Source organism: Brevibacillus brevis (assembly GCF_900637055.1).
GTDB classification, from domain to species: domain Bacteria; phylum Bacillota; class Bacilli; order Brevibacillales; family Brevibacillaceae; genus Brevibacillus; species Brevibacillus brevis.
Genome location: NZ_LR134338.1, coordinates 4,628,071 through 4,743,413, shown reverse-complemented (window position 1 = coordinate 4,743,413; position 115,343 = coordinate 4,628,071). Strand labels below are relative to the sequence as shown.

Below are 115,343 nucleotides of genomic sequence, written 5' to 3'. Positions count from 1 at the left end.
ACAACGGTTGGATCGACATGAACAGGAATCAATGGGAGCAAATACTTCATGACTTAAAAGATACATACGGTGAGTATTGGAAAAAAGAATATGACGACATGAAGCTAGGAAAATGGGTAGAAGAAATAACAAGATACCTCTTCAGATGGGGAATGGCAGAACTGCCGGATTCGTATACGGTTCGCATTTCTCCTCACATCCTACGAGCATCAGGACGGATCAACATATCAAAAGGAGTGGAAAAGCATGAACTGGAGACCGAGTCGGGCATTTTTGATTGACTTTTGGGTATTTGACCATCAAGAATTCAATTTTCGAGACGGAAAACTCTTATTGCGAGGTGAAAACGGGACAGGAAAATCCGTAACTATGCAAAGCCTACTGCCTGTAATACTAGACGGTAACATTTCCTCTAAGCGCCTAGATCCTTTTGGGAGCAAGGATCGTAAAATGGAGCATTATGTACTTTTTGAAAGCAAGATGGAAAATCGCACGGAACGTACCAGTTATATTTTGCTGGAGTTCGAAAAAACAAATGAGAAACGATATATTACCCTTGGCATAGGATTGAACGGTAGAAAGGGAAGAACCAAGCTTGATGTATGGTATTTCATTATCCATAACAACGATCGGTACGGGTATGACTTTAAGGTAACGAGAGATAGAATGTCTCCAGAAGGGGATCAGGAAATGGTTACACTATCGAAAGCGGAACTGCGGAAATGTGTAACTGATGGTGTAAGCCATTTTGATGAAAAAGAAAAAGCAGACTATGCTGATCGGGTGAACCGGATACTATTTGGTTTTCCAACTATTGATGCGTTTCAAAACTGGATTGAATTATTAGTTCAACTGCGAACGCCGAAATTAGCCAACGCCAAAGACATGAATGTGAAAGCAGTTTATGAAATATTAAAAAAATCAATGCCAGCTCTTACAGATGACGAGCTTAAGGTATTGATTGATTCTATTCAATATATAGATGAGATTCATGAAGATGTGGAAACATCAACCAGGGTATTAGAGCAATTGACTAAAATAACACGGTCCTATCAACATTACAATCAAGCCGTCTTAAGTGAGAAGGCGAGACAATATAACGATGCTTGTCACAACGAAACAGAGGGACAAAAGCATTACGATCTGATGAGACTACGGCACGCAGAGTTAGCACTCAATAAAAAAGAGTTAGATGATCAGATTCAAAGCTTAATGCAGGAAGACCAAGCACTAATGGCGGAAAAAGAAAGCTACGACGATCATGAAGCGCTCAGTTTACTTGAGAAACAGCAAAACCTAAAAAATGAGCTGATTGCAAAGGAAGAACGAGCCAAAGGAAAAGGCGATCAATACCAATCTGAATTAGTGAAAAGGAATGAGGAGAAAAAAGCAAAGGAAGGAATGGAGATTGAGCATAAGCGGATAACCAAACAATTTCAAGACAGTTTGAACGAAATGGATCGAAGGGCTGATGACTGTGCCTTTTTCGAGCATGACTATTATGCAAGGAAGGAAATTCCGGATTTTACTACCTGGATTCAACAGGCGAAAGCCTATCATGGGGAACTACAGCAGGTACAGGAAAAACTCCGTGTTCTAAACCAAAAACAGCAGCGTTTAAAAGAAATGGCCGAAAAAAGAGAAGAGTTGATGCAAAGGCAAGAAGTGGTGCAAGGAAGAATTTCGCAACTAAATGGGGAACTCATCGACAAAGAGGAACATTATATGCAGGAACTTGCTAATTGGAGAGAAAATGTTCAAGTGTTGACCATGGGAGACCAGGAAAAGAGGGTGCTCTTCAAGTTGGCTACCCAGTTATCAGAAGGCGATTCTTTCGAAAGGATAAAGGGGATTATTACTAGTCTTGTGCGAAAACAGGAACAAAAGATAGTGCAGATGCAAACAGAAGTAAGACAAATGTTGGCTTACTGGGATAAAGAAGCACGACTAAGAAAACAAGAATTACTTCGTTGGCAGACTATGATTGATCCCGAACCAGAACGGTCACTAGGGGCAGAAGCATTTCGCAGACGTTTAAGGGAAACTGGCATTCCCCATGCCCCATTGTTTTCTTTAATAGAGTGGAAGGAATCGGTGAATCCCTCGACGCGCCAAGATATTGAATCCGCTTTGTACGCAACCGGCTTACTGGACGCCTTGATTATTCCTTCTATAAGAGAGGTGTCAGAGGATCGGATGCTCCTTCCTGCAGATCAAATTGATCGTGATGGAACTCTACTGTCCTATGTCGAACTTACAACCACCCTAGCTGGTCTAGATGAAGAGTGGGTAGCGCGATGCTTATCTTCCATTTCGATATCCAGTGACTCAGATAACCACACGTTTTTGCTTTCAAACAAGCAGTATCGGATAGGGGCTCTAGTTGGACATGCAGAAACCATTTCAGCTTCTTTTATCGGTAAAGCTGCGCGCGAACTGTTGCGGCAGGAAAAAATTCAATTCTTGCAACAACGGGTTCAAGAAGCGGATGATGCCATTACTTTGTACTCGAAACAGATTGAACAGGTTCGTTGTGCGATGAAACAACTAAAATCTGAGGAAGAAGCCTTGCCGGTGCCTACGGAAATACTTGTTATCCTTAAGCAACGAGGCAAACAAAAATACAAATATGACCATTTAGAAGAAGAACTAGAAATTCTTCGTACCCAGAACGTGAAAATATACGACGAGTATGTAGAAATGAAGAAGGAAATCTCTGCTCTAAAATTAAATATAACGGAAGTAACAGAACAAGGCTGTGAAGAAGCTATCAAAATATTGATTGAATATATTCAATTGATACTCACCATTCAAAATCAGTCTAATGAAATGAAGAGTCTTCAGCAAAGGATTAAAATTTCAGTTGAACGGATTATAGATTTTGATAATGGGCTTTTGCTAATCCGCGGCGAACAAAATGAAATACAATCAGAGATTGCGAGAGTAAATGGTCAACTAGAAGCTGTAGACATACTAATCAGGGACGTAGGTGCTAATCAAATTCGGGATCGTCGAAACTTCATCGTAGAACGTTTGACTCAAATTAAAGAAGAAAGAGATAATGCATTAACGTATAGGGGAGAACTTAAAAATGGATTAGAGACCAGCGAATATAACATGATAGATGCACAAAATGCTCTATCCTTACTCAGCTATCGGACTTCACGAGCTGAAGCAATCTTGCAATGCGAGCTGTCGTTGCCCTACCATAAAGCCCCAACAACTGACTTAATATCCTTTGCACGGGAATGGGGTGCACGAGTTACAAAGGACAGTGAAACAGCTTTAAATGAGTTAAGTAACATACTCGTAAGGGAGACAGTACCTGGCTATTTCTTCGACATTAAACTTCAGTTCGAAAACGAAGAGGGGTTGTCTGCCCAAAGAAAGATTGTGGAATGTATAGCGGGCACTGGCAGAATGAATCCTGACGAAGCTGTTAGAGAAATTACTGAGAAATTGAGTCATCTACAACTAAGCCTAGATAAAGAACGGCAGCGTCTGTTTGAAGAAGTCATTTTGAACACATTAGGTCATACAATACGTGAAAAAATAACTAAAACCAGACGATGGATTGATAACTTGAATCACGTTATGAAAAATCGGAAAGCGTCTATTTCCTTTCGATTGGAATGGAGAGGCAAAAAAGCGGAGAGTGACGAGTCGTTAAATACTACAGAATTGGTAGAATTGTTAATGGCTCGGCCGGAGCTCTTAAATGATGAGGACTATGGGAAGATTTCCAAACATTTTAGAGCACAGGTCGAACGGGCACGGGAATGGGCTCAGGAAGAATCATCAGAAATCAGTATACAGGACGCTCTCCGTAAAGTCTTGGATTACCGAGAGTGGTTTGACTTTAAGCTCGAATGTTACAAGGGTCAGAAATGGGAAGAAGTAAACCGAAAGTTCTTAAATACTGCTTCCGGTGGTGAACGAGCGTTGTCGGTTTATGTACCTCTTTTTTCTGCGTTACATGCTTGTTATGAAGGAGCAAATGAAGATGCTGCCAGATTAGTTACGCTAGACGAGGCGTTTGCTGGTGTAGATGACAAAAACATAGCAGATATGTTTGCGTTACTTGAAGAAATGGAAATTTCGTACATCTTGACATCCCAGGCGTTGTGGGGGGATTACGAAACAGTTAATACCTTATCCATTGCTCATATTATACGGCCTCAAGGTGCTAATTACGCTAGTATCGCATTTTTCTATTGGAACGGAGAGGAGCGTTTTCCTCTTCTAACTCAAGAATATGATGAGCTTCATCCGAAACAACTTATTATTGGAACATAACTGAGTGTGGGCATAAAGATATGCAACCACATTTTTAATTTAAAGTATGACTTGTAGAAATTCAGTTTTTGCAATTGGACTCTTAAAAAGAAAGAATCGGGGGCAATGAAGAGACGTCTCGTGGGATGTTCAATTTTGATACGAATTGAGCATTTTGTTGAACTGATTTTATATGAGCACTCTTTTAAACAACCATGACCAATTTTGGAGTGATGTGATATTTGTCGAGAGCATATCGAAGACTGAGGTGTGAAACGGCTGTTAAGGTTATGAGTCCAATCTAATAAACCATCAAAGTGGGGAGCAGGCTCCTGCAGTTGTTTCTCACAGAAATACGGTCGAACTCCTTTTAATTGTTGCCTCGCTTGTTCCAGATATCGGATTAAATGAGCACGAGAGTGAGATCTAGATGAATGAAGGAGTTTCATTATGACAGTAAAAGATATAAAAGATGCGGTAGCTTTTTTTAAAAGTGATGAGGCTTATGAAAAATTTTTTCTTGCTATGATCAAGAAGGTAAAAAGGGATGGACGTTTCAGTGGTACTGTGAAATTGAAAAATTTAACTCTTGATGAACAACGTGCCCTTAGTGGATTGTTCCGAAAGGATATAAATACTAGAGAATATTCAACGACGTTTGAAAAGTTCGGAGATATTTTGAAACGTACACCCTTTTGCAATGTGGCTGTTAAAGACTTGTTGGAGGCCTATGTCAACGAAGAGCCCCTCATCTCAAGAAGAGAAATGCAGGCAAAAATAAATGAGATATGGGACATATTTTGGATTAGCATCGAGAACCATGCCTCATTAAAGCAATCTAGCTTGATTACGTGGTTTCAGGAGTTGAAACAAAAAAAAGGAATAGGTTATAGATTTATTAGAAATATCTATTACGAAGATTCTCTTCTTCTTCAACGTTTTTTAGAAATCATGATAGATACATTTTTAGAATTATCATTACTAAAGAAACAGAATAAATATGTACGCCTACCAATGCTGGCTACAAAAATAACAGGTTATCCTCATGATTTTGACACGGACAAGCGGTTAGGAAAAATGCTGATTTTTGGTTTGTGCCATATTACAAGCCGAAGTTATCCTACCTCGACTGAGGATTTATCTGAACTTTATTTTGATAATATGTTATTACGCGATGATATATCTTCTTCTGTAACTTGTTGCGGTCTAAAATTTCTAAATATTTCAGAATCAGGAATTGTGATTTCTATTCCATTAAGAACGATTGTTCGTTCAGATTATATTAATCCTATTTTTGAGCGTATGAGAGAGCGCATAGTTTATGTGATAGAGAATCCCTCAGTATTTTCGGCAATATTAGATCGTTGGGAAGCAGAAATATCTTACTTTCAACTTCCTCCAATGGTTTGTTCCTCTGGACAATTTCAACTATCGACACTAGCTCTTTTAGATCGGCTAGGAGATAACAACTTTTTAATAAAATATTCTGGGGATTTTGATCCAGAAGGAATGGGCATGGCCTATCGAATTTTGAAGCGTTTGCGCTCAAGGCAAGCGAAGGTTCAACTGTGGAGATATACCCTTTCAGACTACGAGATTTCAGTACAGACCACTGGTTTAGATATTAAGGATAAAAAACGTTGGGTGCCTATAGAAAAAATGATAGGTTCCAACGTGTTAGGAGATATGGAAAATCCTTTTCTTGATATCACTCGATTAAGTTTGAAAACGGCGAGGATTGGTTATCAAGAAGCATTAGTTGATAGGTTATATGAAGACATAATTGGTAATACGATTTACGCAGTGGAGGAAAAGAATAATGCTTAACTTTGAGTGGTATAGAAGCTTTATTTCAGTATATAAATGCGGTTCAGTTTCTGAAGCTGCTAAACTTCGGAATATGTTACAGCCAGAAATAAGTCAGCATTTGTCATTCCTTGAAGCAGAAGTCGGGCAGCCTTTATTTATTCGAACAACGCGAAAAATGCTACCGACAGAACGCTCAAAAATGTTATTTTCGCAGATCGCTCCTTTAATCGAGTCTTTAGAAGAAACTGCAGTGACTCTAAAAACAACAGCTTCTTTTGGAATAGGAACAATTAGAATTGGAGCTACAAATGAATTATTTAGTAACTGCTTACTTCCTAGATTCAGTAAACTAGAGATTGGAATCATCTCATATTTTGGAACAGTTGATCAACTATTTGAGCTTTTAATGGAAAATAAGTTGGATATTATAACTACGTCAAAGAAGTTTAGTTATTCCGAGATTGATTATTTGAAGCTAACAGATGAAGAATTTGTAATTGTTGCTCCTAAACATTATGAAATTATTGATACAACAGATCTAAATACAATTGAGTATTGGCTTATATCACAGGATTGGATTAGTTACAGCTTTGACTTACCAATAATTAAAATGATTTGGAGAGAGCACTTCAAAAAATATCCATTAATAAAACCGATTCATATACTTCCAAACCTAGATGTTATTTTAACTGCAATTGAGAATGGTATGGGGTTAAGTGTTTTGCCAAAATATCTTTTAGAAAAATCATTAAAAGATAATAAATCAAAAATTATTTTTGAAGATCTATCAGTAAAAAGAGAGTCTTTTATCGCATATAAATCAATTAATAGACAGATACTAGAGAGTACTTTAAATATTTTCAGTTAACTCTTGCCTACTATTAATTTGGCTTTCATATTAGAAATAAGATGACTTACGTTTGTTAGTGCAGCTTTCACCACAGAAAAACGCTAAAATGTGTAGAGGCACCGGTTCCATTCACGTTATGCACCATCAGATAGGAATTAAAAAACGGAAGACACGCCGTTTATCGATGTATTCCAGTAATGCTTATCCAGTATGGCATAATGGCGATGTGACTTAGAATCTCCCGCACCAAAGAACAATACGAACAAATGCGCAACGCAACCAAACAGAAAATACAGTCAGCTGCCATGCAGCTATTCGTACAAAAAGGATTCGGCTCTACCAATGTTCAGGACATTGCGGATACAGCTGGCATCAGCATCGGACTTTTGTATCGTCATTACAAATCAAAAGAAACCTTGTTTGATGAACTGGTGGATTACGCACTTGCAGGCATGCAGAAGAACATTGATTTTTTCGAGGAGGCTGTTTCACCCAAACAAGCATTGGATCAGTTTGTGAGAGAAATTCACAACGACATGATGACAGGCGAAGAGTTCGCGAATTTGCTAATACTGATGGCCCAATCGTTTCTATCGGGCGGAGGAACAAGAGTCAAACAAAGCGAGGTAGCCCAGCTTAGCGACAACATGTTTCGCGCTACAGCCCAGCTTATCAAAAAGGTCAGTCACTTGGTGAATTCCGTTCGGGGGACCCAGACGAAATGGTCGTATTTTTCTATTCGACACTGCCATGATGAAATGGATGCGAAAAAACAACTTCACGATGCCTTCCACCCCCATCCTCACTTCTTTTCTATACAAGGAAGGAGAATAACCGGACATGTTTACGGTGCTCAGGGCGGATCAAGCAGAACTCGATGCAAGAGAGCAAATGTCTCAGATTTTTGAGGAGGGATTCACACAGTGGCTTGGCTTTTTTTTCAATGATAAGCAAACCATTGCAAGAGCTTTTGCTCACATGTTCGTTTTGAATCAATTTTATGTAGCGGTAACGGATGATCGCAAAGTTGCTGGTATGGCCGCATGATCGGATGGCACTGCGCCTTCGGTAAAACTAAGTCCAAAAGAGCTGCGAAAGCATCTGAGAATCTATAAAGGCACACTCGCCGGACTCTTTTTGAAAAAAGAATTTGAAGCCACCCTGGCAGATTCTTCTCCCGTCAAATGCACAATCGATTTTGTAGGAACGGCTCCCGAATTCAGAGGGCAGGGAGCGGCAATGGTGATTCTTCGTCATATTATGGAAAATACCCCATATGAACAATTTCTCATTGAAGAAGTAGCGGTTACGAATATTCCCGTAGGTTTGTAAATGCTGCACGGATATCCCGACGAAAGCAATGATCGAAAAATATCGCAGATCGAAGTGTAGAAAAAATGCGAGTGCTAAACATTTTCGAAATTGTGGGAAGGGGGTAAGAAATATGCAGGGACATTCATATTTCTATTACAATCAGTACACCGAAAAGCACGTTCATATTCAAGCGTATGAAATGATAGCAAAAAAATGGGTAGAGGCAACTCTCTTACAGAGAAGGGATCAATCGTGGGATGTTTTTTCGATGAGATGAGTGAAGCGGAGTTCCAATCAATATTTAAAGATAAACCCGCGTATGATGATAACCTTTTTGGTGCTTTCTCTTTAATGTCCATGATGTAGAGGAAGGAAAAAAACGTTTGAAAAATGGATTCGTGAAGTTTTAAGCGCTCACCGGGAACAAGAAAGAATTTGATTTAACATAATACTTTGTTTATTTAATCAAGCAACAAAAAAACCACATTCCTCTCAGAAGTGACTTACCTACTTTTCAAGTACCACAGTATTCCTAGGGCAATGAAAGCAAGAGTAATACCTAAAACGAAATATGGTTTGTACTCTGGAGGAATGCATGTAATCTCAGGCATTGAAGACCTCCTAAAAAAGAGCCCCCCGGTCGGGAGTAAATATGTGTTCGTTAAACCATATTATACCATGAGGAACTGGGGGGAACGGAAGATGAGCGCACGAGCAAAAGATGTACAGATAGACACAGAAAGTATGACAATCACAGTTCCGGTGGGCAAAACTCCAGCAATGATTCTGGTAGACCCAAAACAAGGTAAAGCAAAGATAGTCCCACTGGTAGAACATGGTGAAACCGTGGTAAAATCAAGTCAGGGGAAGATTTCCAAAGTTGATTACCGCGAGAGCGAATTATTTTAATACAAGCCTGATATCGAGAAACGGGAGGGCGTCAGATTCACACCTACTATGGGTGTGTTCTGGCGCCCTTTTTATTTTGCCTGAGAGGAGGACAAATCGTGGCAAGAATCTACGAAATTATACGCGAGAGGCAGAAGCGTTGTAAGGAGCCAATCAGTTTATCAAGGCATGTAGAACGGGCTAAAGCCCGATGCAAGAAGCCAGTACCCACAAGACCGGCAGAAGTAATGACGATCGAAAAGATAAGACGGTTGTTAGGCGACACAGGAGACGACAGTTTCTAAAAGACAAAAGTAAAGCACGTAAACAGACGCAATGGGGAGTGGTTCTCATGCACGAATTACTGAGAGTTACAAAGGACTAAGAAAGCACTGGAAAGCGTACAAAGCCAATTGAAGGACGCAGACGACGCTAAAAGAGTAGTTTGGTTTGAAGAAGCTTTAATGAAAAACGGATAAGAAAAAATCATCAGCAATGGTGATGCAAATAAAAGCGAGCGACAGATTATTAGTGAAATGATCAGCAGTGCTGAATTTGTTATAGAGTGGCTGAAGTCAGGGCGCATGCCAGGGAACAAACGAGGCATTGAGCGGCGGGCAGCTTATGAACGAGAGAAGCTTATGGACCCGGTAAGAATGCAGGCGTTTGTCTCCCGTAGTACAGCAGGTAGCCCGTGTAACCTGACGGAGTGGCAGAGGTTTCAACTGGAAGATGCTCTCTCAAGTCTTACGGAGCGCGAGCCAGAGTGCTATGTCCTGACACATGGTGAGGGATTCTCTTTTGATGAAACAGCTCGGATGCTGCAGATATCAAAGAGCAGCGTTCAGACGCTTGTTACTAGAGCACAAGCTAAAATTTCAGATCGGGTAAATAGTAGCCTCTTTCTTTGCTTGAATTTATGGAAAATTTAGGGGGTAAAGGTAAAATAACTGGATTATTATATAAGAATATGTTATTTTATGGTAAGGGAAAATTTACATAAAATGTATTAGGAGTGAAAAGATGAAAAAAGTAATACTATCCAGCTTAGTTGCATTATCAACACTATTGGGTCCATTCAATGTGTATGCTGCCGAAAAATTTAACTACGAAGAATTTATTGATGATGTAAAAATTGAATGTGATGAAAACCAAATAACAATTAAGTGGAGCGAAGTGCCAGATGCAGTAGCATATAGCGTCTATCATGGAGACTCAGAATTGTATAACGGGACCAATGACTCATTCGTTCATAATGACTTAGAATCCGGAAAACCATATAATTACACATTAATGGCCGTTAATTCTGACGAAGAAGTCATTGCCAAAATTATTTTAAGTACAAAAACAATAGAGCCAAAGAAGAAAACCCTGAGAAGTATTGATTCATCAAGTGATTTCCCTGTTAATAATGTCAACGTTGCTACTATTTCAAATGGTGAATTTATTAAATTTGATTGGAATGATGTTCCAAATGTAGAACATTTCGAAGTTGTTAAAAATGGGACCATCGTAGACAATATTAGTGAAAGTGAATTCAGTGATGAGTTGGATGGCGGAAAAGAAAAGGTTGTCTATGAATTTCGAGGAAAGATTCCCGTAAACGAGCAGGAAAAGGAAATCCGACTATCAAAAATTGAAAAAAATATTAGCGAGCAAGGAAATGAATCTGTTAAAACTGAAGATCTTTTATATGATTACGTATCAATCATTAAAGTAGTTGATAAGAAAAAATTAAAATCTTTAGCGAATTTATCGAATAATGAAGTGGATAATGTAAAATTACGGTATACAACGTTTATTGGTGACAAATATGTAGAAAATCCAGTTCCATATGCACTCCGGCTAACTGGTGAAGACTGGGAGGAGGAGGTCGAATACTTTGGGGGCGATAATAGAGACTTTGCCGTATCTCATTCTAGATTTCGAACTCAAGTAAATATCGAAGCCGATTTTACAGACGAACTCCTTGACATTGATAAAGATGTAAATAGAACTACAATGTATGATAAGAACAAAAACTTGATAAAAACAGCAAGGGCTAGCAGTAGTGGAGTCAAATTGGACAAAAATGTTGTAAACCAAGATGAGATGGATTTTAGACTAAATCATTCGGTTGGAATTCCCTACCTAGAAGATTCTCTTGAATTTACTCCACCTGAAATCGATTATAGGATGGATGGAGAAATTTTTAGAGAAGATGGATCTTACCGATTTGATGGATGGCATGATGGGGCACCAAGTCATGAACTTTACATTTCATTTGATAATGGTCCTTATGAAGAAGTGTTTACACACGACCTCTATGATTTCTTTTACTTGTTTGAGGTAACTCCAAAACATTATTTCGATATCTCCAATTAATAGACGAATTAGGAGCCGATTGGCTCCTAGTTTGTTTGTTTCAAAAGACATTTTAAAAGGGGGAAATAAAGGTGAACAAACTATTATCAGCCCTATTGACTGCAATTTTTTATTGTGTATTTTTGGCTTCTATAGAATATACTCCAATGAATATACGTGAAGAGAATACATATTATTTTTCATATTTTAGCTTACTGTTTATATATCTAATGTACTCTGTTCCGTTTTTGGTAATCGTTGGGATCCCTTTCTCAATGTTAATTGAAAAGATTGAAAACAGAATAACATTTAAATCCTCCATCAGAAGATATTCTTTTAATGTCAGCCTATATCTCCTAGCGGGTATAATTGTAGCACTATTTTTCTCTTTGCTATCAAAAGGAAACATTTTAATGAAATTACTCGATTTTGAAGGTTTTTTAATTTATATAATCCCTTCACTTCTTTATTACCACCTTTTACTTTTGAACAAAATGTGGATTGGAAATTTTAGACACTAAATAAACGCACCGACGGTCATTCCCAAAGGTAATTTGTACTGCTCCCAGGCGTTTCCCGATCTTTTTATTTTTGCAAAAAAGGAAGGATGGAGCTCTACCCCATCCTTCCTTTTTTAACCTTGTCCCACAATCTTCTTCAAACGCCCCACCAGTGGGATGACAATAACCGCTGCTACAACCACCTGCAAAACGTTCCCCGGAATGGAGCCAAACGGCTGAATCCAGTTCCCGTAAAGAATAACTTCAACAAAGTAGTAGCCCACGATCTTAATCACCAATGCAGCGACAACTGCCAGTGCGTACACAAATACCCGATTGCCAGGCACCTTTTCGGCGATGAGTCCAGCTACATAGCCCATTGCACCTACGATCACGAAGGTAAACGGAGCCCATGCTGTCCAACCGGAGATAAGATCGAAGAGGCCCATACCAAAAGCTCCAGCGATAGCTCCTGTTTTTCTGCCGTACACAAAGGCAGCGATTAAAAGAGGCACGTTACCGAGATGAATGAGACCACCGTTCCCCATGATCGGGAGGCGTAAATTGATAAACATGGTGGCTGCGAGAGTAAAAGCGATAAAAAGTGCGTTAATAACCAATGTTTTCGTCTTTGTTGCTTTTCTTGGTGAAAAAGTAGAATCCATATGGTAGCCTCTTTCTTATTTTTACTACTATCATACTCAGAATCAGCGATATAATAAATACACTTTGCACGATTTAATTGTGAGGTAAATCATTCTAGCCTGGAGACTATCCAGTAGTTAAGCAAGCCTCGCCCCAAGCTGCTTCACCTTTTCCAGCCACTTCTTGCGCTTTTCCCCCGCCGAGGCATTCACCCCACTGATCTCCGTAACCTTCACAGGCTTAATCCCGCAAAACTTCAAAATGTTGCGATTCATCACGAGATGTCCGGCTTGCCAGTAGATCAATCGGTTGTACCAAGATGGAGTATCCATAGTCACAATCACATGCGCGGTTTTGCCCGTCAACAGCTTATCCCATAGAGAAGAGCCTTCCCGATATTTATAGGCGAACCCGGGTAATAAGACACGATCAAAAAATCCCTTCAAGATAGCGGGCATCGTACCCCACCAGGTCGGATAGACAATGACCAGATGATCCGCCCAACGAATGAGGTCCTGCGCTTCTTTTAAGTCATCCTCCAGCTCCGTTCTTTTCCGATATCCGTACTTCAGATTCGGGTCAAAAGAGATTTGGCTCAAGTCAATGATGCGAATCTGTGCTGCTTTGCCTTTAGCTCCTTCCATATAGGCGTGCGCCAACGCAGAGCAATAGCTCTCGGGATCTGGATGTCCGATGATAACGAGAATGTTCATTTTCATATCCCCCTGTAGAGTTGATTCCATAAACGACAGATCGTGGTAAACTGAACTGTATTCAGCATATCGTGTGGAAGGGAACAGATGAATGATCGAAAGCGCATAAATGTTGTGGATTCACGCAAAGGAGGTTCCGGGCTTGGAAAATGCGTATGGGTTTGCGATTTCGATGGTGTATCCGATTATGAAGACAATTACTCACAAGAAGCTTGATTTTGAGCGTTTTTGCGATCATATTTCTTTCGACAGTAGCTTGCTAAAAGATGTAGAGGCGCGCATTGACGAAGCGGAGCTCGAGCGTTTGATGAAGGAAGCGGCCATTTACACGCAGGATGATCATTTCGGGCTGCATCAAGGGCAGTTAACCGATATTGCCGATCTGGGCATTCTTGGCTATGTCATGATGCATTCGGAAAAAATCGTCGATGCATTAGAGGCTTATCAGCGGTATCACGTGATCCTTTGCAGCGGGTACGAGCTGGATTGGGAAGAGCGGGGGAACGATGTTTTCTTGCGGTTTCATAGACAAAGCCCTGGGAGCGTGTCTCGCCATTGTATGGAAGATATGGTCAGCTCCTTGTACCACTTGCTTGTCCGTATGAGTCATCGCGCCATTCCGTTACAGGCGATACAATTCACACACGACGCTACGGCCGATGTCGCTCCGTATTTGAATTTGTTCGGAATGGAGCCTCACTTTGGTGGAAAAGAAAACGGACTCTTGATAGGCAAAGAAGTTTTGCAATACCCGATTCTGTATTCGGATGTCCGGCTGCGTAAAGCTTTTGAACCAATCGCGGAAGAAAGTAGAGAGAAGCTGATCAGAGGGCGGGAATTTTCGGACCGCGTGTTTCAATGGATGATGGGATGTATGCCTGCGGCTTTTCCGACCTTACAGCAGACTGCTGCTGCTTTTCATATGAGTACGAGATCCCTGCAAGCGAAACTAAAGGCAGAGGACACTTCTTATCATGAATTGTCCACGAATGTCCGCAAAGAAATGGCAATGGGGTATTTGCAGCAAGCGGAGTATTCCATCGGAGAGATTGCGTACCTGCTGCATTTTTCAGATCCAAGCGCCTTTCAAAATGCTTTCAAGAAATGGACGGGGCTGACACCGGGGCAATATCGGATCAGTCGCCAAGCACTTGCCATGTAACGTTAGGATGGAACACGCTGCGTAAGCGTGTTTTTTTGTTTGGTAGAGCCTCTTCGTTTGACAAACTGGAAAATCATGGTGTACACTTTTTTTATTCCGACCGTACAGTATAAATAAACGAGGTAAAATCATGCCCAAATTAGGAATGGAACCAAAGCGCCGAGCAGATGTCATTAATGCGACGCTCACTTGTATTAGCAATCACGGGATTGATGGCATGACATTGGATAAGGTGGCGGAGTATGCGGATTGCTCAAAAGGTGTCGTCACGTATTATTTTAAGAATAAGGATAATTTGACGAGCGAAGCCTTTCAGGCATTCTTGGCCTACTATGGCTTGAAAATCGAATCTGACATTGAAAACACCATGACCGCCAAGGAAATGATGGACGTTACGCTTACGCATATCTTGCCGCCATACGTGGACGACAAGGAAAAACGGATCAATGTTTCGCAGCTGGATGGCATCGCTAACATGTACATCCCGCATGAAGATCAAGCAAGACTCTTTGTCCAATTCTTCTCCAAAGCCGCATTGGACCCCAATCTCCAAGAAGTGGTTGCGAACAGCTATACGAGAGATTTGCAGGGCATCACCAAGATTTTTGATTACGGCAAGCAAACCGGGCTTATGTCCGTAGAGGATTCGCAAAGCGCTGCCTACGGACTCATGGCGATGGTTGTGGGCTTGAGCTTCTTTCGAGTGGCGAGTGTTCAGCCAGCAAACGGCGAAGACAACCGATATATTTGTGAGGCTTATGTAAGGCAGATTACCAATAGAAGATGAGGAGGGTACACATGAATATTGCAAAGGTAGAAGCAGCCGTGGGAAACATTGCGATCGTGAGTGGAAGCGAGGTATTGATTATTGATGTACAGTCTGCCCTGGATCTGATTGCAACCGTACACTATGAGGCAGACAGTAATCGTATCATTATAAACAAATCATTGATTAACGAAAGCTTTTTCGATTTGAAAACACGCCTTGCTGGCGAGATCCTGCAAAAGTTCATCAATTATCGGGTGAAAGTAGCGATTGTAGGAGATTTTTCGGTGTACACAAGTAAAAGCCTAAAAGACTTCATCTATGAATCCAACAACGGAAACGACATCTTTTTCTTGCCGACCGAAGAGCAGGCGATCGAGAAGTTAAGCCAGGTGAAATAGAGATGGAACGGGCATACCCCATGATGAACATCCCAGCAGGGCATATCGAATTACGGGACGATCGGATCAAGGCCACATGGACAACCGAGGTGAACGCTTTTTTACTCGCACCAGTTCCTGTTACGAATGCGTTATACTTCTCGGTTGTACAAAAAGCAGCTGGACCGAATGACCACCCAGAGACTCCCGTTGTAAATGTCTCGTGGAACGATGCGATTTTGTTTTGCAATTTGCTTTCTCAGCAAGCAGGTTTCACGGAATGCTACTCGATAAGGGAAGATGGTGAGCGTGTCGCATGGAACGAGGAAGCGGATGGCTATCGTTTGCCGACAGAGGCTGAATGGCAGTACGCGTGCAAAGCAGGGACGGGTGGTTATCGATACGGCGATCTGGATGAAATCGCATGGTACCAAGAGAACGCTGAGGGTACAGCACATGCGGTAGGACAAAAGCTGCCGAATGCGTGGGGGCTCTACGACATGCTGGGAAATGTTTGGGGGTGGTGCTGGGACCTTTATGATGTGAATGTATACGGCTCCTACCGAATTTTTCGCGGTGGCAGCTGGGCGGAAGAGGCCAGAGGCTGTGGGGCGACGTGCCGTAGACGCAGTCACCCCACGTTTCGAATTGATGATCTCGGCTTTCGTCTTGCCAGGTCCTTGTAAGGTGACATGAGTATCTGTGTTTGGAATAAGGTTCTAGGGGGTTGCAAAATCCAAAAGAATCCATTACATTGATTTTAGTTAGATAATCTAATTATATGTAAGGTGGATCATGAGCAGAAAAAACAAGTGTGAGCATACATCCGATCAATTGCCAAAACTAGGTATTCAGCCGTATTTGGATCTGATGGAAAAAACAGCTCTGCAAAATACGGATCGCAAATTGGCTCATTTGGGGTTATTGATGCTATGGCTGGGGGATAACGCCATAGACGTCATTGATTTGAATTTGGAGAAATTCGGCATAACGGAGTGTAAATGGGACGTATTGCTGTTGCTTACGTTACATGAAGACAGAGAACTTATCACCCCCTCTTCGCTTGCAGACAGGCTAGGCATTCGGCGTGCTTCTGTTACAGCTTTGCTGGACTGGCTGGAAAAAAGGCACTGGATAATCAGAGAGCAAAGCAGGCTGGATGGTCGCAAGATTCATGTCAAAATAACACAGGAAGGCAGAGATTTAGTAACCAGAGTACTGCCAGTTTTTTGGTCTGCCTGCGCCTCCATTATGAGCGAATTAGAAGAGGAAGAACGGATGCTGCTGGAAAAAATCTTGATGAAGTTGAATAGCAGCATGGAAAAGAAACTGGGGGTGGGAAGATAAGATCATATTTTTTTGTAAATATAATTAGATAATCTAACTATAATGTGTGTACATATTTGAAAAAGAGGTGTGCGATGCCACAGCGAAACTACTCACTCATGACGGCAATCCTATGCTGGTCTGGAATCGTCGTCATGTCGAGCTTATACGTTACGATTCCCCTTATGACCATATTTGCCGATCTTTTCAGTATTACGTTGACACAGGCTGCAGCAGCAGGCAGCGCATTTTCGGTTGGGTTTGCCATTGGGTGCCTGATTTATGGACCGTTGTCCGAAAAGTATGGCCGCAAGAACGTTATTGTGATCGGGATGATTGTCCTGACTCTCATTTCTTTGTTGCTTGGTAGTGCAAATGATTTCGCATGGATCATTGTCCTCAGGAGCTTGCAAGGTGCTGCCGCTGCTACGTTCTCGCCTATTGCGCTCGCCTATGCTGTGGAAATGTTCCCTCCGGCAAAACGGGTAACGGCAATCGGATTTATCAGCACAGGATTTTTGGCGGCAGGAATCATTGGTCAAGTGATCAGTAGCGTAATGAGTCAACAATACAATTGGCACGCCGTATTCTATCTGCTTGCTGCTATCTATTTCGTGACGCTGCTCGTGGTGATGAGATGGCTGCCAAAAGAAGAGAGTCCCATTGCTACCGTGAATATTTGGGAGCCGATTAAGCGAATTCCCTCCCTGTTCAAACAAAAAAATATCATCTTGAGTTACATAATCGCTCTTGTACTGCTTATGTCATTCGTTAATATGTATACGGTATTGGGCAGTTATTTGGCGGGACCTGATTTTGGGCTTAGCAACCAGGATATTCTGCTTGTTCGAACGATTGGTGTAGTGGGCATGCTCATTTCTCCACTGGCGGGCGGACTGGCAAAACGGTTTGGCTTACATACCATGCTACGCTGCGGGTTAGGTCTGGCAGTGGTCAGTATGGCTTCCCTCGGTATGATAGCTAACTTGTCTCTTTTGATCGGTACGAGTGTGCTTTTCGTTGCCGGAATTGCGTTATCCGTTCCTTCCCTGATCACGCTTATTGGACAGCTAGGGGGCAAATCGCGGGGAATTGCGGTTTCGGTGTATACGTTTATCCTGTTTTCGGGAACAAGTCTTGGGCCGATATTGTCCATCCGTTTGATGAATGTTGGCAGCTATGAACTTACTTTTGTACTGCTTGCAATCGTACTTGGCATTGGGCTGTTGGCTGCATGCCTGATTCGTAGTGATTCCGCGGTTGAAAGTATTAGCACTTCTGAACAAAGGGAAGCAAAACCTCCTTCACCACTAGCTTAGTGGTTGAGGAGGTTTTATTGTTCCAAACGACAGCTGCTATCGATTATTTTATTGATTCAGCAAGCGCTCTCGTTGCTTATGCATGGCAATGAAAGCGGCAAACACGAGCAGCAGGCTTCCTGTGAACAGAAAACCTTCCTCAATGGAGAAGGGCAGCCAACCTAAAAGGCCTGAGCCGACGACCACACCGAGAGAGAAGAAGGCGTATAAGTAACCGTGTGCTTTCCCCCGCAATTCTTGCGGCGTCGATTGAATGAGCATCGTATTGACAGAGGGAAACAAGAGAGCAAAGCCTATCCCATATAGTCCTAACATGCAGTACAGTGCCAATGTTGTGTTGGATTGACCAATAAGCAGCTGACTCACGCCCATGAAACCAATTCCGATGGACATCGTTTTGGAAGGGGCCACACGATCAAAAATCTGGTTGGTCGGAAGCACAAAAAGCAGGACGGCAATCATCCCAAAAGTGCTCATTAAAGTGCCGCTTAATTTCGAATCGTATCCAAGCGATTGCACATGCAAGGGCAAAAGGTAAGCGATCACACCTTGTGAAAACATGAGCAAAAAGGCACCGCCGTAAGCCTTGATTATCCCAGCATTGAAGATCAAGGCTGAGGTTGGAACGTCCTTCTTAAGCTTCTCTTTCTTGCAGGCCTGAGTGGATTGCAGAAAAATGACGGACAGGATGGCTAGGAAAAAACCCATAACAGCTACACATGTAAAGACAAAAGGCACGGAGGTTTTGCTTGCCATAATGCCGCTGAATGCAGGTCCGATAATCGCTGCGAGTCCCACAAAGGTACCGGTGAAAGCAACCTTTCGTCCTTGCTGCTCATGTGCCGTGTTATTCGCAGAGAAAGTAAAGGCAGCAGGAACGATCAAACCGGCAACAAATCCGTGAATGATTCGCACGATAATCAACAGAAACGGCTGGTCGACGATGTGATACAGCAGCAAGGCACAGCTTGATAAAACCAATCCGATCAACAGTGGTTTGGATGGACCAACCTTATCTGTCAGCATGCCAGAGATAATATTGCCAAAGGTATTGGCTAACGAATACAGACCGATCACAAAGCCTATAACAAATGAGCTGGCACCTACGGAAGCAGCAAATGTACTCATGACCGGCAACTGCGAGAACAAATCAAAGAACGAGAAAAAAATGATGCCGTATACGAGCAGGGCATTATTAAACGGCTTCAGAGGATACAAATCCTGTGCCGTTTTCAATCTGCGATCCAGAAAGAAGTTCCCAAACGGTACAAAAGCGGCGAGTAACGCAGCAAGAGACCAGAGCATGCTCCATCTGACGCGAGTGGCCGCATAGAGTATCGCCAGAGCGTACAAGCAAAATATCCCGCCGTGAATACTTCCGATGATAGTTACGGCTTTGTCTAAGCCCCACACGTATTTCAATGGCATCGCGATGCCCATCAATACTAATAAGGAAAGGCCATCGAATAGGCCTGTAAGACGTAAAAAGTAAATTGGATGTACCCGCACTTGTGACTCTCCTCATTTTTTATGAAGTGATGCCTCTATCCTAACATTTTTTTTGATGAAGAAAGTGAACAAATTCGGGTCATTCCTGTGTCGATATCGTTGATTTTTATGGAAAAATGCCGGCTACTGCGTGGTCTCCCCTTTAGATGAATGCCATTCCAGGTTTGCTCCGTTAGGCAAATAAAAGACGTTCTGCATAATCAGGGTCTTCCAAGAGTGGGCGACCAATCGCGACACTATCGACGAGTTGGTCTTCGAGAATTCGATTGGCGAGACTGCGGCTATAGATTTTTCCTACGGCAATGACCGGAATGCTGAAATGTTGTTTGATCGCAGCTGCGTGAGGCAACTGATAAGCCTGATAGACGTCACTAGGCTGGATTGGGAGCAGTCCCCCTGTTGAGACATCGATTGCATCCAATTCGGACTCAAGCGGCTTTAGCATTTGCACCCAGTCTTCTGGGGTTAGACCGCCTTGGACAAAATCTGTGGCAGAAACACGGATGATAACCGGATAATTCCGTCCTACTTCGGCTCGAATCGCCAGAAGTACGTCTTTCAGAAATCGTGCCCTGTTCTCAGGAGTACCACCATAGGCATCCGTTCGCGTGTTGGACAAAGGCGATAAAAATTGATGAAGCAAAAAGCCGTGCGCCGCGTGAAGTTCAATGCCATCAAAGCCTGCTTCAACGCTTCGCTTTGCCGCCAAACGGTATTCTTCGACGATGCTTTTCATTTCGGCAAGAGTCAGCGACTTAGGCGTTCCGTAGGAATCATCGTACGCAATCGCACTTGGAGCGACCAATTGCTTTGTTACCTCAGGCGAAGCCTTCCTTCCGCCGTGCGACAACTGGATGAAGATTGGGGTGTGCTCTGAGTGAACAGCTTCTGTTATTTTGCGTAAAGGCTCCACATGTTGGTCGGTAAAAATGCCGATGTCGTTGTGAAACAGTCTGCCGTTGGCTGATACGGCGGTCGATTCCACAATCACTAGGGATACATGCTTGGCTCTTCGGCTGTAAAATTCGATATGATGGTCCGTGGCAAAACCTTCCGGAGTGCCCCTATACTGCTGCATGGGCGACATGATGAGTCGGTTTTTTAAGCGCAAGCTGCCTATGTTGATTGGTTCGTTTACGGTAAATGTCATGTTCTCATTCTCCTCTTCTGTTTATGAGTGACATTTTATGGGAGATCGCATACAATTTACATAAGTTTTTGAAGGGGTTTCAAGTCGTATGCCTTAGAATTTTATTTGTTTTAGGTATTCCACTTTCGAAAAATGAGGTGATGTGTGGATGGACCAAATCGATCATAAAATTTTGTCGGTGCTTCACGATCATGCCCGGATTCCCATTTCCGAGTTGAGCCGTATGATCGCGATGTCGCAGCCAGCTGTAACGGAAAGAGTGAGAAAGCTGGAGGAGCAAGGCGTCATAACTGCTTATCGGACGGAGCTTTCTCCCCAGAAGCTAGGCAAGCACACCACTGCATTTGTCCTGTTTAAAACGAGTGTGTGTAAGGATTTCATCGCATTTTGCGAACGAGCACCTGAGATTGTCGATCTCTACAGAATCAGCGGGGAGTACAATTATTTGATGAAGGTGCTGACTGAGACGACCGAGTCACTGGCTGCCTTTCTGGATACGTGCCATGCTTACGGATTTTCAACACCTTTGATTGTGCTCTCGAAGACATTCGAGAATAAAAGTTTGGTTCCAAGTACGGAGTAAAATCAAACTAGATTGGTGAGGTGTTCCGATGAAGGATCAAAAAACCGAATCAAGCAAAATCGTTGGACAAACGGCAGCGACAGGCTTCCAAGTAGGCGTTCGCAGGACGATGCCCATTACCCCGGAACAGGCATGGGCGTTTTTAACCTCGTCCGAAGGGATGAAATTATGGCTTGGACATGTATCGAACCTTACCTTTAGCGAGGGGGAGACGTTTACTTCCAGCGAAGGAATATCGGGTCAATTTCGTGTTGTAAAGCCGTTTCGGCAGTTTCGTTTAAAGTGGTCGATGAAGGAATGGGAAAAGCCGTCCACCTTGCAAATCCGGCTGCTATCCGACAAGCCTGACCGAACGACAATTAGTTTTCATCAAGAGAATTTGGATCACATGAACACAAGGGAGCAAATGAAGCTTCATTGGGAAGAAGTTCTGAATGAAATCAGGCAATATGTCTCCATGAACGATTGAACGAGTTCTCGTCGCCAATAGACTGCGCCTCCCGTTTCTACGTTTCACAAGGGGGTGCAGTTTTTTTTGTGATCGCACAATGGAAATACAAACATTTTTTCAATATATTGGTATAATCAAGAAAAAAATATAAGGGTGAGGTCATGAAGCGGTCTCTTTTCATAAAATCAGCAACAATGCTAGCAATCATGGGGTGTTATTTTTCCAGCGTACCAATGATGAATGAAAAAACAGGTATAGTTACAACTGCACTTGCAGCGGGACCGTCTTCTTATCTTACAGAGGAACAGGTTATCCCACTCATGAAAAAGATACTCATTGATACGACTGGTTACGCTGTGGAAGATATCTATCTCGATGAGACCATCGCTTTGGGTCAAAACGGAGCGGTTTGGACGAGCTATTGGGTCAAAGAAAAAGGCGGGAATGAAAGAATATACATAGATGTGGACGCAACAACAGGAAAATTGGTCCAGTTTACAAGATTTATGGATGATAATCCCAAAGAAACGGCTGTTGGTATCATTTCAGAGAAAGAGGCTTTGAAAAAGGCGGAAGCATTCATAAATACAGTTGCCCCTGAAGTGCAAGGGCATATTTCCAAGGCAAATGAATATCAGGTTGACGATTCCCTTCCTCCACAGGTAATGAATCACGTTTTTCATTTTGTTCGCGTAGAAAATGAAATTCCATTTCTGGAGAACTATCTTCAGGTGATTGTCGATTCACAAGGTGAAATCGGTTCTTACAGCCGCAAATGGTACGATGGAGAGCTGCCATCTCCTGTTCCAGCCATATCAGCGGAGGAGGCAGGAAGACGGTGGGATGAGTCTGTGAAGCCAGCGCTTCATTATGTTTATACAGGGGAACAGATCGGAAAATATGGGTTGCCCCAGAAAAAAATGATCCTGGCTTATGCTTACGATGAGAAAGCTCCGGTTTTCATTGATGCGATGACGAATCAACCCATGACGTTTTTAGGAGAGAGTATCAGTCAGCAGTCCCCAATGATCCCGATAGGAACGTCGACCAGGACGATGGGCAAGGAACATAAAAAGCTGACGGATTATGAAAAGAGCGAGAAGGCCGACGAGATTGCACGCACGATGTTCCAAGCCGAGCGTGATCATCAAACGAGTGGGAGCATTGCTGCGGTATCATGGGATGGATTTGGGGAGGGGAGTTCCAGTCGTGCAACGGCTTTCCATTATGTTCGTCCCGCCCAAGGAAAAGAAAAGGCAATGAGGTTCCATTTAGGAATGGATGATTATGGAGAAGTTACGAGTTTTTCAGTGGAGGAAGAACATTCAGAAACAGAGAATCGAATCTATCCCAATCCGATTCCTTACGAAAAAGCACAAGCGATTGCGGCCGATTTTATAAAGAAGTTCTATCCCGATCGACAAGGAGAGCTGTATGCGATCCATCTGCCTCCTACAGAAGAAAGCAAGAAATGGCTGTTTCAGCGAAATGGCGGTTACTACATTACTTTTGGCTGGTTGAAGCAAGGAATACCTGTCCAAAACCTCGAAACGGGGGTAACCGTAGACCCTGTCAATGGAGAGGTAAAGGGGATGTACACCTTTCCAGCCTATCAATCACTCGAGATGATCCAGGGACAAAAAGCTGGAATCGATGAACAAAAAGCAAAGCAGGTAGAAAAGGGAAACAAGGAGCTTCGACTCACCTATTTCATGCCATATCCAGAATGGCGAAACGGAACCTATCTGGTCAGTCGTGAGCCAAAGCTGGTTTACAGAATGGTAGGAGACGATGGTGTGGTTGATGCGGATTCTGGAAAATGGGTGAGCTATACGGCTTACAAGCAGTCAAAAATTCCAGAGGATATTGCTGCTCACCCTCACTATTTGGAGCTTTTGTACGCTGTGAAAGACGGTTATTTCCCTGTCATAAACAGCCAGCTAGATCCTGATCAGCCTGTCACCCGTGGAGAGTTTCTACGCATTCTGCTCAAAGCCCAGCAGTCGTACGACTTCTTTCCAGACGAATATGAAGTGGCGGGAGAGAAGCAATTTTTTACCGATATCGATAAAGCTCATCCACTCTATGAAACCGTGCAAGATGCTATAGAAAGAGGCTTGATACAAGCAACAACCAGCAATAAGCAATTCGGTCCAGATCGCAATCTCACAAACGCGGAAGCAAACGAGATGATTTCCAGGTTGCTAAAAGGGAGTGGAGATAAGAAAGGAGCTCTTTCAGTATTCTCTACCGGGCAGCCTACCAAGATTATGACAAAGGCAGATGTAGCTCGATTATTGATGGAACTGAAATCCTATGCGGATAGCACAAAACAAGAGTAAGGAAAGAGCCTATTGAAAGAACTCTACAAATGTATAAGCCTGACAGAAGTGGCAGTTGAAAGCTCGGTATTTTTAACTCGATATCGAGCTTATTTATTCTGTTTTTCCACGCGCCTGCTTCCGAAAGCTTCCTATGCTCATGATTGGCAAGAATGATAAGCAGCTACATGCTTTATTTTCCCAACTTGGAGGTATATCTGATCGGGAGCTTCAATCAGACTACGTATCAAGCAAAAGGGATGAACTATCTCTTTTTTCATGTGCTGCGCAAAATAGCGAAGGCAAAACCTCGTGAAGTTTCCAATATTGACAAGTAGAAGAGAAATTACTTATAGTAGGTTAATAATTGCGATTGATAATCACTATCATAAAATTAGTATCAGGAGTAAGGAGATCGTTTACCATGAAAAAAGCATTCATCCCTGTCATTCTCATGTTCATGCTCTTGCTTGGCGCTTGTGGGACGCAACAGGCTCAACCTGCACAGCCCGAGACACCAGCGGCAGGCAACGAAACGAGAGAGGGAACCGTAATTTACCAATCTGAAAAAGGACCTGTCGAGGTTCCGGCACAACCGAAACGAATCATCGGTCTTACAAATGCCCCGAACATTGTATCGATGGAGGGTACACTTGTCGGGGTAGATCAATGGACGAAGCAAAATCCGCTTTTTACAGAAAAATTAAAAGACGTGGAAGTCGTATCGGATGCAGATTTGGAAAAAATTCTTGCCCTGAAACCTGATCTGATTGTTGCGGGATCGGAAATGAAAAATCTTGATCAGCTTAGCAAAATTGCGCCGACTGTCGTGTTTACGTGGGGCAAACTGGATTACTTATCGCAGCAGTTGGAGATCGGCAAGTTGTTGAACAAGGAAAAGGAAGCCCAGACGTGGATTGATGATTTCAAGAACCGTGCAAAAACAGCCGGTGAACAAATTAAAGCGAAAATCGGTGAAAACGCAACAGTATCTGTCATCGAGTATGACACGAAAGATTTTTATGTTTTCGGAAATAACTGGGCGCGTGGTACGGAAATCCTCTATCAAGCGATGGGCTTAACCATGCCGGAGAAAGTAAAAAAGGACGTTCTCGGTCCTGGTTACTATAAGTTGTCGACGGAAGCAATTCCGGAATACGCTGGTGATTATCTCGTCCTCAGCAGAAGAAATGGTAGTACCAATGATTTCTTGCAATCTGCGACATGGAAAAACATTCCGGCTGTCAAACAAGATCGTATCATTGAGATTGACAAAGAAGCTTCCACTTACAGTGATCCGACCACACTCGAATATCTACTGAAAATCTTTACGGAACAGTTTCTTGCCAAATCTTAAATGCTTGGGAATCCAAGCATTTTTCTTTTTGCTTTTTGTTCATTTTCACTGTATCTGGAAATTGAAGTAAACTAGATGAGTAATCCTATGCTTTGAACAAAACAACAGAAAAAAGAGGTGTGACGATGGTAGAAGAGTTGTCGAATTACCTAAAGGAATGTGACATAGAAGTGGTTGCTGCGGAAGACTTCTCGGCACCTGCTACAAAGGTAGATAAGCACAGCATCTTGGTCCTGCCTAGCTATAATATACTAGAGATGATAGAAGAAGCGGTGGACGAAGAGGGATCACTCTCTGGCTATGTACAAAACCAGCTAGAGGAAGTTCACCGCTTATCTGTGGAGGATGCCTTTCGGCGAATTGTGGAATCTCGCCTTTTGTATACAGACATTGCATCCGAGTTGAAAAGTTTGGAAGGAAAGAACTTTGAAGGCATCTATAAGGCATATTCCCTTATATGGGAAGGAGATGAGCTACTCAATGAACAACTCAGTGAAACAGAGACGGACTCCTTTCAAATAAGTGAAAAATGGGTGCAGGATCGATTAGAGGATAATTCCTTGATTGTCATGGAATTGCCGTTCGCATCTGGTTATGAAGCACCGTTGTGGGTCCCGATGGGCGGCTACAATGAATGCCCATTACCCGTTTACCAGGCCGTTATCGTAAAGCACTGGCAGGAGGCGTATGGGATCAAGATTCTCGCTGTTACAGAGGATACTTGGATTTTTCAAGCCGGTTCAAGACCGCAGACCTACCAAGAGGCCCTAAAGCTGGCACAAGAGCATTTCATCTTTTGTCAGTATGTCTTGGATGAGTTTCCTTCGTTAGGGCATTACGCTGATTATTTATTGAAACAGGATGTATGGTATTTTTGGTGGGATTAACTCGCCATATTCCTGAAATATCTCCCGTGTTCCGACAATAAACATAACAAGATATCAAAGAACACTGGGGGAAGGAATGAGCAAATCATGCCTCAAGGAATACATGATGTGGAGCTGAACCTGCCCATCGGGGCGGTATGGCAGTTTGTGAGTATAGTGGAGAATTGGGTTCCACTGGTACCTGGCTACATCAGCCACGAGGTACTCAATGAACGTCGTGTCGCTTGGACGTTTACAGGCGATATCGGCATCATGAAGAAAACGATCAGCCTGCAAGTGGATATTACCGAATGGACGCCTCCGACCGAGGTGAGGTTTACCTTGACGGGGATCAGTGGGAATTTCACCGGGCATGGCTACTTCAAAGCAAAAGCATTGGGGGAGGCGCGGACAAAAATGACAGGTTGTCTCGATATCACCGCCCATGGTGTGAAGGGCCCCATGATCAATTCCATTCTGAAATCCAATCTTCCCAAGACGACGAGAGAATTGGTGGAAGCTATTGCCAAACGCCTCCATTCCGTTACCAGGTAAAAAACACGCCTTCAAGGCGTGTTTTTTGCTTGTCAAAACAGGTTCACTTACTGACAACAGGAAGTGATGGCAAAAACACTGAAAACGCAGTACCTTTCCCCACCTTGCTTTGTACTTCAATCCACCCCTGATGCACGAAGATGTTTTGTTGTGCGATCGCGAGCCCAAGGCCGGTTCCGCCACTTGGACGAGCCCTGGAATGGTCAGCTCTGTAAAAGCGGTTAAAGATAAGAGGCAGGTCCTCTTCGGGTATGCCCGTTCCGTTATCTTCTATCACGATTCTGACATACTCATTCTGGCGGTCTTGTCTGTACACCCGGTCAATATGCAGCTTTACGTAGCCCTCTTGGTTGGTGTAATGGAGGGCATTGATCAAGAGATTGTAAAGAGCCTGAAGAATACGTTGCTTCTCTACGGACACCTCAATGACTTCCTCTGAGATATGGGTGGTGAGACGGATGTGCTTATCTTCCGCCAAGAATTGGGTCTTCTCCACCAATTGATTCAAAATCATGACGATATTCTCGGTTTTTGGATACAGCTTCGTGCCTCCAGCCTCCAGCTTGGATAGATTTAAGACCTCATTCACCATGCGTGTTAACCGTAACACTTCATCGAGAAGCGACGATTGCTTTTCTATGGAAAGAGCAATCCCCGTATCTTGGGCGAGCTCCAACTCCCCCTGAATAATCATGAGCGGCGTTTTCAATTCATGGGTGACATCCGATAGCAACTGTTTTCGGGATCGTTCCAGGGTTGTAAGGCTATCGTTCATCTCCTGTAAAGCTCTCGAAATCGCCCCGAATTCATCCTTTCTATGGATGGGAAAGGAAACCTCTTGTTTCCCGCCTTTGATCAAATCGATTCCTTTGATAATCTCACGTATTGGCCTGGTCAGCCTCCACGACAAAATGAAAATGGTGACCAAAGCGGCAAGGCAAGTGAAGAGGATCGATACTCGAGCGATGGCAGGTAGAATGCTGTACCACATCGCTTTGAATTCGTATGTTTTATATTGGGCGTCATTCATGACATATAGCCGACCGATTTTTTGCTCGTTGTGGCCGTATAGAGTTAATTTATAGCCTTGGTCGCGGAGGTCACGAAGATGTAAGCTCCCTTGCTGATAAAGCATCTTATCTTCTATCACTAATCCAATTTCGACAAAATCACGGCTATGCTCGAATGCTCCGGCCTGAACCCCAATCCCATCCCAGGATTCACCGTGATTCACATAGTATTGCTCGAACTCATCTCGCAACGAATCAAAAAGTGCTTTTTCCTCCAAATAAGCAAGATCGCGATCAATGTAAAACTGAATGTGTGTGATAGCGAGTAGGCTGAGCATGATGAAGACAATTAAAATGCTCATCGACAGCATCAGCTTCGTTCTAATTTTCATGGTTTGCTCCGAACCGGTATCCAAACCCGTAAACCGTTTGGATGTACACGTTATGGTCGGCATCGTCCTCTATTTTCTTGCGCAGCTTGCTTATATGAGAATCAACCGTTCGTTCGTCGATGACGAATTCTTCCTCGAAGGCATGCTGAAGCAATTGCATTCGACTGTATACCCGACCAGGCTTTGATGCCAGCAGATGAAGGAGTTTGAATTCGGTTGGGGTTAACCGCAGTTCTTGATTGCCTTTAAATACTTGCAAGCTTTCCTCGTGAATGGTTAGTTCGCCTCTTCGGAGGACAGAAGGCCGCTCGTGATTGTTTCCACCCTTGTTCATTCTTCGTAACAAAGAGCGGATTCGAGCGGATAGTTCTCGCAAGCTGAAAGGCTTCGTTAAGTAATCATCCGCTCCCATTTCCAAGCCGACGATCTTATCTGTTTCCTCCGTTTTGGCCGTGACCATGATAATTCCCGGCTCACCGAGCTGTCTGAAGTGCCGGCATACATCCAGACCATTCATATGGGGGAGCATCCAATCCAGGATGACGATATCCGGCTTGATTTGGGTGAAAAGCTGTACGGCGGTTTTTCCGTCCTGTGCGGTAAAGATATCGTAACCTTCCGATTGAAGGAAGGTTTCCATCAGCGACAAGATCTTCTCCTCATCTTCCACGATCAAAACCTTGATCCCCATTCTCAATCCCCTATCTTTTTCAATTTTTCCCTATTATACAACAGGTAAGGAGCGTACATAGAGCGATCATAACCTCTCCAGATCATCACCATAAGTTCGCAACATTTTGCTGGTAGCATCAACAGCAAAAGGGGAGGATGGGAAAATGAAATACAAATTCTCGATCAAACAAAAGCAATGGCTCATTACGATTCATGTTCTGTCGGTTGTATGTTGGCTAGGCGGGGCCATTTGCATGTTTGTACTCGGCTCTTACATGTTGAAGTCTGGCAATGGAGAGCAGCTATATTACACACTGGACAATATGCATTTGATCGATGTGGTCTTGATTCGGTACACGGCGTTGGTCGCTTTGGTATCCGGTATTGCCTTATCCGTATGGACACAATGGGGGCTCTTCAAACATTACTGGATCGTCATCAAGCTCATTTTGACCGTTTTCTTGATTTTGTTTGGGATCAAGTTCATGGGCAACTGGTTATCCGAGCTCATTCAAGGGGCGGATCAAATGAGAATCGTCGCTCTGAAAGATGGAGGGTTTCTCACGACGAGCTATTCCTTGCTCGGGGGTGCAATTGCAAATATCGCGGCACTTGTCTTTATGACCGCCATCTCCTATCTCAAACCGTTCGGTAAAATCAAAAAACGAGGGGAAAGGGATGAAAAGCAATAGATGCTATGTTTGAAACGATTGCAGGTATCATCGTAACTCTCGTGATGACGGTGCTATGGGGATGGGCTAGCTTGACCGTGACGATGCTCCCCACTTCGAAAAACAATCTAAGACTGAAAAGCAGGAAAACCTTGCTCGTATGGGTGAGCTGTATTGCCTTTGTAGTCGATCTGATCTGGTGCCTCTTGGTCATGAGTCAGTTTGTACGGTATGGCTGGCTTTTCGTCGAAGGCATCATCAAAGTGATCGTCCCAGTCATGCTGATCGGTCATCTCCCTGTCGCCATGTACGCTCTGCCTAAACTGCGAAGCATCCCGCCAACACAGCAAGAGAGCATATCCGTAGACACGCTCGCCAAGGTCTCGCATCCTGCCATGGTCATCCCGTTCTATGCAGCAGCAATAACATCTGTCATGAATGTCTTCAGTCACATCTTCGCCCAACCGGTTATGCCCAGCATGTATGAACTCGTCCAACTCCCTTTCCTGCTCTTGTTGATTTTGTTCGTTCCGTTCCTTTTTCTAAAAAGAAAATATAGGGCTGTTCGTCGAGGTGAATTCGCCCAGCAAAAAAGAGGAAGGGAGCTGCTTCGATTTGGGCTGATGTGTGTCGCAACCACCAGTGTTGTCAGTACGGTCATGGTCGTACATGTCCTCGCAGGAATCCAGTCGTCCAAATTACCGGAAGCCTCCGATATGATGAACCATCATTGGATAGACGAAGGCGGCGGAGTCCCTACCATGCTCTCCGATCACCAAAACCATGGGAACCATTCCGATATGGTAGAGGTGGCAGCACTCACAGGAGACCTTTCTGCTCCGGCAGATAGCAAGTTTGAACTGGTTGCACAGCAGAAAGAGGTAACCCTTGCTTCCGGGGCCAAAATCGATGCCTGGACCTACAATGGAGGAATCGCTCCTGAACTGCGAGTGAGGCAAGGAGATATTGTGGAAGTCAAATTGATGAATAAGGATATCGACAAAGGAGTCACGATTCATTGGCATGGCTACAATGTCCCAAATGCAATGGACGGTGTACCGGGCATGACCCAAAATGTCGTCAAACCCGGGCAAAGCTTCACGTATAAATTCCAGGCCAAACAAGCAGGTACGTATTGGTTCCACTCTCACCAGCTAGCTGCAGAGCAAGTAGTAAAAGGCCTTTTTGGCTCGCTCATTGTCGACCCTCATAGTGAAACAGAGATTGATGAGGAAGAGTTTACGGTCATGAATCATAGATGGGAGACAGACCAAGGCAAAAAGACAGCTTTTGGGTACGAGGATCAAGCACAGTGGAAGCAAATTCAATCAGGTAAAAAAGTAAGGCTGAGAATCATCAATACGCATAATCAATCGCAAAAATACCTGCTGCAAGGAACTGACTATCAAATCACGAGCATTGACGGTGTACCGATTCAAGACCCGGATCGATTATCGGACCGAACGGCATTCCGTTTGGGATCAGGTGGAAGATACGATGTCACCTTTACGATGCCGGACAGACCTGTTTTGTTTAAAATTGGCGACTATCAGGATGATAAAAAGCCAAGTATGATTTTTTATCCGGATGCTCCGCCTGCGAACCCGAGCTTTCAAGCAGAATCAGACATGTTCGATCCATCACAATACGGGAAGCCAGCACAAAATGAGGTGACCTCCGCAACTGAATTTGATCGTGAATTCAAGATGATACTTGGCAACAGGATGGGGTTTTACAACGGCCAAATTCATTTTCTTTGGACGATAAATGGAGAGGTCTACCCTCATACCCCAACGTTCGTGGTCAAACAAGGGGAAAGGGTGAAAACCACCTTTGTGAATAAAAGTCTGGCCGAGCACCCCATGCATCTCCATGGGCACCATATGACGGTGTTGAGGAAAAATGGCGAGCAAGTTATGACGCCATGGCTGACTGATACAGTAAACGTGCTGCCAGGAGAAACCTACGAGGTCGCTTTTGTCGCAGACAATCCAGGCATGTGGATGGACCACTGCCATAACTTGGACCATGCTGCTACAGGAATGGTTTTGCATTTGATGTACGACCACGTACGTCCTTCGTATGAAGTAGGGACGAAATCTGGAAATTTGCCAGATTGACAATTCAATGAAAAACAAAAAACCACGTATAATGATACGCGGGAGTCCGTCGACTCTTTGTTGACGCTGTAAGATTGCGATTATTATAATTCCTGTATGATGATGCCAATGATAACCACAAAACTATTCATGCAGCTCATCGAAAAAGGATTATCGAATCTTGACATTGCCCAGCAGCTGTTCCTCGCACTCAGTACGGTGAAAGGGCATAACCGGAATATCTTTGACAAGTTGCAGGTACATGTATGCCAATACCGTGCTCCCGTTATACTCATGCCAAAGTGCAGAATAGGAGGATGTCAATGAGAGCCGTGGTATGCACGAAATACGGATCGCCAGATGTTTTGGAGCTAAGAGAAGTAGAGAAGCCTATGCCTAACGATAATGAAATCCTGATAAAAGTTCATGCAACCACTGTTACTTCTGGAGACTGTAGAATACGCGCCTTCAAAAGTCCGTTCTTGTTCTGGATTCCCATGCGCCTCGTGCTTGGTCTCACAAAACCGAGAAATCCGATTCTCGGTGTAGAGCTATCGGGGGAAGTCGAAGCGATCGGAAAGCATGTAAAGCGATTTAAAAAAGGGGACCAAGTTTATGCATTAAGTGGAATGCGATGCGGTGCGCATGCGGAATATATCTGTCTGCGTGAAAATGCAATCGTGGGGTTAAAACCGACCAATGTTACACACGAAGAAGCCGCCGCGATTCCTTTTGGGGGAACGACCGCCTTGCATTTTTTTCGAAAAGGAAAGCTGCAAAAGGGACAGAAAGTGCTGATCTACGGAGCTTCTGGATCGGTAGGGACCTCAGCGGTACAGCTTGCCAAGTATTTTGGCGCTGAGGTGACAGCGGTATGTAGCTCTGCCAATGTAGATTTGGTGAAATCGTTGGGGGCTGATACCGTCATCGATTACACGAAAGAAGATTTTACGAAGAAAGAAGAGCGGTATGACGTTGTATTTGATGCGGTTGGGAAAGCAACAAAGTCCCATTGCGTAAAAGCACTGGCGCCGAACGGGATATTCCTGACAGTCGATGGGCAAGGGATTGCAAAGGTGCGGACGGAGGATTTGGATTTTCTTAAAGAGTTGGTGGAGGCAGGGCAGATAAAAGCGGTTATTGATAGACGATATTCGTTGGAACAAGTACCGGAGGCACATAGGTATGTGGAGACAGAGCGGAAGAAGGGGAATGTTGTGATCAAGGTTGGAACATGATGAAATTGTGCCAAAATGAAAGACAAAGGGGGCAGCTCTTTGCCGAAAAAAATCGGCATGTGAGACTGCCCCATTTACCCCTACTCATTCCGCCAAGCCAACGCCAGTGTCCCCATCCCGGCATGCGCCCCAATCGTGGAACTGATCGGTCCAACCAACACCTCGACATCGGAGTACTTGCTCTGAATTTTCTCTTTCAGCTCCAGCGCTTTGTCCAAGACGTTGCCATGCAAAATCTGTACGTGCTTCACGGAGTAATTCTGCTTGGCTTTCTCTAGCTGTTCCAGCATGCGCTTGACCGCTTTCCCTTCGGTACGAACCTTTTCATAAACTTCAAACAACCCATCTTTAATTTGGAAAATCGGCTTGATCTGAAGCAGATTGCCGATGAAATATTGCAAACCGGTCATTCGGCCGCCCTTGTAAAACTGGTCGAGACTGCCGACTAGGATGTAGTTCTCGAAAGATTTGTATTCTTCGCGCAAGGAAGCCGCGATCTCTTGATAGCCTTTTCCTTCTTTGGCTTGCTCGATTCCGTTTAAGATAATCGAGGTAATCGGGTACGACATCAGCTTGGAATCTACCGACTCGACAGGGAAGTCTACCAGTTTGGCTGCTGTTGCACTTGTATTGTAGGTCCCACTCAGATCAGAGGAGAGGTGGACAGCAATCGCGCATTCATACTCTTCCTTTAATCGTTCGTAGAGCGTTACAAATTTTCCGATAGAAGGCTGTGACGTTTTGGGAGCATAATTGGCCTGCACAATTTTTTGATACAGCTGTTCAGGCGCTAAATCAATGCCGTCTTCATAAGTGCCATCTTCAAAGATAATCTCCAGTGGAACGACGTAGATGTCATGCTCTTCCATGACGTGATCAGGTATGAGTGCGGTACTGTCTGTAACCCAGGCAATTTTTTTCTTCAAGGAAACATGTCCTCCCCCAATTTAGTAGAAACCTTGCTATCTCTTTACTAGCAAAAGCTGTGGGTCATGATTGTCCGATACTGACGATGTATAAGCAAACTCGCATATACTATCATAATACGGAAACTGTCGTTTTTTGTCGTAAATAGAAGAAGTTTTATTGAACAAATGAAAAATCCCATGTTTCTTCGAGAGGAAGAGACATGGGATTAGTATCGTCTACTCAACCAACGGCTTGATTTTGGGAAACACCTTCAATGCTGTCTTGTAAAACACATCCTCGTGATGCTCCGCTGGGATTAGCTCCTGTACAAACTGGATATATGGCTTCACTGGTGCCAACGGCCAGTCTGTTCCGAACAAAAACTTGTCGTAATGATCACAATAGGTGATCGCGTGGCGCAGATGGGAGAAGAAGAGAGGGGAGTCTGCGAGTCGCTTGCAATTGGCTGCGTCACCGACCATTAAGCCGGAGAGGTCTGCAAACATGTTGCGGTTTTTATAAACGACTTCTGCCCCATCGAGTACCCACGGATCGCCAAAATGGGCCATCATGAAATGGACGTCTCGATGCTTCACCGCCACCTCGTCCAGTGTGAGAGGATGGGAGTATTTTAAGAGCCCACGCTCCGAGTACGTATCGCCGGTGTGAAAGACGACAGGCACCTGGTATTTGGCTGCGAGCGCATAGACGGGATCGTAGACGCTATCGTAGGCGTAGAAGGGATAGTAGCCCAAATAGATTTTCAACCCGACCACGTTGGGCTTTTGCAGGTCAGCTTCCAAGCGTGCCACTGCCGCTTCATCCAGCTTGTACGGGTTGATTCCCAGACAATAGACGAACTGTGGCGGCAACTCGTCTGTCAGGTCTAGTCCCATGGGAGTGACAGCTTCCACATCGGGAAAGCCGTCTGGCTCAGTCTCTGTCAAGCCCATGCCTATCCCAAGGACCACGCCACTCTCGGCATATTCTTGCAAGAGACCAGCGACGGAGTAATCGACAAACGACTTTTCTGCCGCTGTCCGCTTGAATTCCTCGATATGGGACAAATGCATGTGCGCATCAATGATTTTCATTGTGAAGCCCTCCCTTATTTGGCAAAGCGTATCGCCCGTAAGTCAGATAAGGCATTGGATGGAAGCGTGCTGTCGGCAAACAGGAAAAAGACAGGCGGAGTAAAGGCAGTGCTGTTGTTTGGCAGATTCAGTTCGCGAATGACAGAAGCTACGGCCACTTCCTTGTTTGCGTATACTTGGAGGTCCGCTGTATCGAGGTCAGTAACGATATGCATCTGATCCTTGCTGGAAGCTCGCCCGAGGACATAATCGGAAACTTCAAGGACATCCAATTCACCTTGCGCCAGCTTGTAGTTGAGCTCCTCGCCATTCGTACCGACGGTTTTCAGCCATACCGCCTCGTCCTCGGTTCCTGGCTGCAAAAAGATGTCAGTGGTCAATTCCTTGGCAGCAAAGTACGTTCCGGTATTCTGCTCGATCTCTACTGTATGACAGAGGACAGGTACTCCTGGCAGCAGCAAGTAATACTGGTGGCAAGTCAACCCGCGATACTTCTCCTGCTTTTTCACTTGGTAGCTCACCTTGATTCCCTGCCACGTATTTTGCTTGTTGTCGATTAGCTCGACAAAGGAAGCAGTACGCTCTTCTTTCACCAGTGAAAATGAGCTTAACTCTTCGATATAGTTGCCGATTCCACCTGTCCACGGATTCCACCAAGATTTCGGTTTCCGCAGAGGGAAGGAGCTGTCCAGCCACTCCTGTCCATTGCTTGCGAGCGAGTAGAGAGTCGGAGCAAAATCTGGAGCGGCTTTAATCCGCAATCGTCCATTGTCGGCGATATAGACCGGCCGTCCCTCTTCCACTGTTTGTTCCTGGATGACCTTGCCTTGACCGATTGGGAAAATCGCGCTCTGCAAATGAGACACATGCGTGGCAAAACGTCCCTCTACTTGCACAAGGTCATATGGTTTTTCCGGCGTCTTGAAGGAGAAGTCAGATTCCGTCTCTTCCTCATCCTCTGCAAAGCTCTGCGTTTGTTCGGAAGCTGACTCGCTCAAAAGGGAAGCCAGCAACTCTCCGTCTAAATACTGCTGCTTGTACTCTTTCACCTGTACATCCAGTTGCTTGCTTGTCACAAACGGATTTTGCCCATTGGCACTCAACTCCAGGTGAGAGGTCAAGATCAGGTCTGCTGGCAGTGGTTCTTTACGGGCAAAGGCGCGGAATTCTTTCCAGTCGGCATAGCCTCCATGCGAGAAATGGATCGGGCCGAACGACTTTGTTTCATGTGGAGCAAGCATGCCGAGATTGGTTTCAAGTGTGACATACCAGCCTTGAATGTCAAAACGGTATTCAGGAGGCCAGCACATTCCCCATGGGGCCGTTTCATCCTGTGTAAACAGCCAGTTTTCACTGACTAACTCAGCATCCCAATAATCCATATCGCTGCCGTAGGAGGATGGTGTTTCAACATAACGGCCTTGATACGGCACAATGGGGCGATAAAAACTGTGATGAAAGCCTTGGTTTAGCCAGAGCTCAGCAGCCAGCTTGTCAGCAGAGCTGTTTTCTATCTCTAGTAGGTGTTCTACGGTACCATCTCCGAACAGGAGCGTTTTGCTAACCAGCGCAATTTGCGGGTATGCCCCGGAGCGATACGTCGCACGGATGCCGATTGCTCCCTTTTCTGCGATAAACTCAACTTTCTCGGCACGTTTCTTCGAGAACTCGCTGGAAAACGGTTTGCCGAGCTTGGGATAGAGGAGGTTGGTTGGCTCTCCACCTGTCCTACTGGCAACGGTCATCTCATTATCTTCTTTGTTCAAATAGAGCGTATGGCGGCCATGATGAACTTGCCAAGCCTGTTCCGTTTCCCCGGACACCATCGCACCAAGCCCTGTAAAGGCAGCTCCGATTTTTTTGGCAAAAGAAACCGATCTGCCATCTGCGAGCTTCGCCTCCACCTGTACGTTGGCTTCGTAAAAGCCGTGTTCATACAGGTCAGCGTGAAGCGGAAGCGAAATGCGCTCTTTGCCAGACAGTTTCAAAGTGTGGCGTTGCTCTTGTAAGCCAAAAAATGAACAAGCAGGCAGCTCGAATGAAAATTCCGCTGCTTCCGCAAAGTTGTTTTCTACGTCCAAATAAAACAGCTTTGTCTGTCCCGGATAGGAGAGACCAGGTACATGCAAGGAAAGGGTAGCAGGAAACTTGGGGAGGATTCCTACCTCAAACAGCGCTGCCTTGCCGTTGATCAGCAGGTGGGTGCAGACACGCGGATGCGTGCGCCAGATGCTTTGCTCTTCTGTGATTGGATCGACAAAAAAGCTTGCTGACAGCGTGGCTTCCCCTGTCACAGCCAGCTCGTGCTGATAATTAAAGCGGATCGTGTCGCTCGGTTGCCCGTTTAACGAAATCTGTAACGGCTTCCCTGATTTGTTGACGATCCGGTAGTGAATCTGATACTCCCGTCCAAAGACCAGCTCCAGGTTCTCCACTTCGGCAGACACGAGATAATCTTCCGTCTCGATGAGGCGCATGCCTCGACCGCGCCGTTCAAACTCCACACGCAAACTCTTTTCTCCTTTTGCCCAGGAGTAGGTGAAGTAATCAAAGCCGTTTTCCTTGCGTCCATCTGGCTCTACAACGATCTCCCGCGTGGAGTCCTGATACCAGTCAAGCTCCTCAAAATAGTGGGCGATCGCTTCGGTACGGAGCACAGAAGGAATCATGTTCATCAGATGGGTGGCGTCGTCCCGGTCTTCCCAGAAAAAGCCGAACTTCTTATACAATGGAACAGCCTTCGTGTTTCCTGCCCACGTGTACAGATCAAGCCGCGGCCAGTCGAGCTCAATCGTTTTCTCCAGTGCGCATGAAAGCAGCATCCGGCCGACTTTTTTTCCGTGATAGTCGGGACGTACATTGAGCAACGGGATGTAGAGGGCACCGGTATCTTCCCGATATTCTGCCAGGCTGCAATAACCAACGACTGTTTCACCTTCTATTGCGAGATAGACAGTGATAGCGTCAGAGGCTGCTTCTTCTTGTCGTATTTGTTCGGCTGTCGTAATCGAATTTCCGCCTCCCCAGCTATCTCGGCTGGCATTCCACATATCTGCAACCGCTGCGGCCAGCTCAGGGCGGTAGGTGACAATTGAGATTGATGCTTCCATGCTTGTTAACACCTCGATTACATTGTTAAATTATGTATCTTATAAGAGTTGTACGTTTGATCGACAGAATTGTTGCTAGTTTTCGGAAAAAGAATCTGAATATGAGATAATAAGAGTAAGCAGGAAGGAGGAAGGAGGTAGCTATGAAACGGAAACTTATTATTGGGGATATCCATGGATATTTTCATGTACTTAAGCAGCTACTGGAAAAAGTAAATTATAAGCCTATGCAGGACCAAATTATTTTTATTGGTGATTATATAAGTAGAGGACCTGAATCTCTAAAAGTTGTTTCAGTGATAAAAAGAATGGTGGAGGAGGAAGATGCAATTGCTTTAATGGGGAATCATGAATATTCTTTGATTGAATTTTTAGACTCTCGGAACCCTTCCTTTGATTTGTTTTTCCTCCATCAAATGGGTGGTATGAACGCAATAGAAAGTTTTCTTCAAGGTGTTGATGATACAGTTTTTAACGACATAGAGCTTGTTAAAAGAACACTCAAAGTAGAGCGCAAAGAAGAGATTGATTTTATAAACCATTTACCTTATTACTTTGAAGATGAAGGCCATATTTATGTACACGCAGGAGTTCGTCCAAGGAATTGGCGAGAAACAACACCTTCTGATTTTGTCTGGATAGGTGAGGATTTTATAGAAAGTCCAACAGGCATTGACAAAGTTGTGATATTTGGACATACCCCGACTTCTAGAATAAAATCGAATCCAGAACCCAATCAAATTTGGTATTCAACAGAAGGTGATAAAATAGGGATAGATGGCGGGTGTGGCTATTCTGGTGGACAACTAAATGCGTTGGAAATCAATGCGGAAGGATACAGGAACCACTTTGTCAAATGTTAAAATACACAGCCCCTACCCTAGTTAAAAGGTGGGGGCTGTTTGACGCTTGTCAACTAACCGGCCATTTCCCTACTTTACAAGCCCCTGCAAGTAGTCCAGGAGCAGCGGATAGAAATGCGGTTTGAAGTGAACGCCGTTGTCTGCGTATTGGATTTTGTTGGCGGCGAAGAGGGGGGACAAGTCCACGTAATCGACTTTGACTTCATCGGCCAACTGTTCAAGCGCTTGGTTGAAGTCCGTAATGTTCGCATACTGTGGCACTTGCTTCAGGGCGTCCTTGGCGACTGGCGGAATCGACAGGATGTGGAGCTTGGCATTCGGCAGTTTGTTCCGGATGCTGCCGATCAGCTGGCGATAGCTCTCGATGAATTCCTGCTTGTCTGACAACCGAATGTCATTGCTGCCCAGCAGAATGAATACATGCTCCGGCGCCCGGCTGGCGAGTTTCTCGACATTCATGAGGGCGAGAGAGAGCGTCGCGCCGCTCGGGGCGATGACATTCGCCGTATCCACTTTGTTCAGATAGGACAACGCCCCCAGGATGGAATCTCCGAGGAAAACACTGTGCTTGAACGCTGCTTTGTAGGCTTCGTTCGTATCGGTGACCGCCGGACCGCGCGGCTGATGGGCCATATCCGTCCACTCCTTCAAATAGCCCAGCAGGATTGGGTAGAATGCGTTCGTGAAATGGGAGCCGTCTTCATCGTATTGAATCTTGTTCTGCTGGAAAATGGGGGCAAGGTCAATGTAGTCTACTCCCTTCTCCTTCGCCATCTTTTGCAGGGCTGCGTTGAATGTTTCAATCTGTGGGTTCATGGACGCACCGAACGGCGATGCGGCATCTACAGCCGTAATCGACAGCACGTAAACGCGGGCCGCCGGCAGCAGTTCCCTTATACGATCGACCAGCCGGGTGTATTGCTGTACGAACGTATTCTTCCCTTCCTCAGACGGTTCCCAGAGATCGTTCTGCCCCATTGACAGGAACACATGTGACGGCTTGCGGCTCGCGATCTCTTCGACGTTGTCCAGCGTAGATTGGACCGTTGCGCCCAATCCCCCCATAACGTTCGCTTCAGGCAGCAGGTCATCGTTCGTCAGTCCTCCGATAATGGAGTCGCCTACGAACAAGCTGCTATCGAACAATTCCTGGACGCTGCCTGCAGGCGCCTGTGTCGTAGCGAGCTGAGTTTGCCCCTTGTCGTAGGTCGTACCACAGGCGACGAGGGTCGATAGTATCGCCGCTGACAGAAAAATACGTACCCATCGTTGTACCATTTTCATACGCAATAACTCCTTCTTGCAAGATACCTCTATCATAGAATGGAGAAATCAATATCGGGTGCAGACAATCTCCTGATCGTCCACCATACGCAAGCCAAGCAAAGGTAGATGTAAAATTAAGGTAACGATAAGGTGCAATTTAGAAGCCATTAAGCTTAGCTCGTTACAATCAGGCTTGAGGTGATAGTCATGGAGCTAAAGCAGAATCGCGTACGCATCATCGATGGCTTGCGGGGATTTAGTTTAGTAGGAATTTTGTTGGCGAATATGCTGATTTTCCAGTATGGGATTTGGGGAAGCCAAGAATTGGATTTATACGCCCTCCCCGATTATGAAATGACTGTTTATAAGCTTGTGAAAATATTTGTGGAAGGCAGCTTTATGCCGATTTTTACCTTCATGTTTGGTTTTGGCATGATCAAGATGCAGCAAAGCTTGGCTGCCAAAGGTTTGAGGCAAAAACGTTACCTTGCCCGCAGGTTTTTGATGCTGATCGGACTTGGTTTGCTTCATTCGTACTTCCTTTGGGAAGGGGATATCTTAGCGTTTTATGGCATGATGGGCTTCTTTCTGTTACTGTTCATGAACTGTAAACCGAAAACACTGCTTATTTGGGGGATCATCTTACTCTGCCTCATCAGCTTAATGGGGCTTGTCCCAGATGATCCGAATGATCCTGCGAGTATTACCGATCCTGTCCGTATGGAAGCTTATGTGGTCAAAACCATGACTGTCTATGGCACGGGCACATACGAGGAGATTGTGCATCACAGAAGCAGTGAAGATCCGCTTGGTTTGCCAGAATACATGATATTTACTTTATTATTGATTACGCCGCTTATGAGCGCACCCATGTTCCTTTTTGGGATGTATGCTGCGAAGTGCAGGTGGTTCGAGAAGACAGAGGAAGAACGAACCTCGTATCTCCGAAACATGTTGATCTTCCTGCCAGCAGGGCTTTTGTTAAAAGCACTACATGTGTATCTGCCAGGAAGCTGGTGGAGTGGCATCGGTGAGATATCGGGGGGAACCATCCTTGCCATCGGTTACATTTTCGCCTTTGTTTGGTTCTTTTCGAGAAGCACGGAATCAAAATGGCTGCCAAGGTTTCAGGCCGTGGGTAAACTCTCCTTAACGAATTACCTTTTACAAACCGTCATTTGTACGACGATCTTCTATGGCTATGGACTCGGATGGTTCGGACAGATCGGGGTATTGGCTGGCTGCGGATTAGCAATCTTGATTTATGCGGGACAGCTTTTCTTAAGCCCGCTGTATCTAAAAAGGTTCCGTTATGGCCCAGTGGAACGACTATTGCGTATGTGGACGAATCTTTCATTCTCCGGCAAGACAAAGCAACCTTCAGAAAAACCTATTTCCGCATAGCATCAGACAACGAAAACCAAGCAGCTGTTCAATCGGCTACTTGGTTTTTGTTTGGTTCGTGGCCTCTAAAAATATGAATCCTCTTAGCGGTCTCCATCATATAATGTCAATGATTGGAAAAAGATGATCGGATGGGTCATCGTAAAGAACGGAGGATGGGAATTGGGACGTTTTCGAAGAGCAGTAACGAGTCTTGTTTTCTTTAGCCTCTTTTGCTTGATCTTCCAAGCATCCATATTCGTGCCTGTGAGCCAAGCAGCAAGTACAGAGGAAACACCTGCCGCGGTAGAGTCCACTGTAGATCTTCGTCACTTACAAGGAAAAGTCAATGAAATTAACGCCGAGAATTTAATCCAGGAAAAATATACGCCCGACAGCTGGAGCAAGCTTGTATATGCGTTGGATGCTGCAAAAGCCGTACTGACGAAGCCAAATGTCACCCAAGCAGAAATTGATAGTGCCTTGTCCGTGTTAGTCATAGCAAGAGAAGGGCTGAAGAAGCAGGCAGGTACAGTCGACAAGAGTAAACTGCAAACGAAAGTAGAGGAAATTGCAGTAGAAAAACTGCAAGAAAAAGATTACACGAGGGCCAGCTGGAAAGAGCTGCAGAATAGACTAGAGCAGGCTTACTTTGTGCTGGATGACCCGCATGCGAGTCAGCTTGTCGTAGATGTTGCCCTTGAGAAACTGATCAAAGCGAGACAAGATCTGAAGAGCCAAGATGACGCGGTCTATAAAAGAGAGCTGAGGGCCAAAGCCAGAGAGATTGAGGACAAAGACTTGGATGAAGACGACTACACCAGATCGAGCTGGCGCAAATTGGAAGACGCGCTTGAACATGCGTGGGATGTCATTGACGATCCACATGCTACGCAGTCTGAAGTAGATGACGCTCTGTACGATTTGAGAAAAGCATGGAGAAATCTAGAGGATGATGATCGAGACAGAGGCCGGGATCGGGATAAAGACAGTAGAAAGGGTTCCTATAACACGCCGACAACCATCTTTTTCACTGGCGGTAGCCCTACAGATAAGAAAGTGGTTCTCCCTGCAACCAATATAAAAAGTAAGAGTCAACGTGGCTATATCAATGGCTATCCAGACGGAACGTTTCAACCGGATCGCACGGTGACACGTGCGGAGATGGCTGCCATTTTACTGAACGCTGAAATGGTGAGCCAGTCTTCTGCGAATAAGGGTAGGTTCTTCGATGTAGCCGACAACTACTGGGCAGTAAATCCGATTCATCAAGCAAGTGCAGCGGGTATGATGAGCGGCTACCCAGATGGCACATTCCGTCCATCGGCCAACATTACCCGAGCGGAAATAGCCGCGGTCATCTATAAGTACAAGGCCTTGCAAGGTGCGGGAGGGGGCACTGCCTTTTTTGATGTGAGGGGAGACCACTGGTCATCTCCAATCATTGCAGCGGTTGTTGCAAAAGGCTACATGACAGGTTATCCGGACGGCACCTTCCAGCCAGAGAAAGCACTGACTCGTGCCGAAGCCGTAACGATTCTCAATCGCGTGCTGAATCGCGTGCCGCAGAACCAGGCTGGCCCGCAAAGATGGCCGGATGTCGTACCTGGTCATTGGGCGTATAAAGAAATTGAAGAAGCATCCATGAAGTAACGATTTCGAAAAAGGACTCACCCTCCTGTAAAATAAGAGGGTGATTTTTTTTAATCCTGACACACATGATGTCAGGATTCGTGCATTATGATGATGACAGTTACCGAATAGGTGCTGAACATGAGGAGTGTAAACAGATGAAGCTGGATCGATTACTTGCCATCACGATAGAGTTGATGACGAAAAAACGGGTGACAGCAACAGAGCTTGCAGCCAGATTTGAGGTCTCTGTTCGAACGATTTATCGTGATGTTGAGTTAATAAATCAAGCTGGCATTCCCGTCGTTTCATTTACGGGAGCAGATGGTGGATTCGAGCTCATGGAAGGTTTCTTCCTAACGAAGCAGCACTTCTCTGTGAAAGACTTTTCGGTCATATACAATCTCTTAAAAAGTACGGAAGGAGCTATCGGAGGAAAATATACGACGCTGGTTCAGAAGCTGGGGAGTCTGCAACCTGCTTTACTGAATGAGGGAAATAACGAATCGATCATTTTTAACCTGAGTACGGTAGAAGATGAGAAGGCCACCATTCACCCGCTTTCAGAGGCGATCCACCAAAATCAAGTCACGACTTTCTCATATAGGAGTGCATCAGGTACGGTCTCAGAAAGACGAGTAGAGCCGCTCCGCCTATTTTGGGAGCGTGGAGCGTGGTATCTTCAGGCGTATTGCTTGTTGCGTAAGGCCAATCGAATTTTTCGCCTTTCCAGGATTACCGCGCTTGAGGTGACAGAAGTCAGTTTTCAACCAAGAAAAGACCAGACAAGCCAGGACGAAGAAGAAACGAAAGACTTTGAAGGGACACTTGCACATCTGCGTTTTGATCCGTCCGTAGGGCTGCGTGTGCTGGAGCAGTTCCCGGGAGAATGCACGCATCACGGTACGCATATCGATTTGCACAAAGTTTTTTATAAACGAGACTACGCGGTTTCAGTCGTATTAAGTTATGGATCAAAGGTGGAGATTATTTCCCCTGACGACTTAAAGGAAGACGTCTTAAAAGAGATTAAAGAGATTCAGCAACGCTACCAATAATTCGAGGAGGATGCACAAAATGACGATTTTAGTAACGGGTGCAACAGGTACGGTAGGGAGACATGTGGTGGATCAGCTTTTGAAAAAAGGAGTCAAGGTGCGTGCCATTTCGCGAAATCCGGAAAAAGCCGACCTGCCGGCAGGAGTAGAGGTTGTGGCAGGGGACCTTGCTATCCCGGAAAGCTTGGAAGCGGCACTGCAAGGTGTAACGGCTATGCACTTAATTGCTTCGAGCTACACTTTTCAAACCGATCCGAAGGTAGTCGAAATGGCGGAAAGAGCAGGCGTGAAGCGCGTGTCCGTATTGGTGAGCGACACCGAAGGGCCTGTGGAAGAAGCACTGGCAAACAGCGGGATGGAATGGACGCTCCTGAAGCCTGTGGAATTCATGTCCAATGCGATTGTCGATTGGCAGGAATCGATTCGTTTGGAGGGAGTCGTGCGAGAGCCTTTTGGCAATGCCTTAAGCGCTAAAGTACACGAAGCAGATATCGCGAGTGTTTCTGTGGTGGCATTGCTGGAATCGGGCCACCATGGGCAAAGCTATTATCTAACCGGCCCAGAGGCGATTACACGTATTGAATCAGTTCAGATCATTTCGAAAATTTTGGAGAGAGAAATACGATTTGAAGAGCTTACGGAGGAACAGGCGCGACAGAATTGGAGAGATCAGGGTTACGAAGAGGGAGATATCGAATTTTTCGTAGCCATGGGCAAAAATCCACCTGAAGTGGGCTACACGGTCTTGTCCACGGTGGAGCAAGTGACCGGAAAGCCTGCAAGAACGTTTGCCGAATGGGCATCCGAACATAAAAGCTATTTTGGATAAGGAGTGGCTGTCATGTCATATGCCATTGAAGTGATGAATCTCAGGAAATCGTTCGGGGATCATGCGGTGGTCAAAGGAATTGACCTACATGTAAAAAAAGGGGAGCTGTTCGCTTTGCTCGGCCCGAATGGCGCTGGAAAAACGACCACCATCCATATGCTTTCCACGCTCCTTGCGCCAGACGGAGGAACGGCGTTGGTAGGCGGATGCGATATCGTGAAAAACGCGCAGGCTGTGCGCAAGAAAATAAGCCTGACAGGACAGTTTGCTGCCCTGGATGAAGGATTATCCGGATTGCAAAACTTGATCCTGATTGGCAGATTGTTTGGCTACTCTGCAAGGGAAGCCCGTACAAAAGCAAGTGAGCTGCTTGATACCTTTGGGCTTGCAGATTCCATGGATCGTACGGTGGAAAACTATTCTGGAGGGATGCGGCGGCGGTTAGATATCGCCGCTAGTGTCCTCACACAGCCGGAGCTTATTTTTCTGGATGAGCCAACCACGGGTCTCGACCCGCAAAGTCGGCAACAAGTATGGGAAGTCGTCCGTACGCTTTTGAAATCAGGCACTACTGTGCTGTTAACGACCCAATATCTCGAAGAAGCCGATCAATTAGCAGACCGGATTGCGGTGATCGATAAAGGAACGATGATTGCAGAAGGGACACCTGAGCAGTTAAAAGCCTCGGTGGGAGGAAAGACGTTGACGATTCGATTGACCGAACATCTGAACAAGGAACAGATAAGCCGTCTTTTGGAAGAAGATCTTCGGTTGCCGATTTATCCAGATCAAGATGACCCGTATTGTTTTAGAGTCCCGGTAAAAGAAGCGAGTCTGGCAAATCAAGCAATCGGGATGCTTCTGGCTAATGATGTTTCCATCGAGCATTTTTCCCTGAGTGACCCGAGTCTGGAAGAGGTGTTTTTGGCCCTGACGCATGGCGAAAAGAAGGAGGCCATCTCATGAACGCAACTCATACGCTCAGTACCTTTGCGGCGATCCGCATCTTTATGTGGCGCACATGGCAGAACACACAGAACAACCTTTTCACATTTTGCATGGACGCTATCCTCTCACCTGTGATTATGTTGCTTATTTTTACTTATTTGTTCGGTGGAGCCATCGCTGGTTCTACCGCAGCGTATCTCCAGTTTTTTCTGCCAGGTGTTCTTGTGTTGACGATCATTCCGATGACGGTCTATAGCGGGACGACGATCTGCCAGGATATTGCGAAGGGTGTGTATAACCGTTTTCGTACCATGCCCTTTTGGCAGCCAGCGTCTGTCATCGGCCCATTGCTGACAGATGGCTTGCGTTATACGATTGCCATACTCGTCGCCTTTGGGACAGGAATGCTGCTTGGGTTTCGCCCAGAAGGCGGCATAGTCGGTGCGACACTTGCTATTTTGTTTATCATTTTCTTCGCCTTTAGTGTGAGCTGGATTTTTTCCATGATCGGTATTTTGGCAAAGCGACCGGAGACAGTATCGGGTTCAAGTATGTTTTTTGTGTACCCGTTGCTTTTTGCCAGCACGATCTTCGTAGATTCTTCCACCATGCCCAAATGGATGGGGACGATCGTCAATCTTAACCCGATCAGTATTGCGGTAGGGACGGTTCGAGGATTGATGGGGGGAACAGCAAATGTTTCTGATGTGATGGTCGGGATCGGATTATGTCTGTTGCTGATTGTCATATTTGCTCCGTTGACGATGCGTCTGTATTTGACCAAGTCAAATCGGTAACTTCAAGGATTCATAGGGAAAGCATCGACGATCAATGTCGATGCTTTTTATTTATAGTGAAAATGGTCGTATTTTCTATTCTTTTCTATCATTCGGTTATCTCTTCCAGAAAGTTGTGGTATAATCTACCACTAAGATAGAATAGTAAAAATCATTCAGCTTAGAATCGAGAGGGGAAAGTTTCATGAAACTAAACAAACGTTGGAGCAAACTGACTCGCTGGGCGGGTACGGGTGCACTCAGTTTGGCGCTTTTGCTAGGGTATGTGTTCCCTGTTCATGGGCAGACTCCCGTAGCTCCCGCAATCAGCCCTTGGTCGGTAACAACGTTGAATGAAGGGGAGAAATACGGAATTTTTCCACTGGCGTGGTATGAAGAAGGTTCTTTTCAGCAATCGATTCCTGCTGACAAGTTTATCACCTTGATGGAAGGAACAGCGAAAAAGCTGGATCTTCTGGGACTGAAGAAAAAGAACGCTTCCTTGTCCTTTCCAACTGATAAGGTCATTACGAGAGAAGCAGTCATTACTTCTTTGTACAAACTCCTGGCGAACTACGAACTGCCAGCAGCATTCGAAATGACCGGGGACAACCCGATTGACTACATGAAGAAAAAAGGCTTGGTCAAAGGGACAAGCGCAGGTCTCGAGCTGAATCAGCCAAGTACGGTTGAACAAGCGACGGTGCTGGCGAGCCGACTGGTCGAGTTCGCATTCGATACAGTGGGCGGCGGTGCCGAAGGTCTCATGTGGAAAGTGACCAACGGCAAAAATACCATGTACTTGCTTGGCTCGATTCACATGGGGATCGCAGATATGTACCCGATGCAAAAAGACATCCGGGAAGCGTATGAAGAGTCGGATGAACTGTGGGTGGAAGCCGATATTATCAACGGTGACAGTGACTATTTAACACAAAAGATGGTTTACACGGATGGCACGACACTGAAGGATCATGTATCTGCTGAGACGTACCAAAAGGTGCAAAAATTGCTTGCCAAGCTGCAACTGCCAGCCAATTCTTTTGACGCCTACAAGCCGTTTGCGGTTTCTTTGTCTGTGCCAACGCTCGGCTACGTAGACAGCGATACGGATGTTCAGTTCGCGATGCTATCCGGCATCGACAGGTACTTCCTGACAAAGGCGATGCTGGATGAGAAGCCGATCAACGAGCTGGAAGGCATTAAGCTGCAAGCGGACTTGCTGTCAGGTGTACCGGCAGAACAGCAGGAGAAAGAATTGAACATCATTTTAGATAGCGCTATGGCCGAAAAAGGGCTGGAGGAAAGCACAAAGCTATTAAAAGACATGCAGACAGAGTGGGTAGAAGGCGATCTGAATGGCTTTACCCAAATCATGACGACGCATGGCGATTTCGGTGAAGGCGAAGTGAATCAGCGTCTGCTCGGTGAGCGGGACAAAAACATGGCTATTAAACTGGCAGAGGTGTTGGAGAAAGAAGGGGAAACGACTTCTTTTGTCGTAGTAGGTGCAGCCCACTTTTCAATGAAGGGCATGGTTATCGATCATTTGAAAGCCAAGGGCTATAACGTCCAACAATTGCAATAAGAGCTAGAATAGGAAGTGTCGGCGCGAATGCTGGCACTTCTTTTTTGTTTACCGAAAAAATGCTTACCCGGGCAACTGTTGCTAACATTCTCCAGTTGATAGTAAAATTATACTATCTTGGCATACATAGGAGGTATTTTGCGTGGGCTTGTTTGATATGTTTAAGACGGACAAAGGGGAAGAAATGACCCCTCATTTTGGATTCGCATGTTCCTTGCTCTATATGATGAAATCGGATGGAGAAATGGACCACGAGGAAATCGGTCAATTGCTCGCTGTATTGGGCGGTGAAGAAAGCAACGGCGTGATTGGTGTAGGTGCGAATAACAGACAGTTGCTCGATAACGCAATGAAATATACACGCAATAACTCTATCGAGAAATTCCTGAGCGAAGTAACGCCATTGCTCACAGATGCTCAAAAAATGTGCATCCTGGTTAACCTGATCGATTCCTCCCTGGCAGATGGCCAACCTGAGCGTGAAGAGCAAGAGCTGTTTGGCAAGTTCTTGACTGCGTTTGGTATTTCGGAAGATCGTTTCCGTCCATTCTTTGAAGTAATCGTGTTGAAAAATGACCGTGGTGTGTTCGTGAATCAAAACCATCCAAAGAACCAACCAGGTTACAGAGTTACACTTCCTGTTTAATCTTTGATACGAATTCAGAACCTTCTCATTTGAGAAGGTTTTTTTCGTTTTTAGAAAAAGACAGACCCTCAAATGAGCAATACAGAAGAAATGTCTCCGCTTTGATTGTGCTACGATCTGTTTAGGAAAAAAATGAAAGGTGGGACCCCCATGCGGAGTCAAATTTCCAAAACCCGTCTGTGGATTGCACGGATTATGAGCGGACTTGTCATTCTTTTTATGCTTTTTGACGGTGTATTCAAACTCATCCAGCCTGCTCCTGTCGTAGAGGGAACCCTCGTACTCGGCTATGCGGAGCATCACATTGGCGTGATCGGCATTCTCGCCCTTGTATCAACGGTGTTGTATGCAATACCACGGACAGCAGTTTTAGGCGCACTTCTGTTGACTGGATTTTTCGGTGGAGTCATTGCTACCCAGATCCGTGTAGATGCGCCACTTTTTTCCCATACGCTGTTTGCTGTCTACCTCGCGATTTTGATGTGGGGCGGATTGTGGCTGCGGGATGAGCAGGTGCGAAAACTGCTTTTTGTTGCAAAAGGGGAAAAGTGATGTTCGGGCAACTGCTAGACGCAATCGCGCAACGCTCGAAGAAGAGCACTACACTGCTCATTGGGATTGATGGTGGTGGAGGCGCTGGGAAAAGCACTTTGGCTGAAAAAATAAAAGTGGCTTGCGATGACGTGACGATTGTTCACATGGATGATTTCTACTTGCCGTCTTCGCAGCGAATCGACACAAAGCCCGCTAACAAACCGATAGGGGCGGATTTTGACTGGGAGCGTCTGGCTAGCCAAGTGCTGGAACCGCTCCTCCAGGAAAAAACGGGACGCTATCAACGGTATGATTGGGAGACGGACACATTAGCCGAGTGGCACGCCGTTCCGGTCGGAGGAATTGTAATCGTGGAAGGAGTATACGCGATTCGAAGGGAACTGGCCACGCATTACGATCTGACGATTTGGATCGAGACACCAAGAAGCACGAGGCTGTTGAGAGGGCTTGAGCGAGACGGGGAAGCAGCCCGTGATCTATGGGAAAATCAATGGATGGTGGCAGAAGATTTGTACCGAGAGCAACACGAACCGCATAAGAGAGCGGACTTCATTATTGATGGAACCCCGTGATCAACAACTACTCAAAAAGAAGCTGTAGCCACTTTCCGGCTACAGCTTTTTCCATGATCCTATTTGGTTGTAACCGTGAATCTCCGGTATTCGTTGGGCAACAGCCCGGTGCTCTTGCGAAACAGCTGGGAGAAGCGACTGGAGTTGTGGTAGCCCACGATATACGCAATCTGATTGATGTGTAAATCGGTGTTCGTAAGCAGTTGCTCGGCGTGATTCATTCGCTTGTTTTGAATATATTCGGTAATGGTGCATTGGTTCACTTGCTTAAAGGTGTATTTCAGCTTGGTGAGTCCCATGCAGGCAATCCGGGCGAGGTGCTCCAAGTGTATTTCGGAGGCGAAGTGATCGTCAATGTAGGCGGTCACAGCTGTCAGGCCGTCCAAATCCTGCCGAGATATGCTTTTGGTTGGATGCGTTTTTTTGTGTGCTTTGGCCTTTTCCACGATCAGTGATACTGCTTCTGCGACTTTCCCCTCGTAGTACAGCTTTGCGGCAATTCCCGTTCCCCGAAAATTCCGTATCTGTCTGAGCAAGAAAACAAGCTCCGCGAAATTCGTCATTCCATCTACTGCAATAAAGGACGAGCGCAGGTCCTTATACTCTACTGGATATTTGCTTTTCAAATAATCCTCGTAATACTCCGGCATGATTTCAATAGCCGTCGAGCGAATGGGAATGTTTTTGCGGTAACTGGCCCGATACATATTGTTATAGCCGATATGGACGCGGATGCAGCCGCTTGACAAGCGTTTATACGGGTTGAATTCTTCTCCAGAGACGGAATCGTAATAATTGAAGCTCAGGTACTTGGGTTGCTGGAACTCCAGAAACAAATCCTCGTAAAAGACGAAATCATGGATCGAAATCGAAAACAGGTTGTCGCGCGTATAAGTCCAGTAGCTCCCCTGCCCTTTCTCTGGCAAAACAGAAAAGCAAAGACCCTCGCGATTGTATGGACCGTGGTCGTCGTCAGGATAAAAGCCGCATTGCATTAAACACGGCGTATGTAGTTCTGTCAAAATATCTTTCATTATAGTCACCACCCATGCCGTGATCGGACGAAAACATACCACGAAAAGACGTATGTCTACCTGTCGTATTGCTAGAGATTGTGATCATCATTATCATTACGATTTGTAAGGGGGAATGCTACGTGCTCTTTGTCCCCTTAATAAGGTTGTGTGTGATCTTGGTTGTAGGGGTGTCTATCGAATGAAGGAAGAAGCATATAAAAAAGAAACAACTCGTACGAGACGTCTCGGTCCTAGAACGCATCTGTTGGTGCTGGTAATAGCGAGTATTTTGGCCATGACCGTTCGTGATGATATGCAGGTGCATTTACTGGTGGCACTAAGTGTAGTGTACTTGGTATGGAATCACCTGTCCAGAAAGGCGTTTCAACTGGTCGTGTTCTATTGCGTGTGCATGGCTTTTGTGTTTTTCATGCCGAATGCGTTGGCATTGGGAACGATGAAGCTCATTGTCTACACGATGGTGAGAATGATGCCTGTCATCATGATCGGCACGGTTCTGATCTATACGCCTCCTGGCAGTATCATGAGTGCCTTTGAGAAGATGTATGTCCCCAAACCGATTTTGGTGATGATTTGTATTTTGATCCGTTTTTTCCCTGTAGTCATTTTGGAAATGAAAGCGATTCGTGACGGTATCCGCGCCAGAGGGATTTTTCCGCATTGGTACAGTGTATATAAGCATCCGGCCATGGCCTACGAATGTTTTTTTATGCCGTTGGTCGTCCGCTGCCTGAAGCTGTCGTCAGAACTGGCGTCGTCTGCTGAGCTCCGCGGTATCGAGTGCACAAACGCGCGGACCTCTATCTATCCAGTTGGCTTCAAGACCATGGATGGCATCGTCGTCGGGGTGTATGCGCTGATCGGCTCGGCAATTTACTGGACGGGAGGGATGATTTCGTGATTGAGCTGAACGATGTCACGTTTCATTATGGTCAGGAAGATGGAGGACATGACACGGAGACAGGCGTGAAAAATATCAGCTTATCTGTAAAAGCTGGACATTGTGTCGTGCTATGTGGGCGGTCCGGCTGCGGCAAGAGTACGATTATGAGGCTGGTCAATGGTCTCGCACCCAATTTTTATGCCGGACGTCTCACGGGTGAAGTAAGCGTGGGCGGAAAAAGTCCTGCGAGCATGCTGCCCGAGGAACGTACCCGGCTCATGGGCGTCGTATTTCAAGATCCCCGCAGCCAATTTTTTATGGAAACCGTCCGGGATGAGCTGGCGTTTTCCGCAGAAAACATCGGCATGGCACCAGACGAGATTCGAAACCGGATGGATAGGCAGGCCAGCCAGCTCGGGATTTCCCACTTGCTCGATACCTCTTTACATAAACTGTCCAGCGGGCAAAAGCAACGAGTGGCTATAGCAGCCGCATCCGTTTTGACACCGCCACTTCTTTTGCTGGATGAGCCTACTGCGAATCTGGACGCTTCCTCTACACAAAACCTGATTGAAATCTTAAGCAAGCTCAAGCAAAATGGTACCACTCTGCTCATCAGCGAGCATCGGCTAGTTCCCTTTCTACCCGTTGTCGATTTGTTTGTCTGCATGGAAAATGGCAAAATCGCACGGACGTGGACGAAGGACGAGTTTTGCCAGCTGTCTCATGATGACGTGCGTGTGTACGGTCTGCGTCATCCTGACATGACGCTTCCCGAGACAGCGAAGAAACGTGAGCAGCCAGAGATGTCCGAATCCATGGTGGAAGGAAGAGGGCTTAGCTATTTTTATAAAAAGAAAAACGACGGAATCACCGATATCAACATCTCGCTTCCACAGGGGAGCGTAACAGCGTTGACTGGAGAGAACGGTACGGGCAAGACGACACTATGCAAAATTTTATGCGGTCTTCTTCGTGAGCGAAAAGGAACGATTGTCCGCCAAGGTCGTAAATTGTCCGCCAGCAAAAGACGAGCTGTGAGCTATTTGGTGATGCAGGATGCGGACTACCAGCTCTACGCAGACAGTGTCGGGAACGAAATCGTGTTGGGAAAAATTTTGAATGAAGAGCTCCGCGAAAAGGTGTATGAAGCGATGGATGCTTTCGGTTTGCGCGAGCTTCGCGATCGGCATCCTGCGTCATTATCCGGTGGAGAGAAGCAGCGGGTCACGATGGCAGCCGCTTATTGCTCCGAGGCAGAACTGATCGTGCTGGATGAACCGACAAGCGGACTTGACGGCGATGGAGTGCTAAAGGTAGCCGCATGGGTGAAAAAGCTGGCCGAGGCAGGCAAAACGGTCGTCATTATTACGCATGACCAGATTCTTTCCAAGCTGGCATGTGATCAAGTGGTTGAGCTGAGGCATACCCGAGATGTGGAGACGATTTTTGCGGAGCCAGGGATACGAACAACGATTGAAACTGCCAATCGTTGACAGATGAAAAAGCATGTGGTAGGATGGTCACAACTTATCAGGGACGGAGGGTTACGTGTGGCAAATTAATTTTTCGATACTTTATTCGCACAACACAATCGATGAAATAGTGAGAAAAGGCTATGTTGTGTGCATACGAATCGAAAAATGGATTGCCGCTACGGTAACCCAATTGAATCATGGGCAAATGAGAGTGAGGAAGGCAAGCGTGACGACCTCCTCTATTTGCATGATCTGCGAAGAGAATGGAACCAATCCTGTACGATCAGATACTGGTATCTGATGTTCTTGGTTTTCGTTTCTTCTTCCTTTTTCGATGACGTAAGCACAGGCAGCCTAGCCTGTGTTTTTTTATTTCAGTTCGTTGAGGAGGAAAACATACAATGGCAGAACAGATCTTAAAAGTGAACGGTGTGGAAATATGTGCGGAAAGCTTTGGGAAGCCCACAGATCCGGCGATTTTGCTGATTATGGGAGCTCAAACGTCCATGCTTTGGTGGGAGGAAGAATTTTGTCAGCGAATAGCCGACGCTGGACGCTTTGTCATTCGTTTTGATAATCGGGATGTTGGACGCTCCACGACTTATGAGGTTGGCCGTCCGGGATACACGTTTGAAGATATGGCGGATGATGCCATTCATGTCCTGGATGCATACGGCGTACAGCAGGCGCATATCGCCGGGATGTCAATGGGCGGAATGTTGACGCAAATCATCGCCTTGCGACATCCCGAAAGAGTTCGAACGATCACATTGCACGCATCCTCGAATTTTGCTCCCGGCCTACCGCCAATCGATGAGAAGCTGATGGAGTTTTTCAGCAAGATGGGGGAGATCAACTGGGAGGATGAGCAGGAGGCGTTAGGGGCGGCGGTCGCGAGTTGGAAAGTTCTCAGTGGTTCCAAGCATCCTTTTGACGAGCAGCGCGTCCGTGAATTGGCCCAAATCGATATCGCCAGAAGCAACCATTATGCAAGTAAGTTCAACCACGCCTTTGTGACGGCCAGTGAACCGTACTTGTTGCGGACAGCGGAAATCGCTGTGCCAGCTCTCGTGATTCACGGTACAGAAGACTTGCTTATCCCTTTCGCGCATGCATTACATCTTGCGAACACCATTCCGGGAGCAGTCTTGCTCACGTTGGAAGGGACAGGGCATGAGCTTCCTCATGGGGATTGGGAGGTCGTCATCGAAGCGATTTTGAAGCATACACAAGAAAAGGAAGCGTAATTACACTTCCTTCTCTTCGCAGAGCAAGCGGATGAGCGAGTGGTCTTAACATTCGCGAGATCGCGCTGGCTCCACCCAGGCAGCAAGGTTAATTAGTAGCAAAAAAAGACGGAGCGGAAAACAGGAATCACTCCTGCTTTCCCTCCGTTTTTTTGTAGCGGGAATGGCGTATTTCCTTTTGTGGGGAAACAGCCACAATCAATATGGAATCGTTTTCGTTTATGCTCTCGGGCTAACGAGAATTTTCACCTGGTTTTTCTCTTTCAGCAGTGCTTCAAAACCATGCTCCACGATCTCGTCGAGCTTGATGCGTTGGGTGACCAGCTTGTCTGCCGGGAAGAAGCCCTTTTCCATCAGGCTGATGACGGCAGGGAATACGTCGCGGTAGCCGATGATACCTGTCATGTTGCGCTCTTTCATGACGATGTGATTTGGCTTGATTGGTGCTTCTCTTTCGAAGATGCTGACGATCATGATTTGTCCAGCGATTTTGGTAGATTCGATGGCTTGCGTGAGGACAGGAGGCACGCCTGTGACTTCAAAGGCGATATCTGCGCCGCCATTTGTCCGTTTGTGAATTTCCTGGACGACGTCGTATTCTTTCGGATCGATGACGATGGCGCCCAGCTCAGCTGCCTTGTTTTTGCGTTCGGGGGACAGCTCCACAGCATAAATCTCAGCAGCACCTGCTGCTTTCAGTGCTTCAATGACAAGCAAGCCGATAGGACCGGCACCGAATACGACAGCTTTGTCACCTGCTTTCAACTGACTTGAACGGACTGCATAAAGGGCTACGGCAGATGGCTCCACAAGAGCGCCTTGCTCATAAGAGAGACTGTCTGGGATTTTGTGAACCATGTGTTCATCGCAAGCCACGTATTCCGAGAAGCCGCCGCCACCGCCGGCCAGACCGAGGAAGCCCATTTTTTCACAAAGATTGTATTTGCCTTGTCTGCACGCAGCGCAGGTTCCGCAAGCGAAAACCGGCTCGACGACGACGCGATCGCCAACCTTGATAGTGGTTACGCCTTCCCCGATTTCCACCACTTGTCCGGAAAATTCATGCCCCATTACGATCGGGGCTTTTTCGCCTGTAAGCGGATGTTCAGCTCCCTGTGGGATGAAGATCGGGCCAGCAACGTATTCGTGCAAGTCGCTTCCGCAAATACCGCACCACTCAACTCTGATTTTCACTTTACCTTTGGACGCAATCGGTTCCGAAATGGTTTCCAATCGGAGGTCTTTCAAACCGTGCCAACGTAACGCTTTCATATCTGCCATCTCCTCGTTCGATTTGGTTTCTATATGAAATTCAGCAAGTAAAATAGGAAACGTTTCCGAAAAATAATATGTCATAAGTTTGGCATCTTGTCAATTTGATTTCCTAGGCAAGAGTTGGGGGTGGTGTGCAATCGGTTGAGGAGAGGATGTTGATTCTAGCTACGTTGAGAAGATGTATCCGTGTTGTGCAACAGGTGCGAAGTTGCCTGCCATGTTTTGCTCACGCCTCGTTACCATTGGTTTTGTGTATGCTATAATAGCGGTAGGAAAACATATTTTAGCTCGGAAACATAGAAAACGATTCCGATATGGAAAGGAAAGCAAGGCGTTGGATACAAAAAATAAAGTGACAATAGAAGACGTAGCGAAGAAGGCGGGCGTAGGAATCGCAACGGTATCGAGGGCCATCAATGACAGCGGGGGAATCAGTCCGAAGACAAAAGCGTTGATTTTACAGGTGATCGATGAGTTGGGCTTTATTCCGAACACTTCTGCGCAAAGTCTAAAGGTGCGCCAAACCTATCAAATCGCACTGGCTGTCCCTGACATTCGCAATGCGATCATTCCGGATATCGCCTGGTCGGTCGAGCAAGCGGCCAAGCAGCATGGCTACCGCGTCGTACAAATTAATACAGCAGGAAATGCCCGAATGGAGCTTGAGACCGTGCGTGAGGTCAAAAAGCTGCATGTAGACGGGCTGATTATCATGCCGCTCGCCTATCCGAAGACGTTGGTCCAGATGATTAACAAAGCGAGTGTTCCAGTTTCGATTATTAACTATGGGAAAAAGCTCGAAGACAATGTGAAAGCAGATGTAGTCAGCATGGCCCGTCAGGAAGGCCGGCTCGTCATGGAGCATCTGATCAAAATTGGCCGCACGCGAATCGCTTATGCAGGTGCGCCGAAGGACAAGATCGAGGAGCGGTATTTTGCCTATGAGGCGTCGCTTCAGCACGTCGATCCTTCGCTGGTGTATTTTGGCGAGGACTTCTCGTTTGAGACGGGCCTTCGTGCTGCGGATTACTTTTTTAGCCTAAAAAACATGCCGGACGCCATCTATGCGGTCAATGACATGGTGGCAATCGGGATCGTGAATCGGTTCAAGGAGCTCGGCGTTCGCGTGCCAGAAGATGTCGCGGTCGTAGGAATTGACAACAATGTGTGGACGACGATTACGACTCCACAGATCAGTTCTGTTTCGATCATGGGGGAAGAGGTGGCGCGGCTGGCGACTGAGCTTTTGCTGAAACGGATTCGAGAGCAGGGGGCAGGAGCGTACGAGCGCGTACAGTTCGAGCCGCGGCTGATTGTAAGGGAGTCCAGTGTGGCGGTTATCCGTAAATCCTCGTTGGATACGTAGGGGATTTTTAGATGAAAAGCCGAGTGAAAGACAGGCGATCGGTGATGATGCCTGGCGTTTACTCGGCTTTGGCTTTAAGGTAATATGGCAAACGAACGAACAGGAAACCCGGAGGCTTTTTCAGGCTTTGGCGTAATGTTTACAATGACAGCACCTTTTGCCGGGAGCTTATCGAGATTTTTGAGCAGCTCTACTTGATAGGTGTCTTGATCGAGTACGTAATATTCACCCAAAAGCGCTCCATTTTTTCGGTAATCGATCGTCGCATCCGTATCGAAGGTTTCGTGACCGACTGCTTTGATTTGTCTTTCCTCGAACAAAAATTTCAAAGCCTCCAATGACCAGCCAGGAGCGTGGTTGTTGCCATCTGCATCCTTGTTGTTGAAGGCTTCCACATCTGGCCAGCGCTTGCTCCAATCTGTGCGCAAGGCGACGAAGGAGCCGCTCTCGATTTGACCATGCTCGGTTTCAAAATGCAAGATGTCTTCCACGGTTAGCGAATAGTCGTTGTTGGCCTCTGCCTCTTTTGATTTGTCGATGACGACAAGCGGCAATACGAGTTCTTTCAGTTCGATCTCGTCCAGATAACGCTTGTTGCGCACAAAGTGAATCGGTGCATCCAAGTGCGTACCGTACTGTCCAGGAAAAGAGAAGCGCTGGGCAAAGAAGCCATCGTCATGTGTGAACAGCGTTTGGAATTCGGCGGCGTCAAAGGCGTGGAAGTGTGGAGACTCCGGACCGAATGTGTGCGTGAGATCTACCCATTCTTTTTGTTTTAACAGGGTAATTGCTTGAATCAAGTCATTTGCCATGTGCCCACCTCATTACTGTTTTTTGAATTTTCGCGCTTGTACAACCAAGTTTATCCAATACTTTATCGGTTCTAATTCCGAGTGTCAATATCGCAATAATATGAATGGATAGTTTAAGGAAAAATAGCAAGAGTATCATCCACCCGAAATGCAAAGGAGAACTTCCCATGACAAAAGAGCTTTGGATCAATTTGCCCGTCAAGGACCTCGAAAAGTCCAAATCGTTTTTTGCCGCACTTGGATTCTCTTTTCATCCTCGCCATGAGAACAGCAAGGATGTAGCGGGCCTGTTGATTGGTGAGAAAAACCTCCTGGTGCTGCTTTTCCCGGAGGCAGCCTTCCAATCGTTTACGCAAAATGAGCTGGCAGATACGAAGCGCGGAACGGAAGTGTTGTTTTCGATCGATGCCGAGAGCAGGGAAGAAGTGGATGAATTGGTGGGTAAGGTGATAGACGCTGGGGGCACTGTTTTCAGTGAGCCTCGGGAGCATGGTCCGGGGATGTATGGGGCGGGCTTCGCTGATTTGGATGGTCATCGGTGGAATGTGCTGTATATGGATAGGAGACAGATATCGACAGAATAGAGAATCGTGCCCCTGAGAAATCAGGGGTTTTTGCATGAACAAGCAAAAAATTCATGTTCTATTAAGGTTGTATAGAAATGCGATTAAGATTGGTCGTTTACTCTTCTTGAGAAGGAAAAAGGGAATGGAGAGGAGCAATCTTATGAAAATGTGTTTGAAGTTACAGACATTAATGGCGACTGTACTTGTAACTACTATGAGCGTCAGCCTTGTAAGCGGAGTTGTTTCTCCAACCAAAGTGTTCGCATCTTCTGTATCTGGGCCGGATGATCCGAGAGAGGTAGAGCAATTTGCAGATGAATTTTTTAACCGGTCTGAAATTAAGAACAACATGGCAGGAGCTGCGTTTGTCGTTGTAAAAGGAGACAAGGTCCTTTTTAAAAAAGGGTATGGATATGCGGATGTAGAGAAGAAGATTCCGGTCGATCCTGATCGCACCGTATTCCGTGTAGCGTCAGTATCCAAGGTTATTACAGCTACAGCCGTTATGCAGTTGGCGGAGCAAGGGAAAATAGATTTGAACAAAGATGTATCCGCATATATGGGGGGTGTCCGGATTCCGAATAAGACAGGCACTCCTCTAACAATGGAACATCTGTTAATGAACGCCACTGGATTTGACTATGGAGACACTTCTGACTCTTCAACAACCGACTTGAAACGGGAGGTTTCTTTAAAGAAATACGTTATGGACAATCTCCCAAATGTCATTCGCAAGCCAGGAGAGTTTTACAGATATGACAACCTCGGCTTCACCATTCAAGGTTATGTTGTAGAACAAGTAGCAGGAAAACCATTTGGAGAATACGTGCAGGAACGCATCTTTAAGCCGCTTGGCATGGAAAATAGTGATTTTCGACTTACACCATCAATAGTCAAAGAGTTGGCTGTACCTTATAATCTTATCGGACAGCCGATCCCGACTTATGCAACGGTACCAACTGAGCTTCCTGATGGTGGAATGCTCTCAACTGGTTCTGATATGGCTGCATTCATGATTGCTCATCTCAATAAAGGAAAGCTTGGGAATGCGACGATTATGGAAGAAGAAACGGCGGCAGAAATGCAGAGACCTCATCTTTCCGTGCATCCAAAGCTGAATAACATGGCGCTTGGTTTCGAATATGCCAACCAGCAAAATTACAATGGACATTATGTTATTGAAAAAGCAGGGGATTTACAAGGATACCATACCGGGATGTGGTTGATCCCGGAAGAAAAAGTGGGAGTATTTGTTACAGTCAATAAGGACTTCGAAATTCGTAAGCCTTTGATTGAAGCGTTTATGGATCATTACTACCCGAAAAATGAGCAGAAAAGGGGAGCGTTTGCGTTAGCGAAACAAGAACTCACGAAGTTTGAAGGGACATACAGCGATTTGCGAAACCGGATGTGGACGACTCGTATACGTGCTGAAGGCGGCAAACTCATTGTAAAAGACCCGCTGGGAGAACATGTCCTATATGAGGTGGAGCCACTCTTATTCCAGGATGAACAAGGTATTAAAGCTGCTTTTAAGCTGAACGATCACGGAGATGTGCAGGCTTTCTATTACGATTTAAAATCAGATAGTTGGGCAGAAAAAATGCCTGAGCCGCAACGTTATCAGGATGTGGAGAATGACCATCCATATGCGTCCTATATCTATCACCTGAGCCAGATCGGTGTCTTTGCTGATAGGGAAGGAGACAATCGCTTTTCGCCCGAACAACAGATAACAAAAGGAGAGTTTGTTGGCTGGTTCATCAAGTGGAGTGGCATTGCCCCATCAAAGCATAAACCGATTTACACGGATCTTTCAGGCAACAAGTATGCGCGGGAAATTCAAGCAGCTTACGAGTTAGGTTTACTAAAAGCATCTGCTGATGGCAAATTTTATCCGAACGAGCCATTGACGCGTCAAGAAGCAGCAACCATCGTATGGCGCATGGCATTTGGCTATCTTCATGCAGAGCCGAAAAAAGCCAAGTTGAGTGGTAGGACAGATGCTTGGGCTTTAGAGGGAGTCCATTTCGTAGTGGCAAAAGGATTATACGGACCAGAAGTGGTGAAAGGCAGAGATGGCAGTTTCGACTATAAATCAGAGCAACTGATGGTAAGGAAAGAAGCGGCTGCGTTACTATCTCGGTTCGCAGACCAATTATTTTAGTGTACAACAAGCCGTGACTTCTTGTTTGTGCTTCGTTGCGACATGAGGCGATGGAGGGAAATACAATCAAAACGATACTGATCATCGACGATGAAGCACAAATTCGTGAACTACTCAGTATTTATTTGAAAAATTACGGGTTTGCTACTTATGAAGCAGGTAATGGAGTGGATGCGCTGACTGTATTCTCAAACGTGCAAATTGATCTGGTTATTGCTGATATTATGATGCCGATGATGGATGGATACGAGTTATTAAAAAAGATGCGACATATTTCCGAGGTTCCGTTTTTGTTTCTGTCCGCGAAATCGGACGATATGGATAAAATTATTGGACTGCAGCTTGGCGCTGACGACTATGTGGGGAAGCCTTTTAACCCCATAGAAGTCGTCAGCAGAGTTCAAGCGTTATTCAGAAGAATGGATGTATTTTCCAAAGGTGAAAAGCAGAACCATGAAATCATACAATTTGGCGATGTCATGCTCGATTTGAAGAGCTGTAAGCTGTACAAAAATGGACAGCAGAAAGAAGTGACATCGTACGAGTTCAAGATTTTGTCTTTACTGATGAAGCATGCGGGGAGAGTTTTTACAAAAGCGTCTATTTACGAGCATGTTTGGGGGCAGGAATACATAGGGGATGAAAACCTGATCATGGTCTATATCAGCAAACTCAGGGAGAAGATTGAGGATAACCCAAGAAAGCCAGTTCATCTTATTACGATCAGGGGGTTAGGCTACCGTTTTGAAAAAAAATGAGAGCATCCCCGACAAGCGACCGTTAAAACAACTGTTTTTTCGGCATTATGTTGTGATAAGCGGTTTGTTGTTATGTACGATTATGATTGCTCTTTTGGGGACAGACCTGTTGATGGACAACTATTTTGATAAAACGCCCGATTTGACCCAAGTGGATGGCAGTAAAATATACCAGTACCCTTTTGAAAAGATTGATGGTCGGTTGTTAGACGAGTACGGCGGCTGGTTCGAGATCGTGAATGAATCGGGGACAGTCATCTATGTAAAAGGCAACAAGGAAGACAATATCATGACATATAGCGATGGAACGCTGTACGCTAAAGTGGACATACTGCGAAATGATGATTCAACTTTCTACCATGCCTATCAAGCGCAAGGGCCAGAGGGTGAGAACTATGTTCTGTTATGGAAAATTCCTCAGCGGTTGGAAAATATATCAGTGGCGCTTGGAATCTTTATAGCGTTGTTTGCCGTTCTGTTGTTCATTGCCCTTTATTTCTACACCCGGTACTCCGTCTTGCAGATGAAGAAGCCTCTCCGGCAAATTGTAGAGGGCATTAAAGAAATGGAAGGCTTCAATTATCAAAAGAGACTTAGATTTTCGGCTGAGATGGAATTTGCAGAAATCCGGGAAGCGTTTAACGGAATGGCAGAACGACTACAGCAGACCTCTGCAGAGAAAGAAGCGGTAGCGAACAACAAAAGAAACATGCTGCTGCATTTGTCTCATGATCTGAAAACACCGATCACCTCTGTATTCGGGTATTCTCAGTTGTTGCTGGATAGGCCGGAGCTAGAAGAAGAGCAAAGGCGTCAGTATGTTCAATATATTAACGACAAATCGTCTTATATGGCCCATTTGATTCAAAATTTGTTCGAGCTGGCAAAGCTGGAAGACCAGCACGTGAGACTGGATCAAGAAAAGGTGAATATTAGTAAGTGGTTTATGCAGCTTGTTGCGGAATTTTATCCGGAAATAGAAGATAGGGGATTTCAGTTGGAAGTGAAAATTCCAGAGGAGCCGCTGTTTGTCGTGTTCGACAAAATGCACATGAACCGCGTTATTACGAATTTGATCGGTAACTCGCTAAAACATAATCCGCCGGGAACACAGCTATTCGTTTCATGCGAGAAAATAGAAGCCGGCGTTGTTCTGTGGTTAGGTGATAACGGTACAGGTGTTCAAGAGAATGTTAGGGAACACATTTTTGAAGAGTTCATAAAAGGGAGTAATCCTGTGAAAGATAGCACCGGACTCGGTCTAGCCATTTGTAGAAAAATTATAACGTTACATCAGGGGACTATTCTTTTGGAAAGGAATCAACGGTATACGACTCTATTTAAAATAACTTTGCCTCTTGAATAAGCGGTACTCTTCTTGTAGCTGTCACGACGGTCGTTCCCTTCCCTATTTCTGCTTAAACATGACAGCTATACACAGGCTGATGTCAGAAAGAGAAGCAAGTGGTATGCTGGAGGGGTAAGGCAGGATTGGAGAAGGGGATGGTGTTATGAAAAGGACACGCAAAATCACCTCCTAAAATCAGTAGCTTTAGATTTTAGGAGGGATATCCAATGAAATTTCAGCGAATTGATCTAGATAATTGGAGCAGAAAGTCTTATTTCGAGCATTATCTGAACCGAGTAAATTGCACCTTCAGTATGACGGCCAACATTGATATAACGGAATTGCTCCCTGCCCTACGGCAAAAGGGGATGAAGCTGTACCCGGCTTTTCTGTATATGGTGACAAACGTTGTCAATGCGCATCGCGAATTTCGGACTTCCTTTCATGCAGACGGCGAGTTGGGCTATTGGGAGAGCATGATACCCAGCTATACTTTTTTTCACCAGGACGATCAAACTTTTTCTACGATGTGGACGGAATTCGCTGACGAGTTCCCTGTGTTTTATCAAAATTACGTAGCGGATATGAAAAAGTACGGGGACAATAAAGGTCTTGTGGCGAAAGAACCGGAACCGGCTTATACTTTCCCTGTCTCGTGTATTCCCTGGGTTAGCTTCAGTGGATTTAATCTGAATATTTCGGGAGATGGGCGGTATTTGCTGCCAATCATTACAAGTGGAAAGTATTTCGAGCAAGAAGGCAAAACGTTATTGCCTGTTTCTTTGCAAGTCCATCATGCGGTTTGTGATGGATATCACGCCAGCCTGTTTTTCAATGACTTGCAAAAATGGGCAAAAGAATACAAGGAATGGTTAGGTGTCGAGTAAATTGGCTCGTTTGGTATGCTTCTCCTTCCTAATCTCTTCCAATCATTTATAATAGCGGTAGGAGAATTGGGAGGAGAAAGAATGAACAAAGAATTGGTAGGAAAAATCTTCGGCTGTATTGTTTTGGGTGCGATCATCACGGTGATCGGAGTCGTGGCGATGGTGATGACTGCTCTGAACGCCCAGGGAAGAGTTTATTGCCTTCTCGTTGCTGTCACGACGTTCGTTTTTATCATCTACATCATCGGCCAAATGTTCGCCCCGCAAAAGAGTCGGTTATGGAACCGAGCCCTCTTTGTCTATTTTCTCTTTTGTACGCTGCCAGTTGCGGGATATGAGATCAGCAGCTATTACCATAACAGCATTCCTGTGGTCAGTGAGGCAGAGGTCGATCTGGAACAATATAAACCGTTCGGCACAAACTCCAAGGTTCATAAACTTGATCAACCTGCGACAATGTCGTTGCAGTCTGATTTGCCCAAAATAGATGGGGCGACCGCTTTGTATCCTCTTTACGCTTCCTTTGTGCAGGCTGTTTATCCCGAGAAAGATTACGACCTTTACGACAGCGAAGTCATGGTAAGCAAGACGCCAAAAGCGTACGAAAACTTACTGGATGGCAAAGTCGATGTCATCTTTGCAGCAGGTCCTTCCGAGGAACAGCTCCTAGCAGCAAAAGAAAAAGGCGTGGAGCTTAAGCTGACACCAATCGGTAGGGAAGCCTTTGTCTTTTTTGTCAATGCAGAGAATCCTGTTCAAGGACTCACTACCCAGCAGATTCGCGACATCTATGCGGGAGACGTCATTTCCTGGGATGAAGTCGGGGGCGGCTATGAGCTCATCCGTGCCTTTCAGCGTCCAGAAAATAGCGGGAGTCAGACGATGCTGCAGAAGATCATGGGAGATAAAGAGCTCATGACCGCGCCACAAGAGGACGTGGTAACGGGGATGGGTGGAATCATCGAGCAAACAGCCAACTACAAAAATTATTCGAATGCCATCGGTTACTCGTTCTTGTTTTATGCCACTGAGATGGTGCGAAACGGTAACATTCGTTTGCTCGCGATTGATGGGGTATCGCCTAATAAGGAAACGATAAAAAACAGAGCGTATCCGTTTGCGGCCGAGTTTTACGCAGTGACGGCTGGAACGGACAATCCGAATGCAGAGAAACTGATCGAATGGATTTTGTCTCCGCAGGGACAAGAATTGGTAGAAAAAACGGGCTATATTCCGGTGAAATAATAAGAAGCAAGCAAATGGAGACCCTTGGGCGATGGCCCCGAGGGTTTCTTCTTCACTCTTGTGGTTCGTAACGGTAGGAGGGAGCGGCATTGCCTTGTCACAGATGGACACACAGACTGGCTTGTTCACTTTTTTTAGCGGATTATTCTTTATGGCTGGTTTATATTGACAGAAAAATCTAGGACTGTTATAAAAATAGTGAATAGCACTCGCGAGGTGAGAGTGCTAACATCGAAAAAGGAATACATAAGAAGTCCGGAAAGGTGGGTATTTCATGGAAAAAAAGCAGTTTCAAGCAGAATCTACACGCCTCTTGGAAATGATGATCCATTCTATTTACACACAAAAGGAAATCTTTTTGCGCGAGCTGATTTCCAACTCGAGTGACGCGATTGACAAAATTTACTACAAATCGCTCGTCGATGATCAATTGGTGTTTGATAAAGAGAACTATTACATCAAAGTAGCCGTTAACAAAGACACCAGAACACTGACCCTGACAGATACCGGGATCGGCATGACGCAGGATGAGTTGGAAAATAATCTGGGTGTCATCGCGAAAAGCGGGTCTTTGGCGTTCAAGAAAGAAAACGACGCAAAGGATGGCTACAACATCATCGGTCAATTCGGGGTAGGTTTCTACTCGGCTTTCATGGTTGCCGACAAGGTTACAGTCATCAGTAAAGCACTGGGCAGCGACACTGGGTACAAATGGGAATCCAGCGGTGCGGATGGCTACACGATTGAGCCTTATCCAAAAGATTTCGTCGGGACCGAGATTATTCTCGAAATCAAGGAGAATACAGAAGAAGAGAACTACGACGAGTTTTTGGAGGAGTACCGTTTAAAAGCGATCATCAAAAAGTACTCTGACTTCATTCGTTACCCAATCAAAATGGACGTTACGCAGCATAAGCCAAAAGAGGGCAGCGAAAACGAGTACGAACAAGTGACGGAAGAACAAATCGTGAACAGCATGGTTCCGATTTGGCGAAAAAATAAAAGCGAGCTGACGACTGAGGATTACGAACAGTTTTATGCGAGCAAGCATTACGGCTTCGACAAGCCGCTTAAGCACATCCACATCAGTGCAGATGGAGCCGTTGTTTATCAGGCGATTTTGTACATCCCGGAGAGCATGCCGTTTGATTACTACTCGAAGGAGTACGAAAAAGGTCTGGAGCTGTATGCGAACGGTGTACTGATCATGAACAAATGCGCGGACCTGCTTCCAGACTACTTCAGCTTTGTGAAAGGGATGGTTGACTCCGAGAGCCTGTCGCTCAACATTTCCCGTGAGATGCTGCAGCATGACCGTCAATTGAAGCTGATTGCGAAAAACATCACGAGCAAAATCAAAAGCCAGCTGCAAAGCTTGCTGAAAACAGAGCGTGAGAAATACGAACTGTTCTACAAGTCATTTGGCAGACAGCTGAAATACGGCATGTACAGCGACTACGGAACACATAAAGAAACACTGCAAGACTTGTTGATGTTCTACTCTTCCAAAGAGAAAAAGCTGGTGACGCTAGAAGAGTACGTAGAGAGAATGCCAGAAGATCAGAAGTACATCTACTATGCATCCGGGGAGTCGATCGAGCGAATTGAAAAGCTGCCGCAAACAGAGCTCGTATCCGAGAAAGGTTACGAAATCCTGTACTTCACAGATGACGTCGATGAGTTCGCGATCAAAATGATGATGAACTACAAGGAAAAGGAATTCAAATCCGTATCGAGCGGGGATCTGGGAATCGAACCGGGTGAAGAAGAAAAAGCAGCCGAAGCAGAAAACGAAAACAACAAAGAACTGTTCGACTATATGGCATCGCTGCTCGAAGGAAAAGTCAAAGCCGTAAAAGCTTCTAAGCGCTTGAAGTCACACCCTGTCTGCTTGTCGACAGAGGGTGAAGTCACGATCGAAATGGAAAAAATCTTGAATGCCATGCCGAACAATCCGAATGTGAAGGCAGACAAGGTACTGGAGATCAATGTGAACCACGCGGTGTTCCAGTCGTTGAAGGGTGCATTTGACACGGACAAAGAAAAGGTCAATCTGTATACGGCCCTCCTGTACAATCAGGCTCTCTTGATCGAAGGCTTGCCGATTCAAGACCCAGTAGAGTTTACGAACGACATTTGCAAAGTTATGGTGTAAGGCAAAACAAGGGGATGCGATTCAGGCATCCTCTTTTTTCTCGTATTGATTTTCCGATCACAAGGGACTTATGATGGAAGGCAAGGATATACATAGAGAGGGGAGAGTAGAACCTATGTGGAACCCGTTAGAAGTGAAAGATCTCATCACCAGTGCAGAAGAACTGAAAAGCCTGGTAGGAGAACCGCACGAGGCGGTTGTGAAAAAAAGCATCGCGCAGGTTGAGTCGCATGTGATCCATTACGTGTCCATGTCACCGTTGTTTTTCTTGTCTACAGCAGATGCTTCAGGCAGATGTGACGTTTCCCCGAGAGGCGACGAGCCGGGCTTTGTTAAAGTGCTGGATGATCACCATATTATTTTTCCAGAGCGAATGGGGAACAGACGAGTCGACTCTTTGCTGAATATCATTGCCAATCCGCAGGTGGGGATGATTTTCCTGATTCCTGGTCTGGAAGAAGTGTTGCGTATTAATGGATCAGCCCGCATTACGAAAGATGCAGAGCTGCTCGCTGCACAAGAATGGAAGGGCAAAACAAGCGGCATGGGCGTGATTGTGAAGGTAGAGGAATGCTTCCTCCATTGCCCGCGCGCATTTAAACAAGCAGACTTGTGGAAAACGGATTCATGGCCAGAAAAAGAGGCGATGCCTTCGATACTGGAAATGTTTCGCGCTCATTTGAAAATAAACGGCGTTACGTTGAATGATAAAGAATAAGAAAGAAAAAACCTTGAAGGAGCTTTACAACTCATAAAAAAGATAGTAAGGATTGAATATCCCTACTATCTTTTTTTATCTAGGGAATCGAACATTGGACAAAATCAAAAAGCTCACTGGTAATGCGGACTTTATGCTTACATCTATCTATTAATCAAATTTAATTTTAAATACATCACCCGCATTCCCACCAAAAACGATCATCCCACTTTCAGGCAGTACTACCGAATGATTGTTACTTGCCTTTGAAAAGTTCACAGTCATTCCATTCTTGTCATAAACGGCGAATCCGCCGCTTACCGGAGTCTCAACGTTCATAACTCGGTTGGCTGATTTTGCATCGATTTTATACCATCTAGCCTTACCATCTGATGGTATGACGCATAATGAATCTTTCCCATCATTAAAGGTTGGAATAGCATCTTCACTGATATAGGATAATCCATTGATCTTTACATACTCTTTTTGGTTCTTGTGATAGAAATTCAAATCAAAAGCGTCTCTTCCGTTTGCAACAGGGATTTGAATTACATTTACTGCTTTATTCTTGTCAACAATTTTAGTGCCTGAAGCGTATCCATGGCTGATATCAACTGATATTTCGTAATTCGCATCTTGATAGTCCATTTGATGTTGCAATTGCGAATTCTCATGCATAAATTGAAATTTATCAACGATATTATCAAAAATATAGAAAATGATAATATTTAAGAGAAGAAATCCAATGACGGAAATGAAAGAATAAACGTCCTTATAAGTTAGAATACTCAGCTGGTATATACTTACGACAGGAATAACCAAGAATAATACGTAGTAACGATTATCCAAAGAGAAACTTCTACGTTTTGCAAGTAGTCGTATGATCTGAATGATCGCAAACATGATCATGGAACCGAGTAAAATAGCTTTCGTATTGGCTATTTGATCTTGTTCATTTATAGGGTTAAAGCTAAAGTCAACTGAATCTAGGGAATAAAATAAATAGAGCGATATAAAATAAGAGAGAGATACTAAAACACAGTAAAGTATAGAAAAAGTAAACTTCGTTTTAAATTCTACTGTATAAGATTGCGCAAAACTAAATATCACAAGAAAAGAAAGAATCGAAGATAAAATAAGAGAGGCTGGTATAACCAAATATAGGTAATCGAGCAGCCCAAAGATAATGAAGTAAATGAATCGGTTTTGTTTTTTAGCTGATTTGTCAAAAACCGAATTGAAGAAAAAATTAACTTGCAAACCCATCAGAAGTATAATGCAAAAGACAATCGGAAAATTATTTTGAATCATATCAATCGACCTTCATAATCATAAATTTGGTGTAAGTATCTTTTACCTCTTTCATTTTAGAACGGCCTATAGGCAATTCCTTCCCATTGGACATGAGAACCACTCCGCTAGCAAATTTCTTCACATGTAGCAGATTAATAATAATGGAACGATGGATTTGTATGAAGTTACAATCCTTTAAGGCCAGAGCATAATCAGAAATGATGCCTTTGCTTTCATAGGTTTGATTCGTGGTCGTAAAATGAAGCTTGCTTTTTATGGTTAAGCTTTTGGCAGCTTCAATACTAACAAGTTCATCATATTTTAATACGACTTCTTCATAGCCTGACTTGATGACCATATACTTTTTATCAAGTGCTTGAAAGTATTGGTGTAGCTTGATGATTTTCTCCTCCAAGATCGAAGGTGCAATGGGTTTTATCAAGTACTGGAATGTCATGACGTCAAAACTTTCCATCATATATTTTGGGTAACTTGTCAGAAAAATAATTTGTTCATCCAGGTTATTTAACCCTCTTATTGTTCGGGCTGTTTGAATTCCGTTCATTCCACCCATTTCAATGTCCAAAATTAAAATATGGAATGGAATATCATGGCGCTCATAATAAGATGCCAACTGCTCTCCCGAGTCGAATAATTCGATTGCAAATTCAATATTTGTCTTTATCGACAATGTAATTAGAATGCTTTTAACAAACTCTCTATGTTTCTCCTCATCATCGCAAATAGCCACTCTATACATAAATGATGTACCCTCGTTCCATTACCTTTATTTTAAAGTTCTATCATAAACATGATACAACCTATAGACTTTATATAGATAGCTTTTGGATGAAATGCAAATTTGAATCCCTTAAATCACTTCTCACGTGATAAATGCCTAGAAAAGAGCCTGTATCTATAATTACTTGGTAAACGTAGATACAGGCTTTTAATTTTATTGTCTAATCCTGCTTATGTATATTGAATGTGAAATCAAGGTTTTTTTTCGTCCAAACGAGCTTGGCAGGAAGCCGAACCGAGCCACGTATGTGGATTGCCAGCCCAGCACCAGCCGAGCTTCGGTTTATTTTCGCTGATCCACATGGCCGTTACGCGTCGGTCACCACAACGAGAGCCGAGCAGAGAAAAGCCATTGTTTTTCTTTAACAGATCAGGGAAGTGGGTGATCAGGGCAATCCCTTCCTCCAGCGTGAGCGGAGAACGCTGTTGCTCCAAGAGGATGGGCATCGCATCATTCGGGGTGACGTTCAGCGTCTCTTTTCCCGTATCAATTTCGGTCATCAGGTAAGCCATTCCAGTAGGAATCTCGATGCCCTCGATGGGTGTAAACCGCCTGATTTCTTCCGTATCCATGACACTGAAGCCAGCTTTCTTTTGCCGCTGGATTGCTTGCATTGCTTTTTCTCCGTCGAACCAATCGCCTTTCACAACGAGAACAAAGGGTACGAAACCCTCTTGCTGGTCGTCTTCTTGAATGGGGAGAGCTTCTGCTAGTGATTGCAGCGGGGCCAGATTTTTCGTAAATTCATCAGCTGTCATGCCAGCCATTTCAGGATAGCCCTTTTGAATGAGCGTTGTCAGTTGCCGTTCGAATTCAGCTTTGTGCATGAGTTAATGCGCCTCCTTCCACTTGTCATGTTCATCTTACAACATTGATGCTAATTCTAAGGTTTCTACAAAATAAAAGGAATAAAGCAGATTTAGGTTGAAATAACTTTAGAACTGAACTTTAAAGTTTATGGGATAAAATCAGAAAGGGGCTGGCTGCCATACGCCCTATTGATATTGCACGTAAGTTAAAGCTGAGCACGAGCGCCTTGCGCAATTATGAAGCGCATGGGCTGGTTCCGCCTGTAGAGCGGTCAGCGAGCGGCTACCGGAAGTATACGGAGGAACACGTCGCTTATTTTACCTGTATTCAAGCCATGTCTCCTGGCTTTGGAATGGATGTGACGGCGCAGGTGATGCGATTGATCCAGGATAGACAGTTGCAGGAAGCTCTGTGGCTTGTGAATGAGGTACAGGCTAATTTGCAGCGGGACAAGCAGTTAGCCGAACGAAACGTAGCAATGCTGGAAGACAGCCAAGCAGGAAAGGGTGAGGAAGCTGGAAACAGCGAATGGATGACGATTGGAGAGGTCGCAACCATGACTTCATTACCCAGCTCAACCATCCGCCACTGGGAAAAGGTTGGACTCATTACGACTTCCCGCGATGAGAAAAATGGCTACCGTCTCTTCAATCGCTCGCAAATCCGTAAAATCATGCTACTTCGTACGCTGCGACCCGCTGTCTATTCCTTATCGGTTGTGGAGCTGAAGGAAGCCATCGCGAACATGGATGAAGAGGATGTGAAAGAGGCGCGAAGCATCGCTTTGGAAACGCTGCGCTATCTGGATCAGATGAATCTCGAACAATTGCGTGGGGTTTTCTATTTCTATCAATTATGCAAAGTGGTTCAGTTGATCGAAGAATAAGGTAGCGAAAAGAGAAAACCCCCTCCTGCACATTCGCAAAAGAGGGGATGGCATCGTTATTCCACAAACAGTGATACCCGCTCAAATCCTGCATCTGAAATGCGAATCAAGCCCGTATCCGATATGTGCAAGGTCGGAATGACGACCAGTGCAAGCAAAGACAATGTCATAAAGGCGTAGTTCATCGTGCAGCCAGCCTTCACCAATGCTTGGCTAATCTCCATGGATTGCTGCACAACTGTTTCATAAGGCTCGGTCGACATCAGTCCAGCTAAACGCAGCGGGAGCTCCACAATTTCGCCGTCTCCAGTCACAACAGCGATACCGCCTTGCATGCCGATCACAGCATTGGCTGCTTGTGCCATCCGTTCATCATCGTTTCCAATGACAAGCACGTTATGGCAGTCATGGGCGACAGTCATGGCAATCGCTGCTGGCTGGTTAAAACCGACATTGCCGACAATCCCGATGCCAGAGCCGCCTGTTTTCCCATGGCGTTCGAAAACAGCCATTTTGCACAAGGTGCTCTCTGGTGTAATCTGAAGCTCACCATTTGCGACAGCCACATCCACAAACACTTCGTCCGTCTCTACGTGATTTTCGCGGACAACTGCTACGCGTGTCTTGATCGTCCCAGACGGAACAGGGGTCTTGATGATGAAGTCAGATGGAGTGAGCTCAGCCTTGATTTTCACAGAGTTGACAGCAAACTCAGGGTAAGGGAACGGAGGAAGTTCGAGCGTCATTTCACCGTTTTCCGCCACTACTTCACCGCGTGCGATCGTCATCACGACATTCACATCAGCCAGATTCCCGTCGAGCAAAATGATATCGGCGATGATACCCGGTGCGATCGAGCCTACATCTCTTGCAACACCGAATCGTTCTGCTGTATTGATGGTCGCCATCTGGAAGGCAGTAACTGGCTTCACTCCTTGCGAGATCGCGTGTCTGACGATGAAGTTCATATGTCCTTCTTCTTTCAACGAGTCACAGATGCGGTCATCGGACACGAGCATCATCCGGCGGGAGTCAATGCCCTGTTCGGTGTGTGCTTTGATCGTTGCTGCAACATCGTGCCACGCAGAGCCGCGGCGCATTTTGGCATACATGCCGAGGCGTACGCGCTGTGCGACATCTTCGCTGGTCACACACTCATGGTCGCCTGTTACACCCGCAGCTGCATAAGCAGCCAGACGCGGATCACTTGACGGCCATGTATAGTGACCATCCACTACTTTTCCTGCCCGCAATGTCGCTTGAATCTCTCCAATCATTTTCGGGTCTCCGTACACGACCCCTGGGAAATTCATGACTTCTCCGAGTGCGATCATATCGGGTCCCCAGCTCAATGCTTCCGCGACCTCCGCTGGTCCGAATTCTGCCCCAGCCGTTTCAAAAGAAGCATCCGTTGAAGGGACGCAGGAAGCGACCTGCATGTAAGCAGCCATCGGTGTTTGTCTCGCCTCATCCAGCATGATGCGCAACCCAGGGAGACCGAGAACATTCGAGATCTCATGAGCATCGAAAAAGCCGCCTGTCGTTCCGAGCGGCAGTACCGCATTGGCGAACTGCGTGACGGACAGCATGCTGCTTTCGATATGACAGTGCCCGTCCAACAGTCCTGGTGCCATATACTTTCCTTTTGCATCGATGACCTTAGTGGATTCATCCGTCATCCCTTCCACAAAAGGACCGACATAGGCGATGCGGGTGCCAACGACAGCGACGGACATATTCGGCAAGATTTCACCGGAGAGAACATTGACGAGAGAGCCGTTATGGATGAAGAGGGTTGCTTTTTTCTCCCCTCTGGAAAAGGCAACGAGATCAGGTATGCAATCTGCGAGTGGAGGTCTTGCAAAGGAGGAATGCTGCTGTGTCATGTTTACTATCACCTCATGCTGGATTTGGTTTTTTACATATCGTACACATCGAAGCGGAAGGAAGCTAGTTTTCTTAAAAAAAATGTTGAAAAAGAGGGTGCGGTGTATGACAAGAGTAAAAGTCAAATACATAAAAATATCATCCTACCTAAAGCTGTGCGTGGGAGCAGGGGTTTCGATCGGGGGTTTGGATGGGGCTATCCGTTTTCTATTATTACTCGTAATGGGGCAGTTGAGGGCCTCGGAAGCTATGCTCTTCAGTATGCAGGTGGAGGGATGGACAGCGGGAATCTTACACGTGCTTTCTGTACCGCTACTGTATGGATTGGGCGCAGCTCTTTTTGGGGTCGTCTCCTATTTTCCGTTTATGTATTATCTCAAGTGCAAAAAGGGGCTTGTGATCGAAGGGGTATTTGAAGGGGAGCATTGCGAGGATATCCCAAAATAAAGCACCTCCCATTTTCACCGTTGTTGAGAGTGAAAATAGGAGGCGCTGCTTAGTGTTCTGCTACCTCTATTTCATTTGTCTTCGTTTTCCGCAGTTTGTAAATCGCGACGAGTAAAATAAACCACACAGGTGTGATGAACAAGGAGACTCGTGTATCTTCCGCGAGTGCAAGGACGACCAGAATGAAGGCAAGGAATGCCAGGATCAGGTAATTGGCAAAAGGATAGAGCGGCATTTTAAATGGATTCGCTTTTGCTAATTCTGGTCTCGTTTTGCGATATTTTAAATGGCAGATGACCGTGATTCCCCAAATAAAGATAAAACAAACGGTCGAAACGCTTGTGATCAGTGTAAATACACCTTCTGGCATGACGTAGTTCAATACGACTGCGATCAGAATGACAACCGTCGAAAAGAATAGGGCATTTGCTGGGACCTTGTTGGCAGTCAGTTTGGTAAGGGGCACAGGAGCATTCTTTTCTTTGGCAAGGGAGTAAACCATCCGGCTTGTACTGAAAATGGCGCTATTACATGCGGAAGCTGCGGATGTCAGTACGACAAAGTTGACGATACCGGCAGCGGCTGCAATGCCAATCGCTGCGAAGACCTGCACGAATGGACTCTCCAACGGGTTGATCGCGTTCCAAGGATAAATGCTCATGATAACGATGAGTGCGCCAACGTAGAATATCAAAATCCGAATCGGGATTTGGTTAATCGCTTTTGGAATGACTCGTTTTGGGTCTTCTGTTTCACCGGCTGTCAGACCGACGAGCTCGATCCCAACAAATGCGAACACGACCATCTGGAAGGAGAGAAGGAACCCATTAAAGCCGTTCGGGAACATGCCGCCATGACTCCAGAGATTCGTGAAGCTGGACGCACCAGCATTCGTAGAAAAGCCCTTGATGATCATGAAAATGCCGACAAAAATCAGGGCGAGAATCGCGATGACCTTAACGAGCGCGAACCAAAATTCCATTTCTCCAAAAAGCTTCACTGTAGCCAGATTCATGATTAACAAAATCACGAGGGCGATCAAGCCTGGCATCCACTGGGGTATTTCCGGAAACCAGTATTGCGTATACAGACCAACAGCTGTCAGGTCGGCCATGGCGATCGAAATCCAGCAAAACCAGTACGTCCAGCCCGTGACAAATGCGGCCATATTCCCCAAATAGTCTTTGACGAAATCCACAAAAGAATGGTAGTTCAAGTTGCTCAAGAGGAGCTCCCCGAGTGAGCGCATAATTAAAAAGCAGATGATGCCCGTAATCAAGTAAGCAAATAAGATGGATGGGCCGGCCAAATGAATCGATTTTCCTGCGCCCAAAAATAATCCTGTACCGATTGCACCACCGATCGCGATGAGTTGTACGTGTCTGTTTTTTAGACCTCTCTCCAATTTTTGATCCTGCATACGATCCACCTCTCTATTTTTAGTTAGTTTTTAATTTTTAGATTTTTATCAAACACATAATGTTCATATTAACATAACTATTGTTGTTTCACATATGTTTATTTATTTTTATAGAAAAAAAGCTTTTAATTATGAACGAAATAGTAACATTTTGGAAGTGTTGGTTCTTTTAAACAAGGACTACACTTCTTTTTTGTATCTCAGAAAAAAGAATATATTGACATGGGAATGGAAATCATTTAATTTTGCATTAGGGCAACTTTTTTATACACAAGCATATTAGTTTGCTTCGGCGAATATTATTGGTACAAGACTACATTGTTGTGTGTGGGCATATAGGAATTACCCGTTTCATCATTGGTTTTTGAGCGGGATCATATAACGGGCTATTATTTGGAGGGAAAAATCATGGATTCTGCTATCGCAGTAAGGGATCTGCATGTCTCTTACTTTGGGAACGAAGTTGTTCGGGATGTCTCATTTAACGTTGAGCTAGGGAGCATGGTTGGAATCATCGGTCCAAACGGGGCAGGGAAGTCAACCCTGATCAAGGCTCTCTTGGAACTCATTCCGAGAGATAAGGGGAATGTGCGGATTTTTGGTAAAGAGACAAATGAATTCCGGAAGAAAATCGCCTATGTACCACAGCGGAGCATGATTGATTGGACGTTTCCGATCACCGTCATGGATACAGTGCTGATCGGGACATATCCAAGTGTCGGACTGTTCAAATTTCCGAAGAAAAAGGAAAAAGCGTGGGCGCTGGAATGCCTGAGAAGAGTAGGACTGGAGGATTTCCGCGACAGGCAGATTGGGGAGCTATCCGGCGGGCAGCAACAGCGTGTCTTCTTGGCAAGGGCACTTGCGCAAAAACCGGAGCTGCTGCTTCTGGACGAGCCGTTTGTGGGGATTGATGTGGCGAGCGAGGACACAATCATTCGCATCTTGAAAGAGCTGCAGCTTCAGGACAAAACGATTGTCGTCGTCCATCATGACTTGTCGAAAGCGAATGCGTATTTTGATCAGCTTCTACTGATGAACAAAGAATTGATCAAGTTCGGTACGGTCGATGAAGTACTGAATCGAGAAGTCATGTCGAAAGCATACGCCTATCAGCTCCAATTTCTCGAAAAGACCGAGGTGCTTGCATAATGGATTTCTTGATGGCAATTGGACAGTATGAATTTTTGCAAAAAGCATTGTTTACATCTGTAGTGGTTGGATTAATCTGCGGCGTTATAGGTAGCTTTATCATCTTGCGGGGAATGTCCTTGATGGGGGATGCCATCTCACATGCTGTTTTGCCTGGGGTGGCCCTCTCCTATGCATTTGGAATCAATTTCTTTGTGGGTGCTGTTTTAACGGGTGTGCTCACCGCTGTTGGAATTGGCTACGTGAGCCAAAATAGCCGCATCAAGAACGACACGGCGATTGGGATATTGTTCACATCCGCCTTTGCGATCGGGATCATCATGGTTACGATGCTGAAAAGCAGTACCGATTTGTATCACATTTTGTTCGGGAATGTATTGGCTGTGCGTTCGTCAGACATGTGGGTGACGGTTGGCATCGGGGTCGTCGTCATCGTGACAGTCTACGCTTTTTTCAAAGAACTGTTACTGACTTCGTTCGATCCAACCATTGCTGCTGCTTACGGCTTGCGTAACAACCTCATTCATTACTTGCTGATGACCTTGCTGACGATGGTAACTGTCGCTTCCTTGCAGACTGTCGGAATCGTGTTAGTCGTCGCCATGCTGATTACACCGGCTGCTACCGCCTATCTTTTGACCGACCGCTTGTCGATCATGATCTTTTTGGCTGGCGGTTTTGGGATGCTGTCTTCGGTTATCGGCCTTTATTTTAGCTTTACCTATAATTTGGCCTCTGGTGCCACGATTGTCGTGGTTGCAACCGTGCTATTCTTCCTGGCCTTTCTCTTCTCCCGAAAACACGGGGTGGTATGGAAATCAATCCGAGCCCGGCAAAAACGAGTCGAGCTCTCAAAGTAAAGGAGATTATCGTCATGAAGAAGTGGAATCTGTTTTTCGTTTTTCTTATATCAACCGCATTGATGGCAGCGTGTGGTGCTCCGCAAAGTACGAACGAGCCCACGAAATCAGATAGTGACAAGCTGCAGGTCGTGACCACGTATTCCATCCTGTATGACATCGTGAAAAACATTGGGGGAGATCGGGTAGAGATCCATAGTCTCGCTCCGATTGGCTCCAATCCTCATGAATATGATCCACTGCCTGCTGACGTGCAAAAAACGACGGATGCAGACGCTGTTTTCTACAACGGCTTGAATCTGGAGGCGGGTAACTCTTGGTTCAATAATCTCATGAATACAGCGGGCAAATCAGGTCCGGATGCACCCGTGTTCCGACTCAGTGAGGGTGTAGCGGCCAAACACTTGACGACCAAAGGCAAAGAGAGTGAAGAAGATCCGCACGCTTGGTTGGATGTACGCAATGGAATCAAGTATGCGGAGAATGCAAAAAATGCCCTGATCAAGGTGGACCCAGCCCACAAGGAAACGTATGAGCAAAACGCCAAGAAATACATCGAACAGCTGACTGCTCTGCACGAGGAAGCGGTTAAGCAATATAGCCAGATTCCAAAGGAACAGCGTGTGCTCGTGACGAGCGAAGGAGCGTTCAAATATTTCAGCGAAGCCTACGATTTTGAAGCCGCATACATTTGGGAAATCAACTCGGAGAACCAAGGAACACCAGAGCAGGTCACGCAGGTGGTTGATACGATCCGTGCCAAAAAAATCCCGGCTCTGTTCGTAGAGACGAGTATTGATCCGCGCAGCATGGAGATGGTATCGAATGAAACGGGTGTACCGATTGTCGGGAAAGTATTTACGGACTCTCTCGGAAAGCCGGGTGAAGATGGCGATACGTACATCAAAATGATGGAATGGAATATCAAGACGATTTACGAAGGATTGACCAAGAAATAACATTCTGAAGGCAAAGCACAGCTCTCCTAATCAGGAGCTGTGCTTTTAAATTCTTCCACTGCTTAACATATTTCATAAGATTGAGGTATAATAGGCTAGTGTGTAAAAGGAATCCGGAGTATTCATATTTAATCTGTCATATTGAAAGAGAGTGGGATTATGGGTCGTAAGTGGAACAATATTAAAGAGAAGAAAGCTTCTAAAGACGCGAGCACCAGTCGTATTTACGCGAAGTTCGGGAAGGAAATATATGTAGCGGCAAAGCAAGGCGAGCCGGACCCAGAGTCCAACCGTGCTCTGAAGGTCGTCCTGGAGCGTGCCAAAACGTACAGCGTACCGAAAGCGATTATCGACCGCGCGATTGATAAAGCAAAGGGCGGCTCTGATGAAACGTTTAGCGAGCTGCGCTATGAAGGCTTCGGGCCAAACGGTTCCATGATCATCGTGGATGCACTGACCAACAACGTAAACCGCACAGCTCCTGAAGTGCGTGCTGCTTTCAACAAAAATGGCGGTAACATGGGCGTATCCGGTTCTGTTGCTTATATGTTTGACCCAACAGCGGTATTTGGCTTGGAAGGCAAAACTTCTGATGAAGTGTTGGAAATCTTGATGGAAGCGGACGTAGATGTGCGCGACATTTTGGAAGAAGACGGTGCTGTCATTGTTTACGCAGATGCAGAACAGTTCCACGCTGTACAAGAAGCACTCAAAAACGGTGGCGTCGCAGAGTTTACCGTAGCTGAACTGACCATGCTGCCACAAAACGAAGTAACGCTGACAGAAGATGTACAAGCTCAATTCGAAAAGCTGATCGATGCTTTGGAAGACTTGGATGATGTGCAGCAGGTGTACCATAACGTTGATTTAGGTGAATAATGTTTTCGATGGAGAAGACCTTTGTTTAAAAGCAAGGGTCTTTTTCTATGTGGCTGCGGTGAAGAGAAGAATATTTCCAGTCTAGGCTCCAGGCTCCGTCCCGCTGAGGGCTGAGACTGCCCGCTCCGAAGGGATTCGCGGGGAAACGCAAAAGTGGTAGCCGCTACGCCGCGTGGGCACGGTTGCGTTTCTTTTGCCCGCAAATCCCTTCTCCGCTCGGTTGGACTCCACAAGTCGCTACGTCTGGAAATATTCTTCTCTGTCGTAACAGGTGAGGTTCTTCATTCTTTTAAGGATTTAAAATCGGATAACACGGAAAGCTCGTAGAGGAAACAGGAGAAATAAGCGAAGATCTTTGGGACACCGACCGAGGCGCAATGCATAAAGCGAAACACGCCTTTAAGCGTCCACCTCTGAAAAAACATCTTGAATGGACCACTTTGGACGCGGTTTCGCTTTTTGCATGGAGTCGTGCAGTCAATCCCTCAGGGGGTGGCCCTAGAATCTGAGCGTTTTCTCCTGTTTCCTCCCCAGCACTACAGCGCCAATTTTAGGTTCCTATTATGTGGGAAAAAACATTCCCAGTCTTCGCTCAGTGCTTCGTCCGAGGGGAAGACTGGACTGCCCGATCCAAAGGGATTAGCGGGGAAACGGAAAAGTTTCTTCTCTGGCGGAACGGATGCGATTCTTCATTCTTTTAGTGCTTTTAAAAATCAGATAATACGGAAAGTCTTTGGAGTTTTGTAAAGAGAACAGAAAAATAAACAAGCTGATGTCGATTGGGCTTCGACGTCAGCTTGTCTACTAGAAGAATGCGATTAGCAAATTGTTCTGTTTAGCCAATGTGTCTGATCAGGTTCATTGTTCCCGTTGATCTGATAATTGTCCATCCGTCAGGAATTGGGGAGCCAAGCATTACCCATACCTCTTGACCAGAAGGAGCATTATTGAGATTTCTGATGAAGTTCATATCTCCCGAACTTCTGGTTATGACCCATCCGTCAGGAATAGGAGAGCCAAGCATTACCCAAACTTCGTAACCAGAAGGAGCATTATTGAGATTTCTGATGAAGTTCATATTTCCCGAACTTCTGGTTATGACCCATCCGGTTGGAATTGGGGAGCCAAGCATTACCCAAACTTCGTAACCAGAAGGAGCATTATTGAGATTTCTGATGAAGTTCATATTTCCCGAACTTCTGGTTATGACCCATCCGGTTGGAATTGGGGAGCCAAGCATTACCCAAACTTCGTAACCAGAAGGAGCATTGTTAAGATTCTTAATCAAGTTCATATTTCCTGAACTTCTGACCACGACCCATCCAGACGGAATAGGGGAGCCTAACATTACCCAAATTTCCTCGCCAAATGCTTTGTTTTTGCTTGTAGGGGCATCTTTCTTTTTCCAATCTTTCTGGATATCGCTTGTTACGTAGGGAGTCGTCTTACCTTGTAAAGGTAGTGCTGCCCCTTGGGCTGTTGCAGCTAAATTGGGTACAGCGACAACGGAGCTTAAAGTTAGGATGACCAAGGCTTTCTTAAACATTTGCATCAACCTTTCATGACAATGGTAAATGTGTTTTAGAAGCTATCATCGAGTAGATGCCAAAGTTGAGTAAGTTAATTACATAATTGCCAATATATACTATCTTAAGTGAAATCCATTTTCTTTACTTTAGGAGATATTGTCGAATGGGAGACAAAGTAGACTATATTTTGAGAAACCATGAATTTCTATGTAGCTGTAGTGGGGAGAAGAATATTTCCAGTCTAGGCTCCAGGCTCCGTCCTGCTGAGGGCTGAGACTGCCCGCTCCGAAGGGATTTGCGGGGAAACGCAAAAGTGGTAGCCGCTACGCCGCGTGGGCACGGTTGCGTTTCTGTTGCCCGCGAATCCCTTCTCCGCTGGGTAGGACTCCACAAGTCGCTACGTCTGGAAATATTCTTCTCTGCCGTGACAGATGCGATTCTTCAATCTTTTAAGACTTTAAAAACCCGTTTAACACTTGAAGCTCGTAGAGGAAACAGGAGAAATAAGCGAAGATCTTAGGGACACCGACCGAGACGCAATGCAAAAAGCGAAACACGCCTTTAAGCGTCCACCTCTGAAAAAACATCTTGAATGGACCACTTTGGACGCGGTTTCGTTTTTTGCATGGAGTCGTGCAGTCAATCCCTCAGGGGGTGGCCCTAGAATCTGAGCGTTTTCTCCTGTTTCCTCCCCAGCACTACAGTGCCAATTTTAGGTTCCTATTATGTGGTTGCGGTGAAGAGAAGAATAATTCCAGTCTAGGCTCCAGGCTCCGTCCTACTGGGGGATAGACTGTCCGCTCCGAAGGGATTAGCGGGGAAACGCAAAAGTGGTAGCCGCTTCGGCGTGTAGGCACGTTGCGTTTCTTTTGCCCACTAATCCCTTCTCCGCTCGGTAGGACTCCACAAGTCGCTACGTCTGGAAATATTCTTCTCTATCGTGACTGATTAGATTCTTCCATCTTTTAAGGCTTTTAAAACTCGTTTAACACGGAAAGCTCGTAGAGGAAACAGGAGAAAAAAGCGAAGATCTTTGGTACACCGACCGAGGCGCAATGAAAAAAAGAGAAACAAGCTTTTAGCGTCCACCTCTGAGTCCCATCCTGAATGGGCGACTTTGGACGCGGGTTTCGCTTTTTTTCATGGAGCCGGGCAGTGAATCCCCCAGCGGGTGGGACAAGAATCTGAGCGTTTTCTCCTGTTTCCTCCCCACAACTACCGCCCGACAAACGGATTTTAAAAGAAATAAAACCGCCTCCATAAAGGAGACGGCATATATCGAGCTCGTTAGTTTTGAGGTGTTACCGATCATCACGTGCGACGCATCTACCTCCAGTATGAAGTTAGAAGCTTAAAGCAGTGTACGGTTTCCCTTACTCACTAGGTGATCGTGTAAATCATCCATGGCACATCGCCTCCGTAAAGGACTACAGCCTGATTGAAAACACACCACCGAGCTCGATGAGTATAGTATGAGCCAAGCCCATCATTTTATTCACTCATCTTCAGCATCTGTTTTCGAATCGCATTTAAAAACGATTGGTTGCTGTAGGCCGTGCCACCAGCCAATCCTGGTTCAACTGCATTCATGTACATTTGATCCGCTTTGACTGCGCGAAGATTTTTCCATGCAGGCTGCTCTTGCAACTGCTTAAAAGCGGGCTGGTCTTCTTTGTTGACCATCACAAACAAGTAGTTGGGATCTTCTTTTGCCAAAGCATCCATAGAGAGTGCGGTACGCTCCTGGATATTCGCGACGACATCTGGGACAGGCAGGGCCAAGTCCGTATATAACAGGTAATTGTACCGTTCGTCCTTTGGATAGGCGTAGAAGGAGCCTTCCTGGAACCACAGCGTCAGTACTTCCTTTTCTGGAAGTGGGGCGAGCTTGTCGCGGAGTTCCTGTGCGTTTTGCTTCACTTTACCTACGAAAGTATCTAAATTGGCATCTTTTCCACGAACATCAGCGAGCAGACGCAAGTTTTCTTGCCAATGAGCTCCGTTCGTAGAGACGGGAATGACAGAGGCAGTGGTTTGCAATTTGGCCAAGTCTTCCTTGGAGGTCTTGTCGGTTGTCATGATGACGTCAGGATCGAGGGCAACCAGCTCACCTAGGTTATCTGCAATATGATAAGGGAGAGGCTTGGCATTTCTGATCATGGCTTGATATTCCGCAGGAAACTTTCCGTTTTTATCCGTCGTAGCTGCGACGGGCGGGATTCCCAGCAAGAAAGAATCTTCATACGAAGCAGGGAAGCCTACGAAAACAATATCTTTGGTTCTGGCCGGAATGGTATAAGTGTTGCCCAAGTAATGGATCGATCTGGTCGGTTTCGATGCCGCTGAATCGCCCGTTTGTCCACCATTGCCGCAGGCTGTCAGGACGAGGAGCAAAGCGGCAATCGGGATAGCTAGTAGCCGTTTATACATACAGGTCACTCCGTTCTTACTTCTTGTGTTTATCAGGAAAGTAGCAGGACTCATGTAAATTATAGGCTACCCGATCCATCCGTCGCTGTTGCATTCCTGAACATTTTCAAACATTCTGCTGTAACCTTTTTCCTGCTCAAGACACTAATGGGTATCCGAGAAAATTTTCGCTATAGGAAAGTAGTCGATCAGCCGACAGCAAGAGAATGGAGGAGCTTCTTTGTATGAAGAAATGAAACATCAGGTCATGGCCATCTATGAGCGGCATTATCATGATGTGTATCAATTTTTGCTGTACTTTGCTGGCAGTCAGAATGATGCAGAAGATTTGACGCAGGAGGTTTTTTTGCGAGTAATTCGATCGCTTGAACGATTTGAAGAGCGATCTGACGTGAAGACATGGCTGTTTGCAATCGCGAAGCATACAGCGATGAATTACTATCGAAAACGCAAGTGGCAAAAGCTGTTGTCAGGGAACTGGCTGTCTGTTGTGATGCCAGCCACGGAAGGGAATCCTGCTCAGGAAGCAGAAAGCCGGGAGGACGAGCAGGAATTGATCACTGCGATCAAGGGATTGCCACCGCATTACCGCATGGTTGTCATTCTGCGTGGCATTAAAGAGTACAGCGTCAAAGAGACAGCCGAAATACTGGATTGTTCAGAATCAAACGTGAAAACGACGATGCACCGGGCACTGAAGCTGTTACATAGCAAACTGTCGAATACGAAGAAGGGGGAGTTGTACAGTGGATTGGCAAAATGAACGAGATATGCTGGAACGGTTAGCGACTCTGCAAAAAAGTACACCCCCACGTAAGGAGTTTGTAGAGAGTTTACGTACTGTGCTGGAACAAGAAACGAGTCGGGTTGGCAAGAAGGGACGGCTGTTCATGAATCCGTTGACAGCGGGGATGACAGCAGTCGTGATCGCTGTTGGCTTTGGGCTGTACATCATGGCTGGGATGGGGCAAAACGAACTCATGGACCCTGAGGTGACGGCAACAAGTAGTCCGCAGCTTCCCGCCCATCCTGTATACGAGCAGGCGAAGAAGCTGCTGCAAGAATTGGCAGGTCGAGAGGCGAGTGAATATGCAGTGAATGGTATGTTATCCAATACCGATACAGGTGTTGTCGTGATGAACAAGACGGTGAACAACATACCGGTTCTCGAAGACCAATATACATTTACAATTGACCAGGCGGGCAGGAATCATAAAAAAGAAGTACGGACAAATGATACGACAGGCATGGTCTTTCCTGATCCCAAAAAGGCAATGCCAGTCAAAAAGGCAGAACAAATTTTTGGGCAGAGCGCCCGGCTGCTCTATTCAGAGTGGGAAGGGCGATTGCAATATGAGTTTCCTTTTTCAGGTGACATTGATGCTATCACAGGAGAAATTTACCCCACGGAACGCTATCATCCCGATTACAGTCTAGTAGATATGCCGCCAATTCCTGTGAAACCGGGAGGCATAAAGCTGGTAGCTCCCGACATCGAAGAAGCAGATAGACTTTTTCGGGAGTGGGGATTCGAGCCTCCGTTTTCCTTCGTTATTCAAGAAGGCTCAGACGTAGTACATACGTACAAAATAGAAACGCGAACCAAACAGAAAATAGAACTGACCGTAGTAACAGATACAGGAAAAATTCTGAACTATCGGTATGAAAATATCCATGGGAAAAATGAAAAGCTCCCTCATCCGAAGTTGGAAAACGTTCAAGAAGCAGCTAAGCAGTTTCAGAAATACCTTCCGTTAGACACTAAAGAACTGCTACTTGGTTCTGCCACTAGAAAAGGCAACATCGAAACCTATCAATTCTTCAAGTCCCATCAGGGAGTACCGATTATGGGAGGGTATACGGTTCATTTTGATGTGGACAGGAAACGGGTGATCGGAGTCAATCCTACGTATACCATGGAGTCTAAGCAGCTTCCTGACAAAAGCAAGGCAATGTCACGGGAAGACGCGACTAACGTATACGTCACCCATCGCCCGCTCCGATTGGTCTACAAGTTGATGGAGAACCCAACGACAGGAAAATTAGAACCGCGTCTCGTCTATCATATTTATTATCACGACACACCGCTCTATATGGTGGATGCGCTAACAGGGGAGTGGGTGCGTAGTTAATAACATCGTAACAACAGAAAAACCAGGGAGAAGATTCCCTGGTTTTTCGCTATGTCTCTTATTTGAAAAGCGGAACGTAAATATCAATTCCATTGTCTTCTTGCTCTGGCTTGTAGCGCTCGTCCCAATACTCAAAATCAAACCCGGCATACTCATATCCCGATTCGCAGAGCCAGGACCCGTAAAGAAAGCCATACGTCTCGCCCAAGTTTGTCTCAGGTCCCTTGTGTGTTACTTTTGCAAATGTCCCCTCGGGAATCGTGTGACTGACCATCCCTTCAGGAATATCGGCGAGGCTGGAAACTTCGACGCCAATTAGGGTGGTAAATGGATCTACCGCCGCATCGAAGTCAGCTTTGTCAGGATAGATTTGGATCAGGTATTCGCCCTCACCAACCTAATGGTGAACCTCGCTTTTTCTAGCTCGCAAAGCTTCAGAGGTAGTAGCGGAGAGCTTTTTGCCCAAGTCTTCTGTCACATTCGCCGTAAAAGTGATACCAATTACATGTGTTTCCTCGCGGGTGAGAATAGTTGGCTTCACGAAATAACGTCTAGGGAACCGAGCTAATCCAGCAGCTATTTCAGCTCTCTGGCATATATCTTCGTTCCATCATGCGTAAACGTACCGATATATTTCTTGCCACCTACCGTATATTCCATAGAAACGGTTTCCTTTCTAGGAAGCGTAAGCAGCTTGTGCGGAAACGGGAATGGCTGTTTATTCGCCACGTCTGCAATGATCTGCGTGTCTGTATGAAAGAGCTTGCCAGTCTGTTTCAATTGCTTGAGCTGCTCTGGTTTATCTAACTTGTAAGGGAGAGTCGTGGTTGGTTTGTCCATCGCATTGATTTTCTGGAAGAAATACCCGTCCTTTGTTTTCGACACGGCAATAAACTGTCCGTCACTCGTCTCTTTCAGAAACGCATACTTTTTCGAAGCGAATGTTCCTTTTTTATTCATCAATAAATAAAATTCCTCGTTGTCCTTTTTCCCGGAAATGATAAAAACTCCCGAATGGATGTTGGATTCTACCTTGTAATTTCGGGATGGCTTTAACACGACTTTTCCTTCGTGTGTAATAAAGTGGGTCATGCCATTAATTTTCACGCGATGCAATCCTTCGCTGTATCCCATGTACTCATCAAAGAAAGGCTTCGCGTGTATTTTGCCATTCATGTCTTTCAATCCTAATTTGGAGGAGAGAATCATACCATCCTTTTTGTTGTATTGGACAAAAGGGTAGTGGTGAATGTCGTAAGTTGTTACTCCTGTTTGCTCACTTGTCATCGTGAATATTGCCCCATCCGTGATCTGTTTGGATGTTTTCGTACGAGCATTGTACAGATAAGAGGTATAGCTTGTGGGAGAATACAAAAACCACTCTCCGTCTATTTGCGTGAAGGAATCGTTATAGGTGGTTATTTCCTGTGTGTTGCCTTGTTTATCGAAAATAATAAACGAGCTGTTACCAAAGTGGGTAATGATATGAAAAAAGCCATACCCGTTTTGCAATGGACTGATGTAGCCTGGATATAATAACGCTTCCTGCTGATCGATTACTTTCCCGGTAGGAGAAACAAGGGCAAAATGAGGGAACCATTTCTGCTTGAACTCTTTGTAATAGGGATCGTTCGGACTCGATCCTGCAAATGGTACGAAAAATGGTTCCGTTAGTCCATGTGGTACCTGAATCTCTTTTTCTGTCGGAACGTACTTGAGTACTGTCGTTCCCGGTCTGTCTGAACGGATGGCATTTTCGGAATGTGCGACAGAAGGAACGATTGATAGAGTAAGGCTTAGGGCTAACAGAATGTTGACGTAGTTGGTCTTTTTCATAGGTGGAATCACTTTCTCTTTCCATTTTTGTATGTAGAAGGTAGACGTTTCTCGAAAGCTGAATGTTACACATGTGTTGATCTTACAAGATTTGGATGATAGAATTGCATACATAGATTTATGATGTATTGTTTATCTAGGTATCTGCGGTTAAATCGGGAGGCACTATGAAAATCAATAAGGAGCTTTTAAAAGGCAGTACCGTGATCCTGATCTTGACGATGCTGGATCGAAAGGAAATGTACGGGTACGAGATCGCGAAAGCCATTGAGAAGGAGTCAAATGGTCTGTTTACGCTGAAAGAAGGGACGTTGTATCCGATCCTGCATGCGCTCGAAGCGGAGCGTTATGTGGAAGCGTATTGGGATGAGAAGGATGGGAGGAAGCGTAAATACTATCGGATTACGGCAGAAGGTCGCGGGCAATTGAAGGAGAAAAAGCTCGAGTGGAATACGTTTCGCGATGGGATTGATCGGGTGCTGGGAGAGGGAAGAGCATGAAGCAGACAAATACACACCCATTGATTGCAGACTATCTCGATCAAGTATGTCGCCATGTACGGGCAACGGAAATGCATCGCAGAATTCGGGATGAGCTGGAAAGTCACCTTCTAGATTTGATGGATGAGCAGATGGACGAGGGGTTGGGAGAGGAAGAAGCGGTAAGGCAAGCCATTTTGCAAATGGGGGATTCTGCTGCGGTTGGGAAGCAGCTGCATCGGATTTATAAGCCCAAAGTGGAGTGGAGGCTTCTGGCGTATGTGATGGCTTTCCTGGCTGTTGGGCTGTTTACGATGTATGGCATGCAGGTCAGTTTTATCGAGTTTAAACTGGACAGATACTGGTTCTATGCCTTATTTGGTATCGGGGTGATGCTCGCTGTTAGCTTCACGGATTATCGGAAGCTTTTGCCGTACTCGTTGTATTTGTACGTGCTGACTGTCGTAGTGTTTTTGATTGTTCTTGTGCAAGATTATACAATAAATGGAATATCATATTTGCACATAAGTCGTTCCATTACGATTGATTTTGTGGCCATGTCCACGTATTTTTTTCTCATAAGTGTTGCGGGCATGATTCTTACCAGGACATGGCGATTCCGGGGGACAGCTTCCAAGCTGATTGTATTTGTTTTGTTGCCCGCTAGCCTCTTTCTTATAGCTGGATCGCACAAGAATCTTATGCTTTATCTATTTGGATTCGTGATACTCATGATGTATGCAAAAACTGCTCGAAAAGAAAAACTCTTCTTGGTGACTGCGTCTGCTGTTGCTGGTATTGCTGCTTTTTTGTTGGACAGCTTCCCTTTAGAACGTTTCTTACTTGGGTGGATGCAACCGACCAAAGATCCGCTTGGATGGGGATATTATTATCTGGAGTTGATGGAAGTGCTCCGCACGGCGGGTTTATGGGGCAAGGGCTTTCAAGCTCCTTTACCGAAAATGCCTTATTTAGACTCCGATTTCAAGTTCACCTATTTAATCTATAGGTATGGCTGGTTTGGGGGCATCATCATCTTGTTAGCCGTTACCCTGTTTATGATGAGACTGGCTCGGGTTGTCAAGGAAGTGGACGAGCCGTATGGCAAGCATCTCATAGTCAGTATCGTTCCTTTATTCTCCGTGTACTTCTTCTGGCCACTGCTGATGTCAACAGGGCTGCTGCCAATCGTGACACTTGGGATTCCATTTCTCAGCTTTACTAATATAGGGACTGCCTTGGCTCATTTTACTGCCCTCGGTCTCATTCTGAGTGTCCATCGTCATAAGAACTCGATCGGAAAGCCACATACCTTCGTGGCAAAATAGCAATCCAGAAGAAGCCTCGGGCAATCAGAAATGCTAGGATATAGACATCAAGGAAAAACAAACCCGAGGAGGAAGTACACATGGCATTGCAATCCAAACAAATTTTCGTCAATTTACCGGTGAAGGACCTCAACAAATCGATCGACTTCTTTACGGCGATCGGCTATGAATTCAACCCGCAATTTACGGATCAAAATGCAGCATGCCTGGTGATCGGGGAAAACATTTTTGCCATGCTGCTCGTCGAAGAGTTTTTCCAAACGTTTACGAAAAAAGAGCTGACAGATGCAACGAGAAGCACCGAAGTGATTGTCGCGTTGTCGGCGGACAGCAAAGAGCAGGTCGATGAGATTGTAAACAAAGCATTAGCTGCGGGCGCAACTCCATCGAATGACCCGGTTGACCACGGCTTCATGTACAGCTGGAGCTTTCAAGACTTGGATGGCCATCTGTGGGAGTTCTTGTATATGGATCAAGGCGCTGTTCCACAGGAATAAAAGACCGAGTAAACGAAATGAGGGCAAAAAGCATGGGATCGAAAAGATGATTCCAGTTTTTTGCCCTTTTTGTCCATTCAATACTGGCACATCCCGAGCGGATTCCCATCTGGGTCAAAAAACGTCAGCACCTTCGTAGACCCAAATCTATCAATCGGAGTTACCCTTACTCCACGCTCTATTAACAGCTGATGTGCTGCCTCAATGTCAGCGGGAAGAAAATTATAGTATTTGCCGACACCAAATTGATTTTCCGGAAATGTCATAGGCTGATGGTTCTCTACGCGGACGAGACAGATTACGGTGCTTGATTCATCGGAAATCCGCATCGTGACCGCCTCCTCTTCCACAAACAAAGGTCTGCACCCAAGCTTTTCTTCATACCATTTTGCAGACGCACTTGGGTTCGTCACAGGTATAAAAACCCCTTCCATACCTTTTAACAGTGATTGAGCCATCATTTCATCTCCCATTCGACCAAAAATCTATCGCCTACTATTTCGACGACGATGATAGGAAAAACCTGTAAGCCCAACGTTTTCGTTTTGACAATCACTCGTGACATTTCGCTAGCTAAGCGTTATCTTGTACGTAGGAACACAGATGGGGTGAACGGATGCGCTTCTACAATAAATACATAAAAAAATACGGCGTAGTCGCCGGGATTTCCATGTTTTTCTTAGCGTTGGAGGCGGTATGTGATCTTTTGCAGCCGACGATCCTGTCGCACATTATCGATACGGGTGTAGCAAAACGGGATATGGATTACGTACTCAAGACAGGCGGGCTGATGCTGCTCGTAACGGCACTCGGGGCTGTTGCGGCATCCATCCGCAATGTGCTAGCCACATACGTCTCGCAAAACTTCGGTGCACAGCTGCGCGCAGATTTGTTTTCAAAGGTGCAGTCCTTATCCTTTGAAAACTTGAACAAGTTCGACAGAGCCTCTCTCGTGACACGTCTGACCAATGACGTCAATCAGGTGCAGATGTTTGTAAACGGCATGATGCGAATATTCGTCAAGGCACCGTTGATGTGCATTGGCGGGTTGTTTATGGCAACCCAATTGAACGTGGATTTGGCTGTGATTCTCGCAATTGTCGTGCCTATTGTGGGGCTGTTTATTTTCTTGAATATGAAAATCGGTTTCCCGTTCTTCCTGAAGGTACAGCAAGCACTCGACAGGGTGAACAGTGCAATGCGTGAGTATTTATCTGGCGTACGAGTCGTTAAGGCATTCAATCGCTTTGATTTTGAGCGTGGCAAGTTTACACGGGCAAACGAGGAGCTGCAATCCAAATCGGTATCGGCTACGCGGGTAATGTCTATCTTCAGTCCAGCGATCATGCTGACGATGAACCTCGGAATTGTCGCGGTCCTCTGGCTTGGGGGGCTTGGCGTAGAACAAGGAAGCATCGAAGTCGGACATATCATCGCGTTTACGAACTACATGACGCAAATTCTGTTTTCACTCATGATGATTTCCATGGTATTTAACATGTTTGTGCGGGCCAAAGCATCGGGGGGACGCATCGGAGAAGTATTTGCTGAAGAAAACCAAATGAGCTGGAAAGAGGAACAACCTCACGAGCTTCCGGGCAAAAAGGGACGCATCGACTTCGAGCAGGTCAGCTTCTCGTATGACGGAGAGAGCGGTCAGCCGGTACTCAAGCAGATTTCGTTTACTTGTCTGCCTGGGGAGACTGTCGGGATTATCGGGTCGACAGGCTCTGGAAAAAGCAGTTTGGTTGGCTTGATTCCAAGGTTTTATGATGTAACGGAAGGCACGATTCGGGTAGATGGCATGGATGTACGAGACATCGAACCGAAGCGATTGCGTGAAAAAATGGCGATCGTGCCGCAAAAAACAATGTTGTTTACAGGTACGGTGATGGAAAACATTCGTTGGGGCAAGGCAGAGGCGACCCACGAGGAGGTCGAGCATGCGGCACGTATGGCGCAGGCTCACGAGTTCATCTCCGCCACTCCCGAAGGCTATGAGACACGCGTAGGGCAGGGTGGAGTGAACTTCTCTGGAGGACAGAAGCAGCGTATTTCCATCGCCAGAGCCTTGGTGAAAAAGCCGGAAATTCTCATTCTCGACGACAGTACAAGCGCGGTAGATGTGGCGACAGAAGGCAAGATTAAGGATGCGCTTCGAGCCTATGCGGCTGGCCTCACCTGCATTTTGATCGCACAGCGGATTACGTCTGTCATGGATGCAGATAAAATCATCGTGCTTGACAACGGGGAAGTCGCTGGTATTGGTACGCATGAAGAATTGATGACCTCTTGCCACGTGTATCAGGAAATCTTTCAGTCACAAATCGGCCGGGAGGTGAAGTAAGGTGAGTCAACAGAAGCAACAGTCTGCCTTTTCACCGAGATCTGGCCGAGGCTTTGGACATGGTGCTGCCAGAGGTCCAGTGAGTAAGCCCAAGAATTTTTCGGGTACGCTAAAAAGGCTCTGGCAAGCTTTTGGCAAAGAAAAAAAGCTGCTGCCGATTGTATTTGTCATTGTATTTGTCGATGCACTACTCATGCTGTCTGCGCCTTATTTGATCGGAAAGTCGATTGATGCGATGACAGGTGGCGAGGAAGCTCTTAGCTTTTTGTCTATCATCATTCTTGCCTTGCTCGGCTCGTATATCTTGGATGGGGCACTGACGTTTTTACAAAGCTGGTTGATGGCAGGCATCTCGCAACGAATCGTGACGAATCTGAGGCAAGCCCTTTTTGACAAGCTGCAAAAGCTGCCGATTGCTTATTTCGACGCTCGTACGCACGGGGAGTTAATGAGCAGGCTCACGAATGATATCGACAACGTCAGCAGCTCCATCTCTCAATCCACAACGCAGTTGATGTCCGGAGGGATCGTGCTCCTCGGTTCGCTAGTGATGATGCTCGTTTTGTCTCCGATCCTGACACTCGCATGTCTGATCACGGTGCCACTTGTGTTTCTGCTCACACGCACGATTGCCAAACGAACGAGTGTCCTGTTCAAAAATCAGCAGATGGAGCTGGGCAAGCTGAACGGGCACATTGAAGAGACGATTTCAGGCATTCAGGTGGTGCAGGCCTTCAATTATGAGCAAAAGGCCATTGAGGACTTTACGACGATCAATGACCGGCTCTGCAAGATCGGGATGAAGGCACAGGTATGGACGGGCTTTCTCATGCCGATCATGAACGTGATTAACAACCTCGGCTTTGCCATGGTGGCGATTGTCGGAGGCGTTCTCGCTGTAAAAGGATGGATTACAGTAGGTGTTATTGCGAGCTTTCTCAGTTATTCCCGACAGTTTGTCCGTCCGCTGAACGACCTCGCGAACATTTTCAATGTGCTTCAATCCGGTGTTGCTGGGGCGGAACGGGTTTTTGAGGTAATAGATGAACAAGAGGAGCCAAAAGATTCTCAGGATGCCACTGTGCTTGTACAGCCAAAGGGTCACGTCGTTTTTGATCAGGTCAGCTTCGGCTATCGTCCAGATCAATTGATTTTGAAAAATATCAGCTTCGAGGCACAGGCAGGGAGCACCATCGCGCTAGTCGGACCGACGGGTGCAGGCAAGACGACCATCGTGAATTTGCTCACCCGGTTTTACGATGTGACCTCAGGAACGATATATTTGGACGGAAAAGACATTCGAGACTATTCGCGGGACAGCTTGCGGCGCAGCTTTGGCTTTGTTTTGCAGGATACGTACTTGTTTTCCGGTACCATCAAGGAAAATATAATGTACGGCAAGCCAGATGCGACAGATACGGAGGTTGTAGCTGCCGCGAAAATGGCGAATGCAGATGTGTTCATCAATCGGCTCCCGATGCGTTACGATACGATGCTGACGGAAAATGGGGGCAACCTGAGTCAGGGACAACGCCAGCTTTTGGCGATAGCCCGCGTCATCCTCGCCAAGCCGTCGCTGCTCATCCTCGACGAGGCGACAAGCAGCATCGACACACGGACAGAGCTGAATATCCAGGATGCGCTCCTCACCATTATGGAGGGGCGTACGAGCTTTGTGATTGCACACAGACTGGGTACGATTCGGGATGCCGACACGATTATGGTCGTGGATCAGGGAGAGATCGTGGAAAAAGGCAGTCACGATGAACTCATCGAGCAGAAAGGTACCTATTATCAATTGTTTTCCAACCAGTTTAAAAATCTGGAGGCTGCTGGGGAATAACAGAGCACCCCGTCCAAACACGCGAAATGACGTGGAGGACGGGGTGCTTTTTTTATCGGTTAGGTTGCTTGTTTGCTGGCAGCGATCAACAAGAAGATCGGCCGACGGATTTCGTCTCGCATCCCGGGTATATCCAGCATTTCTTCAGGAGGACCAGGTTCAGCGACTTTTGTTAAGTAAAATCCGGCAGCAAGGAGATCGTTCATATAGCTCGAAAACGTTCGGTGATATTTGACGACTTCATGATCCAGAAAGGTGGTATGCCGGATGCCTTCCTGCTGATAGTTGTCCACTGGCCAGTGCAAGCGTTCGCCCCCGGGTCCGTAATGCCAGTCCTGTTCAGCCAGAGCAGTGAAGACGGGATGCTCTACGGAGAAAACGAAGGAACCTCCCGGAGCAAGACAGTGATAGACACGTTGGCACAGCAAGTCAAAGCGCTCCACATAATGGATGGCCAAGGAGCTGATGACAACGTCGAATTCCTCAGGGGCAAAATCAATGTCTTCAATCGGAAGACGCAGATACTCGATGGCGGGATCAGTTGTCGTCTCTCTGGCACGAGCCAGCATTTTTTCGGAAAGGTCCACCCCTACAACGGAGCGTGCCTGCTGCTCACGCGCATATCGGCAGTGCCAGCCGAAGCCACAGCCTAGATCGAGCACTTTTTTCTCGTGAAGGGAAGGCAGTAGCTCCCGAAACGCGTGCCATTCTCCCGCGGCATTCAGCCCCTCAACCGAACGAGCCATTTGACTGTATGTGGTGAAAAAACCTTGCTCATCGTATTTGTTCTGTTTCATCCGCGCAAAACCTCCTGGGTCGGGTCGTAGGCCTGGATTAGTGCCCGCAGCGCTTGCTTGACGTCCCCCTGAAACGCTCCACCGTGATAGCAAATCAACTGCTCGATGTCATAATCAAGCAAGCGGCGGACGGAGCGAATCGCTTCCTGCATATCCAGCGTATAGGACGGATTGGCGATTTCGAGTCTACCGTTTTCGATGACAACAGCATCTCCGGCAATCAGCGTTTTGCTTGCGATCACATACAACGAAATATGCCCCGGCATATGTCCAGGCGTATGAATGATCTCGATGCCGCCACACCAAGGCAGGCGTTCGTGATTTGTTACGGGTCGATCAATCGCAGTGGGCTCGATGGACTGCAAAAAGCGAATAAATTCCTTAGCGTGCTGCTTTTCACCCGACGACAGATGGTCCAGTGTTGCTTGTGCCTGCTCCAATCGCAAAGATGTCTTTTGTCCAGCGATGTACGGTGCTTCGGATTCGTAGGCGATGATTTCGAGGTGCGGATAGGTTCTTTTTAACGCTGCCAAAGAACCGATGTGATCCATATCGTGATGCGTCACAATGACCTTCGTAAGGTCGTCGAGCGTAAGCTGTTGCTTGTGTGCGGCCTCCTGAAGCAGTGGCAAAAAATCCGGATACCCACAGTCGACAAGAATCAGTTCATGCTCATCCTGCAGCAGCACCGGGGTAATGACTTGTGCAGATCCATTGTACATAAACGAAATGTCGAGAAAGTGAATCTGGTTCATACGTTGTCCCTCCTGACTGACTGATCTTAAAAAGGAGTGTAACGCAAGAGTAGAGCAGACACACGGTCGATCTTTTCTCTGTCTCATTTATGTCCACGAATAATGCGCCGAATACTGTGTTCGGTCAAGTAATGTTTCTGGGCGAGCATTTTGACAGAAGTCCCTTCGCGATATGCCTGCCAAATGGCTTTGTTGCGCTCACTTAGCCATTGTTTTGTGTCTGTAGAGGCGCCCCATTGTCTTTTGTTTTCGTGGTGGATCGGGATGTACAAGTAACTTCCTTGTACATAATGCTGAATTTGCCGCAGCAGATCGTCTGGCAATAGGTCTTGTGCATTTTTGTATTTCATGTGCTTTGCTCCTGTCTATATAGCGTGATGTGCGTATATAGATGAGCAAAGAGATCCTCAACTCAATATCGGGAAGGCTCTGAACCAAGAGAAAGGGGAACTCTTTGCTCAGAGCCGCATTCGGCTCTTCGTACATAAGGGTCTAGCATATGAATCATCTCCCTTCTTGTCTCTATAGTAGTGAGAAAGGGGAGTTCCTTCAATAAACATCTTTTCCTTGATTGCGAAAGAAAGGGTAAGATGATGAGAGGGACGCGTAGATTGTTTTTTGGATGGAGATGAGAAAAAATGAGTCTTGGTGGTTTTCAAAGCGGCTTTTCCGCCCGCAAGGTACCACGGTCGGAAGTGCGGTGGGGACAGTTTTTAATTTGCAATCACGGGTGTGAGGAAGTCATCCAGTTGATTTCGCATGTATCTGGTGAAGTTGAATTTGAGCTATGCAAAATCGAGGCAGAGCGAATGGCACACGTTCTTTTAGAAGCTTCGAAAGCCGAGCGCTCATGACATGTATTTTTCATAAATTTCTTGAAACTTACAGCCCACTCCCTCGTATAAATGAATGAGCATGTATAGATAGAGGGAGGACGAGTATGAGCGACAAAAATGTTGTAAAAATGAGTCCCTTTCAAGCTGGAGGAAAGCTGATCGCAACGATTTTGATACTGGTCGTGTTGGTCTTGCTTGGCACGCAATCCTTTACGATTATTTCCGCAGGGCATAGTGGAGTTGTGCTGCAACTGGGAGCGGTACAGCCAAAAGTGCTGCAAGAGGGCATGCATTTTAAAATTCCGTTCATCCAAACCGTGGTGCCGATGGAAGTGCGGGTGCAAAAATCAGAAATGAGCCAGACATCTGCTTCACGTGACCTGCAAACCGTATCCACGACGATTGCCGTTAACCATCATTTGGATGCAGAAAACGTCAATAAACTGTATCAGCAAGTGGGATTGGAGTACAATAGCCGAATTGTTGATCCTGCCATTGCCGAATCATTTAAAGCCGTGACCGCTCAATACACAGCAGAAGAACTGGTATCCAAGCGTTCCGAGGTCAGCCAAAAGGTAAAAGAAGTCCTGCATAAAAAGCTGTCCAACTATAACATCATCCTCGACGAAATCAATATTCGCGAGTTTACTTTCAGTGATGAATTCAACCGCGCCATTGAATCCAAGCAGGTGGCCGAGCAGCAAGCGCTCAAATCGAAGCTGGATCTGGAGCGGATCAAGATCGAGAAAGAGCAAGAAATCACGAGAGCAGAAGCACAGGCACAAGCACTGCGCCTGCAAAAGCAAGAGGTTACGCCAGAGCTGATTCAGCTCAGACAGATTGAGGCGCAACTCGAAGCCATCCGCAAATGGGATGGAAAGCTGCCGAGCGTAACGGGTGGAGCTACTCCGTTTATCAACGTGGGTTCCCAATAACCAAATAAATAAACAAAGCCACTCCCTTGAAGAGGAGTGGCTTTGTTCTAGTTGCGGATGAGATAATCGAAAGCTCCCAAAGCCGCAGTAGCACCAGATCCCATCGAAATGATGATCTGTTTATAAGCACTGTTCGTGCAATCACCGGCAGCAAAAACACCAGGGATGCTTGTAGAACCATGGCTGTCTACCACGATCTCACCAAAGCGAGTGCGCTCAATCGTGTCGCCCAACCAATCCGTATTCGGTACCAGACCGATCTGTACAAACACACCTTGCAATTCAATGTGCTTGGTTTCACCTGACTCACGTTCGATGTAAGAAATACCGTTTACTTTATCCGTGCCCGTAATTTCTTTTGTTTGAACGTTTTTGAGTACAGTGACGTTTGGCAGACTGTAGAGACGATCTTGCAATACTGCGTCAGCTTTCAGCTCTGGCGAGAATTCCAGAACCGTTACATGCTTCACAATACCTGCGAGATCAATCGCTGCTTCCACACCTGAATTACCGCCGCCAACAACGGCGACATCTTTGCCTGTAAACAAAGGACCGTCGCAGTGAGGGCAATACGCTACACCCTTGTTCTTGAACTCTGCTTCACCTGGAACACCCAGATTACGCCAACGAGCACCTGTCGACAGGATGACTGTCTTACTCTTCAGAACAGCGCCGTTTTCCAGTTCAATTTCGATCAGATCCTTTTTCTCCAAACGCTTGGCACGTTGCAGCTTCATGACATCAATGCCATACTCTTTCACTTGCTTTTCCAGATTGGCTGCGAGCTGAGGACCTTCAATGTATTTCACACTGATGAAGTTCTCGATGCCCAATGTGTCATTAACTTGACCGCCAAGGCGTTCAGCAACGAGGCCAGTACGAATCCCTTTGCGTGCTGCATAAATCGCCGCACTTGCACCTGCTGGGCCACCGCCCACAACAAGCACATCATAAGGGTCTTTATTCTCAAACTCGGATGCGTCCGGAGCAGAGCCCAGCTTGGCAAGAATTTCTTCCACGGTCATACGACCGCTTTCGAAAAATTCACCATTGAGGAAAACGCTTGGTACAGCCATCACGTTTTTGCTCTCTACCTCGTCCTTGAATACGGCACCGTCAATCATTGTATGAGTAATACCAGGATTGAAGATACTCATCAAGTTCAGAGCTTGGACAACATCTGGACAATTGTGGCAACTCAAGCTGATGTAAGATTCGAACTTATATTCACCACGAAGGTCTTTGATTTGATCAATGACACTTTGCTCGACCTTTGGAGCTCTTCCGCTTACTTGCAAGAGAGCCAATACCAAGGAAGTAAATTCGTGACCCAGCGGAGTACCGGCAAAAACGACTCCGGTATCTTCGCCGACACGATTTACGCTAAAGCTAGGTGTGCGAGTGAGTTCTGCTTTCTCCACACTGATCTTCAAAGACATGCTGGCTAGCTCATCAATCAGTGCAAGCATCTCAGAGGATGCCTCATCCGTGCCTGCACTGACTTTGAGTACAATATCGCCTTCCAAGAGCTCGAGATATTGTTCTAGTTGCGCTTTGATTTCTTGGTCAAGGGCCATTTTATATCACACCTTAAATTTTGCCTACGAGATCAAGGCTTGGTTTCAGTGTTTTGCCACCTTCTTGCCATTTTGCTGGGCAAACTTCACCTGGATTGTTGCGTACATATTGTGCTGCTTTGATTTTGTTGATCAGAGCACTTGCATCACGGCCAATGCCACCTGCAGTAATCTCAACAGCTTGGATGACACCGTCTGGGTCGATGATGAATGTACCGCGATCTGCCAAACCTTCAGCTTCGATCAATACATCGAAGTTGCGGGAGATAACATGGGAAGGATCGCCGATCATGATGTATTCTACTTTACCGATTGCTTCAGAGCTGGAGTGCCATGCTTTATGAGTGAAGTGAGTATCTGTAGAAACGGAGTATACTTCAACACCGAGTTCTTTCAAAGTTGCATATTGGTTTTGCAGATCTTCGAGTTCAGTAGGGCAAACGAAAGTAAAGTCTGCTGGGTAGAAGCAAACTACGCTCCATTGACCTTTGAAGTTTGCTTCTGTTACTTCGAGGAATTTACCTTTTTGGAATGCTTGTGCTTTAAAAGGCAATACTTCAGTTCCGATGAGTGACATAGTGTTAGCTCCTTTATATGTTTTTTGTATGGTACATATTCAGGACATGCGTAACAAGGCATGCTTGAATATAATTTACAATGATTATTATTTAATAAATGATTCAGTAAGTCAAGTTTTTTATAATGATTATAATGTGATAATTTTTACAAGACGTTTTCTCCATTATTTAGTATGATTCGAACGGCATAAGAGTATTCGTTTGCTGTATGAAAAATTGAAGATTCGTCCGTAGAAACCGGGCGGATTGTTTTACGTATGAATTAAAGAGCGAATTGACAGCGTAATTTACATACAGGAGTGATGATATGCCATCTTCAATTAGTGCACCGCAAAAATGCTTGTCCAAGGATGCGTTCAAGGTACAGCTTATTACCGAGGGGATTACGGCTGTAATTGGGCTCGTTATTTTGGCCGTTCTTTATTATCTAGATAATCATTTTGCGTGGAAGGAATGGATCGGATGGGGTCTGCACGGATTGCTCGTTATCGGTGTGATCGCGATGATTTGGTCTTTTGTCGAGCCGTATTTTTTATATAAAAGCTGGCGGTATGATATCGACGAAGATTTCCTGCAAATGAAATTCGGGGTGATCACAGAGAAACATTTCCTTGTCCCCATGACGAAAATCCAAGCAGTCTCAACGAAGCAAGGACCGATTTTGCGAAAGTATGGACTGTACACCATCTCGATAAAAACGATGGGCTCCTCGCATGAAATTCCAGGATTGCCGGGGGATGTCGCTTCTCAATTAAGAGAACAGATTGCACACTACGCCAAATTAAAGGAAGTGGAGTAGTGATGGAAGCAAAACGATACCATCCACTACATATCCTTTTTGATCTCATTATCCAAGTAAAGCATCTGTTTTTTCCTGCGTTGATTTTGTTTGTGTTCAATTATGACTCGACGAACGCATTCATTACGTACGGGAGAATTGTTTTTTACATCTATGTAGCAGGGATGCTGGTCTATCTGCTTTTGAAATGGGTTTCGTACAAGTATAGGCTGGATGATACGGCTTTCCATCTTTACGAAGGAATTTTTACGAAGACAAAACAAACGATCCCCTTTACCAAAATCCAAAACGTCAATCGACATACGACGCTGCTGCACCGGATTTTTAAAGTGACTTCTATCCGGTTTGAGACAGGGATGGTTGGGGATGATTCTACCGTGGAATTCGCGGTGATTTCTTTGAACGAAGCGGATGAACTGGAGGCTTACACGAAACAGGCAGGGCGATTAGAGAAAGAGCCTGAAGCCAAAGGGAAAGAAGGAGACGCGACCTTTTCGGAGGAAATCGGTACGCCGTATCCCACTCCTGAGCGAATCATTCACTTTACGCCAACGAAAAAAGAGATTATCAAGGCTTCCTTCACTTCTCTTAGCTTCTTGGGGATGATTACGTTACTGGTATGGGCGTATTTCAAGATCACCGAATATATCGACGTGGAGGAGCAGGTAGTAGGTATTTATTCTCTTATTACGAGCTCGTGGATATGGATCACGCTCACAGCCGTTGGACTTCTCGTCCTATCCATCGTATTTGGCATCGTCACGACCTATATTCGTTACGGAAAATATGAGATTTCGTCGGATCACGAACGGATTTACATTGCCAAAGGAGTCATCGAAGAAACAGCTTTTTCGATCGCAAAAGAGAGAGTGCAAGCGATTAAAATCAAACAATCCTTGTTAAAGCGCATGTTGGGTCTCGCCGAAGTCAAGCTGACGGTTGTCGGCGGGGATAGTGATTCGGATAAAGATAAACAGGATGTCAGCTCACTCTATCCATTTTTACCGGTAAAACGCGCGTATGAGATGATCGCAGAAATATTGCCTGCGTATGAAGTGACGGAAGAAATGACGAGTCTCCCTCAAAAATCATTATGGGTTCGCTTGGTCAGATCGAGCTGGATTTGGATCATAGGCACAGGTGCGCTTTCCTATTTCAAGCCGAATATTTGGGGGTGGGAGCAAGCGTGGTGGGTCATATCCATTGTGTTGACACTGCTCATCCTGGCTTTTGAGGTCATTGAATTTACCAACACGCGATACACCTTGAATGATCACTTCATTCAGTTCCAAACCGGGAGCCTAACCACGACTTTATTTGTGTCGAAGCGAGAGAAGATCATAGAGGTCAACGTCAAAAGAGGCATCCTTCAAAAGCAGCTAGGGCTTGCTTCTATCAAAACGGTCAATCGCGCCAAACCTGTGAGTCATAAAGGGGTAACAGATGTGCCGATAGAGTTGGCGGAAGAGTTTTATCAGTGGTATATGGGACGCAGAAAAGAGATCAAGGTAGAGTAGAAGAAGAGGGGGCGTAGAAGGAAAAGGTGAATCTTTCCCTCTACGTTCTTGTGCTTTCAAACAGCTCCAGCCATTCCCCATCCGGACCTTTGAAGAACATATAACGTGAGCCGTTCGGCAATGTGGTTATTTCCTGATCGATAAAGGATACATGCAGTTGCTTCAAGCGGTCGATTTCCGCTTCGAGGTTGTCCACAGCAAACGCAAGGTGGTGGACCTTGCCCTCTACCGGCAACGAATCGCTGTATCCGTGAATGAGCTCCAGCTCTGTCTCTGTGCTTCCCGGAAATCCAAGAAAAGCAAGGGTAATGACTCCGTTGGAATGAGCGAGCTTTCCTTTTAGCTCCATCCCAATCACTTCGGTGTAAAAAGCAATCGATGCCTCCAAATCTTTTACCATCAAACCCACATGCTCCAGTTTTTTGATCGCCATAACTTCATTCCTTTCCACAGGTTTTACTTGCTCGAGTATTGGCTAAGTGTTCCTGTTTGCTTCAAATAGTTATAAAATCTGTGCAAAATAGTGACAGCCTCTGCGCGAGTCAGCATTTCTCCCGCCTCAAATTGGCCGTTCCATGCAGTCATGATCCCTGTTTTTTGCAAGAGGGCGAGGTTGGTGGCAGTGATTCCACTAAAGTCATCTGAGAAAAAATATTCATTGCCATCCTGACTGATCAAGATTGGATAAAGAATATTTGTTCGGTCTGACCCATCCTCAGCGTATCGCCCATCCTCCTGAAAAACAGGATCTTCCATCGACTCGTACGGACTGAGAATAAGGGGGATATCCTGCATAGAAGAAAGGATTTGAAAAACTTCCGTGGCAGGTATATCTTGCCTGTCTAACATAAAGACGGGTAGGACGTTAGCTGTACCCATTCGATTGAGTTTGGCGTCCGGGTAAAATTTGTAGCCAGCAGGTGTATAGCTTACGGCATTCCACCAATCTCGTGTAACAATTGAACTGATTTCCTTGTAAGCCCAATGATTTTTCGGTACATCGGAAAAATGTTTTATGTGGTAATTGCTATAGTCCGTCTTCTGATTCGGATTGTACGGTCTGTAACGATCAAACAGGCGATAGATCATGACGGTCATTTCTGCTTTGTCGACCAATCTTTCAGGCTGGAAGCGACCGTCAGGATAACCGCTTACAACCCCCTTATCTACCATGAAGGAGATGGAATTCATGGCCCAGCCGTATTTCTTCGGATCGACATCATGAAATTTCGGTGCAGCATGTGTAACCGCAGGATAAATACCGGATAACCCCAGAATGAGTGCAAGTAATACCGTGATGACTTTCATATATTCTCCTCTCTTTTTTCTATGAAATTGTAAGGATTATCCTTCTAGTATACTATCCGGTGCTGGAAAAGGAAGGTGTTCTGCAAGCACAGATGTGACGATATGCAGCGAGTCAAACTCGCCAGACGAAGCTGTGATAATCGGCGGTTTAGAAGGAAACAGTTGCTTGTTAATTTCGTGGGGAGAAAGCCCTTGGCTATGCAAATGCAGGATTTCCCCAGACAGATTCTCCAAATGCTCCAGCTTTTGTTTCAAGCGTGTTTTCCCGTCTGGATGATATCCAGAATGGGCGCAAAAGATCGATTGGAAGTCACAAGCGAGAACCGTACGGAGGGAATTCATCAAGGTGGGGATCGATTCTTCTCGTAGTATGACCTTTGTTTTCACACCCATAAAAAGATCGCCACAGAACAAGCGACCAGTCCTTTCGTCCAATAAGGCTACATGGTCATGGGCATGGCCGGGGGTATCAAGTACTTTCCATTCGATGGAGCGGGAGTGATGGACGTCACCCAAAGGTTGGGCCACAAACGGATCACGAATTCCCCAGGTAAGCTTACGATAGAAAGGGTATTGTGCTTTTTGGGAGCAAATGTCCACTCCTTTTTCGTGAATGAAAAGAGGGACCTGCTTGTGCTGGGCAATCCACGAGGCGGTACCGACATGGTCTTCATGGCTGTGCGTCAGTACGACCGAATCAAACGAGACTTCCTGAAACCTGTGAACGAGAGCTTGCTCGAGTACTTTCGGGCCAGTATCAACCAGCATGCCATCCGTCACATAAACAGTAATCCCTGATTCCCAATCTCCTACGCGCACAATCCCTTCGAGACATGCCACGTCTTCATGATGATGAATGTGAATCATACCGCACACCTCCCCTAGTGATGGAATCATTATACTATTGAATGAGTATTCAGTCATTTTTGTTTGTGATCCAACCTCATCCTGCATCCCTGTATCGTGTATGATGAATAGGGATGATTGCTCGTATGAGGTGAAAACATGAATGTATTGCCGATAAATGAAGTATTGCCAGAGCTGGTAAACACGCTGCGCAACGAGACAAACGCAGTGTTGGTCGCTGCTCCGGGTGCGGGGAAGACGACGCGAGTACCACTGGCCTTGCGTGAAGAAGCTTGGTTATACAATCGTAGAATTGTGATGCTGGTCCCACGCAGACTGGCAGCACGCCAAGCTGCTGCCTACATGGCTGCCTTGTTGGGGGAAGAAGTGGGACAAACGGTCGGATACCGGGTCAAGCGTGAATCAAGAGTAGGTCCAGACACACAGATTGAAGTGATTACAGAAGGAATTTTAACGAGAATGCTACAGGATGATCCGGAGCTATCTGATGTCGGTCTTGTTATTTTCGACGAGTTCCACGAACGGAATTTGCACGCGGATTTAGGGCTGGCCCTTAGTCTTCAGGCACAAGGCTTGTTTCGGGAAGACCTGCGAATTCTCGTGATGTCCGCTACACTCGATGCCGAACCCGTGTCAGCCTTGCTGGGGGATGCTCCCGTTGTCAGTAGTAAAGGCAGGATGTTTCCGGTGGAGACGCACTTTTTGACTTCCCCGATGCAGGGGCGTCTGGAGGAAGCCGTTGTCCAGATGATCTTCCATGCGTTGGGACAAGAAGAAGGAGATATGCTCGTCTTTTTACCTGGAGCCAAAGAAATTCACCGGGTACAAGAGTTGCTTGAACAAAGCGGTGTGGGCACGCATATACGGATTGCTCCTCTTTACGGAAATTTGTCGCAGGAGGAACAAGATAAGGCGATCCAGTCCGGGAAGACAGGGGAGCGCAAAATTGTCCTCGCCACCTCTATTGCCGAGACGAGCTTGACTGTCGAGGGTGTGCGCATCGTGATTGATAGTGGATTAAAACGGGTCCCGCGCTTTTCTCCACGAACAGGGATGACGAGACTGGAGACTGCAAAGGTATCGAGGGCATCTGCTGACCAACGCCGAGGAAGGGCTGGACGACTTGCGCCCGGGGTCTGCTTTCGAATGTGGACAGAGCAAGAAGATCGCATGCTCATTCCACAGCAGGCACCTGAAATCATGGAAGCTGATCTGGCTGTGCTCGCTTTGGAGCTGGCTTTGTGGGGAGTCGGGGCACCGGAAGAGCTGGATTGGCTGAATCTCCCGCCGAAGGCTGCGATGGCGCAGGCTCAAGAGCTGCTGCTTCAGCTGGGCGCATTAGATGAGCGGAAGCAGATCACACCACATGGACGAGTGTTGGCTGGAATGGGTGTGTATCCGAGATTGGGCCACATGATTCAGAAAGCGAATGAGCTGGGGGAAGGTGAACTGGCTTGCGAGCTGGCTGTCCTCTTGGAAGAACGTGATATTGTGCGGGGGCGCCAAGCGTCAGCGAATGCGGATATGCGTACGCGTGTTGAGCTGCTTCGTCAGGCAGCAAACAAACAGAGTGGAGCAGCGGAGCTTCCGATTGATGCAGGGGCATGCAAAAGACTTTGGAAGGAGGCGGCTCACTTCAAACGGGTATGGGCAAAAAACCAGTCCGGTGACACGTCTACTCGTACAGAAGCGACGGGGAGACTGCTGGCGTTTGCGTACCCGGACCGGATTGCCCAGCGAAGGGCAGATGGACGTTATTTGCTTCGCAATGGGCGTGGAGCGGCTTTTTCCGTGCAGCAACCACTGGCTGCTTCGCCGTATATTGTGGCAGCAGAACTCGATGACCAGGGCGCAGACAGTCGGATATTACTGGCGGCTAGCGTGGGAGAAAGCGAGCTGTTGAATGATTGTGCGATGCAGATTACCGAACGAATGAATGTATGGTGGGAGCATACAGCAGGGGCAGTTCGCAGCCGCAAGCAAAAACGGTTGGGGGCGCTCCTAGTGGCCGATTTGCCTGCGGAGGCTTCGCCAGATGAGGTGTTAACAGCGTTTTTGGACGGAATAAGGGAAGAAGGCTTGGAGATTTTGCCGTGGAATCGGCAGGCGAGACAGTATCGGGAGCGATTGCTGTTTATGCACCGTCTGGAGGAAGGGTGGCCGAATGTGGAAGATGAGGCGCTGCTTGCATCCTTGGAGGAATGGCTCGCTCCCCATGTGTATGGTTTCAAAAGAAAGGAAGACTTGCAGTCGCTGTCAGTGACGACGTTGCTGGAGAGTATGCTGTCCTGGGAGCAGCGCAGACAATTGGACGAATACGCTCCGACTCATGTGATCGTCCCGAGCGGCTCAAAAATTCCTGTCGATTACAGCGATCCAGCGGCACCGGTGCTTTCGGTCCGGCTACAGGAGCTGTTTGGTTGGCAAGATTCTCCGAGAATAGGCAGAGGCAGGGTATCTCTGACCATGCACCTGCTTTCGCCAGCTCATCGTCCGGTACAAGTGACACGGGACTTGGAGAGCTTTTGGGCACATGCGTATTTTGAAGTGAAAAAAGATTTGAAGGGCCGTTATCCCAAGCATTATTGGCCGGATGATCCGCTAGTGGCCATTCCGACAAATCGGACGCGTCCACGCACATAAATCGATTTGGATAGCTAGGTATATTCGGGTATAGAGGAAGAGCTCGGCATCAGGTGAAATTTCCCATTTTGCTAGTTCCATGTTCGTGAGTCATGTCAATTGTGAAACCTTCTTCGTGGTAGGGCACGTCAGGAAGATACCGTGAATCACGTACTACCCCCTCTACTTTTCTGGGCTGCCTGTTAATCAGGTGGTCTTTTTTTTGTAAAAAAAAGGGTGCCGCGGTTGCAGCGCCCTTTCTTCCGTATAGGATCAAAGCTCACGCCTTGCTCCCCCACTGCTCCCGATAAATCAACTGTTGCAGGTCCTCGCGTTGTCTCCATTGGTGCAGCTCCAAGAGTGGACGTTCCGGATAATGATCTGTGTAGCCGATCGACAGCAATGCGACAGGATCGATATGCGGCGGGATGTTCAGGATACGACGAACGTCGGCCTTCTTGTAAAAGCTGACCCAGCCCATCGCCAAATCCTCTGCGTAGGCAGCCAGCCACATGTTTTGGATCGCACAGCTGACAGACATAATATCTGTTTCCGGGATGGAATTGCGTCCGAGTACATGGTCGCCGCCACGCGTAGGATCACAAGTGACACAGATAGTGACAGGCGCTTCCTTGATCCCTTGAATTTTCAACTCCAAAAAGGTCGACTCTCGTCCCGTACCTTCGTAGTGGATGGCAAGCGCCCGTCGTTCTTTATCCGCACATTCTGCGAGCGCTTGTTTGGTTGCGTCGTCTTCCACCAGGACAAAATTCCAAGGCTGCATGAATCCGACAGAAGGAGCATGATGGGCTGCAGCCAAGATCATGGCGAGCTTTTCCGGGGCGACAGGATCTTGGCGAAAGGTACGAATATCGCGACGATTGCTGATGGCTTTATACAAACCGTTTTTTTCTTCCGCGGTTAAGCGTTTCATAAGAAAAACCTCCCTATTTGCATTCAGGTCTCTTTATTTTACTTACAAAGTATGCTTCCTTCCAGACATCTGCTTGACATATTCATGTCCTACGCTAAAGGAGAGAGTAGTCCGAGCAGAGGGGAGAGAGTACGAGCATGCATAACATCTTGATAGTGGAAGACGAGCTACCCATCTCTCGGGTATTGAAGGCGTATTTGGAAAAAAACAACTTTCGGGTTGAACAGGCATTTAACGGCGAGGAAGCAGAGCGGAAGTTTGATTCACTCAATCCTGCGCTCGTCTTGCTGGATGTGATGCTGCCTGGACGAAGCGGATGGAGTATTCTCGAATATATTCGGGCGAAAAGCTCGTGTCCTGTCATCATGCTGACAGCGTTGGGACAAATCGATAACAAGCTGGCGGGCTTGAACAAAGGCGCCGATGACTATATCACCAAGCCCTTTATTGCCGATGAAGTGGTCGCTCGCGTACATGCAGTATTACGTCGCTCGAAACAATTGATAGAAGGCAATCATGTGAAGCAGTTCGGCAGTCTGAAAGTCGACTTCAAGGCGTATTCTGTCATGCTGCACGGCATCGAACTAGCATTTACGCCAAAAGACTTGTGCCTGTTTCTTTTTTTGGCACAGTACAAAAACCAGACGTTCACCAGAGAACAGCTCATCGAGCAGGTGTGGGGGATGGATTACGAAGGAAGTGATCGCGCAGTAGACCTCGCGATCAAGCGCATCCGGCGATCTTTGGAGAATTGGCCGACATCCGAAGGGGAAATCCGTACCTATCGTGGCTTAGGCTACAAACTGTGTGTATATGAGTGAGAAAAAACGCACCTCTTTGTTTCGGTACTGGACGACGCGATACTTGATCATCTTGTGTATCGGCCTTTTCGTGATCGGGATTGCATCCAGCTACTGGATTTCTTATAGCGAGACCCAAAAACGCCTTGATTTTATGAGACTGATGGCAGCGGAAGTTGCGGATCGGGTCGTTGATATGGAAGGCAAGGTAAAAATGGCTCCGTTCTTGTTTCGTATTGTAGACAGTCGTCAGGAGTCAGTCGGAGTCAATTACAAGCCAATTATGATGATTTTAGATGAACACAAACAACCAGTATTTGGTGTGCCAGGTCCTTTTTCTGGGGAACTGAAGCGCATCGCACCTGATCTGGTGGAAGCGGATGACAGCCTGTCACAGTTTGAGCTTGCGCGGGGCGACGAAGTGCTTTTCGTGAAGGAAAGCATTAAGGTTGATGAGCGAGTGGTTGGATGGGTCATGCTGTTCACCCCACAAAAACAGGTGATACGCAGTATGACCGAATTCCAATTGCTCGCGATCATGCTTCTCGGTCTCGGTTTGCTTGGCTGGCTCGTCATTTATTTGCTGACGAAAAAGCTGTCTCAGCCGATAAAGGATGTGGCAGACGCTGCCAAGCAAATCGTGCTGGGAAACTACGAGATTCAGTTGGACAAAAACAAGCGCGAACAAGAAGTGTATGAGCTGATCCATTCCTTTGAAGAAATGGCAGAACGATTGAAGCAGTTGGAAATGATGCGTACGGAGCTATTGGCAGGGGTGACCCATGAACTCAAAACACCTGTTACGTCCATCAGTGGGCTGGTGCAAGCCGTGAGGGAAGAGGTTGTTAGCGGTGAGGAAGCCAAGGAGTTTTTGGATATTTGTACGAAGGAAACCACACGTCTGCAAAAGATGGTAGAGGATTTGCTCGATTTTAACTCTTTTGCTGTAGGTGACATTCGCATTCGCAGGCAACCTCAAAACATGCAGGAGCTGATCCGAGAAATTGCGCACCAATGGAAAATTGCGCAGGAAGAAGAGAAGCTCAGCTTGCATATCGAAAATACGTCTGATCCGATCATGATAGTTACCGACCCGCTGCGTGTGCAGCAGATCATGTACAATCTCCTAAACAATGCAGCACAAGCGATGGAATCGGAGGGGCGGATCGTCGTGTCGCTATCTGCATCAGCAGATGAGATTCGCATTGACGTGAAGGACAATGGACGTGGGATACCGATAGAAGAACAGTCTTTGATTTTTGAGCGATTCTACCGAGGAGAGGACAAGAAGCACATCGTCCGTGGGCTGGGGCTTGGCTTGTCTTTTAGCAGAATGATTGCCCAAGCGTTAGGAGGTATGTTGATCCTGACTGAGAGTACGGCGTCAGGCAGCACCTTCACGTTGATTTTGCGCAAATAATACATGCATGATCCAAAAACGACCTGGTTCTCTGGTCGTTTTTTTGTGTCTCCATCTGACTTTTCCCTGACGTATTCGTTCCGTATAGTGGTCGCAACCAAAAAGACAAGTCTTCAATCAAGTAGACGGTAGGAGGACTGAGCGTGACTCACACGGAGAAAAAGAGAGCGTTGTTTTCGAAGGTAGGAAGCAACAAGAAAAGGTGGATCGTTGGCGTAATGGCTGTTGGGGCCGTGGTCGTTTCAGGTGGAATATTTGGCTACCAGTCGTTTTTTACTCCACAATTGGCGCAGGCTGCTTTTCAAGTGGAGGTGGTAAAAAGGGGAGACATCTCAGAAGTCGTGCAGGCGTCAGGTACTGTCCAGGCTTCCAAGCGCTCGTCTCTCTCGTTTTCTGATGCAGAAGAAGCCAAGGATGCGATCTCTACCATTCAGGTCGGCGTTGGTGATGCCGTGAAAGCAGGGCAAGTTCTGGCGACGATGGACGATTCCGTAGCGAGAATCCAGGTGACCAATGCGGAAGCAAATCTTTTATCGGCGCAAGCCAAGCTAGAGGAGGCACAAAAGCGCAAGAGTCCTGCTGAAATCACTTCTTTGCAAGCCGCCGTCAATCAGACCAAGAACGAATGGGAGCTGGCAGTGCAAAATATTGATGGAAAAAAAGCGGCGAATGACGTGGAGAAGGCAAAGGCAAACCTGGAGAGTGCCCAGAAGACCTACACTTCCCAGCAGGCCTTGTTTGCGGCAAGTGCGATTGCCAAGAGTGAATTCGACAGTGCCCAGTCCTCGTTGGAGCAGGCCCAACGCGATTACAACTCGGCGGTATTGACAGCTGGACAGACCACAGGGCAGTCCAGTGTGAAGGTAGAGCAGGCATTGGCTGCGTATCAAACAGCGCAAGAAGCGTTACAGGAAGCGAATGAAGGTCCTGATGCCGCCACAGTTTTATCGGCAAAAGCAGCGGTGGAACAGGCAAAAGCGGGGCTGCAACAAGCACAAAAGGCATTGAGAGCTGTCACCTTGAAAGCACCGATGGACGGAGTGATCGTTCAGGTGAATGGCAATGTAGGTGAAATACCCGGCAATAATTTCATTATCATGGATAATTCGAATAGCGGAGATTTAGAGGTATTGGCTCAGATTAGCCAGAGTGACATCGGAAAAGTGCAGGAAGGCTTGGCTGTGACGTTCACGACAAGTTCTTATGCGGATGAGACGTTCCGTGGAAAAGTAAAGCTGATCTATCCAGAAGCGAAAACCGACGCTGGCGTCACCACTTACGATGTGCTTTTGTCTGTGGCAAACCAGGATAACAAATTGAAGATTGGGATGACGATGAACGTCGCGATCGAACGGGGAACCCATAAAAATGTGCTCCTGGTACCTGCACAAGCGCTCCAAACGCAAAATGGCAAGGATGGCGTTTATGTGCTAAGGGATGCTGCTGCACAACAAGCAGGTGAAGGAACGGAAGGGAATCAGCCTGAGGCGAAGCAAGCGAATAACCGCAGTGGAGGCGAAGAGGGCAGAGCGAATATGCCGTATCGCTTTGTTCCGATCAAAATGGGGTACTTCACTGCCGATCAGGTAGAGGTGACGGAGGGGCTTACCGAAGGAGAGCGTGTCGTCATCCTCGTGAATACACAGACCTCATCTGGAAATAGTCAAAATGGAAATCGAATGGGCGGCGGTATGCCGGGATTGGGCGGAATGGGCGTCCAGATAAGGGGACGGTAGACAGATGAAACCGGTCATTCAAATAGAAGAGCTGAGAAAACAGTACGTCATTGGAGATCAGGAAATTTATGCGCTCAGGGGTGTCAGCTTGTCGATTGAGGAAGGGGATTTCGTGGCAATCATGGGGCCCTCCGGTTCAGGCAAATCTTCCATGATGAATGTGATCGGCTGTCTGGATAAGCCCACCTCGGGAGAATTTTTTTTAGACGGCTATCCTGTATCACAAGCACATGACGATGAATTGGCGGTCATCCGCAATCAGAAAATCGGCTTTGTTTTTCAAAATTTCAATCTGTTGCCACGTACGACCGCAGTTGAAAATGTAGAGCTGCCTCTTTTATATGGAGGCACGCCTGCACGGGAACGAAGAGAAAAAGCCATCCGGGCATTAACGAGTGTCGGACTGGCAGAGCGATTGAACAACAAGCCAAATGAGCTGTCAGGTGGGCAGCAGCAACGCGTGTCGATCGCGCGAGCTCTTGTCAATGATCCCGTCATCCTGCTGGCAGATGAGCCGACAGGGGCGCTGGACACGAAGACGAGTGAAGAGATCATGGGTATTTTTCAAAAGCTGAACGATGCAGGTAAAACGGTTATTTTGGTGACACATGAACCTGATATTGCGGAGTATGCCAAGAGGATCGTCCGGTTTCGTGATGGGCAAATCATCGCGGATGAAGTGGTGGAGGATCGCAGGAGGGTGTCGATGGAGGAAGTGAGCAGATGAGCTTTATTGAATGTGTACGCATTTCATTTCGCAGCATCAGGGCAAATGGCTTGCGCTCCGTTCTCACGATGCTGGGAATCATCATCGGTGTGGCAGCTGTTATCGCGATGGTGGCGATCGGAGAAGGGACTTCCACGTCTGTTGCATCGCAGATCAATGGTTTAGGAAGCAACCTGCTCATTGTCACACCTGGTCAGGCGACACAAGGCAGGGTAAGCCTTGGGGCTGGCTCTCTGAATACGCTGACGATGGCAGATGCAGAAACCCTGCTGCAAAAAGAGTCCATCTCGGGTGTGGCTCCCAGCGTCAATGCGCGTGGGCAGATTGTGTGGGGAAGCAATAACTATTCCAGCATGCTCGAGGGGACGTCAGCGGATTTCCCTCAGGTGAGGAATGTAGAAGTTGGACAAGGGCGTTTCTTTAGCAACTTTGAAGTGAAGATGCAATACAACGTGGCTGTCGTGGGCACTGAGGTGGTCAGCAACCTGTTTAAAGGAGCGAATCCAGTGGGGCAAATTGTTCAGATCAACCGGATTCCGTTTACGATCATCGGCGTATTGCAGAGCCAGGGTAGTTCAGGCATGACAAACAACGATGATCGGATCATCATTCCGATTACTACTGCGATGAACAGGCTGACCGGAGGCAAAAACGTGGGCTCGATCTACGTCTCGGCAGCATCGTCGGACTTGATGGAGAAGGCGCAACAAGATATTCAGCAAGCCCTTCGTGCCAACCACAAGCTCCGGCCACAAGCAGCCGATGATTTCCGCATAACGTCCCAGTCAGACATTTTAAGCACGGCACAGTCAGTATCCAGCTCGATGACCGCGCTGCTATCTGGCATTGCCGCCATCTCGCTGATTGTTGGCGGAATCGGCGTGATGAACATTATGCTTGTATCTGTCACAGAGCGGACACGAGAGATCGGGATTCGCAAGGCAATTGGAGCCAAGCGGAGAGATATTCTCCGCCAGTTTTTGATCGAAGCGGTTACGCTTAGCCTGATTGGCGGGGTGATTGGTATTGCCTTAGGGGTAGGTGCGGCGTTTTTGGTCAGCAAACTCGGTCAGATGGAGACCTCGATTAGTCTGTCTCCGATCATGTATGCGTTTTTGACCTCTACATTGGTTGGTGTCATTTTTGGTGTATATCCGGCCAGAAAAGCAGCACAGCTCAAACCGATTGATGCACTGCGGTATGAGTGAGTGTGTAATTTTACCAATCCGGGCATACTAGCCGTGAGAGGTGTTGGTGCTAATGGAAAAAAGCGTTCAATTTTCCGTACCATGGCGAGAAGCGACACGCATCATGAAAAGAATCAAAACAAGCAAATTGCGTTATTTTGTTAAACAACAAGAGGGCAAGACCAGTGTTGCATTCGTCTTTCCTCGAGTTAGCGTCAGCCAATATGTCTATTTGTATATCATTTTTGGACCCAGAGCTGCTGATGTGCTCAACAACGATAGCAAATAGAATGATCCCTGATGGCTCGAGCAGGCGTCAGGGATTTGCAATAATTCACAGGAAAACAAAACCTGACACTTTTCGATAGGACTGTTTCATAGTACAATTCGAATATGAACGAACTTGGGGAAGTTCGGGATGGCGGCACCCAATCTGTGCAGAAGGGCCGCCTCTTTTTTTTGCTATTGTACAAATGTTCGTTTTCGACAGCATTTTTGCTCAGAGGATATAATAGGTACAATTACCTGAATATACAGCTGGAACGAGTGAGTAGTAGGATATAAAATATGCTTATTCACGTGAATACAACGTACTACTCTCTCCCAAGATTTGATCTTGGGCTTTTTTTTGTTCAAAACGCATGAAAAAAAGCCGTTTCTCATGACGGCTCTGTTATCGGTAAGGTAGGTTGAAAGCTTCCTTTTAGCAAGGCATCAATAAATTGCTCCTGTGTGAGAGAAATCGTGATGCCCATCCCAGGCAGATCGACAGAAAAAACATTCTCTCGGTACAAATACCAGAGATCGCCTGTCGGTTCAATCGAATAGACGTGTAGATTTTTCTGTGAATGCTGGCCTGCCTTTCGGATTTCCCGCAAAGCTGTAAACAGTTCTCCCCAAACAGGCAGATAAGGCTTCGTTCGGTGCTGCACAATCGCTTGGATCAATTGGTATTTCGCGAGAGAAATAGCATCCATGGTTGGGTGGTTCAACGAAAGCATGACCGTTATACTCCTTTTGCATGGCTTGGCGCATTAGTCTTGCGTGATGGCGATTTTTGTCGAAGTTATGAATAAGTGTAAAATAGATATCAGTCCGATGCAAGAGAACAGAAGGTAGAGATGAGCATTTGGATATTTGACGGTTGCTGCTGATTTGGATAGCATAGGAAAAGCGGTTTTGACAAAGGGCAATAGCGAGAAGCGGGAGATGAGATTGTGGCAAAAAAACACCGGTTGATCATCGAGTTTTGCGGTGGAGTTGGACAAGGGCTGGCCTTGCTGTATGCTTTGCGGTCGCCTGATGTTCAAGTGGCAGGAATCATTTGCAGAGAGACGCAGTCAAGCTTGGCTAGCCAGCTGATTGATTTTGCACAGCCAGGCTATGAAATTCCAATCGTTACAGGTGCCAAGCAACCGCTTTTCTCGGGAACGATAGAGACGACTATCTCGGAAGGTGTACGGCTCCTTGCAGAAACCACGCAGGATGAGGAAAGTGACTTGACGCTCGTGACGTTTGATTGTTTGACGACGCTGGCTTTGGCTGTCGCGCGTGATCCACTGTTGGCCCATAAATTTACGAGAATCGTGGTGCAGGGTGGAGCCATACGCGTATCAGGAGATGTTACGGCCATTGCTGAAACAAACATGCATGGTGATCCGGAAGCAGCTGCGCTCGTTTTGGCAGCCCGCTTGCCGCTTGTGCTTGTTCCATTAGATACAACCAGCTCGTTTCGTTTGAAGGAAGCGCAAGTACATACGCTGGGAAGTCTCGCACAAGCAGTTGGCCTGATCGATAGAACGACGAAGTCAGACGTGC

105 protein-coding genes and 1 pseudogene (2 of these 106 only partly in view) are annotated in these 115,343 nt (G+C 46.2%); 73 read left to right on the top strand and 33 right to left on the bottom strand.

What is annotated here, in order from left to right; all coding sequences use genetic code 11:
- From EL268_RS22785 to EL268_RS22740, 9 genes are all read left to right on the top strand, one after another.
- Nucleotides 1–281, top strand: partial view of a TIGR02678 family protein gene (locus EL268_RS22785; protein WP_106654637.1) — the end only. The gene continues 877 nt to the left of window position 1, outside the view; only the last 281 of its 1,158 coding nucleotides appear in the window; its start codon lies beyond the left edge, outside the window; the stop codon is at nt 279–281.
- A complete protein-coding gene (locus tag EL268_RS22780) occupies nt 247–4,296 on the top strand; it encodes a TIGR02680 family protein (protein ID WP_106654638.1) in 4,050 nt (1,349 codons plus the stop codon). Before EL268_RS22785 ends, EL268_RS22780 begins: the two co-directional genes overlap by 35 nt.
- A 429-nt stretch (nt 4,297–4,725) precedes the next feature.
- On the top strand, nt 4,726–6,102 hold the full coding sequence (locus EL268_RS22775) for a TIGR02679 domain-containing protein (RefSeq protein WP_106654639.1): 1,377 nt from the start codon (nt 4,726–4,728) through the stop codon (nt 6,100–6,102).
- A complete protein-coding gene (locus tag EL268_RS22770) occupies nt 6,095–6,952 on the top strand; it encodes a LysR family transcriptional regulator (protein WP_106654640.1) in 858 nt (285 codons plus the stop codon). Before EL268_RS22775 ends, EL268_RS22770 begins: the two co-directional genes overlap by 8 nt.
- 248 nt (nt 6,953–7,200) lie before the next feature.
- Nucleotides 7,201–7,842, top strand: coding sequence for a TetR/AcrR family transcriptional regulator (locus EL268_RS22765; protein ID WP_307724182.1), 642 nt, complete (start codon nt 7,201–7,203; stop codon nt 7,840–7,842).
- Between the two features lie 1,108 nt (nt 7,843–8,950).
- A complete protein-coding gene (locus EL268_RS22755) occupies nt 8,951–9,157 on the top strand; it encodes an XtrA/YqaO family protein (protein WP_106654702.1) in 207 nt (68 codons plus the stop codon).
- Nucleotides 9,158–9,255: 98 nt separating this feature from the next.
- Nucleotides 9,256–9,441 (top strand): hypothetical protein, encoded by a 186-nt coding sequence (locus EL268_RS22750; RefSeq protein ID WP_232030011.1) that lies wholly within the window; start codon nt 9,256–9,258, stop codon nt 9,439–9,441.
- Nucleotides 9,442–9,621: 180 nt separating this feature from the next.
- The gene (locus EL268_RS22745) at nt 9,622–10,068 is read left to right on the top strand and encodes a sigma factor-like helix-turn-helix DNA-binding protein (protein ID WP_307724167.1); all 447 of its coding nucleotides are present in this window, start codon (nt 9,622–9,624) and stop codon (nt 10,066–10,068) included.
- 91 nt (nt 10,069–10,159) lie between these two features.
- Nucleotides 10,160–11,500: a DUF3238 domain-containing protein gene (locus EL268_RS22740; protein ID WP_106654642.1), complete on the top strand. Its 1,341-nt coding sequence runs from the start codon at nt 10,160–10,162 to the stop codon at nt 11,498–11,500.
- A 613-nt stretch (nt 11,501–12,113) separates the two neighbouring features.
- On the opposite strand, the gene EL268_RS22735 is transcribed toward EL268_RS22740, so the two are convergent.
- Both EL268_RS22735 and EL268_RS22730 read right to left on the bottom strand, forming a co-directional pair.
- Nucleotides 12,114–12,644, bottom strand: a complete 531-nt coding sequence (locus EL268_RS22735; RefSeq protein ID WP_012685152.1) for an ECF transporter S component — start codon at nt 12,642–12,644, stop codon at nt 12,114–12,116.
- A 117-nt stretch (nt 12,645–12,761) separates the two neighbouring features.
- A complete protein-coding gene (locus EL268_RS22730) occupies nt 12,762–13,337 on the bottom strand; it encodes an NAD(P)H-dependent oxidoreductase (protein ID WP_106654644.1) in 576 nt (191 codons plus the stop codon).
- 142 nt (nt 13,338–13,479) lie between these two features.
- Between EL268_RS22730 and EL268_RS22725 the strand changes: the two genes are divergently transcribed.
- The 6 genes from EL268_RS22725 (at nt 13,480) to EL268_RS22700 (ending at nt 18,290) form a co-directional block, all read left to right on the top strand.
- On the top strand, nt 13,480–14,499 hold the full coding sequence (locus tag EL268_RS22725; protein WP_106654645.1) for an AraC family transcriptional regulator: 1,020 nt from the start codon (nt 13,480–13,482) through the stop codon (nt 14,497–14,499).
- Nucleotides 14,500–14,629: 130 nt separating this feature from the next.
- Nucleotides 14,630–15,286 carry a TetR/AcrR family transcriptional regulator gene (locus EL268_RS22720; protein ID WP_106654646.1) on the top strand — a complete coding sequence of 219 codons (657 nt, stop codon included), beginning with the start codon at nt 14,630–14,632 and terminating at the stop codon, nt 15,284–15,286.
- Between the two features lie 11 nt (nt 15,287–15,297).
- Nucleotides 15,298–15,666: a DUF4180 domain-containing protein gene (locus EL268_RS22715; protein ID WP_106654647.1), complete on the top strand. Its 369-nt coding sequence runs from the start codon at nt 15,298–15,300 to the stop codon at nt 15,664–15,666.
- Nucleotides 15,667–15,668: 2 nt separating this feature from the next.
- A complete protein-coding gene (locus EL268_RS22710) occupies nt 15,669–16,331 on the top strand; it encodes a formylglycine-generating enzyme family protein (RefSeq protein ID WP_106654648.1) in 663 nt (220 codons plus the stop codon).
- A gap of 109 nt (nt 16,332–16,440) precedes the next feature.
- A complete protein-coding gene (locus tag EL268_RS22705) occupies nt 16,441–16,992 on the top strand; it encodes a MarR family winged helix-turn-helix transcriptional regulator (protein ID WP_106654649.1) in 552 nt (183 codons plus the stop codon).
- Nucleotides 16,993–17,066: 74 nt separating this feature from the next.
- Complete coding sequence (locus tag EL268_RS22700; protein WP_106654650.1) at nt 17,067–18,290, top strand: MFS transporter; 1,224 nt, start codon at nt 17,067–17,069, stop codon at nt 18,288–18,290.
- A 48-nt stretch (nt 18,291–18,338) separates the two neighbouring features.
- On the opposite strand, the gene EL268_RS22695 is transcribed toward EL268_RS22700, so the two are convergent.
- On the bottom strand, nt 18,339–19,799 hold the full coding sequence (locus EL268_RS22695) for an MFS transporter (RefSeq protein WP_106654651.1): 1,461 nt from the start codon (nt 19,797–19,799) through the stop codon (nt 18,339–18,341).
- Nucleotides 19,800–19,971: 172 nt separating this feature from the next.
- Nucleotides 19,972–20,949: an oxidoreductase gene (locus EL268_RS22690; RefSeq protein ID WP_106654652.1), complete on the bottom strand. Its 978-nt coding sequence runs from the start codon at nt 20,947–20,949 to the stop codon at nt 19,972–19,974.
- A 148-nt stretch (nt 20,950–21,097) separates the two neighbouring features.
- Here EL268_RS22690 and EL268_RS22685 point away from each other — a divergent pair, with 148 nt between their 5' ends.
- The 6 genes from EL268_RS22685 (at nt 21,098) to EL268_RS22655 (ending at nt 27,082) form a co-directional block, all read left to right on the top strand.
- A complete protein-coding gene (locus EL268_RS22685; RefSeq protein ID WP_106654653.1) occupies nt 21,098–21,532 on the top strand; it encodes an Lrp/AsnC family transcriptional regulator in 435 nt (144 codons plus the stop codon).
- A gap of 28 nt (nt 21,533–21,560) precedes the next feature.
- Nucleotides 21,561–22,001, top strand: a complete 441-nt coding sequence (locus EL268_RS22680) for an SRPBCC family protein (RefSeq protein WP_106654654.1) — start codon at nt 21,561–21,563, stop codon at nt 21,999–22,001.
- Nucleotides 22,002–22,303: 302 nt separating this feature from the next.
- Entirely contained in the window at nt 22,304–24,325 is a 2,022-nt protein-coding gene (locus EL268_RS22675; protein WP_164724506.1) for an S-layer homology domain-containing protein, read from the top strand.
- Between the two features lie 403 nt (nt 24,326–24,728).
- Nucleotides 24,729–25,661 carry an iron-hydroxamate ABC transporter substrate-binding protein gene (locus EL268_RS22665; RefSeq protein ID WP_106654656.1) on the top strand — a complete coding sequence of 311 codons (933 nt, stop codon included), beginning with the start codon at nt 24,729–24,731 and terminating at the stop codon, nt 25,659–25,661.
- A gap of 125 nt (nt 25,662–25,786) precedes the next feature.
- Nucleotides 25,787–26,548, top strand: coding sequence for a DUF4253 domain-containing protein (locus tag EL268_RS22660; protein ID WP_106654657.1), 762 nt, complete (start codon nt 25,787–25,789; stop codon nt 26,546–26,548).
- Nucleotides 26,549–26,635: 87 nt separating this feature from the next.
- Nucleotides 26,636–27,082, top strand: a complete 447-nt coding sequence (locus tag EL268_RS22655; protein ID WP_106654658.1) for an SRPBCC family protein — start codon at nt 26,636–26,638, stop codon at nt 27,080–27,082.
- Between the two features lie 43 nt (nt 27,083–27,125).
- Here EL268_RS22655 and EL268_RS22650 read toward each other — a convergent pair whose 3' ends face one another.
- Nucleotides 27,126–28,484: a sensor histidine kinase gene (locus EL268_RS22650; protein WP_106654659.1), complete on the bottom strand. Its 1,359-nt coding sequence runs from the start codon at nt 28,482–28,484 to the stop codon at nt 27,126–27,128.
- A complete protein-coding gene (locus EL268_RS22645; RefSeq protein WP_106654660.1) occupies nt 28,474–29,175 on the bottom strand; it encodes a response regulator transcription factor in 702 nt (233 codons plus the stop codon). The genes EL268_RS22650 and EL268_RS22645 overlap by 11 nt, the downstream gene beginning before the upstream one ends.
- Nucleotides 29,176–29,320: 145 nt before the next feature.
- On the opposite strand from EL268_RS22645, the gene EL268_RS22640 reads away from it, so the two are divergent.
- From EL268_RS22640 to EL268_RS22625, 4 genes and pseudogenes are all read left to right on the top strand, one after another.
- Nucleotides 29,321–29,848 carry a hypothetical protein gene (locus tag EL268_RS22640; protein ID WP_106654661.1) on the top strand — a complete coding sequence of 176 codons (528 nt, stop codon included), beginning with the start codon at nt 29,321–29,323 and terminating at the stop codon, nt 29,846–29,848.
- 5 nt (nt 29,849–29,853) lie between these two features.
- Entirely contained in the window at nt 29,854–31,947 is a 2,094-nt protein-coding gene (locus tag EL268_RS22635) for a multicopper oxidase family protein (RefSeq protein WP_106654662.1), read from the top strand.
- A gap of 129 nt (nt 31,948–32,076) precedes the next feature.
- Nucleotides 32,077–32,253 (top strand): annotated as a pseudogene (locus EL268_RS33750) (helix-turn-helix transcriptional regulator); the annotation flags it as partial.
- Nucleotides 32,250–33,164, top strand: coding sequence for an NAD(P)-dependent alcohol dehydrogenase (locus tag EL268_RS22625; protein WP_106654663.1), 915 nt, complete (start codon nt 32,250–32,252; stop codon nt 33,162–33,164). The pseudogene EL268_RS33750 and the gene EL268_RS22625, both read left to right, overlap by 4 nt.
- Nucleotides 33,165–33,244: 80 nt before the next feature.
- On the opposite strand, the gene EL268_RS22620 is transcribed toward EL268_RS22625, so the two are convergent.
- From EL268_RS22620 to EL268_RS22610, 3 genes are all read right to left on the bottom strand, one after another.
- Nucleotides 33,245–34,090, bottom strand: a complete 846-nt coding sequence (locus EL268_RS22620) for a DegV family protein (RefSeq protein ID WP_106654664.1) — start codon at nt 34,088–34,090, stop codon at nt 33,245–33,247.
- A 219-nt stretch (nt 34,091–34,309) separates the two neighbouring features.
- Nucleotides 34,310–35,167, bottom strand: coding sequence for an amidohydrolase family protein (locus tag EL268_RS22615; RefSeq protein WP_106654665.1), 858 nt, complete (start codon nt 35,165–35,167; stop codon nt 34,310–34,312).
- A 14-nt stretch (nt 35,168–35,181) separates the two neighbouring features.
- The gene (locus tag EL268_RS22610; protein WP_106654666.1) at nt 35,182–38,277 is read right to left on the bottom strand and encodes a GNAT family N-acetyltransferase; all 3,096 of its coding nucleotides are present in this window, start codon (nt 38,275–38,277) and stop codon (nt 35,182–35,184) included.
- 143 nt (nt 38,278–38,420) lie between these two features.
- Here EL268_RS22610 and EL268_RS22605 point away from each other — a divergent pair, with 143 nt between their 5' ends.
- A complete protein-coding gene (locus tag EL268_RS22605; RefSeq protein WP_106654667.1) occupies nt 38,421–39,140 on the top strand; it encodes a metallophosphoesterase in 720 nt (239 codons plus the stop codon).
- 69 nt (nt 39,141–39,209) lie between these two features.
- Here EL268_RS22605 and EL268_RS22600 read toward each other — a convergent pair whose 3' ends face one another.
- Entirely contained in the window at nt 39,210–40,460 is a 1,251-nt protein-coding gene (locus EL268_RS22600) for a DUF459 domain-containing protein (RefSeq protein ID WP_232030009.1), read from the bottom strand.
- Between the two features lie 153 nt (nt 40,461–40,613).
- Here EL268_RS22600 and EL268_RS22595 point away from each other — a divergent pair, with 153 nt between their 5' ends.
- From EL268_RS22595 to EL268_RS22550, 10 genes are all read left to right on the top strand, one after another.
- Nucleotides 40,614–41,810: a DUF418 domain-containing protein gene (locus EL268_RS22595; protein ID WP_106654669.1), complete on the top strand. Its 1,197-nt coding sequence runs from the start codon at nt 40,614–40,616 to the stop codon at nt 41,808–41,810.
- 162 nt (nt 41,811–41,972) lie between these two features.
- Complete coding sequence (locus tag EL268_RS22590; protein WP_232030000.1) at nt 41,973–43,442, top strand: S-layer homology domain-containing protein; 1,470 nt, start codon at nt 41,973–41,975, stop codon at nt 43,440–43,442.
- Nucleotides 43,443–43,579: 137 nt separating this feature from the next.
- Entirely contained in the window at nt 43,580–44,479 is a 900-nt protein-coding gene (locus EL268_RS22585; RefSeq protein WP_106654671.1) for a helix-turn-helix transcriptional regulator, read from the top strand.
- Nucleotides 44,480–44,498: 19 nt separating this feature from the next.
- Nucleotides 44,499–45,308: an NAD(P)H-binding protein gene (locus tag EL268_RS22580; RefSeq protein WP_106654672.1), complete on the top strand. Its 810-nt coding sequence runs from the start codon at nt 44,499–44,501 to the stop codon at nt 45,306–45,308.
- 12 nt (nt 45,309–45,320) lie between these two features.
- Nucleotides 45,321–46,274 carry an ATP-binding cassette domain-containing protein gene (locus EL268_RS22575; RefSeq protein WP_106654673.1) on the top strand — a complete coding sequence of 318 codons (954 nt, stop codon included), beginning with the start codon at nt 45,321–45,323 and terminating at the stop codon, nt 46,272–46,274.
- Nucleotides 46,271–47,053, top strand: coding sequence for an ABC transporter permease (locus tag EL268_RS22570; RefSeq protein WP_106654674.1), 783 nt, complete (start codon nt 46,271–46,273; stop codon nt 47,051–47,053). Before EL268_RS22575 ends, EL268_RS22570 begins: the two co-directional genes overlap by 4 nt.
- A 184-nt stretch (nt 47,054–47,237) precedes the next feature.
- A complete protein-coding gene (locus EL268_RS22565; protein ID WP_106654675.1) occupies nt 47,238–48,620 on the top strand; it encodes a TraB/GumN family protein in 1,383 nt (460 codons plus the stop codon).
- Between the two features lie 142 nt (nt 48,621–48,762).
- Nucleotides 48,763–49,266 carry a tellurite resistance TerB family protein gene (locus EL268_RS22560; protein WP_048031763.1) on the top strand — a complete coding sequence of 168 codons (504 nt, stop codon included), beginning with the start codon at nt 48,763–48,765 and terminating at the stop codon, nt 49,264–49,266.
- A 150-nt stretch (nt 49,267–49,416) separates the two neighbouring features.
- On the top strand, nt 49,417–49,818 hold the full coding sequence (locus EL268_RS22555) for a DoxX family protein (protein WP_106654676.1): 402 nt from the start codon (nt 49,417–49,419) through the stop codon (nt 49,816–49,818).
- Nucleotides 49,818–50,393, top strand: coding sequence for a uridine kinase family protein (locus EL268_RS22550; protein ID WP_106654677.1), 576 nt, complete (start codon nt 49,818–49,820; stop codon nt 50,391–50,393). The genes EL268_RS22555 and EL268_RS22550 overlap by 1 nt, the downstream gene beginning before the upstream one ends.
- A gap of 59 nt (nt 50,394–50,452) precedes the next feature.
- Here the strand turns inward: EL268_RS22550 and EL268_RS22545 are convergent, their stop codons facing one another.
- A complete protein-coding gene (locus EL268_RS22545; RefSeq protein WP_106654678.1) occupies nt 50,453–51,427 on the bottom strand; it encodes a helix-turn-helix domain-containing protein in 975 nt (324 codons plus the stop codon).
- Between the two features lie 181 nt (nt 51,428–51,608).
- Between EL268_RS22545 and EL268_RS22540 the strand changes: the two genes are divergently transcribed.
- The 3 genes from EL268_RS22540 (at nt 51,609) to EL268_RS22530 (ending at nt 55,038) form a co-directional block, all read left to right on the top strand.
- Nucleotides 51,609–52,331 (top strand): energy-coupling factor transporter transmembrane component T, encoded by a 723-nt coding sequence (locus tag EL268_RS22540; protein WP_106654679.1) that lies wholly within the window; start codon nt 51,609–51,611, stop codon nt 52,329–52,331.
- Entirely contained in the window at nt 52,328–53,809 is a 1,482-nt protein-coding gene (locus EL268_RS22535; protein WP_106654680.1) for an ABC transporter ATP-binding protein, read from the top strand. Before EL268_RS22540 ends, EL268_RS22535 begins: the two co-directional genes overlap by 4 nt.
- Before the next feature lie 383 nt (nt 53,810–54,192).
- Nucleotides 54,193–55,038, top strand: a complete 846-nt coding sequence (locus EL268_RS22530) for a BRB family alpha/beta fold macrolide esterase (RefSeq protein WP_106654682.1) — start codon at nt 54,193–54,195, stop codon at nt 55,036–55,038.
- A gap of 219 nt (nt 55,039–55,257) precedes the next feature.
- Here EL268_RS22530 and EL268_RS22525 read toward each other — a convergent pair whose 3' ends face one another.
- A complete protein-coding gene (locus EL268_RS22525; RefSeq protein WP_106654703.1) occupies nt 55,258–56,310 on the bottom strand; it encodes a 2,3-butanediol dehydrogenase in 1,053 nt (350 codons plus the stop codon).
- Between the two features lie 337 nt (nt 56,311–56,647).
- Here EL268_RS22525 and EL268_RS22520 point away from each other — a divergent pair, with 337 nt between their 5' ends.
- A complete protein-coding gene (locus EL268_RS22520; protein WP_106654704.1) occupies nt 56,648–57,679 on the top strand; it encodes a LacI family DNA-binding transcriptional regulator in 1,032 nt (343 codons plus the stop codon).
- Nucleotides 57,680–57,753: 74 nt separating this feature from the next.
- On the opposite strand, the gene EL268_RS22515 is transcribed toward EL268_RS22520, so the two are convergent.
- Complete coding sequence (locus EL268_RS22515) at nt 57,754–58,491, bottom strand: cyclase family protein (RefSeq protein WP_106654683.1); 738 nt, start codon at nt 58,489–58,491, stop codon at nt 57,754–57,756.
- 167 nt (nt 58,492–58,658) lie between these two features.
- Here EL268_RS22515 and EL268_RS22510 point away from each other — a divergent pair, with 167 nt between their 5' ends.
- The 8 genes from EL268_RS22510 (at nt 58,659) to EL268_RS22475 (ending at nt 68,335) form a co-directional block, all read left to right on the top strand.
- Nucleotides 58,659–59,075 carry a VOC family protein gene (locus tag EL268_RS22510; protein WP_106654684.1) on the top strand — a complete coding sequence of 139 codons (417 nt, stop codon included), beginning with the start codon at nt 58,659–58,661 and terminating at the stop codon, nt 59,073–59,075.
- A 142-nt stretch (nt 59,076–59,217) separates the two neighbouring features.
- A complete protein-coding gene (locus EL268_RS22505) occupies nt 59,218–61,224 on the top strand; it encodes a serine hydrolase domain-containing protein (RefSeq protein WP_106654685.1) in 2,007 nt (668 codons plus the stop codon).
- Nucleotides 61,225–61,274: 50 nt separating this feature from the next.
- Nucleotides 61,275–61,982, top strand: a complete 708-nt coding sequence (locus EL268_RS22500) for a response regulator transcription factor (protein WP_174769456.1) — start codon at nt 61,275–61,277, stop codon at nt 61,980–61,982.
- Nucleotides 61,969–63,348 carry a HAMP domain-containing sensor histidine kinase gene (locus EL268_RS22495; protein WP_106654687.1) on the top strand — a complete coding sequence of 460 codons (1,380 nt, stop codon included), beginning with the start codon at nt 61,969–61,971 and terminating at the stop codon, nt 63,346–63,348. Before EL268_RS22500 ends, EL268_RS22495 begins: the two co-directional genes overlap by 14 nt.
- Before the next feature lie 209 nt (nt 63,349–63,557).
- Nucleotides 63,558–64,217: a type A chloramphenicol O-acetyltransferase gene (catA, locus tag EL268_RS22490; protein WP_106654688.1), complete on the top strand. Its 660-nt coding sequence runs from the start codon at nt 63,558–63,560 to the stop codon at nt 64,215–64,217.
- A gap of 81 nt (nt 64,218–64,298) precedes the next feature.
- Entirely contained in the window at nt 64,299–65,462 is a 1,164-nt protein-coding gene (locus EL268_RS22485) for a PstS family phosphate ABC transporter substrate-binding protein (RefSeq protein ID WP_106654689.1), read from the top strand.
- Between the two features lie 274 nt (nt 65,463–65,736).
- Nucleotides 65,737–67,617 (top strand): molecular chaperone HtpG, encoded by a 1,881-nt coding sequence (gene htpG, locus EL268_RS22480; protein ID WP_106654690.1) that lies wholly within the window; start codon nt 65,737–65,739, stop codon nt 67,615–67,617.
- Nucleotides 67,618–67,732: 115 nt separating this feature from the next.
- The gene (locus tag EL268_RS22475) at nt 67,733–68,335 is read left to right on the top strand and encodes an MSMEG_1061 family FMN-dependent PPOX-type flavoprotein (RefSeq protein ID WP_106654691.1); all 603 of its coding nucleotides are present in this window, start codon (nt 67,733–67,735) and stop codon (nt 68,333–68,335) included.
- A 150-nt stretch (nt 68,336–68,485) separates the two neighbouring features.
- On the opposite strand, the gene EL268_RS33875 is transcribed toward EL268_RS22475, so the two are convergent.
- The 3 genes from EL268_RS33875 to EL268_RS22460 all read right to left on the bottom strand — a co-directional run bounded on the left by EL268_RS33875 (nt 68,486) and on the right by EL268_RS22460 (nt 71,236).
- On the bottom strand, nt 68,486–69,625 hold the full coding sequence (locus EL268_RS33875) for a hypothetical protein (protein WP_106654692.1): 1,140 nt from the start codon (nt 69,623–69,625) through the stop codon (nt 68,486–68,488).
- A gap of 1 nt (nt 69,626) precedes the next feature.
- Nucleotides 69,627–70,367 (bottom strand): LytR/AlgR family response regulator transcription factor, encoded by a 741-nt coding sequence (locus EL268_RS22465; protein WP_106654693.1) that lies wholly within the window; start codon nt 70,365–70,367, stop codon nt 69,627–69,629.
- Between the two features lie 233 nt (nt 70,368–70,600).
- A complete protein-coding gene (locus EL268_RS22460) occupies nt 70,601–71,236 on the bottom strand; it encodes a DUF5701 family protein (protein ID WP_106654694.1) in 636 nt (211 codons plus the stop codon).
- 161 nt (nt 71,237–71,397) lie between these two features.
- On the opposite strand from EL268_RS22460, the gene EL268_RS22455 reads away from it, so the two are divergent.
- Complete coding sequence (locus EL268_RS22455; protein WP_106654695.1) at nt 71,398–72,105, top strand: MerR family DNA-binding transcriptional regulator; 708 nt, start codon at nt 71,398–71,400, stop codon at nt 72,103–72,105.
- Between the two features lie 56 nt (nt 72,106–72,161).
- On the opposite strand, the gene EL268_RS22450 is transcribed toward EL268_RS22455, so the two are convergent.
- Entirely contained in the window at nt 72,162–73,991 is a 1,830-nt protein-coding gene (locus EL268_RS22450; RefSeq protein ID WP_106654696.1) for an adenine deaminase, read from the bottom strand.
- Between the two features lie 106 nt (nt 73,992–74,097).
- Here EL268_RS22450 and EL268_RS22445 point away from each other — a divergent pair, with 106 nt between their 5' ends.
- Nucleotides 74,098–74,439: a hypothetical protein gene (locus EL268_RS22445; protein WP_106654705.1), complete on the top strand. Its 342-nt coding sequence runs from the start codon at nt 74,098–74,100 to the stop codon at nt 74,437–74,439.
- A gap of 49 nt (nt 74,440–74,488) precedes the next feature.
- On the opposite strand, the gene EL268_RS22440 is transcribed toward EL268_RS22445, so the two are convergent.
- Nucleotides 74,489–75,859, bottom strand: a complete 1,371-nt coding sequence (locus EL268_RS22440; RefSeq protein ID WP_106654697.1) for an amino acid permease — start codon at nt 75,857–75,859, stop codon at nt 74,489–74,491.
- A gap of 408 nt (nt 75,860–76,267) precedes the next feature.
- Between EL268_RS22440 and EL268_RS22435 the strand changes: the two genes are divergently transcribed.
- The 4 genes from EL268_RS22435 to EL268_RS22420 all read left to right on the top strand — a co-directional run bounded on the left by EL268_RS22435 (nt 76,268) and on the right by EL268_RS22420 (nt 79,709).
- A complete protein-coding gene (locus EL268_RS22435) occupies nt 76,268–77,011 on the top strand; it encodes a metal ABC transporter ATP-binding protein (protein ID WP_106654698.1) in 744 nt (247 codons plus the stop codon).
- The gene (locus EL268_RS22430) at nt 77,011–77,871 is read left to right on the top strand and encodes a metal ABC transporter permease (protein ID WP_106654699.1); all 861 of its coding nucleotides are present in this window, start codon (nt 77,011–77,013) and stop codon (nt 77,869–77,871) included. The genes EL268_RS22435 and EL268_RS22430 overlap by 1 nt, the downstream gene beginning before the upstream one ends.
- A 14-nt stretch (nt 77,872–77,885) precedes the next feature.
- Nucleotides 77,886–78,830 (top strand): metal ABC transporter substrate-binding protein, encoded by a 945-nt coding sequence (locus tag EL268_RS22425; RefSeq protein WP_106654700.1) that lies wholly within the window; start codon nt 77,886–77,888, stop codon nt 78,828–78,830.
- 159 nt (nt 78,831–78,989) lie between these two features.
- The gene (locus EL268_RS22420; RefSeq protein WP_106654701.1) at nt 78,990–79,709 is read left to right on the top strand and encodes a YebC/PmpR family DNA-binding transcriptional regulator; all 720 of its coding nucleotides are present in this window, start codon (nt 78,990–78,992) and stop codon (nt 79,707–79,709) included.
- 835 nt (nt 79,710–80,544) lie between these two features.
- Here the strand turns inward: EL268_RS22420 and EL268_RS22415 are convergent.
- Entirely contained in the window at nt 80,545–81,255 is a 711-nt protein-coding gene (locus tag EL268_RS22415; protein WP_115984413.1) for a hypothetical protein, read from the bottom strand.
- A 1,474-nt stretch (nt 81,256–82,729) separates the two neighbouring features.
- Complete coding sequence (locus EL268_RS22410; protein WP_106654285.1) at nt 82,730–83,668, bottom strand: ABC transporter substrate-binding protein; 939 nt, start codon at nt 83,666–83,668, stop codon at nt 82,730–82,732.
- A 220-nt stretch (nt 83,669–83,888) separates the two neighbouring features.
- Here EL268_RS22410 and EL268_RS22405 point away from each other — a divergent pair, with 220 nt between their 5' ends.
- Together EL268_RS22405 and EL268_RS22400 are read left to right on the top strand one after the other, a co-directional pair.
- Nucleotides 83,889–84,431 (top strand): RNA polymerase sigma factor, encoded by a 543-nt coding sequence (locus EL268_RS22405; RefSeq protein WP_106654286.1) that lies wholly within the window; start codon nt 83,889–83,891, stop codon nt 84,429–84,431.
- Nucleotides 84,415–85,800, top strand: coding sequence for a hypothetical protein (locus EL268_RS22400; RefSeq protein ID WP_106654287.1), 1,386 nt, complete (start codon nt 84,415–84,417; stop codon nt 85,798–85,800). Before EL268_RS22405 ends, EL268_RS22400 begins: the two co-directional genes overlap by 17 nt.
- Nucleotides 85,801–85,858: 58 nt before the next feature.
- Here EL268_RS22400 and EL268_RS33995 read toward each other — a convergent pair whose 3' ends face one another.
- Together EL268_RS33995 and EL268_RS22390 are read right to left on the bottom strand one after the other, a co-directional pair.
- The gene (locus tag EL268_RS33995; RefSeq protein WP_338067978.1) at nt 85,859–86,176 is read right to left on the bottom strand and encodes a GyrI-like domain-containing protein; all 318 of its coding nucleotides are present in this window, start codon (nt 86,174–86,176) and stop codon (nt 85,859–85,861) included.
- A gap of 200 nt (nt 86,177–86,376) precedes the next feature.
- Nucleotides 86,377–87,636, bottom strand: coding sequence for a hypothetical protein (locus EL268_RS22390; RefSeq protein WP_106654289.1), 1,260 nt, complete (start codon nt 87,634–87,636; stop codon nt 86,377–86,379).
- Nucleotides 87,637–87,803: 167 nt separating this feature from the next.
- Between EL268_RS22390 and EL268_RS22385 the strand changes: the two genes are divergently transcribed.
- The 3 genes from EL268_RS22385 (at nt 87,804) to EL268_RS22375 (ending at nt 89,940) form a co-directional block, all read left to right on the top strand.
- Nucleotides 87,804–88,136, top strand: coding sequence for a PadR family transcriptional regulator (locus EL268_RS22385; RefSeq protein ID WP_106654290.1), 333 nt, complete (start codon nt 87,804–87,806; stop codon nt 88,134–88,136).
- Nucleotides 88,133–89,443 carry an FtsW/RodA/SpoVE family cell cycle protein gene (locus EL268_RS22380; RefSeq protein ID WP_106654291.1) on the top strand — a complete coding sequence of 437 codons (1,311 nt, stop codon included), beginning with the start codon at nt 88,133–88,135 and terminating at the stop codon, nt 89,441–89,443. The genes EL268_RS22385 and EL268_RS22380 overlap by 4 nt, the downstream gene beginning before the upstream one ends.
- Before the next feature lie 80 nt (nt 89,444–89,523).
- Entirely contained in the window at nt 89,524–89,940 is a 417-nt protein-coding gene (locus EL268_RS22375; protein ID WP_047070766.1) for a VOC family protein, read from the top strand.
- Between the two features lie 77 nt (nt 89,941–90,017).
- Here the strand turns inward: EL268_RS22375 and EL268_RS22370 are convergent, their stop codons facing one another.
- Complete coding sequence (locus tag EL268_RS22370) at nt 90,018–90,398, bottom strand: VOC family protein (RefSeq protein WP_106654292.1); 381 nt, start codon at nt 90,396–90,398, stop codon at nt 90,018–90,020.
- 158 nt (nt 90,399–90,556) lie between these two features.
- Between EL268_RS22370 and EL268_RS22365 the strand changes: the two genes are divergently transcribed.
- Together EL268_RS22365 and EL268_RS22360 are read left to right on the top strand one after the other, a co-directional pair.
- The gene (locus EL268_RS22365; RefSeq protein ID WP_106654293.1) at nt 90,557–92,287 is read left to right on the top strand and encodes an ABC transporter ATP-binding protein; all 1,731 of its coding nucleotides are present in this window, start codon (nt 90,557–90,559) and stop codon (nt 92,285–92,287) included.
- 1 nt (nt 92,288) lies between these two features.
- Nucleotides 92,289–94,130 (top strand): ABC transporter ATP-binding protein, encoded by a 1,842-nt coding sequence (locus tag EL268_RS22360; protein ID WP_106654294.1) that lies wholly within the window; start codon nt 92,289–92,291, stop codon nt 94,128–94,130.
- A gap of 59 nt (nt 94,131–94,189) precedes the next feature.
- Here EL268_RS22360 and EL268_RS22355 read toward each other — a convergent pair whose 3' ends face one another.
- From EL268_RS22355 to EL268_RS22345, 3 genes are all read right to left on the bottom strand, one after another.
- Complete coding sequence (locus tag EL268_RS22355; RefSeq protein WP_106654295.1) at nt 94,190–94,927, bottom strand: class I SAM-dependent methyltransferase; 738 nt, start codon at nt 94,925–94,927, stop codon at nt 94,190–94,192.
- A complete protein-coding gene (locus EL268_RS22350; RefSeq protein ID WP_106654296.1) occupies nt 94,924–95,682 on the bottom strand; it encodes an MBL fold metallo-hydrolase in 759 nt (252 codons plus the stop codon). Before EL268_RS22350 ends, EL268_RS22355 begins: the two co-directional genes overlap by 4 nt.
- Before the next feature lie 83 nt (nt 95,683–95,765).
- Nucleotides 95,766–96,032, bottom strand: coding sequence for a CD3324 family protein (locus tag EL268_RS22345; RefSeq protein WP_106654297.1), 267 nt, complete (start codon nt 96,030–96,032; stop codon nt 95,766–95,768).
- A gap of 288 nt (nt 96,033–96,320) precedes the next feature.
- On the opposite strand from EL268_RS22345, the gene EL268_RS22340 reads away from it, so the two are divergent.
- Both EL268_RS22340 and EL268_RS22335 read left to right on the top strand, forming a co-directional pair.
- On the top strand, nt 96,321–96,536 hold the full coding sequence (locus tag EL268_RS22340) for a hypothetical protein (protein ID WP_007727516.1): 216 nt from the start codon (nt 96,321–96,323) through the stop codon (nt 96,534–96,536).
- An 86-nt stretch (nt 96,537–96,622) separates the two neighbouring features.
- Nucleotides 96,623–97,453 carry a prohibitin family protein gene (locus EL268_RS22335; protein ID WP_106654298.1) on the top strand — a complete coding sequence of 277 codons (831 nt, stop codon included), beginning with the start codon at nt 96,623–96,625 and terminating at the stop codon, nt 97,451–97,453.
- Nucleotides 97,454–97,500: 47 nt separating this feature from the next.
- Here EL268_RS22335 and ahpF read toward each other — a convergent pair whose 3' ends face one another.
- Both ahpF and ahpC read right to left on the bottom strand, forming a co-directional pair.
- A complete protein-coding gene (gene ahpF / locus EL268_RS22330; RefSeq protein WP_106654299.1) occupies nt 97,501–99,030 on the bottom strand; it encodes an alkyl hydroperoxide reductase subunit F in 1,530 nt (509 codons plus the stop codon).
- 13 nt (nt 99,031–99,043) lie between these two features.
- Nucleotides 99,044–99,607 (bottom strand): alkyl hydroperoxide reductase subunit C, encoded by a 564-nt coding sequence (gene ahpC / locus EL268_RS22325; protein ID WP_056496515.1) that lies wholly within the window; start codon nt 99,605–99,607, stop codon nt 99,044–99,046.
- 308 nt (nt 99,608–99,915) lie between these two features.
- On the opposite strand from ahpC, the gene EL268_RS22320 reads away from it, so the two are divergent.
- Entirely contained in the window at nt 99,916–100,407 is a 492-nt protein-coding gene (locus EL268_RS22320; protein ID WP_106654300.1) for a PH domain-containing protein, read from the top strand.
- Nucleotides 100,408–100,409: 2 nt separating this feature from the next.
- The gene (locus EL268_RS22315; RefSeq protein ID WP_232029998.1) at nt 100,410–101,924 is read left to right on the top strand and encodes a PH domain-containing protein; all 1,515 of its coding nucleotides are present in this window, start codon (nt 100,410–100,412) and stop codon (nt 101,922–101,924) included.
- 40 nt (nt 101,925–101,964) lie between these two features.
- Here EL268_RS22315 and EL268_RS22310 read toward each other — a convergent pair whose 3' ends face one another.
- The 3 genes from EL268_RS22310 to EL268_RS22300 are packed head-to-tail and all read right to left on the bottom strand — an operon-like array spanning nt 101,965 to nt 104,099.
- On the bottom strand, nt 101,965–102,357 hold the full coding sequence (locus EL268_RS22310; RefSeq protein ID WP_106654302.1) for a VOC family protein: 393 nt from the start codon (nt 102,355–102,357) through the stop codon (nt 101,965–101,967).
- A 23-nt stretch (nt 102,358–102,380) separates the two neighbouring features.
- Complete coding sequence (locus EL268_RS22305; RefSeq protein WP_106654303.1) at nt 102,381–103,232, bottom strand: S-layer homology domain-containing protein; 852 nt, start codon at nt 103,230–103,232, stop codon at nt 102,381–102,383.
- Between the two features lie 36 nt (nt 103,233–103,268).
- A complete protein-coding gene (locus tag EL268_RS22300) occupies nt 103,269–104,099 on the bottom strand; it encodes an MBL fold metallo-hydrolase (RefSeq protein WP_106654304.1) in 831 nt (276 codons plus the stop codon).
- A 138-nt stretch (nt 104,100–104,237) separates the two neighbouring features.
- Here EL268_RS22300 and hrpB point away from each other — a divergent pair, with 138 nt between their 5' ends.
- The gene (gene hrpB / locus EL268_RS22295; RefSeq protein WP_106654305.1) at nt 104,238–106,742 is read left to right on the top strand and encodes an ATP-dependent helicase HrpB; all 2,505 of its coding nucleotides are present in this window, start codon (nt 104,238–104,240) and stop codon (nt 106,740–106,742) included.
- 259 nt (nt 106,743–107,001) lie between these two features.
- Here hrpB and bluB read toward each other — a convergent pair whose 3' ends face one another.
- Nucleotides 107,002–107,655 (bottom strand): 5,6-dimethylbenzimidazole synthase, encoded by a 654-nt coding sequence (gene bluB, locus EL268_RS22290; protein ID WP_106654307.1) that lies wholly within the window; start codon nt 107,653–107,655, stop codon nt 107,002–107,004.
- Between the two features lie 137 nt (nt 107,656–107,792).
- Between bluB and EL268_RS22285 the strand changes: the two genes are divergently transcribed.
- The 6 genes from EL268_RS22285 to EL268_RS22260 all read left to right on the top strand — a co-directional run bounded on the left by EL268_RS22285 (nt 107,793) and on the right by EL268_RS22260 (nt 113,814).
- Entirely contained in the window at nt 107,793–108,476 is a 684-nt protein-coding gene (locus EL268_RS22285; protein WP_106654308.1) for a response regulator transcription factor, read from the top strand.
- Nucleotides 108,469–109,875, top strand: a complete 1,407-nt coding sequence (locus tag EL268_RS22280) for a HAMP domain-containing sensor histidine kinase (protein ID WP_106654309.1) — start codon at nt 108,469–108,471, stop codon at nt 109,873–109,875. Before EL268_RS22285 ends, EL268_RS22280 begins: the two co-directional genes overlap by 8 nt.
- Nucleotides 109,876–110,018: 143 nt before the next feature.
- Nucleotides 110,019–111,611, top strand: a complete 1,593-nt coding sequence (locus tag EL268_RS22275; protein WP_106654310.1) for an efflux RND transporter periplasmic adaptor subunit — start codon at nt 110,019–110,021, stop codon at nt 111,609–111,611.
- Nucleotides 111,612–111,615: 4 nt separating this feature from the next.
- Nucleotides 111,616–112,338, top strand: coding sequence for an ABC transporter ATP-binding protein (locus EL268_RS22270; protein WP_106654311.1), 723 nt, complete (start codon nt 111,616–111,618; stop codon nt 112,336–112,338).
- Nucleotides 112,335–113,546 (top strand): ABC transporter permease, encoded by a 1,212-nt coding sequence (locus EL268_RS22265; protein ID WP_106654312.1) that lies wholly within the window; start codon nt 112,335–112,337, stop codon nt 113,544–113,546. The genes EL268_RS22270 and EL268_RS22265 overlap by 4 nt, the downstream gene beginning before the upstream one ends.
- Before the next feature lie 52 nt (nt 113,547–113,598).
- Nucleotides 113,599–113,814, top strand: coding sequence for a hypothetical protein (locus EL268_RS22260; protein WP_106654313.1), 216 nt, complete (start codon nt 113,599–113,601; stop codon nt 113,812–113,814).
- A gap of 370 nt (nt 113,815–114,184) precedes the next feature.
- On the opposite strand, the gene EL268_RS22255 is transcribed toward EL268_RS22260, so the two are convergent.
- Entirely contained in the window at nt 114,185–114,526 is a 342-nt protein-coding gene (locus tag EL268_RS22255; protein ID WP_106654314.1) for a hypothetical protein, read from the bottom strand.
- A 216-nt stretch (nt 114,527–114,742) separates the two neighbouring features.
- On the opposite strand from EL268_RS22255, the gene EL268_RS22250 reads away from it, so the two are divergent.
- Nucleotides 114,743–115,343 carry the 5' portion of a nucleoside hydrolase gene (locus EL268_RS22250; protein WP_106654315.1) on the top strand. It continues 248 nt past the right edge of the window, so only the first 601 of its 849 coding nucleotides appear in the window; the start codon lies at nt 114,743–114,745; the stop codon falls past the right edge of the window.

Coding starts and splice junctions, on each gene's coding strand:
- EL268_RS22565 (WP_106654675.1), top strand. CDS start 47,238: ATGAAACTAAACAAACGTTGGAGCAAACTGACTCGCTGGGCGGGTACG.
- EL268_RS22340 (WP_007727516.1), top strand. CDS start 96,321: ATGAGTCTTGGTGGTTTTCAAAGCGGCTTTTCCGCCCGCAAGGTACCA.
- EL268_RS22260 (WP_106654313.1), top strand. CDS start 113,599: ATGGAAAAAAGCGTTCAATTTTCCGTACCATGGCGAGAAGCGACACGC.
- EL268_RS22550 (WP_106654677.1), top strand. CDS start 49,818: ATGTTCGGGCAACTGCTAGACGCAATCGCGCAACGCTCGAAGAAGAGC.
- EL268_RS22510 (WP_106654684.1), top strand. CDS start 58,659: ATGACAAAAGAGCTTTGGATCAATTTGCCCGTCAAGGACCTCGAAAAG.
- EL268_RS22650 (WP_106654659.1), bottom strand. CDS start 28,484: ATGAAAATTAGAACGAAGCTGATGCTGTCGATGAGCATTTTAATTGTC.
- hrpB (WP_106654305.1), top strand. CDS start 104,238: ATGAATGTATTGCCGATAAATGAAGTATTGCCAGAGCTGGTAAACACG.
- EL268_RS22390 (WP_106654289.1), bottom strand. CDS start 87,636: ATGAAAAAGACCAACTACGTCAACATTCTGTTAGCCCTAAGCCTTACT.
- EL268_RS22600 (WP_232030009.1), bottom strand. CDS start 40,460: ATGATAGAGGTATCTTGCAAGAAGGAGTTATTGCGTATGAAAATGGTA.
- EL268_RS22545 (WP_106654678.1), bottom strand. CDS start 51,427: ATGAAAGATATTTTGACAGAACTACATACGCCGTGTTTAATGCAATGC.
- EL268_RS22690 (WP_106654652.1), bottom strand. CDS start 20,949: ATGACATTTACCGTAAACGAACCAATCAACATAGGCAGCTTGCGCTTA.
- EL268_RS22310 (WP_106654302.1), bottom strand. CDS start 102,357: ATGGCGATCAAAAAACTGGAGCATGTGGGTTTGATGGTAAAAGATTTG.
- EL268_RS22365 (WP_106654293.1), top strand. CDS start 90,557: ATGCGCTTCTACAATAAATACATAAAAAAATACGGCGTAGTCGCCGGG.
- EL268_RS22730 (WP_106654644.1), bottom strand. CDS start 13,337: ATGAACATTCTCGTTATCATCGGACATCCAGATCCCGAGAGCTATTGC.
- EL268_RS22335 (WP_106654298.1), top strand. CDS start 96,623: ATGAGCGACAAAAATGTTGTAAAAATGAGTCCCTTTCAAGCTGGAGGA.
- EL268_RS22575 (WP_106654673.1), top strand. CDS start 45,321: ATGTCATATGCCATTGAAGTGATGAATCTCAGGAAATCGTTCGGGGAT.
- EL268_RS22705 (WP_106654649.1), top strand. CDS start 16,441: ATGAGCAGAAAAAACAAGTGTGAGCATACATCCGATCAATTGCCAAAA.
- EL268_RS22740 (WP_106654642.1), top strand. CDS start 10,160: ATGAAAAAAGTAATACTATCCAGCTTAGTTGCATTATCAACACTATTG.
- EL268_RS22755 (WP_106654702.1), top strand. CDS start 8,951: ATGAGCGCACGAGCAAAAGATGTACAGATAGACACAGAAAGTATGACA.
- EL268_RS22780 (WP_106654638.1), top strand. CDS start 247: ATGAACTGGAGACCGAGTCGGGCATTTTTGATTGACTTTTGGGTATTT.
- EL268_RS22680 (WP_106654654.1), top strand. CDS start 21,561: ATGAAGGATCAAAAAACCGAATCAAGCAAAATCGTTGGACAAACGGCA.
- EL268_RS22320 (WP_106654300.1), top strand. CDS start 99,916: ATGCCATCTTCAATTAGTGCACCGCAAAAATGCTTGTCCAAGGATGCG.
- EL268_RS22280 (WP_106654309.1), top strand. CDS start 108,469: ATGAGTGAGAAAAAACGCACCTCTTTGTTTCGGTACTGGACGACGCGA.
- EL268_RS22385 (WP_106654290.1), top strand. CDS start 87,804: ATGAAAATCAATAAGGAGCTTTTAAAAGGCAGTACCGTGATCCTGATC.
- EL268_RS22775 (WP_106654639.1), top strand. CDS start 4,726: ATGACAGTAAAAGATATAAAAGATGCGGTAGCTTTTTTTAAAAGTGAT.
- EL268_RS22615 (WP_106654665.1), bottom strand. CDS start 35,167: ATGAAAATCATTGATGCGCACATGCATTTGTCCCATATCGAGGAATTC.
- EL268_RS22595 (WP_106654669.1), top strand. CDS start 40,614: ATGGAGCTAAAGCAGAATCGCGTACGCATCATCGATGGCTTGCGGGGA.
- EL268_RS22515 (WP_106654683.1), bottom strand. CDS start 58,491: ATGGCAAATGACTTGATTCAAGCAATTACCCTGTTAAAACAAAAAGAA.
- EL268_RS22660 (WP_106654657.1), top strand. CDS start 25,787: ATGGTAGAAGAGTTGTCGAATTACCTAAAGGAATGTGACATAGAAGTG.
- EL268_RS22460 (WP_106654694.1), bottom strand. CDS start 71,236: ATGCACAAAGCTGAATTCGAACGGCAACTGACAACGCTCATTCAAAAG.
- ahpF (WP_106654299.1), bottom strand. CDS start 99,030: ATGGCCCTTGACCAAGAAATCAAAGCGCAACTAGAACAATATCTCGAG.
- EL268_RS22440 (WP_106654697.1), bottom strand. CDS start 75,859: ATGCAGGATCAAAAATTGGAGAGAGGTCTAAAAAACAGACACGTACAA.
- EL268_RS22500 (WP_174769456.1), top strand. CDS start 61,275: ATGGAGGGAAATACAATCAAAACGATACTGATCATCGACGATGAAGCA.
- EL268_RS22425 (WP_106654700.1), top strand. CDS start 77,886: ATGAAGAAGTGGAATCTGTTTTTCGTTTTTCTTATATCAACCGCATTG.
- EL268_RS33875 (WP_106654692.1), bottom strand. CDS start 69,625: ATGATTCAAAATAATTTTCCGATTGTCTTTTGCATTATACTTCTGATG.
- EL268_RS22675 (WP_164724506.1), top strand. CDS start 22,304: ATGAAAAAGATACTCATTGATACGACTGGTTACGCTGTGGAAGATATC.
- EL268_RS22305 (WP_106654303.1), bottom strand. CDS start 103,232: ATGAAAGTCATCACGGTATTACTTGCACTCATTCTGGGGTTATCCGGT.
- EL268_RS22770 (WP_106654640.1), top strand. CDS start 6,095: ATGCTTAACTTTGAGTGGTATAGAAGCTTTATTTCAGTATATAAATGC.
- EL268_RS22410 (WP_106654285.1), bottom strand. CDS start 83,668: ATGTATAAACGGCTACTAGCTATCCCGATTGCCGCTTTGCTCCTCGTC.
- EL268_RS22715 (WP_106654647.1), top strand. CDS start 15,298: ATGAATATTGCAAAGGTAGAAGCAGCCGTGGGAAACATTGCGATCGTG.
- EL268_RS22350 (WP_106654296.1), bottom strand. CDS start 95,682: ATGAACCAGATTCACTTTCTCGACATTTCGTTTATGTACAATGGATCT.
- EL268_RS22380 (WP_106654291.1), top strand. CDS start 88,133: ATGAAGCAGACAAATACACACCCATTGATTGCAGACTATCTCGATCAA.
- EL268_RS22765 (WP_307724182.1), top strand. CDS start 7,201: ATGCGCAACGCAACCAAACAGAAAATACAGTCAGCTGCCATGCAGCTA.
- EL268_RS22710 (WP_106654648.1), top strand. CDS start 15,669: ATGGAACGGGCATACCCCATGATGAACATCCCAGCAGGGCATATCGAA.
- EL268_RS22300 (WP_106654304.1), bottom strand. CDS start 104,099: ATGATTCACATTCATCATCATGAAGACGTGGCATGTCTCGAAGGGATT.
- EL268_RS22580 (WP_106654672.1), top strand. CDS start 44,499: ATGACGATTTTAGTAACGGGTGCAACAGGTACGGTAGGGAGACATGTG.
- EL268_RS22345 (WP_106654297.1), bottom strand. CDS start 96,032: ATGAAATACAAAAATGCACAAGACCTATTGCCAGACGATCTGCTGCGG.
- EL268_RS22445 (WP_106654705.1), top strand. CDS start 74,098: ATGACAAGAGTAAAAGTCAAATACATAAAAATATCATCCTACCTAAAG.
- EL268_RS22355 (WP_106654295.1), bottom strand. CDS start 94,927: ATGAAACAGAACAAATACGATGAGCAAGGTTTTTTCACCACATACAGT.
- EL268_RS22605 (WP_106654667.1), top strand. CDS start 38,421: ATGAAACGGAAACTTATTATTGGGGATATCCATGGATATTTTCATGTA.
- EL268_RS22285 (WP_106654308.1), top strand. CDS start 107,793: ATGCATAACATCTTGATAGTGGAAGACGAGCTACCCATCTCTCGGGTA.
- EL268_RS22625 (WP_106654663.1), top strand. CDS start 32,250: ATGAGAGCCGTGGTATGCACGAAATACGGATCGCCAGATGTTTTGGAG.
- EL268_RS22525 (WP_106654703.1), bottom strand. CDS start 56,310: ATGAAAGCGTTACGTTGGCACGGTTTGAAAGACCTCCGATTGGAAACC.
- EL268_RS22685 (WP_106654653.1), top strand. CDS start 21,098: ATGGACCAAATCGATCATAAAATTTTGTCGGTGCTTCACGATCATGCC.
- EL268_RS22450 (WP_106654696.1), bottom strand. CDS start 73,991: ATGACACAGCAGCATTCCTCCTTTGCAAGACCTCCACTCGCAGATTGC.
- EL268_RS22645 (WP_106654660.1), bottom strand. CDS start 29,175: ATGGGGATCAAGGTTTTGATCGTGGAAGATGAGGAGAAGATCTTGTCG.
- EL268_RS22640 (WP_106654661.1), top strand. CDS start 29,321: ATGAAATACAAATTCTCGATCAAACAAAAGCAATGGCTCATTACGATT.
- EL268_RS22570 (WP_106654674.1), top strand. CDS start 46,271: ATGAACGCAACTCATACGCTCAGTACCTTTGCGGCGATCCGCATCTTT.
- EL268_RS22465 (WP_106654693.1), bottom strand. CDS start 70,367: ATGTATAGAGTGGCTATTTGCGATGATGAGGAGAAACATAGAGAGTTT.
- EL268_RS22655 (WP_106654658.1), top strand. CDS start 26,636: ATGCCTCAAGGAATACATGATGTGGAGCTGAACCTGCCCATCGGGGCG.
- EL268_RS22665 (WP_106654656.1), top strand. CDS start 24,729: ATGAAAAAAGCATTCATCCCTGTCATTCTCATGTTCATGCTCTTGCTT.
- bluB (WP_106654307.1), bottom strand. CDS start 107,655: ATGAAACGCTTAACCGCGGAAGAAAAAAACGGTTTGTATAAAGCCATC.
- EL268_RS22720 (WP_106654646.1), top strand. CDS start 14,630: ATGCCCAAATTAGGAATGGAACCAAAGCGCCGAGCAGATGTCATTAAT.
- EL268_RS22540 (WP_106654679.1), top strand. CDS start 51,609: ATGAAGGAAGAAGCATATAAAAAAGAAACAACTCGTACGAGACGTCTC.
- EL268_RS22485 (WP_106654689.1), top strand. CDS start 64,299: ATGAACAAAGAATTGGTAGGAAAAATCTTCGGCTGTATTGTTTTGGGT.
- EL268_RS22635 (WP_106654662.1), top strand. CDS start 29,854: ATGTTTGAAACGATTGCAGGTATCATCGTAACTCTCGTGATGACGGTG.
- EL268_RS22435 (WP_106654698.1), top strand. CDS start 76,268: ATGGATTCTGCTATCGCAGTAAGGGATCTGCATGTCTCTTACTTTGGG.
- htpG (WP_106654690.1), top strand. CDS start 65,737: ATGGAAAAAAAGCAGTTTCAAGCAGAATCTACACGCCTCTTGGAAATG.
- EL268_RS22270 (WP_106654311.1), top strand. CDS start 111,616: ATGAAACCGGTCATTCAAATAGAAGAGCTGAGAAAACAGTACGTCATT.
- ahpC (WP_056496515.1), bottom strand. CDS start 99,607: ATGTCACTCATCGGAACTGAAGTATTGCCTTTTAAAGCACAAGCATTC.
- EL268_RS22700 (WP_106654650.1), top strand. CDS start 17,067: ATGCCACAGCGAAACTACTCACTCATGACGGCAATCCTATGCTGGTCT.
- EL268_RS22735 (WP_012685152.1), bottom strand. CDS start 12,644: ATGGATTCTACTTTTTCACCAAGAAAAGCAACAAAGACGAAAACATTG.
- EL268_RS22430 (WP_106654699.1), top strand. CDS start 77,011: ATGGATTTCTTGATGGCAATTGGACAGTATGAATTTTTGCAAAAAGCA.
- EL268_RS22415 (WP_115984413.1), bottom strand. CDS start 81,255: ATGTTTAAGAAAGCCTTGGTCATCCTAACTTTAAGCTCCGTTGTCGCT.
- EL268_RS22555 (WP_106654676.1), top strand. CDS start 49,417: ATGCGGAGTCAAATTTCCAAAACCCGTCTGTGGATTGCACGGATTATG.
- EL268_RS22475 (WP_106654691.1), top strand. CDS start 67,733: ATGTGGAACCCGTTAGAAGTGAAAGATCTCATCACCAGTGCAGAAGAA.
- EL268_RS22255 (WP_106654314.1), bottom strand. CDS start 114,526: ATGCTTTCGTTGAACCACCCAACCATGGATGCTATTTCTCTCGCGAAA.
- EL268_RS22585 (WP_106654671.1), top strand. CDS start 43,580: ATGAAGCTGGATCGATTACTTGCCATCACGATAGAGTTGATGACGAAA.
- EL268_RS22610 (WP_106654666.1), bottom strand. CDS start 38,277: ATGGAAGCATCAATCTCAATTGTCACCTACCGCCCTGAGCTGGCCGCA.
- EL268_RS22420 (WP_106654701.1), top strand. CDS start 78,990: ATGGGTCGTAAGTGGAACAATATTAAAGAGAAGAAAGCTTCTAAAGAC.
- EL268_RS22315 (WP_232029998.1), top strand. CDS start 100,410: ATGGAAGCAAAACGATACCATCCACTACATATCCTTTTTGATCTCATT.
- EL268_RS22530 (WP_106654682.1), top strand. CDS start 54,193: ATGGCAGAACAGATCTTAAAAGTGAACGGTGTGGAAATATGTGCGGAA.
- EL268_RS22375 (WP_047070766.1), top strand. CDS start 89,524: ATGGCATTGCAATCCAAACAAATTTTCGTCAATTTACCGGTGAAGGAC.
- EL268_RS22265 (WP_106654312.1), top strand. CDS start 112,335: ATGAGCTTTATTGAATGTGTACGCATTTCATTTCGCAGCATCAGGGCA.
- catA (WP_106654688.1), top strand. CDS start 63,558: ATGAAATTTCAGCGAATTGATCTAGATAATTGGAGCAGAAAGTCTTAT.
- EL268_RS22505 (WP_106654685.1), top strand. CDS start 59,218: ATGAAAATGTGTTTGAAGTTACAGACATTAATGGCGACTGTACTTGTA.
- EL268_RS22370 (WP_106654292.1), bottom strand. CDS start 90,398: ATGGCTCAATCACTGTTAAAAGGTATGGAAGGGGTTTTTATACCTGTG.